We start from the raw sequence: 115,343 nt of genomic DNA, 5'->3' as shown, positions 1-115,343 counted from the left end.
AACGAATTTTGAAGCTGCTGAAGCATAAAGAGGGATTGGCCGCCGAGACCGGGGCTGCCGGGGAAAACGAGGGGCCGGTGCCGAAGAATTGTTCTGAGAACGCCATCTGTGAAGCACCGCAAATCCCTGAGAAGCCGCAGACTGTGGAGCAGCAGACGGAGGGGCGGCAGAGGAAGAAACGGAGAAGAAGCAGGATAGGAGCGGTTCTGTGCGCAGCCTGTGTGGCTGTGGGAATTTACGGGGTACTGATAACTGCCGGTACCCCCCGTTGGTTTATATGGGAGAAAAAAGAAGCTGCGGCACGGTCAGCCCAGGAGGAGCTGGCGTATCAGCAGATGGAGGAGATCTATGGGGGATGTCCGGTTAAGATGACTTATGTGCCGGAGGGCACAAAGTTTCTGGAGGCTGATGTGGACAGCTGCATTCAGACTGCGTGTCTCTCCTATTTGTACCAGGGCAGAAGTCTTACTTATAAAGCATTTTCCCAAAAGAGGGAAATGTTGTCTTACACCTTTGTATCAGGAGAAGAAATACAGGAGGAGCATACGGTCGACCTGCAGGCGGCTGAGGCAACGATCTGGAAACTTCAGTCTAAAGACAAAGAAGAAAGAGCCTATGCGGCCCGGATCCTGTATGACAATATCTGTTATTTGGTAGTGGGAACCATGGAACGGGACGAGTTCCAAAAGATTCTTAATGGTCTGGAATTTGCGTAGGATATTTGGAGGGAGACAGAGAATGAAAGGAAAAACAGCAGTCCTGCTGTGCATGGGGGTATTGTTAAGTGCTTCCCTCTGTATGGGGATGCCCCGGTCAGAAATAGAGGCTGCCCAGGAAGAGGAGGGGATGCCCTGGGAAGGCATGGTCCAGTATGGAGACGCAACAATTGCCAAGGATGAGAATGGACAGTTGCTGGCAGGGGGGATGACAACAGCTTCCCAGATCGCGGATGAGATCTCCGTAGAAGTGACAGTAGAAAAAGCAGATGAGAACAGTACGTGGACAGAGGTTTATTCCTGGAAGGCAGGCAGGGCGAATTCGGTGTATCTTTCTTCCAGCAAATCTATTGTTGCAGGGGCTGGATATTACAGAGTCCGGTGTGTCCACAGAGTGAACCAGGATGTACGGGAATCCTGCACAGATGCTGTATGGATAGACAAAGAGGGGGAGGGCAGATAAATGACCTCTCCTTTTATTTCAGAGGTATGAACACAGAGGCTTTAAAAACCTGATCTCCCGGTTCAAATAAAACCAAGCCGCCGTGAGCTTCCACAATGGATCTGACGGAATGTATCCCCAGACCGAACCCTTTTCTTTTAGAGGAAAAGTATCGGCCCTCCCGCTCTGTTATTATCCCGTCAAAGCTATTGTCTATCACAAGGCGAAGCTGCCGTCCTGTGGCTTCTCCCCGGAGATAGACAAAACGTTTCCCTGCGGTCTGCCGTTCACAGGCCTCCACTGCATTTTCCAGAAGATTCCCAAGGAGAATGCACAGATCTGTGTCCGGGATATTCAGGGACTCAGGAAGCTGAAGGACGGCGCTGAACTCTGCATGGATACGCAGAGCAACTCCTGCATAATAGGAAAGAATGGCATCAGCCGCAGGATGATTGGAATAGGTTATGACATCCCGGGGTTCTGTATGAGGCTCGTATTCCTCCAGATATCTGCGGATATCCGGCAGCGAAGCTCTGTCTGCCAGTGTCCGCAGTGTGCGCATATGATGGCGCAGATCATGGGAAGCTGTTCTGGCAGCCTCTATCTGCTGCGTCAGCTGCCGGTAATGTTCCTTTTGCATGGAGAGCTGGCGTTCCATCAGACGGTATTCTTCCGCCAGGGTCAGGCTGCGCTTATAGGCCTCTCCCAAATCTCTGCAGAGAGCGCATGCCAGCCCCAGCATAAGCCCGGTACCTCCGATTTCTATAAACCAGCCGCCCCGTATAGGCTCAAAAAGGGGCATCACCCTGTCTGCGAGAAGAGAAACCGCAAAGAACTCTGAAGTGTACAGAAGCAGAAGGGAGAATCTTCTCCGGTTTCGGACTGCTACCCCTGAAACGATCAAAAGGTAGACAGCAGATCCATATTTGAGTACGGCGGACAGCAGAGAGAAAGAGTAAAAGGCAGTAAGCCCCAGGCGAGAGGCGCAGATGCCGGTGAGGAAGGCTGCGACTGTCCCCGCTGCGCAGATAAAGGGCCAGATACCGGCGATTTTTCCTCTTATCTGACACAGGCTGTTCTGCAGCAATACGGCCATGAGCAGCATGGCATAGAAACAGAAAAGCTGCAGGGCGTACCAGGGATTTACATCTGTGGCAAAAAAGCGGTGCAGAAGGGGAAAGGCAGTATATCCAAGATAAAAAATGCACTGCAAAGCATATAGCAGTCCTTTTTTCCAGTGGGCCCTGAAGCCAAGGTACAGAGATAATATAAGACCCAGAAAACCTAAAAGCAGGGCTGCCATACGGATGAGCAGATAGTTTTCCCGGGCATTTATGACGGCATCTGCCAAACCAAAGGCGGGGGGATAGGTGAGCCCGCTGTAGATCCAGGAAAAATCAGATACGGCCAGAAGAAGGTTTATAGTGCCTTCCCCCTGGAAGACCACCGTTTTCTCTTTTATACAGGGGGTATAGGATTCTGGATTGGGATCTCCGGATTGTGCCTTCAATTCCTGGTTTATATAGAAGGCATAGGCAGAAAAGATTTCCGGCAGTTCCAGTGCATACGTGCGCATTCCCTTTGGAAGCTGTATTGTCAGGCGGTATGTGCCGATGCCGTGAGGAGAACGATGAATATTTCCTGCTTCCATGCCTCCGTACTGCCCTACAGAAATATACTGCCGGTAAGTACCGGGCTTTTTATCAGCAAAAGTCTGTGGAGTAAAAAGGACATCCGGATAAAACTCCCATTCGCGAATAAGATATCGCAGGGGAGCTTGTCTGAGGTCCTTTTCCGAAAGGGAAAGGATTCCGCATATAGGCTGTGAGGCTTTTTGGGTATATTTATTGTCTGTCTGATAAAGAAAGGCAAACAACAGCCAGGAAGACAGAAGGATAGCCAGAGGGACTGCACCTGTGAGCAGAATTCTCTTAATTCGTTTCATGCATTCTCCTCCTTCGAACAAGGATAAGTACAGTTACAGCAGCAGCAGTCAGAAGAATGGACAGGCTCCCAGCGACGGGATTCATTGCAGCCGTTCCCGTTTTCTCCGTATCCGTAATAGAGTATTCTCTTAGAGTAAAACTGCCGGTTGTGTATATTTTAGATGAGGCAATTTTGTGTTTTTCACTGTATGTCACTGGTTCCGCTGCCCCTGATCCTGCATGGACAAGGGTCAAATGACTGTGATCTGTCCCTTGGGAGGGGGTGTATGAAAGGGAAACGGATGTTTCGGGCAGTGCTGCAATCTCCTGCCCGTCCGCCGTAACAGACAGCTGAAAAGAAAGCTCGTCTATCTTGCGGAGGTCTATTTCAAGCAGCCCCCTATTGCTAAGAGAAAGGGAGGCCAGAAAAGTAGAGGGAATTTCCACAGATAACCCATTCTTTTCAAAGAGAACAGTGTCCGGATTGATTTCCAGAAGCTGTCTTAATCTGGCACCTGAGACTGCTGTTATGGAGTCTGTGCTTTCTTCCCTGACAGGGGAGCTTTCTTTCTCCTTGGGAGCTATATTTTCTGCAGATGGTGCTTTAGTGTCTACAGGCACAGAGGGTTCCACTCTGTCCGGTGTTTGGGAGGAACTGTCTGTTTCCTCGTGAGGGTATATCTCTTGCGGTGAAGTTACCGGAGGGGAAGGGATGGCTGCTTCAGGAACAGCCTGGGAAACAGGAGGCAATTTTTGCTCTGTGCGATCCCCTCCATCGTTGTCTCCGCCTCCGAAAGGATCCGGATCTCCGAAGGTAAAGGGCAGAACATTCGAGATCCCTTCTATAGTGCCCCCTGTTACGGCAAGGCAGAACAGATAGGACTTATCTTCCTTTAAACCGTATACCTGGGCGCCATAACAATCAAGATAGCTTCCGGGCAATTCCAGAATATCATTCCAGGATGCCCCATTGTCATCGGAATAGTACATGTGCATCTCAGCTGCATCTGTTATTTCAGTGAAGAACTGGATTCCTACGGAGTCCATCAGCTGATAAGCTGCCATTAAAAACGGCCAATCCGGATCCACAATATGAACCGGGATATCCAGGGAAGGCAGAGCCGCAGGAAACCATTCGGGTACCTGAGGGACAAGGGAAACCAGATAAGTCCCTGGAAGATTATAATCGACCAGGCTGTCTTCCCAGAGAAAACTGGTCAGATAGGAAATTTCATAAACCCCTTCCTCCTCACAGAGCAGCCGGTATGTTAGTGCAGTCTCATAAACTGTTTCCCTGGAAACGCCCTGAGGAAAGCACAGGCCGCTCTCCTGAATCCTTTCTTCAGAGATTACGGCATGGCGGCTGATCACCTCCGCATCTGGCAGTGAAGGAGTAACGAGGCATTGATCCAGGCGGACAGGTTCCGACGCCTTCAATGCCTGTCCGCCGTCACTGGATATATTGCAGAGGACCAGCTGAAGAGGACGATGAGAATCGATACCCACAGAGCCGTTTCCCTCAGCCTGTACCCTGGCGGCGGTTATTTCTGATTCTAATCCACTTTCAAAGTATACCCCTGTAGAGTTAGGGCCTTCCACAAAAACAGAGGAGAGATCTGAGTACCAAAAACCGTTTTCGCCGATAAAAATAGCTGTGGCAGAATCCCCCCGGGCTGTAATCTCAACATGATTCTCCGTAGAAAGAGAGCCCTCAACTACAAACAGGGGCCGGTCGGCCGCACTGCCTTCAAAGTATAAGGGGCCCTGAATGTAAAGTTCATAATCTTCCGGAACTAAAATACTAAAGTCACCCATATTAATTTTGGTGGGAGCAGATACCTGAGGCAGAGGAGTCCAAGTATCCCATATTATATCGTCTGTAAGGGAGATGGTGCTGCCCGGATGATTCAGCAGAAGTTCATAAAGCTCCCTGGCAGAAGAACAGTCATACTGCGGGGAAGCTGCCTGGACAGCGGCGGGGAAAAAGCAGAAACAGAGAAGCACGGACAGAAGCCAAATCAGAAATAGTGCCCTGTTTTTCACGAAAACTCCCCCTTTCGAAGTTCCTTCAGGGTGTATTCCAGAAATGCCTTTTTGACGGCACCCCGTCCCCGCTGACGGATAGGCACGTGCTCCTGATTCTTCATAATAAATTCCTCCTGGGGAATGCATTCTACCCAGTCCATATTCACCAGAACATTCCGATTGCAGGAAAGGAACCGCTCATCTTCAGACAGAATCTCCAAAACGGAGGCAATGGAATTGTCAATAACCAGTTGTGTATTCTCAAGGTGTATATGGGTTTTCCGGGCCAGACAGTCCACAAATAAAATATCCTTCAACAGCAGCTTCATATGCAGATGGCCTTTTACGGATACTGTGAGATACCGATTGGCTTTTGTCAGGCGGGAGCATACACGGTCCATGGCTTGGAGGAAAGCAGTTTCTTCCAGAGGCTTTGTCAGATAGTAGACAGCCTGTACCTCATAGCTTTCCACAGCATGCATACGGCTGGCTGAGATAAAAAACAGAGGGCAGGAGCTGTCTGTCCTGCGTACTGCTCTTGCAGTGTCCATGCCGCTGATGCCGTCCATATAAATATCCAGGAAAACTAGATCGTAGCTGCCGGGATGAAATGCCTTCAGAAACTCTTCCCCTGCTGCATAGGTATCATAGGTGTACAGGGTATTCATTTTTAGGAAATATGCATTAAGCATCTGAAGCAGTTCATGCTGTTCTTTTTCGTTATCTTCTACAATTGCAATGTGCATGTCCCCATCTCTCCCTTCTTTGAACCTATTTTATCATATCCCATTTTGTTTTACATGTACTTGCCATGATTTTGGGTAGCAAAAATGGATTTTCGGCAGTAATACGGCCTGCTTTACAGTTGGCTAAAATGTCTTTGGGAATAAAACGGCTTTTTTTTTGTTCTCCTCATGCTATGATAAACAATATATTCTCATTTTCAGAGTATTCTGTGGGAAACATGTATGGGGCAGTTCTGCAGATTGCCCCGGGCTGTGTTTTGGAAGCGAAAAAGGAGGAGATACGAAAATGGAAGAAAAAGAAAAGATATATATTACGATATCCGGACGGAATTATTATTCCTGGCAGGGCAGTGTTGCATATAATGGGAAGGTTTCAGCGTTTTGCAGTGAACTGGAATTGATAAAGATACTGGAAAGCTATCTCCCCCCTGTCTCTGTAATAATGGAGTTCAGGGGGGAAGAGGAGAATAAGTAATTATAAGATTACGGTAAAGGTGGCCCCGCCTCCCGGGGTATCTGTTATAAAAAGCTTACCCTTGTGAAGCCGAACAATCTCTTTTGCGATGGACAGACCCAGGCCAAAATGTTCCTTACAGGTACGTGCCTGATCCCGGCGGTAGAACCGCTGAAAAATCCGCTTTTTTTCCTCATTGGGGATTCCCGGGCCGTTATCGGCCACGGAGAGGTGAATTTTGCTGCCGGTACGGCAGAGGGAGAGACGGATTTTTCCTCCCGAAGGAGTGTAGCTTATGGCATTATCCATAAGAATAGAGAGAATCTGGGAGACTCTTTCCTCGTCGCAGAGTATCGGAGGAACTTCCTCATCCGGCAGGCTGACGGTAAGCGCCAGGCCCTTCTCTCTGGCCAGAAGTTCATATTTCTCGTATACCGTGAGTACTAAGGTATCTATGGCAGCGGGGGCAAGATGAAGATTCCAGGAATGGCTGTCTGCATTTGCCAGCTGCAGCATCTCATCGATAAGATGGGACATCCTTTTTCCCTCTGTACGTATAATTTCCGTAAAATGCCGGGATTCTTCAGGTGAAACATTCTGAGATGCCGTCAGACAGGAAAGGATGACTGCCAGAGGAGAACGAAGCTCATGGGAGGCAGATGCTATAAAGCTTGCCTGCTGCTGCCTGTTTTCTTCCAGAGGGCGGAGAAGCTTTCCCATAAAGAACCAGAAAAAAATACCCAGGAGAAGGATTGCGGCAGCATCCGCACCGGCAAATTGCCAGCGCTGTGCGGAGAGCTGTTTTTTTTGCGCATCAAGAGACTGGAGAACGATGATGCTTAAGTGGCCGGACTTTTTTGGCAGAAGGATTCCCGACGCGTAATATTCGGTACCTTCGGGAGTCTTCAGCTTAAACTCTCTGTGCCGGGAGAGAAGAACAGAGTTGCCCGGGGCGTTCAGGTCCAGCCCATAGGAGTCTTTGGCCTTTGCAGCTGCCTGTGCAAAGACCTTGCGCTCTTTTGGGCTTCTGCGGAGTTCCTGGTAAAAGAGAGCCTGACCGTTGTCGTAAATGGAGAGCAGAAACTGATGATTTTTCTCCATCTTGGCGATCCACTGAAGTGAGATGGTAGACTGGCTTTCCAGATGGGTAAGCATAGAGCTTAAATTATTGGAAAAGGCAGCCTCCGAGTTTTTTACCTGGTTTGACTGGGAAAAGTAAAGACAGATGCAGGTCATGGCAATGAGTATGATACCCGTGATGCCTGTACAAACAAGAGTAAGTTTAAACTGCAGTTTTTTAAACATCTGATTCCTCCAGACAGTATCCAACTCCGCGAATGGTTTTCAGTGTTAATGCGGCATTCACTGCCTTCAGCCGTCTGCGCACAAAATGGATATAGTTATCCAGATTGCCTTCCTCAACCTCTGCATTCGGTCCCCACACCCGGGTAAGTATGGTGAGCCGGGGCAGAGTCTGGCGGGGGTTTCTTAGAAAGAATTCCAGAAGAGCGCCTTCCCGCTTGGAGAGGAGCACTTGCTTTCCGCCGCGGCCTGTGAGCTGCTGCAGGCTGGGGTTATAGACAATATTGCCCATGGAAATCTCCGAAGACAGCTCCAGTCCTATAGGCCGCCGGCTGATACAGCGGATACGGGCCAGCAATTCCTGAAATTCATAGGGTTTTACTAAATAATCATCTGCTCCGCTGTTTAATCCGGTTATCTTATCATTCAGATCGCCCAAAGCGGTCACCAGAATCACCGGCGTCATTATCTGCTCCTGCCTCATCCGATCCAAAATTGTAAGGCCATCCAGCGAAGGAAGCATCCGATCCAGCAGCACCAGGTCATGGGCCTGCTGCCGTATCATATCCAGTCCGTCTTCCCCGTCGCTGCATGTGTCAGACAGAATACCCTCCCGTTTCAGCTGAAACTGCAGGGATTCACATAATTTTTCGTCATCTTCTATGATTAAGATTCTCATAATTCTCACCTCTTATTATTTATAACACCCAAAGTATATCACAGGATTCTTTATTTTATCTCTAAAAATAGAGAAAATTTAGAGACAGCTTTAGAGAAAAAATAGAGACAGGAGTGTTACGATAGAGAAAATCAAAGGTAAGAGGAGGAGTATCATGAATACATATTGGAAAAAAGCCGTCTGTCTGGCGGTTTCTCTGACCCTGGCAGTCTCGGGGCTGGCCGGATGCGGCGGGGGAGAAAAAAAGAGTGAGGAAAAAGGCAGGGACAAGGAGACAGCTATGGGGAGATATCTGGAGACGGAGATGCCGCTGCCTGAGGGAACAGAAAGAATACTGGCGCTTGGAAAGCTGGAGGATGGCAGTCTGGAGCTTTTCGGGGAAAGCGGTGAGGGCGGCAAAAGGGTGCTGTGGCAGTCAAAGGACCAGGGGGTGAGCTGGGAGGAAATCAGCTGCCCGGATATTATGAAGCTGGAAAACAGTGAATACCTGGACCGGGCGGTGATTTCACCCAAGGGAGACCTGGCAGCTCTGGGAGTCGCCAATGGGGAAGAAAAATATGCTCTTTTCTACGGCGGGGCAGGAGAAAGCGGACAAAAAGTCCCGGTGGAACTGCCTGAGGCTGAAGGCGGAAACGAAAATGGGATATCGGATATGAAATTTGCGCCGGACGGGAGGATGCTGATACGGGACTATGCGGGAAATGTTCATACCATAGATCCTAGCAGCGGACAAATCCTTCAGACTTATAAGGGATCCGGAGAAAAGATTTGGATGTTTGAGGTATTGGATGACAAGCTTTTGGCCGTAACAGAAACGCAGGTGCAGCTTTTGGATCTGGAATCAGGAGATCCTCTGGACAAGGATGAGGTTCTGGAGGAGCAGATTTTTAACGGCGAAGGCAGTAAGGATAACTCGTCTGCCGGGTTTAATTTTATGGTGTTTTTACAGGGAAAAGAAGAGAATACGTTATTTCTCTGCGGAAGAGATGGGATCTATCGGCATATCGCCGGGGGAACTGTGATAGAACAGGTGGTGAACGGTGAGCTGACTTCCCTGGGGAATCCCAGTCTGGAACTATTGCAGATGATAACCCTTGAGGATGGAAGCTTTATGGTTTCCTGTGCCATTGGAATCGACTATCAGCTTCTGAAATATACGTATTCTCCGGATACGCCGGCAATGCCTGAGAAAGAGCTCAAGGTGTATTCTCTGGAGGATAATTCGGATATCCGTCAGGCGATCTCCGTATACCAGAAGGAGCATACGGATGTATACGTGAATCTGGAGGTAGGCATTACCGGAGAGGACGGTGCCACGGTACCAGATGCCCTTCGGACACTGAATACAGATATAATGGCCGGAGAAGGTCCGGATCTTTTATTTTTGGATGGCATGCCTATAACTAGTTATATAGAAAAAGGACTGTTAGCAGACATCAGTGACATTGCAGCAGAGGCAGGCGGAGCGGATGGTTTGTTTGAGAAGGTGGCAAATGCATTTGCAAAAGACGGGAAAACCTACGGAATCCCCTTAGGCTTCCGGATTCCACTGTTCCAGGGGGATGAAGAGACAGCCAAGGCGGTCGGCAATTTATCCTCACTGGCAGAAAGAGTGAAGAGTCTGAGGGAGGATAATCCGGAGATAGAATCAATTTTGTCTCCTGCTGATGCCTGGGGCCTTCTGGAAACCTTGTACCGGCTGGACTGTGCAGACTGGCAGAAGGAAGACGGAACCCTGAAAGAGGAAACAGTAACCGAATTTCTGCGCCAGGTAAAGGCAATCTATGATACGGGAATCCCCAGGGAGGAGGATACTTCAAATTCCGGAATCTTTGATTTTGGGGCAGGGGGAACGGGCGGATTTCTGTCCATGCGGATAGATTATATGAGTCTGCTGATGAAAAAGGCTCTGGCCAGTGTGGGCTGGATGGGCTCTGTATCTGAGTATTCCTCAGTCATCTCAGCTCAAAAGGATTTGGAAGGTGGCGTATATAAGAACATTGAGAAGGATGGAAAGAATGTATTTCTTCCTTATCTTACAGCGGGAGTCAGCAGTAAAAGTGAAGACAAAGAGCTGGCGGCAGACTTTTTAAAGGCGCTGTTGCAAGAGGAGATCCAGAGCAGTATCACCGGAGCATTTCCAGTGAACAAAAAAGGCTTTGAGGGTACGCTGAAGAATCCCTATGGGGAGGAGGGCGGAGCTGAACTGGCTGTTTCCGGTGAGGGAAGCGATGATATGTTTACCATGTCTTTGCTTTGGCCCGATGAGGAACAACTGGAGGAATTACGGCAGATGCTGGAAGCGGCCGATACGCCGTCGCTTACTGACGAGACCATATGGAATGTGGTAAAGGAACAGGGAGAAAAATATCTGGAGGGCAGCCAGGAACTGGAAGAAGCAGTGAATAATATTATGCAGAAAGTTAATCTGTATCTGGCTGAATAGAAAGTGAAAGTTATGGCAGGAAAAAAGAAAGTGAGTATGCATGCAAAAAGGGGGCGGACCGGACTGTTGTTTCTGATGCCCAGTCTTTTGGGGGTATTTCTGTTTGTTTTAATTCCTTTTTCGGATGTAATACGGAGATCCTTTTTAGACGCCATGGGAAATCAGTTTACTGGTCTGAATAACTACCGGGAACTGCTTGGCAATCCTGCTTTTAGACTGGCAGTGAGAAATACGCTTCGGTTTACTTTGATCTGTATTCCTGCCCTTTTGCTTCTGTCTCTGATGACTTCAGTTTTTTTGCACCGGCAGAAACGTTGGGGTCAGCTGCTCAAAAGTGTGTATCTGGTTCCTATGGCCATTCCGGTAGCCTCTGTTGTACTTTTGTGGAGAGTGCTCTTTCATCAGCAGGGGATTGTAAACGGGATGTTCCAGTGGATGCATCTTCCGGCAAAGGACTGGATGAATTCAGATGCGGCCTTCTGGGTACTGGTCTTTAGCTATCTCTGGAAAAACCTGGGGTATGACATTATACTGTGGACAGCCGGTCTGGGCACAATCCCGGACAGTCTCTATGAGGCGGCTAAGGTAGACGGTGCAGGGGAGTGGATGTGCTTTTTTAAAATCACCCTCCCCAATCTGCTGCCTGCATTTTTCACCATCAGTGTATTGTCTCTTCTGAATTCCTTTAAGGTGTTTCGGGAGGCGTATCTGGTGGCAGGGGATTACCCCAATGAGAGCATGTATCTTCTGCAGCATGTGTTCAACAACTGGTTTCGGGAACTTTCCCTGGACAAAATGGCGGCAGGGGCAGTTATGACTGCCCTGGTAATTATGGCATTGGTTCTGCTGCTGGAGCGGGCTTGGGATAAAAAAGGGTGAGGTGGTAACCGTATGAAACAGAAAATAATACTCTTTTTTCTGGGAATTCTGGCAGCAGCAGCTTGCTATCCAATTATTTTTTTAATCGCAGGATCTCTGATGGGATATCAGGAACTGGGAGCATACCTGGCTCCTGTTCTGGGTGAGGCCAAAGGATTTGCAGGATGGACACTGTTCCCGATGTATCCCACATTGAGAGGGTATGTGGAGCTGCTGCTGGATTCCCCGTCTTTTTTTATTATGTTCTGGAATTCTGCCGCAATCACTGGGGGAATCCTGGTTGGACAGCTTCTCACAGGGGTAACTGCGGCATGGGGGTTTGCCAGATACCAGTTTCCGGGTAAGCGTGTGCTGTTTACGATTTACATAGCTCTGATGATGATGCCGTTTCAGGTTACTATGCTTTCCAGCTATCTGATACTGAACAAACTGGAGCTGCTGAATACCCACTGGGCGCTGATACTGCCAGGGGCATTTTCTACTTTTTCGGTGTTTCTTATGTACCGGTTTTTTACATCCATTCCTGAGGCAGTGATTGAGTCAGCCAGACTTGACGGGGCGGGAGAATGGCAGATCTTTTGGCATATAGGATTGCCTCTGGGTTCCGGGGGGATTGTATCTGCAATGGTTTTGGGATTTCTGGAGTGCTGGAATCTGATTGAGCAGCCGCTGACATTTTTAAAGGACAGATCCCTCTGGCCCCTGTCTTTATATCTTCCGGAAATCAGCCTTCAGGATGCAGCTATGGCTTTTGCGGCATCGGTTATAACACTGGCGCCTGCCCTTTTCGTGTTTCTTGCAGGGCAGGACTATCTGGAACAGGGGATTGTAGCAGCGGCAGTAAAGGAGTAGATATGAGAGAACTATGGAAAAATCACGAGGCTATACGCAGAAAGGCCCTTGCTGCATTTGCCGTTTTTTTGGGAATGATGCTATTTTTCACCGTGGTTTCCCGGGCGGCTGACAGTGTCACAGTTCCTCAGATAGTGACGGAAAAGCCCTCCGGCAGGGCGATTGAGCACAAAATTGAAAAGGAAGGCAAGGTAAGACAAAACCGGGAACAAGCAGTGCTTACAGAGCCGAACCTTACGGTGGACGCCATCTATGTCCAGGAGGGTCAGCAGACAGAAGCGGGGGAGCTTCTAATGCAGCTGAATAGGACAGATATTGAAGAACAGATTCTGACTCTGGAGCAGGAGATTGAAAAGCTGAAGCTGAATAACCAGGATCTGGACAGCAAAAAGAAAGCGGATCAGGAAAAAAAGGCAGCCGGGGAAGAACGGGCCAGAGCGGATTATCAGCGAGCTGTGGAGAAAGGGGAAGATGATGTGGCCAGAGCGGCGGAGGAACTGGCACAGGCCAGAGAAGCCCTTGCTGACTATTACCGGAATGCGGAGGAAGCCCAGGGGGACCCGGGAGTGCTTGAGACATTGGAAAAAAATTGTGGGGACAAAAAAGAACAGGCCCAGACTCTGGAACAGGAAATTACAAAGATAGAGACACAGACAGAGGTGGAGGTTCAAAAAAGAATCGAGGAAGCAAAGGCTGGCAATGGTGGGAGCAATCTTACTTCTCAGGAGGAGAAGAAGATCAGAGATCAGGTAGAAGCAGAATATGCGCCTAAGCTGGAGAAAGCAAGATCAGACGCCAAGGCGGCCCGGGAGGCGGCCCAGGAGGCAGAAGCTGCATGGAATTCCTATGTGCAGGAGATGGACTCTCTTAACCAGCAGGGCTCAAAAGCCCAGGAGCAGCAGCTGCTGGATGCGGTCTCTGCCGCGGAAAAAGCCTACCAGGACGCAGCTTACGCCGCCCAGGAGTCCGCAATTGCTGCCGGCAGGGCAATTGAGGATGCCAATACCGGGGAGGGCAGTGACAGTACATCTAAAATAAATGAACTTGATATAGAGAAAAAGAATATGGATCTGGATAAACTGAAAGCTTTACAAGAACAGGAAGGAAAAATCCTCTCTCCGGTGAAAGGTGTGGTTACTAAAATATCCGTAATGACCGGAGACAAAACCCAGGAAACCGCAGCCCTGACCCTTGCGGATATTAGCTCTGGCTGTAAATTTGTCACGCAGATAGACAGCGAGGAGGCAAAATACCTGAGCAGAGGCGATGCTGTCAGTCTGACACCGGCCAATAACGGAACCGTGATTGAGGACCTGAAGGCGGACAGCATTACCGTAAATCAGGAGAACCCGGCACTCATGGATGTTACGGTTTTGTTACCGCCGGATACTCTCGAAATTGGAGTATCCGCCACTATGACCGCAGTGCAGAAATCATCACCCTACGAAGTCTGTGTCCCGGTGGAGGCGCTTCACCTGTCAGAGGGAAAGTACTATGTGCTGATCCTCCAGGAAAAAGAGTCTGTTCTGGGAAAACAGCTGGTGGCAGAGCGGAAGGATGTGATTGTAAAGGACAAAAATGAGAGATATGCAGCTTTAGAGAACGGAAGCCTTACGCCCAAGCAGGAGGTCATTACACAGTCGGACCGGGAAATCGGAGCAGGCAGCAGAGTACGCCTGCAGGAACCGTGAGAGGGCAGTTGGGAGTGCTGGGAAGGGCCGCAGCGGCCGGCCTTTGTCTTATCTGCTTTTCTCTGGCTCAGACAGAGACCTTTAAGACAGCACTTCCCCATGATACAGAAGAGATTATACTGGAGCAGGGCGCCTGGAGCCGGGAGCAGTGGGAAGAAATGGCCGCAAATGAAGAAGACAGGGAATCTCCGGATACGTTTATCCTGTGGGGAGAAAAGGAAGAGGTACAGATCGTCAGCCGGGACCTAACCCGCACCGCCAGGGTAAGTGCAATTGAGGCCTGCGGTGATTCCCGTCTCCTGCTTCGGGAATCCGTCTCTCTCAATGATGAGGATACAGAGGGCTGTCTGATCTCGGCAGACACTGCCTGGAAATTATTCGGCAGCACAAGGGCAGTGGGGGAAAAAATACAATATGGAGAGCGGACACTGACCATCCGGGGGATTATGAGGCATATGAAAGGCACCTTGTTCGTTCAGGCGGAAAAAGGCGGTGAAGCTATCCTCAATACAGTGACATTAAAGGCCGGGGGGAAGCACGGGGCCCTGGAGGATCCTGCCAGGAGTTTTATGATGAGGTACGGGATCCAGGGAGTCAAGGTGCCGGTAAAGTACTATAACAGCTGGTCTGTCTTTCTGGTCTTTACCCTGCCGCTGTTTATGCTTCTTAGGATGCTGGCAAAGTACTGGAAAACGATAGACAGAGAAGGGAAACGGACAGCAGCAGTATGGAGCATAGCGCTGGTGACCGGGATGGGGATTCTGTTCCTCTATGCCTTTGGATTTTCCGTTACCCTGCCAAAGGATATGATCCCAACGAGATGGTCAGATTTTCAATTTTGGCATAGTTTGGGAGAGCAGAAAGGGGAGGAGCTTATCCTCCTCCTCGGAATGAGGAAAAGAAAACCGGAACTTATGGTTGCCCAGCCTTTTTTCAACTGTGTAAAATATATGGCCGGTGCCTGGATATGCTATGGGGCTGCATTTGGAAGATGGAGAAGAGTGAGCGGCAAAGCAGCTGTGTCCGGCATACTGCTGGCCTGGATTCTGGTGTTCATCTTGATCCTGCTGAGAAGAGAAGAAGGAAGTCTGCTGATGCAGTCCAGAGGAGTGTGGTTCCTGCTGCCGTTTGAACTCACCGGAAGGTACATAGCCGGAATTCCGAAGAAATGCCAATGGTTATAATTTTTTATATCATAATGATTGGCATGGATGCATATTATATAATATAAAAATGCTAATTATGTCTAATATATCCGAGGAAATTGGGAGTTGCCCTATTTCTAAAAGGGGACGCTGTTCTGGTTAAGAACAACGTCCCCTTTGATGTTAGCACAGTGAACAGACTATTCCTGAATTCCGGGAATCTTTGGCAGTCTTTCAAAGCTGGCCGCCAGCTCTTCGTCGGTGGGAATGTAATCCTGCATGGTTTTATCCATGTAAGACTGGTAAGCAACCATGTCGAAATATCCGGTTCCTGTAAGGCCGAAAAGTATGGTTTTTGCCTCTCCTGATTCCTTGCACTTTAAGGCTTCCTGCACAGCTCCGTAGATAGCATGGGCAGACTCCGGTGCAGGGAGAATGGTCTCCTGCTTTGCAAAGGTTACGGCAGCATCGAAGACTTTCGTTTGTTCCACTGACATAGCTTCCATATAACCGTCATGGTACAGCTTGGAAAGAATCGGAGACATCCCATGGTAACGGAGACCGCCGGCATGGTTGGCGGAGGGAATAAAGTCACATCCCAAAGTGTACATTCTGGCCATAGGAGTTACCTTTCCGGTATCACAGAAGTCATAGGCATAACGTCCTCTGGTGAGAGACGGACAGGAAGCCGGCTCTACCGCTATGATTCTGGGATTCGATTTTCCCGTTAATTTATCCTGCATAAATGGAGCAATCAACCCTCCCAGGTTTGAACCGCCCCCGGCGCATCCTACCACTACATCCGGATATTCATCCAGCATCTCCATGGCAGTTTTGCTTTCCAGACCGATGACAGACTGGTGGAGCAGTACTTGATTCAAGACAGAACCCAGTACATATTTGTAGCCCTCCGTAGAAACTGCCTTTTCCACAGCCTCAGAAATCGCACACCCCAGACTTCCTGTGGTATTTGGATTTGCTTCCAGGATTGCCCGGCCTACATTGGTGGTATTGCTGGGACTGGGGATAATGTCTGCATCAAAGGTATGAATCACGGATTTGCGGAAAGGCTTTTGTTCATAGGAGCACTTTACCATGTACACCGTAAGGGGCAGATGATAAAAGGCACAGGCTTCTGCAAGTGCAGTACCCCACTGTCCGGCGCCGGTCTCTGTGGTGATACCCTTTAACCCCTGTTCCTTGGCATAGTAAGCCTGAGCAATGGCAGAGTTCAGTTTGTGGCTTCCGGAGGTATTATTCCCCTCGAATTTGTAGTAAATTTTGGCTGGTGTATCCAGATACTTTTCCAGGTTGTACGCGCGGATCAGAGGGGAAGGACGGTACATTTTGTAGAAATCCTGGATTTCCTCAGGGATATCCACATAGCGGGTTACGTTATCCATTTCCTGATGAGCCAGCTTTTCACAGAAGACAGGATACAGATCCTCTTCTGTGGCAGGCTTTCCTGTGCCGGGATTAATCATAGGATCCGGAAGCTCCTTCATATCAGCACGCAAGTTATACCATTGTTTTGGCATCTGCTCCTCGGTTAAATATAATCTGTGTGGAATTTTTTTCATAATCAATATTCTCCTTTCTGATGGTTGGTTGCTGTGTATCCCCTGCGAACCCGGAACTAGTCAGCTATGTGTGGCATCTCTCAGAAAGAGGCAGAAAAAAACGGCTTCTGCCCCTTGTTCAGGGACAAAAGCCGTATTACGTACGATCTTCTGCGGTACCACCCGGATTGATGTTATACATCCACTCTGTCATACACTAACATGCATGGTTCCTTGATAACGGGTGAACATCCCGTCGGATATTACTCGGCTGCGCCTTTCCTTCCGACCTCATAAGCCCATTCAATATCTGCTTTCTTATCTCACTCGCACCACCTGAGACTCGCTGGAAACAAAGGAAAGATATCTACTCTTCTTACTCTGCGGTTTCGCTTTGGTTGGTATTATAATATAAGGCATTTGAAAATTTGTCAATATGTTTTAGAAAAAAATATTATTTTTTATTCTTTTTACATTCCACAGCATCCACGGCATCTAAGACTGCAGCGCGAAGTCCGCCCCGCTCCAGGGCAGCAACGCCGACGATGGTAGTACCTCCCGGAGAGCATACGGAATCCTTCATTGCTCCAGGGTGTTTTCCTGACATTAGATGAAGCTTTCCCGTTCCCGCTATCATCTGACTGGCCAGGGCGTATGCCATCTGTCTGGAAAGCCCGTGGGTGACACCTGCGTCGCCCAGTGCTTCCAGGAACATACTGGCGAATGCCGGCCCGCAGCCGCTGATGGTGCCGGCAGCACTCACATGGGCAGAATCCAGTACCTGAACCAGACTGATGCGGGATAAAAGCCCTGTGAGCAGAGAAAACTCGTCTTCTGTGAGAGAATGCTGTTCTTCACAGATAAAGATACCCTCTCCCACAGCGACCGGAGTATTGGGGATTGAGCTGATATGATGGGTGCCGGGAAGGAGCTCTTCCAGAGCATCAAAGGGATAGCCATCTGCCACAGACAGGATGATTTTATCCTGGAGCAAGTCGCGTACAGGTTCCATAACTTCTTTTACCATATAGGGCTTAACAGCGATTACGACGATCTGGGACCGGGACACGGTTTCCCTGGCATCTCTGCAGGCGTGCATCCCCTGATCCTGTGTATTTCTGCAGAGCTTATCCCAGTTTTTCGCACAGGCATAAATCTGCTCCGGCTTCAGCACTTCTTTGTAAAGCAGCCCCTGGGCAATCGCCTGAGCCATATTGCCGTATCCCAGGAAACCGATGGTAATATCTTGGTATTCGTTCATAAAAATGACCTCTTTTCTCAAATGTGTATGGTTTATTCTTTGCCGTTAAAACAGTAGGTGCACAAGTTGCAGGGAGGCAGGCCGATGGACGCAATCAGGTCATCCAGACGGTGAAAACGGAGGGTGGTAAAGTTCTGTTCCCTGCGTATAGCCTCAAGCAGAGCCGCATAGCGTTCAGTAGTAGGATCGGCGTAGTCAGCCAGTGCTTCCTCCACATGCTCCCCTTCCCGTTCGCTGATAATCCTGCGGGTGATAAGATCCAGTTCTGATTTGGAACGGGAAAAATTCAGATATTTGCATCCATAGATGAGAGGCGGGCATGCCGGGCGTACATGTACCTCTTTTGCACCGCTGTTGTACAGGAATTCCGTGGTTTCCCGCAGCTGTGTCCCGCGCACAATAGAGTCGTCAATTAACAGAAGTTTTTTTCCTTTAATCAGTGCATGTACAGGGATAAGCTTCATGCGGGCAATCAAATTCCTCTGGGCCTGGTTTTGCGGCATAAAAGAGCGGGGCCATGTAGGGGTATATTTTATAAATGGCCTTGCATACGGAATGCCGGATTCATTGGCATAGCCGATGGCATGCGCCACACCGGAGTCCGGAACTCCGGCCACACTGTCCGGACGAACCAGATTTTCATCTCTCTTGGCAAGCATACTGCCGCAGCGGTAACGCATCTCTTCCACATTAATTCCCTCATACGAGGATGTGGGATACCCATAATATACCCAGAGAAAGGAACAGATCTTTAGTTCATCCCCCGGTGCCTTTAAGGTTGTCACAGCCTCCGGGGTCACAAATGCGATCTCACCCGGTCCCAGCTCTTTATAATGGCTGTAGCCCAGATTAATGTAGGCAAAGTTTTCGAAAGAAACGCAGTAAGCGCCTTCTTTTTCCCCGATTACCAGAGGAGTCCGCCCGTAGCGATCCCTGGCGGCATATATCCCCTCAGGGGTTAAAAGCAGAAGTGTCATGGAGCCGTCAACCATCTCCTGTACGTACTGGATTCCCTCTAAGATAGAATCTTTTTGATTCATAAGGGCAGCTACCAATTCAGTTGCATTGATCTGCCCGCCGCTCATTTCCAGGAAATGGGTGTGTCCGTTTGCATAGATCTGCTGTACCAGCTCGTTTAGATTGTTAATCTTACCCACGGTAGTAATTGCAAAACTTCCCAGATGAGACTGTACCAGAAGGGGCTGGGGTTCATAATCAGAGATACATCCAATCCCCAGATTTCCCTGAAGTTCCTCTACATCACGCTCGAACTTGGTGCGGAATGGAGAATTCTCAATGTTGTGAATGGCCCTGCTGAAGCCCTTTGCTCCGTGGACAGCCATTCCTCCTCTTCTTGTACCAAGATGTGAGTGGTAATCAACGCCGTAAAACAGATCCAGCGTACAGTTTTCTTTTGCGGCAACGCCAAAAAAGCCTCCCATGTGTTTATTTCTCCTTTGATTGTAATAGATTAGGTTTGTAGCACAGATATAGATGTAGTTTACCATATATTTACCAAAAACGAAAGGGATTATGAAAATTGGGATTTAGGAGTGTAGCGCTTGGACTTCAGCTTAAAATGATTCAAGTCGGAAGGTATGGGGTGGCGGAGGGACGGTGAGAGAAATCCCGCGGCAGCGGGCGGGCTGGGTTAGACGGGAGGAAGGCTTAAGTTCCGGGGACACCTCCGTCGTGAAGAGAGTCTAAGACAAAACCGGAATCCCCGCAGGAGCACCGCTCGTATGTGCAAAGAATGCTTGATGTGCATTCTCTGCCCATGCTCACTTTTTTTCGGCTTGGACTGCCGAAAAAATCTCCAGCGGGAATCCCGGTTTTGCCTAAGACTCTCTAGTCACTCCAGCGGAATCGTCCGCGGAACTTAAGCCTCCCTCCCGCCCAACCCAGCCCGCCCGCCGCCGCAGGATTCCTCTCACCTGGGTATAGGAAAGTTCCAGGAGGAAGTTTTATATGAACGGGAATGAAATCTTACACATAGGATATAGTTGTAAAATAGACAGATAGAATAAAATTGGAATTTAATGCAATTACTTGGACTACGGTTCAAGGTGATCTAAGTCGGTAAGTATGAGGTGGCGGGGGGACGGTGAGAGGAATCCCGCGGCAGCGGGCTGACTGGTTCGGACAGGAGGAAGGCTTAAGTTCCGGGGACACCTCCGTCGTGAAGAGAGTCTAAGACAAAACCGGAATCCCCGCCGGAGCACCGCTCGTATGTGCAAAGAATGCTTGATGTGCATTCTCTGCCCATGCTCACTTTTTTTCGGCCTGGACTGCCGAAAAAATCTCCAGCGGGAATCCCGGTTTTGCCCAAGACTCTCTAATCACTCCTGCGGAACCGTCCGCGGACCTTAAGCCTCCCACCCGCCCAACCCAGCCCGCCCGCCGCCGCAGGATTCCTCTCACCTGGGTATAGGGGAGTTCCAGGGGAGGGAGGTTTTTGGCAGTTTATCCAGAACATCAAGCGGACAATAGTGCGGAACAAGAGGAAAAGTGTACAACTCTCGACCTTCCCCACCGTTTTCCGTGAATGTGAAGTGAGTCTCTGCCAGGATATAGGAGGGAGCACCGGGGGGACAGGGCCAGGGGGCGGGGGATAGGGACAAGTCAGGGAGGTTAAGCGGAGTGAGCCGAAGATCCAGTCCACCAGCTGTTTAGCGAGGAAGGCTCTCCTGACGAGCTTAGCAGCTGGTAGGACTTAGCTGAGGGGAGCGGAGCCTCGAGCTGACTTGTCCCTATCCCCCGCCCCCTGGCCCTGTCCCCCCGGTGCTCCCTCCTATATCCGTCCGTCTGCAACACCCCGCTCCCCGACTGCATAACCTCGAACTTCACATACACAAAACTATAATTTTATTTTAAAGATTTTTATGTTATAATACAAAAAACCACAGATAGGACTCAAATCATATGAATTATAAACTAATTATCCAATACGACGGAACCCGCTATGACGGATGGCAGCGGCAGGGCAACACTGAGAATACGATTCAGGGAAGGATTGAGGAGGTTCTCTCACGGATGGTACAGGCTCCTGTGGAAGTGCAGGGGGCCGGCAGGACAGATGCAGGGGTACATGCACTGGGCCAGGTGGCCAGTGTGTTTCTGGATACGGATGCTTCCGAGGATGAAATCTGCCGGTATCTGAACCAGTATCTGCCCGAGGACATCGGGGTTGCAGAGGTAAGGCAGGCGGCTGACCGTTTTCATGCAAGGCTGAATGCTTCGGGAAAGGTGTACCGTTACCGGATCGGCACTGGGGCGTATAAGAATGTTTTTGAAAGAAAGTACTACTATCCTCTGGGGAAGGAACTGGATGTGGCCGGGATGAGAGCGGCTGCGGCTATTCTGGCAGGGGAACACGATTTCAAAAGCTTCTGTTCAAATAAAAGAATGAAAAAGTCAACGGTGAGGAGACTGCAAAGGATTGACATCCGGGAAAAAGCCGGGGAAATTGAAATTACTTATGAGGGGGATGGATTTTTGTACAATATGGTGCGTATCCTCACGGGTACTCTGATAGAAGTGGGACAGGGGAAACGGAGTCCGGATTCTATGAAAGAGATTCTGGTGGGAAGAAACAGGAAACTTGCAGGCTATACGGCTCCTGCCAGGGGATTAGTTCTGGCGGAAGTGAAATATTAGAGAAGGTACAGGAGAAAAGGAGAGAAGATAAAATGACAGAACAAGATAAAAGCGAAGCTTTCTGGAGGGATGAGCAGGAAGCTATGGAGAAGGCGATGAGAGAAAGGATTAGACGCATAGATGCAGAACCGGACACGCATATTTACAATTTGATGAAGCCCGGGTTCTGTGCCTGCAGCGCCAGGGAAGAGTGGCTGACGGTGCGCTATCCCGTGGAAGACTGGGCGCTGAACCATATGTCCTCCATGCACGGAGGACTTATAGCCGCCGCAGTGGACACTACCTGCGGCATACTCTCCGCAAACAGGAGCAAAAATATGGTCACACCCACCATTAATCTCACCATAAATTACCTCTCTCCGGCAGTGAAAGGGGATGATATGCTGGTAACCGCCAGGATGGAGCGGTGCGGCAGGCATCTGGTAAACGTATCTGCCAAATGCACGGGAGAAAAGTCAGGCAAGACGATAGCAACTGCTCTGGTGAGCTTTATGCTGGGAGGAAAATAGGAGGAACGGGAGATATGGAAGGCACTACGCAGAATACATGGCCGGAGAGCTACTACAGCGAGAAGGATCCCGGGCTCAGAAGAATACTTTTGGAGGAAGAGATACAGCAGCACCCGGGAGTTTTGGAGAATGAGCTGAGGCAGAAGCTGTGGGAAATACGTTATGTCTCCAGGGACAAAAAAAGCACTGGCCAGCAGGTGGACAATTATATCGGAGGATGGATGGAAATGCTCTATCTTTCCAGGAATAACGGGGGGATTTTCGGCTTCCGGTATGCAGCAAAAGAGCTGAGGAAAACCATTAAAAAAATGGGATTTTCCGTGGCCGAAGAGTATGGGGAGGCAGGCAGAGAGATCCTTTACCGGGAGATCTATCATCTCTGTTCCTTTTACTACCATCTCTGCGCGACGGATAAGGGGTACGGAACGAAGCTCATGGGAATAATGTCCATGAAGGATGAAGACATTACCATGAAGATCGCAAAGGAAGTACTGCAGAATGCGTACAGGCTTCCGATGAACACAGGCCTTGTCCAGGAGATGGAGGTCTTTACAAAGGCGGCTACCCAGGCATTTTATGATTATTTTCCAAGGGAAAAGGATAAACTGGACAGCCAGGTGGAGAAGTTGAGAAAATAGTTGAAACAATTCAAAAAGCATAAGAAAAAGTTGAGGAATCCCAGAGTTTTTGGGACAATTTTCCTCAGCTTTTTTCTGTCCGGCGAAGTTTCCGGCATGGCATACAAAAATTTTTAGATATACTTAAAAATTTTTGTAAAAACTATTGCTATTGCTTATTTTCCATGGTACACTCTAACTATCAAGAGGGTTTTTATATTTTTTTCTAAATGAAGGAGGTAACACATATGCTGGTAATTGGCAACGGGAGAATGATTACAAGAGATGCAGAGAATCCATTTATCGAAAATGGGGCAGTGGCTATGGATGGAAACACCATCGTGATGACAGGAACCACAGAAGCGGTGAAAGGTGCTTATCCGCAGACAGAATACATAGATGCAAAAGGAAAAATCATTATGCCCGCCTTTATCAATGTGCATGAGCATATATACAGTGCCTTTGCCAGAGGTCTGTCCATCAATGGGTATAATCCTGACGGTTTTCTGGATATCCTGGACGGAATGTGGTGGACCATTGACCGGCATCTGACTCCGGAGCAGATCCGTTACAGTGCCCTGGCAACGTACATGGACTCCATTAAAAACGGAGTGACCACAGTATTTGACCACCATGCAAGCTTCGGTCATATTACAGACAGCCTGTTTACCATAGAAGACGCGGCAAAGGAGCTGGGGATCCGGACCTGCCTGTGCTACGAAGTGTCGGATCGGGACGGCAAAGAAAAGGCCAGAGAATCCGTGATGGAAAATGCCAGATTTATAAAACACGCCCTGGAAGATGAGAGCGGCATGATTGCGGGAATGATGGGAATGCATGCGTCCTTTACCATATCGGATGAGACCATGGCCCTTGCAGCTGAGAACAAGCCCGGGGAAGTGGGATACCACATCCATGTGGCGGAGGGGATAGAAGATCTCCACCATTGTCTGAAAACCTATGGAAAACGAATCGTAGACCGGCTGATGGACTGCAATGTGCTTGGGGATAAGACGCTTCTTGGACACTGCATCTATGTAAATGATCACGAGATGGATCTGATCAAAGAGACAGATACCATGGTGGTACATAATCCGGAATCAAACATGGGGAATGCCTGCGGATGCCCGCCGACTATGGCAATTGTTCACAAGGGAATCCTTACAGGCCTTGGAACCGACGGGTATACCCATGACATGACAGAATCCTATAAAGTAGCCAATGTACTTCACAAACACCATCTATGCGATCCCAACGCTGCCTGGGCGGAGGTTCCCCAGATGCTGTTCGAGGGAAATGCCAGGATAGCGGGACGCTATTTTAAAAAGCCTTTGGGGGTACTGAAAAAAGGTGCGGCTGCGGATGTGATAGTCGTAGATTATGATCCGCTGACTCCTATGAATGGAGACAACTGCAACGGGCACATCCTGTTTGGCATGCAGGGAAGAGATACTACGACCACTGTATGTAACGGAAAAGTATTGATGAGGGACAGAGTGCTTACCGGCATTGATGAGGAAGCAGCTCTGGCAAGGTGCAGAGAAGAAGCCAAAAAACTGGCAGATGATATTAACAGCAGATAGTGCGGGAGGTAGATAAAAATGAGTGATCGGATGACATGTATGCCATTTTCCCAGTTAATGACCTGGATGATGGAGGAAAAAAAGAAGAGAAATACAGTATTTGGCACCCACAGCCCTTATGCTGCGGGGGATGAGACTCTGGAATTGTTTGGAAGAAAGCTGGAGACTCCAATCGGACCGGCCGCAGGTCCTCATACCCAGCTGGCACAGAATATTATCGCTGCTTACTATACAGGAAGCCGTTTTTTTGAGCTGAAGACTGTACAGATTATGGACGGAGACGAACTGTCTGCCTGCGTAAACAAGCCCTGTATCCTGGCAGAGGATGAATGCTATAACTGTGAGTGGTCCACAGAACTGTTTGTACCCCAGGCTATGGGGGAATACATCAAGGCATGGTTTGCCCTCCACGTGATGGCAAAGGAATGGGGGCTGGGAAGCCAGGACGGTTTTCAGTTCAACATCAGCGTGGGGTATGATCTGGCAGGAATCAAATCGGAAAAGATCGATACATTCATTGAGAGCATGAAGGAAGCTAAGGATACGGATATCTTCAGGGAGTGCAGGCAGTGGCTTCTGGACCATATAGATCTGTTTGAACAGTTCACGGCAGAGGATGTGGAGAACATTCCTTCCGATATCTGCAACTCCGCTACCATTTCCACCCTGCACGGATGTCCGCCCCAGGAGATTGAGAGCATAGCCAATTATTTGTTTACAGAAAAACATATGAATACCTTTATCAAGTGCAATCCCACTCTTCTGGGATATGATTTTGCCAGAAAAACTATGGACGATATGGGATATGACTATATGGTATTCGGAGATTTCCACTTTAAAGACGATCTTCAGTATGAGGACGCTATTCCCATGTTCCGCCGGCTGATGAAGCTGTCTGAGGAACAGGGGCTGGCATTCGGCGTGAAGATTACCAATACCTTCCCGGTAGATGTCACCAGAAGTGAGCTTCCCAGCGAGGAGATGTATATGTCAGGAAAATCTCTCTTCCCGCTGTCCATCTCCCTGGCCGCAAAACTTTCCAAAGAGTTTGACGGAAAACTCCGCATTGCCTACTCAGGAGGAGCAGATTATTATAATATCGGCCGAATTATCGGCGCCGGTATCTGGCCGGTTACTGTGGCAACTACCCTGTTAAAGCCCGGAGGATATAACAGGGGCACGCAGATGGCAGAGCTGCTGGCAAAGCAGGGATGCCGGCCGTTTTGCGGGGTAGATGTGGATGCACTGTCAAAGCTGGCAGAGGACGCAAAAAAAGACAGCCACCATGTGAAGGCTGCGAAACCGCTTCCCGGCAGAAAGACAAAGGATACGGTTCCTCTTCTGGACTGTTTTATGGCACCCTGTGAGGAGGGATGTCCCATTCACCAGGATATCACCAACTATATAGCTCTGGCTGGAGAGGGAAGGTATGAGGAGGCGCTTCAGGTTATCCTGCGGAAAAATCCTCTGCCCTTTATCACCGGTACTATCTGTGCCCATAACTGTATGGGAAAATGCACCAGGAATTTCTATGAGGAGTCTGTCAACATCCGCGGCGTGAAGCTGGAAGCAGCAGAGAAGGCTTATGATGCCGTCGCCTCCAGGATTCAGCCGGTTCCCGTAAACGGAGCGGAAAAGGTTGCTGTAGTCGGGGGAGGACCGGCAGGTATTGCTGCCGCCTATTTTCTGGCCCGGGAAGGCGTGGGAGTTACAGTATTCGAGAAAGAGGCTTCTCTCGGGGGTGTGGTCCGCAATGTAATCCCGGGATTCCGGATTTCCGGGGAAGCTATTGACAAAGACATTGCCCTCATTGAAAAGCTGGGTGTGACGGTTAAGACCAATACAGAGATAACTTCTCTGGAGGAACTAAAAGCGGAGGGATTCACCTCTGTCGTTCTTGCACTGGGTGCCTCCAAGCCCGGAAGCCTGAAGCTGGAGAAAGGGGAAACCATGAATGCCCTGAAATTCCTGAGGGAATTCAAGGAAAAAGACGGAGATCTCTCTCTGGGCAGAAATGTGGTTGTTATCGGAGGCGGAAATACTGCCATGGATACGGCAAGAGCGGCGAAACGCACCAAAGGGGTGGAACATGTCTATCTGGTATACCGGAGAACCAAACGCTATATGCCGGCTGACGAGGAAGAATTAGTTATGGCAGAAGAAGACGGGGTTATCTTCAGGGAGCTTCTGGCCCCTATATCTCTGGAAAACGGCCAGCTTCTCTGTGAAAAGATGCAGCTGGGGGCCCTGGATGCATCCGGACGGCAGAGCGTAAGCGGGACTGGGGAAAAGGAATCGGTGCCGGCCGACACAGTAATTGTTGCGGTAGGCGAGAAAGTTCCCACAGAATTTTACCAGGCCAATGGACTGAATACAGACGACAGGGGAAGAGCTTACAGAGACGACAAAACCCTGGAATCCAGTCAGAAGGGGATTTACCTGGCTGGTGACGGCCTGGGCGGTCCGGCGACTGTCGTGGAGGGAATCCGGGATGCGCAGAAGGTGGCTGCGGCGATCCTTGGAAGTCCTGCAGTCAGTGAATGTGAAAAAGAAGGCTCCAGGGAAGAGTGTTTTGCCAAGAAAGGGGTTCTGGTCAGTGAAAACGAGGCTCCTCATGAGAGCAGACGCTGTCTGAACTGTGCTGCTGTCTGTGAAAACTGTGTGGATGTATGTCCAAACCGGGCAAATATATCCATCGAGGTGCCGGGAATGCCTATGGCCCAGATTATCCACGTGGACTATATGTGCAATGAATGCGGCAACTGCAAGAGCTTCTGCCCATATGCCAGTGCACCTTATCTGGATAAGTTCACACTGTTTGCCAATGAGAAGGATATGGCAGACAGCAAGAACCAGGGCTTCGCTGTACTGGACAGAGAGGCCGGAGTGTGCAGGGTAAGACTGTTTGGGAATGAAGTAACTCTGAAAGTTACTGAGGATAACGAGAGAATCCCCAAAGGCCTGAGAGATCTCATGGCAGCCGTAATAAAAGACTATTCCTATTTGCTGTAAAAGGGGATACAATAAAAGGGACACTGCTTGCCGGCAGTGTCCCTGATTCCATTTAAGAAAGAAGGGAGGAGACAAATGATGATAAGTGCAAGCCGGCGGGAAAGGACCATGACAGATAATGGAAAGATGGCACAGGTGCTGAAAAGATGGCGTTCCGTTTTTCCAACTATTTTTGTCTCTCTCTTTTTATTTTTTACTATATTTTTTCTTTTTGGTTCTAAACAGGTGATTTTGGTTTCGTTTTTAACTCTCTTTTTCAAGACAAAAAGTACGCAGGATTTTACTTTCAGGGAATTGATCCAGGCTTACGGAAGGATTCTGCTGGCAGGTCTGGCTGCCTATGGGGCGACACTGAATCTCCCCCTCTGTATTCTTCTGAACCTGCTGGTTCCCTTTCTGCTTGTGTATCTTCTCACGGACAAATTTACACCAAAAGCCTATTTTGTGTATGGAATGGCGTTTGTCTTTCTGCAGCTGCTGCCCATACCGGCAAAGCTGCTTCCGGTACGTATAGGGGCGCTGCTGTACGCGTTTTGTTTTCTGACGGCAGTTTTATACCTTCACCGAAAGATATTCCGAAAAAAGCGGCATTATGGAACCGTGCGCAGGGGGATGGCAAATATGGCGCTGCAGCTGGAGAAACTTTCGGAGGGAAGGAGAGATCAGAGGGATATGGCGGATCTGGTCCAGATGATGTACCATATGAACCAGGTGATCTATGCCAGCAGGAACTACAGGTATCTGGCGGATCGATATGGAAAGATAAATTATTACTTTATGATTGTCTTTCAGCGGTTCCGCTACTATATGACAGAGCTCTCCGAACCCAAAAAGTGTACGGCGTTCAAAGTGCAGCGGTATCACAGGCAGCTGGCAAGGGTCTTCCGGGATGTGGAGCAGCAGATGAATGAGGCGGATAATCAGGAATTGATCACAGAGATTCATCACTTCCAGAGCCACGAGAGACTGGAGGATGAGAAGCTGAATCAGGCAATGGAGTTTATTCTCGGGCTTATCGGGTTTGCTTTAAAGGAGGCAGTATCCACGGATAAAGCAAACAGGGAGAGGGAGTGGAGGCGGTCCAGAGGCAGGACAGGAAGCCCGAAAGCGTTTTTTCGGAACTTTCATCCGGACAGATTTCAGGTACGGTTTGCCCTGAGGCTGTCGGTGGTGCTCTGTATTTCATTTGCCTTTTGCAGGATTACTTCCCTGGAACACGGCTATTGGTTTCCCATGAGCGCTTTTTTAATGCTGATGCCATATTCAGAAGAAAGCATGCTCAAGCTGAACAACCGTATCATCGGCACTGTGACGGGACTTTTTATCACCTTTTTCCTGACCGAGATTTTTAAGACCTTCTGGGGGCATATCGGGATCATAGTGGTGATGACATGCCTCATGTACTATGTACCGGTCACCTCCTGGACGATGCCCATGTACAGTACCTGCTACGGTATGGCCCTGACTACCTTAAGCCTGGATACGGGGCATGCCATTGCGCTCCGCATTGTATGTGTGGGACTGGCCGCTGTGACCGTATGGCTGGCCAACCGTTTTATTCTTCCGATTACTGCAAAATCGGAATTCCTGAAAAGCGTGAACGATCTGCTTGATATTGATGAGAAGCTGGTGGGTGAACTGCAAAAAAGCCTGTATGATGAAGAGGATCGCAGTCTGCTTCGGGAGTATATGATGGTTTCAAATCTGCTTTCTGAGGAGATCCGGAATTATATGAAGGAAAATATGGGGGAAAATGAGAAGCAGTTCTACAGCCGGCTGCTGCCCATCAACCGCAGACTCCTCTCAGAGATCGAGCAGATTCATGCGTATTTAAAGAAATATAAGGTAAGCTCCAGGGAAAATCCTGCCATTGAGGAACTTCTCGGGAATATGGAGCAGGCGTTAAAGCGGATTCGCAGGGGATTTACAAAGAATGAACTGAACAGTTTCCTCACAGCAGGCAGTGAGTTTCGGGCCTATGGGAAGCTGGAGGAGGAGATTTATTTCAATACACTGGCTTTGAACTGTATGAACAGTGTCGCCAGAATCTCTGAAATTTTACCGGAAAAATCGCCGAATAACATATGATTGACACTCGACAGCAACTTTTGTACAATAATGATAAAAATGGCAGGATGGGATAACATGTATAAAGTATTTCAAGAGGCAAGTGAAAGGCTGGAGTCTGGGCAGGATGTTGTAATTGTTACAATAATAGACGGATCCGGTTCCGCCCCCAGAGGGGCCGGGGCGAAGATGCTGGTAAGTGAGAATGGGGAGTGCCTGGGAACCATAGGGGGAGGCGCCGTGGAATATGAGGCTGTGAAAATGGCATCTGAGGTGCTGAGAAGTAAAAAATCACTCATTCAGGACTACAGTCTGGCACCCGGTCAGGCGGCTGATCTGGGTATGATCTGCGGAGGACGGATCACTGTTTATTTCCAGTTCCTGTCCAGGGAGGACGATAAAGTACGCGTGCTCTGCAGGAAAATAAAGGAGATGTGCCGGGGGGAAGAAAGCGCCTGGCTGATCCTGGAAATTACGGAAGAGGAATCCTGGATTATGGGGATATATACGAAGAAACAGGGGCTTTGGGGAATGGAAGGTCCCCTTGGAAATCTGCCGCTTAAAAACCGGGCGGTATTCCTCCGGGAAAAAAGCAGATGTCTGTACAGCGAACCCCTGCTGCCGTCCGGGAAGGTGTACGTGTTTGGCGGCGGACACGTAGCACAGGAGACAGTTCCGGTGCTCAGCCACCTGGATTTTTCCTGCGTGGTTCTGGACGACAGGGCAGAGTTTGCCAGTCCTGAGCGATTTCCCGGAGCCAGGGAGGTACTGGTTTGTGATTTTTCCAGAATCGGGGACTATGTCACCATTACAGAAGAAGATTACGTGATTATTATGACCAGAGGCCACCTGTCGGATCTGCAGGTCCAGGCGCAGGTATTAAAGCGGAGGCCTTATTATATCGGAATCATGGGCAGCCGCCGGAAGATTGCCGCAGTTACTGAAAAACTGCTGGAACAGGGATTTACGGAGGAAGAGGTTGCCGGATGCCATATGCCTGTGGGAACCGATATTCAGGCAGAGACACCGGCAGAGATAGCCATTAGCATTGCCGGGGAACTCATACGGGAGAGAGCCAGAAGAAAGCAGGAAGTGCTGACGGAGAGATAAGGAGAGCAACCTATGGAAAACAAGATACGTACCGGTGCAGTGATTACAGCTGCAAGGGCTGACTTTTACAGGGGAGAGTTCAAGCCCTTGCTGGAAATAGGGGCCCTGAGTGCTGTTCAGAGGCTGATTTTGACTCTCCGGCAGGCTGGGTGTTCTCCCATTGTCCTGGTTACCGGATACCGGGCAAAAGAGCTTGAAAAGGCGGTGTCCAAAATGGGAGTCATCTGTATGCACTATGGCGAATATGAGAGTGCCCAGATGTTTGATACCATCAAAGCAGGACTGGAATATATAAAAGATCTCTGCGGACAAGTAATCTGCACGCCTGTGGATCTTCCCATGGTGTCAGTTCATACCCTCCATCAGCTGATGGATTCCCAGGCTCCTCTGGGAGTGCCTGTATACCGGGAGAGAAAAGGCCATCCTGTCCTTATCCATACCTCTGTGATCCCGGAACTTTTGTCCTATGAGGGCAGCCGGGGATTGGCAGGGGCCATGCAGTCAGCATCCTGCGGACGTACTCTGGTGCAGGTGGAGGATGAAGGAATTCTTCTCAGGGCAGGGGAAGTCAACGGGAACGAAGAGCTTCTGGAAGAGAGGAGCCGTCAGCTCTATACGGCATCCGTTACTGTGAGGATTATGAAAGAACAGCAGATCTTCGGACCGGGCACGGCCCAGCTTCTGACACTGTTGCAGTATACCGGATCCATGAAAGAAGCCTGCAGGCAGATGAATATGTCCTACACCAAAGGCTGGACCATCATCAACAGGGCGGAGGAACAGCTGGGGTACCGGGTGATTAAAAGACAGCATGGGGGAAAAAGCGGGGGCGCCAGCTTCCTGACAGAAGAAGGAAACTCACTTTTGCGCAGATATGAAGAGATGGAGGACGAGATACGCAGAATGGCACAGAACGTATTCCAGGAAAAGTTCCCGGAATTTGCTGTGAAATGAATGGCAATCCATAGGAGAGGGCAGGGAGAATCTACAGAACTCCCTGCCCTCTTTTACGTTATCCTATTCCTTTTCCAGTACCTTTACAATCTCTGAAATATACATAGTGTGATAGTCTTTATTGGGATACCATTTTTCGTCCATTTCTTTTGCAATAAAGTTTTCCGGCGGCATGGCGTCCTGATACATTTTTTTGCACACGAGAATGAGATTTGCCTCCTCAAACGCAACCGTTTCATCCACAAAAAGAGGGGTCAGTCCCGCGTCCTTTACTTTGTCTGTATCTCTTCCGGATACGGTGCCGCAGAGATTCAGGGCCTTTTTGTAGGACGGGTCAAAGAATGCAAGAGTAAACGTGTCATTGGCATCCACAAATTCCTTTGTATATCTCTGGGGACGGATATAAGTGGTCACTGTGTTCTTGCCCCAGAATACGCCCACACCGCCCCAGCTTGCGGTCATGGTATTGAATTTATCTTTGGTGCCTGCAGTGATGAGCAGCCATTCTTTTCCGATTTTAGTAAAGGGATTGAACTGTAATTGCTCTGGTGTTATCTCTTTGAAACTCATATAATACCTGCCTTTCTGTAATACGAAATTAAGAGAAGTCTCTGGTTTATAGTATAGCACTAAGACCGCCGGTTGTCACTTGGATTATAGAAGGTACTCCTCACAGGCCCTCTGCATCCACGCGGGGTCTTTATAGATAGCCCTGCCTACGCCCGCCAAATCTGCTTTTTCTGAAACCAAAAGGTGATCGGCAGCCCTGGCGTCCGTGATTCCCCCTGTAAGAATCACAGGAAGGGATACGGCTTGTTTGATGGGCTGGGTCAGGGAAGAGAAATAGCCCTGTGGCTGGGCGGAAGCTTCCGGGATGGTATATCCGCAGTGGCCGCCGGAGATGTCCAGGATGGTAACGCCTGCTTTCTCAAACATTTTTGCGGCTGCGATGCTGTCTTCCAGTACGGTGCCTCCTTCCATGTAATCACAGGCGCCCAGACGAAGCAGAACCGGATAGTCCGGGCCTACCTCACAGCGGACCGCAGTGACAACCTCCAGGGGCAGACGAAGGCGGTTTTCCAGGGAACCTCCGTATTCGTCCGTGCGGCGGTTGCTGAGAGGAGAGTAGAATTGATTCAGAAGGTATCCGTGGGCACAGTGAATCTCCACCCCGTCAAAGCCGGCAGCCTTGGCCCGCCGGGCGGCCAGCTGAAATTCTTCAATGACCTGAAGCATGTCATCTTTGTCCATAACCTTGTCCGGGAGAAACCCTTTGCGTATATTTTTAATGGGAGAGGGGGCCAGGGTGGGATGGTGATTCAGAGCAGGCTCACAGGCGCTTCCTGCATGATTGATCTGAATGACGGCTTTGCTGCCGTCCTTCTTTATGACATCCGCCAGCTGCCTCAGACCGGGGAGACAGTCGTCGCTGTGAATCCCCATCTGATGGGCCGCGGCTTTCCCCTGGGGGGAAATATAGCTGTGCTCTGCAATGATCATTCCGATATAGCCCCCCTGGGACCTCTGCCGGTAGTAATCCAGAACGTCCTGGGTGATGATACCGTCAGCCTGGCATTTGGCTGTGGCCATGGGCGGAAAGACCAGTCTGTTTCTTAACGTCAGATGTTTGGTAATGAAAGGCTCAAAAAGATGTGGCATATGTTATTCCTCCTACATTATGATAGACTTGAGTATTGACACTATTATAGCACTAATAAAAGAAGGTTTGCCAGTCTAAAGGTTAAAAAGAAGGAAAAGTGCAGATGAGTACCCTGCTGAAAAAGGGGAAGATTACTTCAGGGATAATCCTCTGTACCGGTTAAAGCAGGCAAAGATCTCCTGCCTCCTTGGCATGGCCAGGTTGGAGGGGAGATAACTGCTCTCAGTGACTGCGGCCAGTCCTTTCTGGCGGATGAGCTGCTCCAGAAGGTCCACGATGGTTCGTAAATCTTTTTTTCCATCCAGAAGATTACACTCCGCATATTTTATCATGTAACCCAGGGCTGCGGTCTGTTCACTGTCTGCCAGCTGTTCCACATACCTTAAATCAATGGTCTCTTTGTTCATGGATATTCCGTCTTTTCCCATTACCTTAATCTTTACGCGGCTGTTTCCCTTTACGGAAGAGCTGTAACCAGGCGTCCGCAGGAAAGAGGGGGCGGCAGGAAGCTTGCCGGGGAGGGTGAGGGCAGGAAACGCTTTGGCTTCTTCTTTTGCCAGTTCGGTGATATCCCTGGGGAGATACCGGTCCATCTGAATCACCCGATCGGCAATGTGGAAAAAGGAACCGGAACTGCCGGCCACAATCACGGAGGATATTCCGTATGCTTCGTACAGGTGGCGGACTCTCTCAAGGAACGGGGTGATAGGCTCCTGATCCCTGTGAACCACACGCTGCATCAGCTCATCCCGGATCATAAAGTTGGTGGCGCTGGTATCCTCATCGATGAGAAAGAGGGAGGTCCCCGCCTCCATGGCTTCTATTACATTGGCGGCCTGAGAGGTGCTGCCGCTGGCATCTTCTGTGGTGAAGGAAACAGTGTCTTTTCCGTTCGGCAGGTCATTGACAAACAGAGAAATATCCGTTTTTTTAATGCTCCGCCCGTCTTCCGCCCGGATTTTAACGGCAGTGGGATCCGTGATGACATACTCTCTTCCATCTCCCTTAATATGATTGTATACACCCAGTTCCAGTGCCTTCAGGAGCGTTGATTTTCCGTGATATCCGCCCCCCACAATGATGGTGATGCCTTTTCGCAGCCCCATACCGGAAAGTGTTCCCCGGTGGGGAAGTTCCAGAGTTACCTCCAGAGACTTGGGGGACTGGAAGGGGATTGCCTGCCGCATGGGACGGCTGGAGACGCCGCTTTCCCTTGGAAGAATGGAGCCATTTGCCACAAAAGCGGTGAGCCCCAGGGAGGAAAGCTGGCTGCGGATATATTCCTGGTCTTCTGCCAGATAGATGACTTCGGCCACCTGACGGGCATTCAGCTTCTGATAATAAAAGGAGGAGGTGACGCAGTCAGGGAGAAAATCATAGAGGATTTTGATGAGCTCTGAGGAATTAATGGTTCTGCCGTTGGCCGGAAAGCCCACTTCCAGATGAACTGTAAGAGTACCTGTCCTGGGGTGGATGGTGCAGGCAGTACGCTCCAAAACCTCTTGTCCGCACCGGCTGACAGATATGAGGCCGCTTTTGCCGGAGCCTTTGGCCTTGAAATTATAGCGGTCAATTTTCTGGGCGAAAATACGGGTGAGGTAGTCGCAGAGTGCGGTCCGCTTGTAGGACGTGTCAAAAAGTCCGGCGGGGAAGCCGGCCTGTCTGCCCTCGATGACCAGACTTACCTTGGAGGGGGAGGCAAAAGGATCTCCCTGTACATGGTCAATGGACAGAAGATACCCGGGGAACTGGTAGCTCCCCCGGGTATCTTTATAAGCCGGATAACTTTTATGGTTAATTGCAAGCAGCAGTGTCTTTAAATCAGTTGAATTTTTCATTTTCATTTCCTTTCTTCCTAAGTCTCGTTCCATTCTGAGGGAACACGCTTTTATTGTAATAGATTTGAAGAAAAGAAACAAGAGATTCTCCTATATAAATACCAGGCACCTCCCCCTGCAAGAAGTGTAAAACAGACTGTCACGGGCAGGGCCCATGAGGAAATCAGGAAGGTAACGGCAAGGGGCGGCAGAACCATGAGCATTCCGGCGCCTATGGTTGCCAGGACCGGGAGTCCCTGCTTCACCGCGTGATATTCTGTGGCCCAGTCATACCGGGGATATTTCAAATCCAGGGCAAGACCAAGCACCGCGGTAAAGAAGGCGTAGGCAAAAGGCGTAAGGAAAAAGAAAAGTCCGGTGAGGGGATCCGGCCGGAAGTGTATGGCTAAGAAGATGCCGGCGATCCCTGCTGAGGGCAGCATAAGTGTCAGATTTACTCCTATTTTTGCCAGAAAGATGGTGCCGGGCGCCACTGGGGCTGTAAAAAGGCACCAGCGTGCCTTTCCCTCCAGAGAGATGGAGGCACAGGTTGTGCAGCTCATAACCATAAAGAGAGAGATGACAAAGGGGATAGACCGGGAGAATTCCAGGATAATTCCGTATCCTCCCAGCAGCTCTTGCAGCTGTCCCTTGTCGGTAAAGAGAAATAAGACGCTTAAGACAATGAGCAGAATCTCACCCACCGACGTATTCAGCAGGTAGATGGAGGAGGACATAAGGCGGCGGAATTCTTTTTTATAAATGGCAGCCAGAGGTGACGCTGTGCCCAGATGCTGCATCTTGTAGGTCCCTCCGGTGTGATGAGAAAAGAGGGCTGTGTTTATTTTGGCAAAGCTCAGGGACAAAAGCAGCAAAAACAGTCCGGTACTTCCCAGGGATAAGAGAACAAAATACAGGAAATACAACATGCTGCCGTGATTCAGGGCCTCTGAGAGAAGGGCGGCCGGGGGATAGACGGCATTCACCTGCTGTGCAGCTGCCTGTCCGATGGCTGCAAGATCCTCTGCGTTCATATTCTGCATACGGAAAGAAGCACCCACCACCAGCAGGATTGCCCCTACACTTAACAGGATCGTTGCCAGATTCCTGTATTTAAACCGGAGTGCGGCAGACAGAATCAGAGTACTTGCCACGGCAGACAGAACCATGGGAAGGAGGGGAGCCAGAAAGACAGAGACTAGCATGGTAAACCAGCCCCCGGGACCGCCCGGATGCTCCAGGCCGTATACAATCATGGAAGGCACCATAGCAATGGCGGCAGCCGCAAGATTCATAAGGTACACGGCAGTAAGCCTGGAGAGGAGCAGGGCAGGGACGGAGACGGGAAGTGACATTACCATGTCATAGTCCTTCATTCCAAACAGAATCCCGTTTGTCTTCATAAAAGTAACGATTATGGTGAGGACGGCACTGGCCATCAGCGTCAGGGAGGGAAGAAGATCTGTCATCCCCATCTGCCGGCAGCCATAGGCTATGGCAATACTGTAGAGCGTGCCCATCAAAAACAGGATTCCGTAGACAGCCCCCATCAGAATGCAGTTTCTTCTGTCTTTTTTATCTCTGGAATGGAGGAAACGGTTGAATCCAAAGGAGGAGAGAAGCTGAACCTTGAACAAAACTTTATAGCTATTCATCCTTGGCCACCTCCAGAAATACTTCTTCCAGGCTGCTGCTGCCCCGAACCTCTTCGGTGGGACCGCTGGCAATGAGCCTGCCGTTTTTTATTATGGCTATCTTATTGCAGAGCTTCTCCGCTACCTCCAGAACGTGGGTGGAGAAAAAGATTGCACTTCCCTTGTCACACAGCTCTTTCATAATGCTTTTCAGGTGATAGGAAGCCTGTGGATCCAGACCTACAAAGGGTTCGTCCAGTATGAGGAGACGTGGGTCATGGATAAGAGCTGATATAATAGCCAGTTTTTGCTTCATCCCGTGAGAGTAGGAGGAAATTAAGTCCCCCAGATGCTCCGTCAGCTCCAGAAGGTCAGAGTATTTCCGGATACGCGCTTCCTTCTGTGCGGCAGACACCTGAAAAATGTCACCAATATAAGTAAGATACTGAATCCCTGTGAGATATTCGTAGAGATCCGGGTTGTCGGGAATATACGCGATCTCCGATTTGCAGAGTATGGGTTCTTTCTGAATGGAATGGCCGCAGATCAGGATCTCTCCCTCCCGGAATTCCAGAATGCCTGCCACCGCCCGGATGGTGGTCGTCTTTCCCGCCCCGTTGTGTCCGATGAATCCATAGATATCTCCTGCCTGAACCGAAAGGCTCAGATCGTTTACCGCTTTCTTCCCTTTCTGATAGGATTTGGAAAAATTCCGGATTACCAGGATATCTTTTTTGGTTGTTTGTCTTTGCATTGAGGTCACCTTCTTTACTAGTTTGTGTTTCTATTGTAAAGCCGGGAACTTCCGGGAACAAGGGAGCAGAAGTTGACTTCAGGCTGTCTAAATCAACCAGTGCGATACTTGGCAAATACTGGACAGAGGGAAGGATATGGGGTATGCTGAAACCATATGACAGAGAGGAGAAATAAGTGTGAAGATAATAGCAGAGGAAACAGCCGCCATTGTGATAGATTATCAGGAGAGGTTAATGCCTGTGATGGCGGAGAGAGAGAAGCTGACAGCGGCGTCAGACATTTTGCTGAGGGGACTGAGAGTGCTGGACATCCCTCTTTTTATCACCCAGCAGTATACCAAAGGACTGGGAAGGACGGTAGGGGAGATTACAGAGGCAGCGGGTACAGAACAGTATACGGAGAAGATAAGCTTCAGTGCGTATGAAGCGGTTCTTCCCTATATTCAGGGAAAAAAATATGTTATACTCTGCGGTATTGAGGCACATATCTGTGTTCTTCAGACGCTTTTGGACCTTACGGACAATGGGTATGTTCCCGTTCTTGTGACAGACTGTATATCCTCCAGAAAGCTGGAGGACAAGGCTGCAGCTCTCAGGCGGGCTGAGGCGGAAGGGGCAGTTTTAACCACTTGTGAATCTGTTTTGTTTGAGCTGCTGGTCAGGGCAGGAACAGAAAAAAGCAAAAAGATACAGAAACTGGTGAAATAGAACAAGGGGTTCCGGAAATATAAATTTTTCGTTAATCTTTAATAAATGTCTCCACGTCCCCTGAAATTTATGGTATACTCCTTCTAAAAATTATTTTTAGGAGGAGTATTTTTTATGGACGCAGACCCTGACGGGAACTCTATTATGTTTCAGCTGCTGTTTCTTGTATTTCTGACACTGGTGAATGCTTTTTTTGCAGGAGCGGAGATGGCAGTGGTCTCTGTAAACAAGAATAAGATTAAGGTATTAGCTGAGGAGGGCAGCAAAAAGGCAATGCTGGTGCAGACCCTTTTCGAGGATTCCACCAAATTCCTGTCCACCATACAGGTGGCGATTACCTTTGCAGGCTTTCTTTCCAGTGCTTCTGCAGCTACAGGTATCTCCCAGCTGCTTGGGGAGTGGCTGAAACAGTTTGGGATTCCCTACAGCGGAACTATTGCAGTTGTGGCATTTACTATACTGCTGTCTTATTTTAATCTTGTCTTCGGAGAACTGGTTCCCAAACGGATTGCTTTACAGAAAGCGGAAGAGTTCAGTATGATGACGGTAAAGCCGATTTATCTTATTTCCAGGATCCTGTCCCCCTTTATTAAATTATTGTCGCTGTCCACCAACGGCGTGCTCCGTCTGGCGGGGATGAAGACCGATCATCTGGAGGAGGCAGTAACGGAGGAGGAAATCAAAGCCATGCTGGAAATGGGAAGCGAGGCAGGGGTTTTCAACAAAGAAGAGAGGGATATGATTAATTCTGTCTTTTCTTTTGACGATAAGCTGGCCAGGGATGTTATGATTCCCAGAAGGGACGTATTTGCTATCGATCTGAGCGAGCCATTTGAGGCGTATATTGACGAGGTACTGGAGAGCCGCCATTCCAGAATCCCTGTCTATGAAGAAAGTATCGACAATATTGTAGGAATCCTACATATGAAAGATTTCATGATAGAGATGCACAAAACAGCTTGGTCGGATCTGGATATCAGAGCGCTGATTCACCCCGCGTTCTTTGTTCCGGACAGCAAAAACACAGATGAACTGTTCCGGGAAATGCAGAGGAACAGGGATCATATGGCAGTCCTGATCGATGAATACGGGGGTTTTTCCGGTATTGTTACCATTGAGGATCTTGTGGAAGAAATCGTGGGAGATATCAATGATGAGTATGATATGGTAACTCCGGATATCGAAAAAATAGAGGAAGATACCTATCGTCTGGACGGAAGTGTTCTGGTTGAGGAGATCAATGAGCAGCTGCACCTGGACCTGAAAACAGAGAATTATGACACTCTGTCTGGGTTTCTCATTGAGACTCTTGGGTATATTCCGGACGGAAAGAATGAGAGTGTAGCTTTAGAGTCTGTAAAGTTTATCATAGAAAAGATGGAAGGGAAACGGATTCGCTCTGTGGTGCTGAAGGTAGAGCATCCGGATTTTTGACAGTGACAGAAGTGTAAAAATGTGATGCAACAGCAAATACCCGGCAGCCGCGCTGTAACTCGAAGGAGATACAGCGCGGCTGCGCTATTGCAGGGCAGGAGCATCCAATAACCGAAATCCGCAATATAGGAATGGGATTCAAAATATGATATACTATGTGTGCCTGCCGCACTGTGCAGGCTGTATAAGTAAGCAGAAGGCGAGAGGTGCTGTATGGATAAAATACTAATTATAGAAGATGATGAAATGTTAAATGCAGGTGTGTGCTTTCACCTGGAGAAAGGGGGAAGGCAGCCCGTGCCGGCATACGATCTAAAGACAGCAGAAGCAGTAATTAAGAAAGATACCATTGCACTGATTCTGCTGGATGTAAATCTTCCTGACGGGGATGGGATTTCTTTTGCCCGTAAAATAAGAGAAAAAATGAATACCCCTATTATCTTCCTGACGGCTCAGGATATGGATGAGGATATGATCCGGGGATTTGAGGCAGGTGCAGATGACTATATTACGAAACCTTTTAATATTAAGATATTGATGCAGAGGATGGAGGCAATCCTGCGCAGATGCAGGAAGGAAGAGAAAAACACGGTTTACTGCTGCAAAAATCTTCAGGTAGATTTTGCCTCTATGACCGTAAGAAAGGGGGGGAAGCCCCTCACACTCACCCCCACAGAGTTCAGGCTTCTGCAGGCTTTCTGCAGGAATCCGGGACAGGTGCTTACCCGGGAAATGCTGCTGGATAAGCTGTGGGACAGTGAGGGGAATTTTGTGGATGAGCACACTCTGACCATCAATATCAGCCGTCTCAGATCCAAGATATCAGATGAGGAGAATTCATACATAAAAACTATTTACGGTATGGGATACCAGTGGATGGAGGGGGAAGATGAGTAAGAAACATACAAGAGCGCCGGTCTGTTACTGGGGTGCACTAATTTTGATTATTGCGGCTTTTCTGTGTTCTGTTTTTTGGAGGTCCAAAACCTGGAGCGTAGGGAGGATTCAGGTAAGCTGTGTGGGCTTTGCCCTGGCCATGGCGGTGATGGCGGGCCTGGGATATTGGATGCACAGGAGAATCTATCTGGAACTGACGGATCGTATTAGCAGCTGTGTGGATGATTTGATTGCAGGAAAAGAACCCCAGATCAACAGGGAGGAAGAAAGGATTTCTTCCAAATTAGCCGCAAAGCTGGAGGCCCTGGCTGAGATTACCCGCCATACCGTGGAGGAGAGCAATGGGAAAAAGGCAGAAGTGCAGCAGATCATCTCCGATATTTCCCACCAGCTGAAAACCCCTATTGCCAATATCCTCATGTACAGCGATACCATTCGGGACTGTGAGCTGCCCAGAGAGGAGCAAGTGAAGTTCCTGGAGATTCTGCACCAGCAGGTAAGAAAGCTGGAATTCCTGGTGCAGGCCCTGATTAAGATGTCCCGACTGGAGAGCAGTCTGATTGTTTTGAAAAAGTCAGAGGGTGATTTATACCATACACTGGCCAGGGCTGTGGCGGCGGTAACCCTGTCGGCACAGGAAAAAAATCTTACGATCAAAGCAGAGTGCAGGGAAGGAATCCGCCTGTGGTACGATCCCAAGTGGACCGAGGAGGCAGTTTTTAATGTGCTGGATAATGCTGTGAAATATACGCCGGAGGGAGGGACCATAACTCTCTTAGTGCGTCAGTGGCAGATCTACACCAAAATCAGCATCCGGGATACGGGCATCGGCATAGATCCGGAGCACCGAAACGATATCTTTAAACGGTTTTACCGGGAGAATAAGGTACATGAGGTAAAGGGAATAGGGGTGGGCCTTTATCTTACCCGAAAGATTATATCTCTCCAGGGAGGATATGTGAGCGTGCGCTCAAAACCGGGGGAGGGGGCAGAATTCTCCCTGTTTCTTCCCAATGATCAGCGATGAATGTTTCAGAATTGATACCATTTTCTTTTTCCGTGAGAGGGTTTTGCAACAATTACGTGATAGGATAAGAGTATAGAAAAACGAAGGAAATGAGGAAGGTATCATGAGCATATTAAAGGTTGAAAACTTAAAAAAATATTATGGTTCCGGAGAATCCCAGGTGAGAGCCCTGGACGGCGTGAATCTGGAAGTAGAAAAAGGAAGCTTTACTGCAATAGTGGGAACCTCCGGGAGCGGCAAGTCCACCCTCCTCCATATGATGGGGGGACTGGATATCCCTACCAGCGGCAGCGTAGAGGTGGCAGGGAGAGAAATCTCTAAAATGAGTGACGATGAGCTTACAATTTTCCGCCGCCGTCAGATAGGGTTTGTATTTCAGGCCTATAATCTCGTTCCCATCCTGAATGCCTATGAAAACATTGTGCTCCCCATCCAGCTGGACGGAAGCAAGGTTGACAGGGAGTTTGTGATGGAGGTAGTAGAGATTATGGGCATTGGGAAAAAACTGAAAAACATGCCCAATCAGTTGTCGGGAGGAGAGCAGCAGCGAGTGGCCATCGCCAGGGCGCTGGCAGCCAAACCGGCCATCCTTCTGGCCGATGAGCCTACAGGAAATCTGGATACCCGCACCAGCCAGGATGTTCTGGGGCTTCTGAAAACCACCGGGGAGCGGTTTGGGCAGACTATTGTAATGATTACCCATAACGAGGAGATTGCGCAGCTTGCAGATACCATTATCCGCATCGAGGATGGAAAAATCGCGGAAAGCAGGTGGCAGTAATGAAGATGGATCAGAACAACAATGGTGCTGTGATTAAGCAGATTGCAAAGAAAAGCCTTGCAGGCAGCAGAACCAGAAATATATTCACCTGTCTGACCATAGCTATGGGAGTGGCTCTGGTGCTCACCTTTGTATTATATCTCTTTGGAAACTCTAAGCAGCAGCTGCGGACCCAGGAAGATACCCCCCAGGTATCCTATCTGGATATCACTCCGGAACAGGCGGAACAGTTAAAAGGATTTTCTGAGATAAAATGGCTGGGCTTATCCAAGAGCGTGGGAAGCAGTAAAGTGGGCAGCAACCGTTTAGGTGTTATCTATCAGGATGAGATCATGATGGAAAAAAATGAGATTTCTTATACTGGTGAGCTGCCCCAAAAGGACGGGGAGATTATGGTACCCCGGGATTATCTGAAGCAGTTAGGCCTTAAGATCCAGCCCGGGGATACGGTGTCCCTGGATCTGGGAGATAAGACAGTAAGAGAATATAAGGTTACGGGCATTGTGGATACGCCATCCAAGACCAGCAACAATCACAGAATCTATGTCTCGCTGCCCTGTGCATTGGCTCTTACCGGGGATGAAGAATGTCTTTTGGATGCCACAGTGAATCTGAACCATGCAGTAAATATGACATTTCCTCAGGCAGAGGAGACTGCGGCAGCGCTGGGAGAAAAGATCGGGCTGACCCAGGAACAGAGTAAAGTAAGCGAGGCATTCTTTAATCAGGCAAGCATATCCAGACTTACAGCAACCAGTGTGGCGGCTTTGGCCCTTGTGGCAATCCTTATTTTAGCGGCAGCCGGGCTGGTAATCCACAATATTTTCTATATCGCTGTGGCAGGAAAGGTGAGAGAGTACGGACAAATGAGAACCCTTGGCATGACCAGAAAACAGGTCAGGAGCCTGGTGTCCCGGGAAGGGACTTCACTTGCGGCAAAGGGGATACCTCTGGGTCTTGTCATTGGAGCTTTGATGGGATATCTGCTGATTCCCGGCGGCTGGGACTGGAAGACGACTCTTGGAGGGATGGCTGTGTGTGCTGTGTTAGGGTTTGCAGCTGTGCGTATATCTGTGAGCAAGCCGGGAAAGATTGCGGCTAAAACAGCACCGGTTGAGGCCATCAGTTATACCGGCTATTCCCAGATGCAGGGGGTCTCTAAAAAAAGGTATTCTTATCTGACCCCGGGAAATCTGGCGGTCCTCAATCTGAAGAGAAGCAAAAAGAAATCCTTTCTTACCATGTGTTCTCTGGTGCTTGCCGGAGTTTTGCTGGGCGCTATCAGCAGCTTTGTAATTTCCTACAATCCGGGCGCTTCTGTGGAATCCTCTTTTCCCAACGGGGATTACCAGCTTCAGCTGTCCGCCGAATCCGGGTTTGGCAGTCAGGATCTCAGTGAAGAAGGAAGAATGAAGCAGTATGCGGCACTGCAGAGCAGCGGCATCATCGGCAATGAGACGAGAAAAGAAGTGGAGGGAATCGACGGCGTAACTGCAACCCGTCCCTGGAGATATCTGAACGTGAGTACCGATCTCTTTCAGAAAGAGACGAATCTGGGGATCAATGGATTCAGCAAGGACGAATTTGAATGGGTGAAGCAGATGGGATATGACGGCCCCCAGACCTATGAGGAGCTTATCAGCCAGCCGGGCCTGATTGTTGAGACAGAAAGCAACAGCAACTTTAAAGAATTTCCGGTAAAAAGAGGGGATGTGATTCATGTTGCCACATACAACGGCAGAGGAGAAAGAATAGAAAAGGACTTTCCCGTAGTGGGCACCTTTCATTATATATCCTGGATGATGGATCACAGAAAGGAGAATAAAAAGCTGCCTATTACCATTATGGGAAGCACGCTGCTTATGCCGTCGGAGACCCTTGATGACTGGGCCGGCATGGATACCACCTACGGGTTTGAGATTGAGACAGACCCGAAGAAGAGCGGGGAAGTGGGGGAGACACTGGAAAAGCTGTACGGCAGCGAAGAGAACCTGTTTCTCAACTCCAAGACAGAAAATATGGCATATCTGGATCAGATGTTTTTGCCGGCAAAGATTATTCTCTTTGTCCTGGCAGGATTCCTGGTAGTGTTCGGAGTGATTAATCTGATGAATACAATACTGACGAATCTGTTTACCAGAAAGCGGGAGCTGGGAATCCTGCAGGCTGTGGGGATGACCAGGGAGCAGATGAAAAAGATGCTGGGACGGGAAAGCCTCATCTATGTGGCAGTTACTATTGTCTGCACGCTGACGTTTGGAGGACTGCTGGGATATGGGCTGGTGGATGCTCTGGATCAGATGGGAATGAGTGTCAAATACCAGTACCCGTGGATTCCGGTTCTCCTGTTTGTGGCTGTACTGGGCGCTATGCAGACGGGCATGACACGGTACGGGGTACAGCTGCTGCAGAAGCAGACCCTGTCTGAGAGAATGAGAAAGGCAGATTAACATCCGGTTCCCAAAGGAAGTAAAACGAAAGAGACACCTCAGGCTGAGGGGGGTATCCCCCTCAGCCTGAGGTGTTTTAGTAATCACAGTACTCTGTCCAGCTCCCTGAGCAGTGTAGTAATGTCCAGCGGCTTTACCAGATAGCCTGACATACAGGCTGCATACGCTTCTTTTTTATCTTCTTCAAAGGCATTGGCTGTCATGGCCAGGATAGGCACTGCAGAGGAATCACTGCGGTTCAGTGCCCGGATCGCTTTTGTGGCCTCAAGTCCGTCCATTACGGGCATTCGGATATCCATCAGGATTGCCTGGTAGGTACCGGGGGGCTGGCTTTGGTATACCTCCACAGCCTCTTTTCCGTTGGAGGCCACATCCACGGCGGCTCCATGAAGCTCCAGCAGTGTTTTGGCTATTTCCTGGTTCAGCTCATTATCCTCCACCAGAAGAATCCGCCGGCCCTCTAATGGGGATGCAGGAGCCTCCTTGGGGGCCGCCTCCTTTTTGCCCAATTCTGACAGTGTATTAAAGATGGAAGAGCGCAGCAGCGGCTTGGCGAGAAAGTAATCAATCCCGGCCTCTCTGGCTTCTTTTTCGATTTCGACCCAGTTGTATGCTGTGATCATAATAATCATTGTATCGGGGCCTGCCAGGCGGCGGATACGCCGGGCAGTCTCAATACCATCCATGCCCGGCATTTTCCAGTCGATCATAGCAATGTCAAACGCCCGGTGCTCTTCCAGACTTTTGCTCACTTCCCCGATTGCCTCAAAGCCGGATGCGGTCCAAACCGTTTTGGCCCCGATCTCTTCCAGAATAAAAGCAGTCTGTTTTCCCACGGAAGGGTCGTCGTCTGCCACTAACACCCGAAACCCTTTCAGGAGATTCTGACGCTTCCGGTTCCACTCTTTTTCAGCGTCATCGGATACCAGCCGGAGGGGGATGGTAACCGTAAATTTACTTCCCTCCGCCTTACTGCTCTCTGCCATAACCTCTCCTCCCATAAGCTGGGCCAGATTATAGACGATGGAGAGGCCCAGCCCGCTGCCCACATTGTTCCGCGCGCTCCCGGGGGATTCCTGTTCAAATGGCTGGAACATCCGTTCCATGAATTCTGCTGACATGCCGATTCCCGTATCGCTGACTGTAAACTGCAGATAGGCAAATCCGTTGGTCCGTCTTTCCTCTTTGATATCTATGGTGATTCTGCCTCCGGATGGGGTGAACTTTAATGCGTTTGAGAGAAGATTCATCATAATTTGTTTCATACGCAGGGAATCCCCGATATAATGGGCTTCCAAAGGCTCCCGGTGCCGCATTTCATAAGAAATTCCTTTTTCAACTGTCTGGGAGTATATGAGTCCGTTTACTTCATCCAGAAACTCCTTAAAGCTAAAAAGTTCGCTGGCGATCTCCATCTTATGGGTCTCGATTTTAGACATATCCAGAATATCATTGATCAGGGAAAGCAGGTATTGGGAGGAGGCGTCAATTCTCTTGAAACAGTCCTGAACGACTTTTTTATCCTCCAGCTTCAGCTGCCCGATGGTACTCATACCGATGATGGCATTCATAGGTGTGCGGATATCATGGCTCATGCGGGACAGAAAGTCAGATTTGGCATGGCTGGCGGCTTTGGCGGAGGCGAGGGCATCCCGGAGCAGCTGTTCCTGACGGGCCTTTTCCATCCTCTGGGAATCCAGAACCTTAACCAAATCAATGGCAAGAATGTCGTCATTGAAAGGGTTCTCTACCTTAATCATATGGACAGATATCCAATGGTAGATGCCGTCTGCATCTTTTTCCTGAAGCTCCATGTATACTTCCTGCTCTCCGGCGGCGAAGCGTCTCATCAGTGCTTCCCTGCTGAAGGTGGCGGCAAAATCGTTCTGATAAGAAGCGTATATATTCGGAAGGCTGCTGTTTATCATGTCCGTGTACAGACCTTCTTTGGGGGTGGAATAGCCATCCTGGCAGTAGGAAAAGCGGCTGTATGTATTCCTGGTCAGGTTCAGGCTCATAATCTGCGGGTAGGCTGTGTGGATAGCCGCTCTAAGAAACCGGTTTTCTAGGACACGTTCCTGCTCCTGGGCTTTTTCCAGCGACACCTGCTCTGTGATGTCTGTAATCACCGCCTGTATGACCTCCAGGCCGTCGCTGTTAATAATCCTTCTCATTACCGCATTGATCCATGCTTCCTCCCCGTTTTTCTTATAGCATCTCCTTCGGTAGGTTCCCGCTTCCCCGTTCAGCGTCAGCTCCTCTATGATAGAGGCGATACGAGTATAGTCCTGGGTTTCCGCCTCCAGGAGAGGGCTTTTTGCCGTATGGCGGAATTCCTCTTCCGAGGAGTACCCGTAAATCTTCCAGGCCATAGGGTTGGCAGAAATCACTTCGTGATCCGGTTTGGTGGCAAACTGAATAATTCCGCAGGGAATAGTATTGTACAGATGTTCCAGAAACTGAGCCTGCTGTTCGTATTCCAGACTTTTTTCGTTCAGGGCCAGCTTCAGGCGCTGGTATTCCTCCCGGCCGGCCTCAACAGGAAATAATTCGTCGTCCTTAATGGCAGCATAGGGGACTGAGTTGTGGATATGTACGGTTTCTAACGCCTCTCCCTTCTCCCGAAAGATGAAGGTTACCCGCTGCCGGACATCCAGATATGCATCACACCCCGGTTTGCTTTGCAGACGGCTGACGCCTTCGCAGAGATAGGAGCCGCCCCCCAAATCCAGAGAGTGAAATTCCTCTTCCGACATATCACAGGCAATCATATCGTCTTTTCCCATGCGAAAGCAGGCTTCTACCGCTTCCCTGCCTTCTGCCTTCTGTTTTTCGCCCCCTCCCAGCCATATGATGTCATCCGCAAAGGTGGAGATCATAAATTCCAGATCAGAGTCGCAGAAATAGGTTTTTAATATTTTTCCGGCAAGCGCTTCCACTTCCGGCAGTGTCTTTTTTCCCAATATAGCTTCCTCTCTATCCTTCTAACAATTTCTTAAATCATAACATAGTTAGATCTCTAAAGAAAGCTTTTCTTAGCAGAGTAGAGGAGGATATAAGTAGCAGGATTAAGTATTTTTTAAGAGGTTTATAAGAGAATAGGATCAAAAGCACTCCTTGTCTGTGCAATAATTGTTGTAGATAGGAGGGAGTAGTTATGACGAGAAAAGGAAGAAAAAGACGAAGAGGGATGAGAAGGCTGGGGAATCTGGCCGCGGTTTTTCTGCTGTTGGTTCTTTTGCTTCTGCTGCTGCCCGCCGGCCGGCAGATCCAAGGGCTTGTCTCAGAGAAAACCGGATTAGGCAGTGCCGCACCAGGGGAAGTATTGCAGATAGATGTGAAAAGTCCTAATGCTGTCTTACTCAGAAGAGAGGACGGCCGGATATTGTTTCAAAAAAGCGGCGGGGAGAAGATTTATCCGGCCTCTCTGACCAAAATAATGACAGTGCTTACCGCAATAGAACAGCTCCCGGATTTGGACGAGGAGATTCTTCTTTCGGCAGAACTTTTTGACCCGCTGTACGCCCAGGGGGCATCTATGGCGGGCTTCCAGCCGGGGGAACAGGTGAAAGCCAGAGATCTGTTCTACGGGGCTATGCTTCCAAGCGGTGCGGAGTGCTGTGTGGGGCTGGCTGAAAAAATTGCCGGATCCGAGGATGGGTTTGCCTCGCTGATGAATAAAAAAGCAGAAAAATTGGGGATGAAACAAACGCACTTTTCCAATACCACCGGACTTCCGGATGAGAACCATTATTCTACAGTTGAGGATATTGCCTGCCTTCTGGACAATGCCCTGAAAAATGATACGTTCCGGGAGATCTTTACCTCCTCCAGATATTCCACGGGAGGGACTAATCTGCATCCGGAGGGCATCACATTTTACAGTACGCTTTCCCAGAGTCTTGAGGACCCGTCGTTTCCGGGGGGAGAAATCGAGGGCGGCAAGACCGGGTATACCCAGGAGGCAGGGCTTTGCCTGGCCAGTCTGGCAATGAAGGACGGGAGGGAGTATATCTTTGTATCTGCGAAAGGGGAGGGGAACCATCAGACAGAACCGGTGCATGCGCAGGATGCGCTGTGCGCATATAAAGCGATCCCGGCATCCCGTGAGAGGGCAGACTAATCCCTTCATTTCTGCAGAAAATCCTGGAAATGATACAATTTTGATACATCTTTGAGGTATAATGGATACAAATGATACAGGGGAGAAAAAGATGATCAAAATACTAATTGTGGAAGACGAAGAGCCGATATCGAATCTTATACGGATAAATCTAACGAAGGCGGGGTACCTGTGTGACTGCGCCTTTGATGGTCTGGAGGCCGCGGACCAGATGGCGGAAGGAGGCTATGATCTGATCCTTTTGGATATCATGCTGCCAAAGATTGACGGGTATGAACTGCTGGAATATGCCAAGACACTGGACCTTCCCGTGATTTTTATCACAGCTATGGGAACCCTTAACCACAAAGTGAAGGGGCTTCGCCAGGGAGCGGACGATTATATTACAAAGCCTTTTGAGATAGTAGAGCTTCTGGCCCGTGTGGAGAGCACCCTCAGAAGGTATCACAAGACCCAGAAGATAATACGGATCCTGGATGTGGAGATTGATGTGCCTTCCCGGATCGTCAGACAGAACAAGGAACAGGTGCTTCTCACTCTGAAAGAGTTTGAACTTCTGCTGCTCTTTGTGCGGAACAAAAATGTAGCGCTTTACCGGGAGACCATCTATGAAAATGTATGGGAGAGCAGTTATCTGGGGGACAGCAGAACAGTAGATCTCCACGTGCAGCGGCTGCGGAAAAAACTGGGTTGGGAAAAGCATATAGTGTCTGTGTATAAAGTGGGATACCGATTGGAGGCATAGATGAAGTTCCGGTGGAAGATCTTTTTCATTTTTATATCCTTCATTACTCTGATTTTCAGTATCTTCGGGGCGTGGATGGTAAATGCTACCTTTCAGACTTCTCTGGAGAGAGAAATTGACAGGGGAAAGTCTGAGAACCAGATGTTTCAGTTCGCCTTTGAGATGGCTTTGGACTCTCTTGGGGAAGAGTATGTTGTGATGCAGGACAGCGTATTCCAGGATATCTCCAACTCTATGAGAGACGGGAGCGCGGGGGGAGAGAGTTTTATCCGGGTGTATGACAGGGAGGCAAAGCTGCTGTTTGACAATACAGGCATGGAAACGGATATGGACTTTATCTCCAGTCTGGACGGGGCGGCGGGGGGCTACCAGATCTACCACGATCCCAAGGAGAGAAACGACGGGTATTATCTGGCAGTGATATGCAGGGCAGGAGAAAAGGAAAGCCCTTTTTATCTGGAAAACATAATGGATATTTCTTATATCTACAGGGAGCGGGAAGCGCTGTTTGCCAGATACCGAATCGCCATTCTGATTCTTCTGGTCCTCACCGGGTGTGTGACCCTGATCCTCTCTCAGCTTCTCACCAGATCCGTGGTATCCCTGTCCAGAATCACCAGGCGGTTTGCCAGGGGGGACTATCAGATCCGTGCCAGGCATTATGGGGAGGATGAGATCGGAGAGCTGACAAAGGACTTTAACAGTATGGCGGACAAGCTGTCCAGAAAAATCGAGGAGCTCCAGGAAGCAGCCAGAAAGCAGGAGGACTTTACAGCCTCTTTTGCCCATGAGCTGAAGACTCCTCTCACTTCCATTATCGGCTATGCCGATATGCTCCGCATGATGGAGCTGAACCGGGAGGAGATTATGGAGGCATCCAACTACATTTATTCCCAGGGAAAGCGCCTGGAGAGTCTGTCCTTAAAGCTGCTGGAGCTTATCGTAACCGATAACCAGGATCAGGAGCTTCGGACACTCTCTGTGAAGCCGCTTTTGGAGGAGGCGGGACGGGTAGTAACGGCTTCTCTGGCGGAGAAGAAGATTCACCTGGAGGAAGATATAGAGGAGGGAGAGGTCAAGGGAGACAGAGATCTTCTCATGTCCCTGTTTATAAATCTAATGGATAATTCCAGAAAAGCGCTGAAGGCGGGGGGTATAATATCCCTTTGGGGCAGAAAGCGGACCGATGGTTACGAGGTCTGTGTCCGGGACAATGGCTGCGGGATTCCCAAGGAGGAGCTCAGCCGGATTACAGAAGCTTTCTATATGGTAGACAAATCCCGTTCCAGAAAGCAGGGGGGAGCAGGGCTGGGGCTGACTCTGTGCAGCAGAATTGTCTATCTGCACGGTGCCAGATGGGAGATTCAGAGTGAGCAGGGCAAGGGGACGTCTATCGCTATCTTCTTCCCCGGAAAGGAGGAATACAATGCATAGAGGAAGATGGAAATATTTCTTCAGCTTTCTGCTGGTCTGTATGCTGGTGATCACAGCCATCTTTCTTCCCCAGGCCTACTCCAGGCTGTGGGACGGCAAGTATCAGGAACATGTCACTTTGTTTTCCAGGGAACAAAGTCTTATCTCTCATGAATATGATACCTCCATAGAGCAGAAAATAAAGATACTGACCCAGGGGGAGAGGAACGGAGAACCCCTCCGGCCGGTCCGCCAGACAAGAGAAAATGCGGTCAGCGAGGAAAAGCTTGTGGAAAAGCTGACCGTAGAGCTGAACCAGATGTCCGCAAACAGCATGACAGACAGGATCCTTTTCTATAATCTGCAGGAATGCTTTCAGTCGTCCCAGCTTTATAGTGTGAGGGATATCTCTGACACAGAAAATTCAGGAGACAGTGTGTTATTCTGGCGGCTGAAGTTCGAGAACAGCGATGGCTTTTTTATGGAAGCGTGTGTGGATGCTTATACCTATACCATATACTGCATAAACTTCCTCCAGAGGATTTCTTACTCTCAGGAGATGCTGGAGAATTACAGTATGTCCGTGACGGATGCGTCCAGGACGGAGCCTGTGCTGGATTATGAGGAAAGCTATGACAGTATTCAGGCATATGCCGCCGACTACCTGAAGGTAGAGGAAGACTCCTGGAAGGCTGTCGGGATGGAAACAGATGTTTGGATGCATGCAGTTTTGGGAAAGACAAAATTTAACATCATAAGCGGACAGAGGTATGATGACAGGGGATTTAATGCGCAGCTTGGGATCAGCAGTATGCTGGACTGGATAAACAGTATTACAGAAGAGGAAAAATGATACAACTATGATACAAAAAATAAACGTTTTCGATGCAAGAGAGGCTTATCCTTTATATCAGAGAAGAGACATAAGAGGAGGAATGCTGCATGAGAAGAAAATTATACTACCATTTTTCGATAGTTATCATAGCAGGCCTCTGCATTCTTGGATGTTCTCCGAAAAAAAGCCGGGATGTGGCAACCTCTCAGGCTGAAGGAGAGACCATACAGGAGGCAGAGGTGGAAGCTGAAGGGGCTTCCAAATCAGAAAAAAAGAACGACCCGCTGCTGCTTCTTGTGAACAAGGATACGCCGCTGCCCAAGGATTACGATCCGGATCTGAAAGTGCTGAACAGCGGCAATAAGAGCGTTGCCGAAGTGATCTATAACGATCTGCGGGACATGCTGACGGCGGGGAATGCCCAGGGGCTGAGCTTTTGCATTGCATCGGGTTACAGGAGCGCAGAGAGGCAGCAGGAGATTCTGGATCAGGATATCCGGAAATTAACAGCAAAGGGTATGGATTATGATACTGCGTATCAAAATGTGACAAGAACGGTAATGCCTGCAGGGTACAGCGAACACGAAACGGGCCTGGCGGTGGATATTACGGCTCTCTCCAATCAAATGCTGGACGAGACCCAGGTGGATACGCCGGAGAACCGGTGGCTGAGGGAAAACTGCAGCAAATACGGCTTTATTCTCCGGTATCCGGAGGGCAAGGAGGAGATTACAAAGATTGACTATGAGCCCTGGCATTTCCGCTATGTGGGAAAGGAGGCAGCCCGAGAGATTACGGAGAAGCAGATAACCTTGGAGGAATATCTGAAATAGAAGAAAGGGGAGGTTTCATTCAATGAAGATAAGACAAAGACTTAGAATTATGGAAAGCAGCAATCAAAAAGATTTGAAGATTAAACTGTTTTTTCTGGCGGATCAGATGGGACTGTCCGGCTGGATTCAGCATGAGGCGGAGGGAATCGTAGCTGCGGAGATTCAGGGGGAAGAAGAGTGCCTGAATCTGTATCTGGAGCAGAGTATGGCGCTTTACCATATATCAAAGGAACGACTTATCTGCGGGCCGGCCAAAAAAGGGGAGGCAGCCCGGGAGGGGCTGAAAATAGGTTAGAGATTATAAAAAGGGTTTATTATTTATGGATCAAGGTTCCGGTCTTCCCTGCAATTCCGTCTTTTGCTTTCTCCAGCAGAGTAATCAGGGCGGTCCGCCCTTCCTTGGAGGATGCGAAATCTATGGCGGCCTGTACCTTGGGCAGCATAGAACCGGGAGCAAACTGTCCTTCTTCTGCGTACTGGCGGGCTTGTTCCACCTTCAGATCCGATAACCATTCTTGGTTCTCTTTGCCAAAATTAATGGCAACTTTTTCTACTGCAGTCAGAATGATCAGATAGTCAGCATCCAATTCCTTTGCAAGCAGACAGCTGGCAAAGTCTTTGTCTATAACTGCACTGGCACCTTTGAGATGGTTGCCCTGAAGGGTCACAGGAATCCCGCCGCCCCCGCAGGCGATGACAACTTCACCGGACTCCACCAGGGAGCGGATAGCCCCGATCTCCACAATTTCTTTTGGCTTGGGAGACGCCACAAAACGGCGGTAGCCTCTGCCGGCATCTTCCCGCATAACATGGCCGTATTTGGAGGCAACGGTATCGGCTTCCTCCTTTGTGAGAAACTTTCCGATGGGCTTGGACGGGTTCAAAAAGGCGGGATCATCCGCGTCAACCCGGACCTGTGTGACCATGGTGGACACAGGAATGTCCTTGATGCCGCGGTTCCAAAGCTCTTCTCTCAGCGCATTCTGCAGATCATAGCCAATGTAGGCCTGACTCATGGCCACACACACGGAAAGTGGGGTGTTAGGCTGTGCCGAATCTTCCCTGGAAAGAGCTGCCATGGCATTGTTAATCATTCCTACCTGCGGTCCGTTGCCGTGGGCCACAATGACCTGATGGCCTTCTTCTATGAGATCGACAATGGCCTTCGCTGTGATCTTAACGGCAGCCATCTGTTCCGGCAGGGTATTTCCCAGGGCATTGCCGCCCAGTGCAATTACGATTCTTTTTTTATTCATTGTAAATTCCCCCTAAAAATAGATTGCGCCCGGGCAACTATGCGCGCCGCACAACCGCCCGGGCAGTTTTTACTTATTTAAAGACTCTCGGTGTGCCTTTTTCTTCCAGTTTTTTCAATACATCTGCCGGATCTGCGAATTTGCTCAGCATAATCATAGCAGCGATGACATATGGCTTAAAGCTTGCTTCTTTGTAAAGCGGTGTTCTGTAGCGGTCAAATACGGTTGCGTCAACCTCGCCGGTCTCGCAGCTCACGCCGGTGATATCGGCCGGCAGGCAGTGGAGATAAAGCGCTTTGCCGTCTTTTGTGGTCTTCATCAGCTCTTCGGTGCAAGCCCAGTCTTTGTGCTGTGCATTTTGTGCCAGGAGTTCTTTTTCCAGCTTGTCAATGCCGTCAAAATCCCCTTCTCCGTAGAGGTTGGTACGTTTTTCCATAGCTGCAAAAGGCGCCCAGCTCTTAGGATATACAATATCAGCGTCTTTGAAGGCTTCTTCCATGCTGTTGGTTCTCTTGAAGGAACCGCCGGATTTCTCAGCATTTTTTCTGGCAACTTCTTCTACTTCAGGCATTACCTCATAGCCTTCCGGATGGGCCAGGACAACTTCCATACCCATACGGGTCATCAGACCGATGACGCCCTGGGGAACAGAGAGAGGTTTTCCGTAAGAAGGAGAGTATGCCCATGTCATCGCAAGCTTTTTTCCTTTTAAATTCTCAATGCCGCCGAATTCGTGGATAATGTGGAGCATATCTGCCATACACTGGGTGGGATGGTCAATGTCGCACTGCAAGTTTACTAAGGTAGGACGCTGTTCCAGAATGCCGTCTCTGTGACCTTCCTCCACGGAGTCAGCTACCTCATGCATGTAGGCATTTCCTTTGCCGATATACATATCGTCACGGATACCGATAACGTCTGCCATAAAGGAGATCATGTTAGCGGTCTCACGTACGGTTTCCCCGTGTGCCACCTGAGATTTGCCCTCGTCCAGATCCTGTACTTCCAGCCCCAATAAGTTACAGGCAGAGGCAAAGGAAAAACGGGTGCGTGTGGAGTTGTCACGGAATAATGAGATTCCAAGGCCGCTCTCAAAGACCTTTGTGGAGATGTTGTTTTCTCTCATAAAGCGGAGGGCGTCAGCTACTGTCCAGACAGCCTCCAGCTCTTCATCTGTCTTTTCCCAGGTGAGGAAGAAGTCATTGTTGTACATTTCCTTGAAATTTAATTTATTTAATTTATCGATATAATCCTGTAAAGTTTTCATAATTGGCGTAATCCTTTCTTTTTATAATAAATAGTTGGTAGTTAGAGACTCATTCCCTGTTATGCCAAATAGGGCAGAAAAAGGAGGGCAGGACAGGAAATGAGCATAGTTGCCGAACTTAACGAATAGGTCTGTTATTTGCAGTAGCAGGCGGGAAGAGCGGCATATACAGCTGCGCAGCATACCAGGTCTGCTTTCCAGGTCTTTTCATTGGGCGCATGTGCCTGGGCTTCAGCTCCGGGTCCGAAGCCGATGCAGGGGATCCCGTTTCTTCCCATAATGGAAACACCGTTGGTGGAGAAGGTCCATTTGTCTGTAAGAGGACGGACTTTTCTCATTTCAACTGTCTCGGCGGTGCCGATGCGGCTGTCGCCGTAAAGGCCTTTGTAAGCTTCCTCCAGGGCTTTGGTTACCTCATGATCCTCCGGGATTACCCAGGTTGGGAAATAGCATTCAATGGGGTATACCAGTCCGGTATAGGAAGGACGCTCGTAGTTGTACATGGACACTTTTACATCATCCCCGTATTTCTGAACACTTGGGAGTGCGCGGATTTCATCCAGACAGCTTTCCCAGGTCTCTCCGGCTGTCATACGGCGGTCCAGGGAAACGGAACAGCTGTCTGCTACCGCACAGCGGCTTGGGGAGGTAAAGAATATCTCTGAGGTAGTAATGGTGCCCCGGCCAAGGAAACGGGCCTCTTTCCACTCCTTGTTGTAGGCTTCGTCCAGCATCTTAACCAGACCTTTTACCTCTGTGCCTTCCTCTGCGTCATTTTCATTGAGAGCACGGACATCCTGCAGGATGTCAGCCATTTTGTAGATGGCATTGTCACCCCGCTCCGGAGCAGAGCCGTGGCAGGAGACACCCTGTACATCCACACGGATTTCCATACGTCCCCGCTGGCCCCGGTAGATACCGCCGTCTGTAGGCTCTGTGGAGACAACAAATTCGGGACGTACCTTGCCTTCGTTGATGATATACTGCCAGCAGAGGCCGTCACAGTCTTCTTCCTGAACCGTGCCTGTCACTACCACTTGGTATGTATCATTCAGCATGCCCAGATCTTTCATGATTTTAGCGCCGTATACCGCGGATACGATACCGCCTAGCTGATCTGAGGTGCCGCGGCCTCCAATCTCGGTATCCGATTCAAAGCCTTCGTAGGGGTCAAACTCCCAGTTGTCTCTGTTGCCTACACCCACAGTATCAATATGGGCGTCATAGCCGATTAAGGTTTTTCCGGTTCCCATATAGCCTAATACATTGCCCATAGGGTCAATGTCAACCTTGTCGAATCCAACCGCTCTCATTTCTTCCGCAATCCGGTCGATGTGCCCCTTTTCATCGGCACTTTCCCCGGGGATCCGCACCAAATCCCGCAGAAACTTTGTCATCTGCCCTTCGTAACCCTGTGCGGCTTCTTTGATTTTGTTATAGTCCATGGTAATATCCTCCTAATCCTTCTATATATTTGCTTGTTTTCTGGTTTGCGTGGTCACTGTCTATTCGTACTGCTTTCCGCCCCATACAATTTCTTTGTAGCGGTCCGGGTCGGTGTCGCCCTCTGTGGAGAACATGAGAACCCTGGAGTTCTCATCCAGTGCAAGGAATTCTCTCAGCGCTCTGTATTCCTCCATCTGCATGACAGAAGCGATGACTCCCATTCCCACAGCGCCGGATTCCCCGGAGACTACCTGGGGATCTCCTTTGAAGGGGGCAGCCAGCATACGCATGCCTTTGGCTGATACCCAGTCAGGGCAGGAGAGGAATGCTGTCACGTGATTTTTCAGAATATCCCAGGAGATGGTATTGGGTTCCCCGCAGGCAAGACCGGCCATAATGGTCTGCATATCCCCGTCTACAAACCGGACGCTGCCGTCTTTGGCAATAGCTCCCTTGTAGAGACAGTCAGCCACAGAAGCCTCCATAACAATAACCTTCGGGGGATTCTTTGGATACCTGTTGGCAAAATAGCCCTGCACAGCCCCTGCCAGGGAGCCCACGCCGGCCTGTATGAATACGTGAGTGGGACGTTCACACCCATATTCATGAAGCTGTTCGTCCGCCTCCATAGCCATAGTCCCGTAACCCTGCATAATCCATGAGGGGATTTCTTCGTAGCCGTCCCAGGCGGTATCCTGAACCATAACGCCGTTGGGGGTTTTTTCGGCCAGGGCATTGGCCATACGGACACATTCGTCGTAGTTAACTTCTTCTATGGTAGCCTGGGCATTCTCTTTCCGAATGTTTTCCAGACGGGTTTTGGTGGAACCTTTCGGCATCAGTACAACGGATTTCTGGCCTAGTTTATTGGCTGCCCATGCAACCCCCCGGCCGTGATTGCCGTCTGTGGCTGTGAAAAAGGTTGCCTGGCCGAACTCTTTTCTCAGTTCCTCAGAAGTGAGAACATTGTAGGGCAGGGCAGAGACATCTCTTCCTGTCTGTTTTGCTATGTAACGGGCCATGGCGAAGGAACCGCCCAGCACTTTGAAGGCGTTCAGCCCGAAACGGTAGGACTCATCCTTTACGTACAGCTCTTTGATTCCGAGATAGTCTGCCATGTGCTGCAGGCGGGCAAGGGGTGTCTGGGAATACTGGGGAAAGCTCTCGTGAAAGGTCCTTGCCTTCACTACGTTTTCCAGAGACATGACAGACAGCTGCGCGTCATCTGTCTTCGGCATCTCGTTGGGTGTCCATTTCATTTGTTCCATTGTAAAAATCCCTCCTAAAATATTTTTGCTGCATCGGTTATGCTACTTGTTTACATCGGTATAACTATATAAAGTATATTTGGAAATTCCAAAATAATTAGCAACCTTATCCCCGGATTTGGTAATCAAAAATGCACCGGAGTCGTTCAGAAACTGAATGGCCTTTACTTTATCTTCCTTTGTCATAAGAGCCACCGGTTTGCCCACAAGGGCCACGGATTCTTCGATGAGCTGATCCAGCAGATCGTTGACATTTCTGGTGATCTCTGTGGTCTTGGCCTCCGTATCCTTTCCCTGGGTGTCTGTAAAGGAGTGGATGGCGGTTTCTACCATCATCAGCTTTGTAATATCATAGTTAATAGAGAAAATATAGTGGATGACCTCATGTTCATCCCGGATATAGAAGGTGGAGGATTTTAAGATCCTGCCGTCGGATGTCTTGGTGAGATAGCCGGCACGGTCTTCCAGTGAGTCGGGATCCTGTTTGAGCGCTTTTAATACTACATTGGAAGGGCCGTCGCCCAGCTTGCGGTTGGTGATATGTCCGTTTTCCAGGTATACAATCGAGTGCTCCAGATCCTGGGTTTTTAAGTCATGAATTACAATTTCACAGTCTGAGCCGAACTGCTGGGCCAGCCCATGTGCAATTTGTTTTAGTAAGGTCAGTCGTCCCATAATAAACTCCTTTCTCTGTGCTGCCAGACGTTGTTTATAAGTCCATCATAACACACTTTTTTCAAATTACAAGAGTTTTTTACAAAAAAATTTAGGTAATCTAAAACTTTTTTGATTTTCTTTCCCGGAAGTATTGCTATTTAAATAATCAGGTGGTATATTTAAGGCATCATAAGCAAGAAATAAAACCAAAGAAGAGGGTAATTACATGCGGGAGAGAGTCTTAAAACTAGTGATAACGTTTCATACAACAGCACATGCTATGGCTATGGAGCAGGGATGCAGGGAGCGGAACCTTCCGGGAAGGCTGATTCCGGTGCCCAGGGCAATCTCGGCGGGCTGCGGTATCTCCTGGTGTGCAGACATCAGTGACAGACAGGCGTTGGAAGGATTTCTGAAGGACAGCCAGATTGAGGCAGAAGGGGTTTACGAAACATTAGTATAGGCAGTAAGGTATTGGGAGGTTGAGGAATGTTTACATTTAAAGTGAATGGAAAAGAATGTCAGAGCAGCCGGGACGGAAGACTGATTGACTATCTGAGGGATGAACTGAGACTGACGGCGGTGAAAGAGGGGTGCAGTGAGGGAACCTGCGGAACCTGTACCGTAATTGTAGACGGAAAAAAAGGAAAGGCATGTATTCTGAAGCTTTCAAAGCTGGAGGGAAAGAGCATTACTACCGTGGAGGGAATCCCGGAGGAGGAGATGAAGGTATATGTCCACTGCTTTGCGGAAGCGGGCGCCGTTCAGTGCGGCTTTTGTATTCCGGGGATGATCATTTCTGCCAAAGTACTTCTGGATGCCAATCTGTATCCTACCAGGGAGGAAGTAAAAAAGGCCATACACGGGAACATCTGCAGGTGCACCGGCTACCAGAAGATTGAGGATGCCATCCTTATGGCGGCAGAATATTTCAGGGAAAAACGCATGATACCGGAAGGGCCAAAGCATCTGGGACTCACCCAGCGGTTTCAGCGGGTGGATGTGGAGGAAAAGGTCAGAGGGACCGGGGAATTTGTTGACGATATTATCCTGCCGGATATGGCTTATGCAAAGGCGCTTCGTAGTCCCTATCCCAGAGCCAGGATTCACCGGATAGATATCACCCGCGCCCTGGCCCACGAGGACTGTGTGGCTGTGTATACCGCCAAGGATGTACCCAACAATATCTGCGGCCATATTGTCCAGGACTGGGACGTTTTGATTCCTGAGGGAGGAATTACCAGGTATATCGGAGATGCCATTGCGCTGGCAGTTGTGAATCATAAGGAGAATCTGGAGGAAGTACTTTCTCTGATCCAGGTGGATGCAGAAGAGCTGCCTCCGGTAACGAATCCCATAGATGCCTTAAAGGAGGACGCCCCGAAGGTACATGAGGGCGGCAACCTTCTGACAAAGAAGGTGTGCAAAAGAGGAGACGCAGAGGGTGCCATTGCCAGCTCAAAATATGTGGTAACCCGGCATTACAGCGTACCTTTTACGGATCATGCATTTATGGAACCGGAGTGTGCCATTGCATTTCCTGAGGGTGAGGACGGTGTGCACCTCTACACGGCAGGACAGTCTGTGTATGATGAACAGCATGAGATTTCAAGCATTCTGCAGCTTCCTGCGGAAAAGGTGGTTGTGGAGAGCAAGCTGGTCGGGGGCGGCTTCGGGGGTAAAGAAGATATGAGTGTCCAGCACCATGCGGCTCTTGCGGCGTGGCTTTCCAAGCGTCCGGTAAAGGTGAAGTTTTCCAGAAAGGAAAGTCTTCTGGTGCATGTAAAACGCCATGCGATGGAGATGGACTTTACCACAGCCTGCGATGAGAACGGATATCTCACAGGGATGAAGGCAGTGCTTTATTCCGACACCGGCGCATATGCTTCCTTAGGCGGACCTGTACTGGAACGGGCGTGTACACACGCGGCCGGGCCTTATAATTATCAGAATGTGGACATTGTGGGATACGGGGTTTATACCAACAATATTCCGGCTGGGGCATACCGGGGCTTCGGGGTGACCCAGAGCTGCTTTGCCACAGAATGCAATCTGAATCTGCTGGCGGAGATGGCTGGCATTACTCCCTGGGAGATCCGCTACAGAAATGCCATCCGGCCCGGGCAGACGCTCCCCAACGGGCAGATTGCCACAAAGGACTGTGCCCTGGCCCAGACCCTGGAGGCAGTAAAAGAGGTATATGATTCCCATCCGTATGCGGGGATAGCCTCCTGTATGAAGAACAGCGGGGTAGGCGTGGGAATCCCTGATATCGGAAGATGCCGGCTTACTGTGGAGAACGGCAAAGTTCATATACTTACCTCCGCCGCCTGTATGGGACAGGGCGTGGGGACTGTGACCATCCACATTGTGTGTGAGATGACCGGACTTGCCCCGGCGCTTCTGGTTCACGAGAGACCTAACACAGAGAGAACCCCTGATTCCGGAACAAGCACCGCGTCCCGCCAGACCTTGTTTACAGGGGAAGCCACAAGAAGGGCATCAATACTCCTTGGGGAGGCTCTGGAGGAGAAAGGCTCTCTGCAAGCGCTGGAAGGAACCAGCTATTACGGGGAATACCTGGGGGAGACAGACCCTATGGGCTCTCCCAAGCCCAATCCGGTCAGCCATATTGCCTATGGATATGCCACCCAGGTGGTAATCCTGGATGAGGCAGGAAAGGTAACGGAGGTAGTTGCCGCCCACGATGTGGGAACAGTGGTAAATGTACAGTCCTGCGAGGGACAGGTGGAGGGAGGCGTTGTGATGGGACTGGGATATGCCCTCACAGAAGATTTCCCGATGGCGGAGGGAAGGCCTACACTGAATTATGGAAAACTGGGACTTTTCAGAGCCAGTCAGACACCGCCGGTTCAGGCTATCCTGATTACTTCCGAGGAAGTGCTGGAGGAAGCCTGCGGAGCTAAGGGTGTAGGAGAAATCTCTTCCGTTCCCACAGCTCCCGCCTGTGCCCATGCCTATTACCGTTATGACGGAATCGAGCGAACAAGGCTCCCGTTGGAGAATACATTCTACAGGAAAGCTAAATAATTACAGAAAACCATTCACCGGGTTTCGGATGTATGGATGAAGATGGAAATGGAGGAATGAGGATGAAGCAATTACTAAAGCACGGCACAGTAGTGTCAGGGGTAGGCTGCTGTAAAAAGGACATTTTAATCGAAGACGGAATCATCAGGGAAGTATCTCCAAAGATAAGCGACGGAGAAGCCCAGGTAGTGGATGCCAAAGGAAAGCTCATCTTCCCGGGATTTATTGATGCTCATACCCACATGGATCTGCCGGTGGCCGGAACGGTTACCGCAGATGACTTTTACTCAGGAACCCGTGCGGCTATTGCAGGGGGGACTACCTGTATTGTAGACTTCGCCACACAGTATAAGGGGGAGACGCTGGAAGAGGCATTGGAAAACTGGAACAAAAAGGCGGAGGGAAGGTGTTCCTGCGACTATGGGTTCCATATGGCCATCTCCGATCTGGAAGGGGCCGGGGAGACCCAGGTTCAGGCTATGCTGGACGCTGGGGTGAGCACATTCAAGCTCTATATGACGTACCCGGATATGCTTCTGAGAGACGGGGAACTCTACCGTATCTTAAAGCAGCTGAAAAAACAGGGGGGAATCGCCGGGGTTCACTGTGAAAATGCTGAGGTGATCGATGCTCTGACTGCCGAGGCAAAAGCAGCCGGGCATCTGGGACCGGATACCCACCCCAGAGTGCGTCCTGCAGGCCTGGAGGCAGAGGCGGTAAACCGCTTGCTTGCCATCGCCAAGGAGGCAGATGCCCCGGTCATTGTAGTTCATCTGACCTGCTGGGAGGCATTTGCCAAGATTCAGAGGGCCCGGGCGAGGGGGCAGATTGTATTTGCAGAGACCTGTCCTCAGTACCTGCTTCTGGATGAGAGCTGCTATAAAAAGAATGGATTTGAGGCTGCCAAATATGTGTGTTCGCCGCCGCTGAGGAAAAAGGTAGATCAGGAATGCCTGTGGGAAGCTTTAAAAACAGGGGATATCCAGACTGTTTCCACAGACCACTGCAGCTTCACCCTGGCGCAGAAAGAGATGGGAAAAGAAGATTTTACCAAGATACCCAACGGTATGCCTGGTGTGGAGACCAGGGGGGTGCTGCTCTATACCTACGGGGTAGAGGAGGGGAGAATGACTTTAGAGGAAATGTGCCGGGTACTCTCCGAAAACCCGGCTAAGCTCTATGGCATGTATCCCAGAAAGGGCTGTCTGGAGCCTGGAAGCGATGCCGACCTTGTGATTCTGGATCCGCATAAGCCAGGGGTCATCGAGGCAAAGACGCAGGAATATAATATGGATTATGCACCCTTTGAGGGCTGGAACCTGAAAGGCACTATTGACAAAGTTTATCTGCGTGGTAATCTGGTAGTAGATCAGGGAAAGGTGGTCTCAGAAAAGCAGGGACAGTATATTTCCCGGGGAAAATATCAGACAGATTTCAACTAAAGGAGAACCGCAGACATGGAAAAAACAATCGATGCCAGAGGACAGCAGTGTCCGAAACCAGTGATCATGACAAAAAAAGCAATGGACGAAGCCGCACCCGGAACGGTGCTGCTTGTACAGGTAGATAATGAGATTGCAGTGAGCAATCTGCAGAAGCTGGCCGTATCCCAGAATGCAGAGTATGCATCCGTTCAGAAGGGTGAGAAACTGTATGAGGTCCGTATCACAGTCACCGGGGAGGGAAGAGAGCATCCTGCCTCTCAGCCTGCATATGAAAATTGCTGCCGGCCGGAGGAAAACACGGTAGTGGTCATAAGTTCAGATAAGATGGGGGAGGGAGATGAGGCACTGGGCAGAACACTGATGAAGGGATTTATCTATGCCCTTACCCAGCTGCCCGTTCCGCCCAAAACGGTGCTTCTGTACAACGGCGGGGCTAAGCTTTCCTGTGAGGGATCGGATTCGGCGGAAGACCTCCGGGCACTGGAGCAGGCCGGCACTGCTGTTTTGACCTGCGGTACCTGCCTGAACCATTACGGGCTGGGAGAGAAGCTGGCTGCCGGTACGGTTACGAATATGTATGTGATTGCAGAGACACAGGCCGAGGCAGCCAAAATCATTAGACCATAAGGAGAACGGAAGATGAAACCAGTAATTGTCAGAGGGGGAGGGGATCTTGCGACCGGGACGATCCACCGTCTGTGCAGAAGCGGATATCCGGTCATTATCCTGGAGACCGAACAGCCGTCTGCCATCCGCAGGAAGGTTTCCTTCTGCGAAGCTGTCTATGAGGGAAGGATGACCGTCGAAGGCATTACCTGCCGTCTGGCAAAGGATTGGAGAGAGGCACAGAGAACGGTGTCCCCCCGTTCCCCCGTACTTCTGGTGGATCCCCTGGGTGATATCCTGAGGGAATATCACCCGGACGTTTTAATCGATGCCATTTTGGCAAAACGGAATATGGGCACCAGGCGGGATATGGGGAATCTTACCATTGCCCTGGGACCGGGATTCACAGCAGGTGAGGATGCCCATTACGTCATCGAGACTATGCGGGGGCATGATCTTGGCCGGATTATTTCCAGGGGAAGTGCTGTACCCAATACCGGGATTCCTGGAATCATCGAGGGTTACGGTAAAGAACGGGTGATTCATGCCGGGGGGACGGGAAGGTTTTCCCCTCTGGCCGGGATTGGTGAATGGGTGGAAAAGGATCGTCTCATAGGTAAAATCCAGAATAATGCAGGGGATTCCAAGACCTGGATTCCGGTGAGAGCCAGCATTTCAGGGGTGGTAAGAGGCATGATACGGGAAGGATTCCCGGTGACGGAGGGCTTTAAGATTGCCGATATAGACCCGAGAGAGGATGCCGTACAGTACTGTGATACGATTTCCGACAAGGCAAGGTGTATTGCCGGAAGTGTGCTGGAGCTTGTGTGTGCCTGGGAAAAGGGGGACGCAGGCAGGTATGGCCGGTTTTGCGAAGGAGAGAAAAAGTGAATGACTGGGAAGAGCTGACGAGAGAAAAAGAGATTATAACAGTGATAGGTGCAGGTGGGAAATCTACCTGCATCCGTTATTTAGCGGAGAAATATAAAAGTGCGGGAAAACGTGTGCTGGTGACTACAACCACCCATATGAGAATGCCCCAGACAGGCGCCTGCCTGGGAGGAACGGCAGAGGAGATTCTGCAGACACTGGAAGACACAGGATATGCGGCTGCGGGAATCCCGGTGAAAGAGGGCGGTGCAGATAAAATAAAAGGGCTTCCCGGGGATGTCCTCGCCCGGGGAATAGACGCGGCAGATGTTACCCTCATAGAGGGGGACGGCTCCCGGGGACTGCCTGTAAAGGTACCGGCCTCGCACGAGCCGGTGATTGTACCTCAGACTACGAGAATACTTTTGGTCGCCGGACTTTCCTGCCTGGGAGAGGAGCTGGGGAAGGTATGCCACCGCAGAGAACTGGCGGGCCGGATATTGAATTGCAGACCGGATCACAGGCTCTCCCCGGAAGACCTGGCTGTGCTGCTCAGGGAGGGATATCTATTCCCTCTGAGAGAGCGCGGGAAGGGGATCCCTGTCACGGTAGTTCTGAACCAGGGAGATACCAGGGAGCGGCGGGAAAAGGCTGAAAGGTGCAGGCAGTCTATAAAAGATGCGCCGGTGGTGATTACTTCTCTGTCAAAGGGCAAAACTTATGATAGTGCATTTTAATATACAGCCGGAGCTGTATATCCGCCCGCAGAGTATGCACCAAGGAGCGCTGCCCGGGTATAATAGAAAGAATACCATGAGAGGAGTACTGTCATGAGAAAAAAACTGCTGTGCATCATTTTTCTGTTCCTTCTGGCTCTGGGCGGCTGCGGGGCACAGGACGGCAATTCCCATGTTCCTGTTGCAGGAGAGGAGATCATTCCCTCCAATTATGCAAAAGAGAAAAACTGGATGCTGCTGGAGGAGAAGGGGCAGAAGCCTGCGGATGTCTTTTATCTCTATCCCACCAGCTGGGCAAGAAAGGATAAAAAGGATTATCCTGTCAGTACCATACAGGCAAAGAATATGAGAAAGCGGGCCAGGAGTGTGGCGGCTTCCCAGGCCAGGGCTTTCGATATGGCCGGAAACCTGTATGCACCCTATTACCGCCAGGTTGAGGCGGCGTTTATCCTGGACAGGGATCAGGAGGAGCAGATGGCGTACTACGGAGGCGTGCCAAAAACGGACGTGATAGCTGCGTTTGATTACTACATTAAACACTACAATCAGGGCAGGCCCTTTCTTTTAGTGGGCCATTCCCAGGGCGCAGTGATGGTCAAGGAGATACTGTTTGACTATATGGATAAGAATCCTGAGGTATATAAGCGGATGGTGGCTGCCTATGTGATCGGATTCTCTGTCACGGAGCAGGAGCTTGAGGAGCATCCCTACCTGAAATTTGCCGAGGGGCCGGAGGATACCGGGGTGATTATTTCCTACAATACAGAGGCTCCGGGGATGACAGAAAAAAATCCTACCGTTCTGCCGGGTGCCGTCTGTATCAACCCTATCTCCTGGACCAGAGACGAGACCCCGGCTTCTGCTTCTGAGAATGCCGGCTCCCTCATCAAAGCAGAGGGGCGGGAACAGAAGCTGGAGGGATTTGCAGATGCAAGGATCGACAAAGAGCGGGGGACGGTGATCTGCTCAACCGTGGATCCGGCAGTGTATCACAGCTCTGACGTGGAACACTTTCCCCTGGGGATATTTCACAGGTTCGACTTCCGGTTTTATTATTACAATCTGAAAGAAAATGCACAGGTGAGGGTGGAAAAGTTTTTGGAAGAGTGGGACGACGAGTGAACTCCCGCGGCGGTAGGCTGTCTGGTTCGGGCGGGAGGGGCCTGGGTTCCGGGGACACCTCCGTCGCGAAGAGAGTCTAAGACAAAATCGGAATCCCCGCCGGAGCACCGTTCGTATAGGCAGAGAATGCTTGATGTGCATTCTCTGCCTATTCTCACTTTTTTTCGGCCCGGACTGCCGAAAAAATCACCTGCGGGAATCCCGGTTTTGCCTAAGACTCCCTATTCACTCCTGCGGAATTGTCCGCGGAACCCAGGCCCCTACCGCCCGAACCAGACAGCCTACCGCCGCGGGAGTTCACTCACCTGGGTATGGGGAAGTTCGTAGGAATCTCTAAAAAAGGGTTAAATAATGGAGGTCACGTTCTCTTTATGCTCCCTACTGATCGTATATAGCGGCTATATCATGTATTCTACGCTTCATTTCTGTGCGGATATCCCGTGGCTCCAGACACTCGCACTTATTCCCGAAACTGAGAAGCATATCGTAGTAGTATTCATTTTCAATGAACGGAAAGTTTACAATGTAATGCTCATCACCATCTGGTATACACAAAATTATAATTTGTGGAGAGATTTCCTGAACTTTCCTTATTTTACAGGTTTTTCAGCCTATTACATAGTGAAATGATATGTATTTTCCCTTATTTTTGCCCTTATGCGGAATCCGCAAGGGAAATAAGGGAAGTTTTTATTTAGTCGTTACCTGCTACTTTATCAAGAAGTCTGGCGGAGTTCCGCTTTGCCTTTCTTGTAGAGTGGGCATAGACATTCATTATGGTACTGACATCAGAGTGTCCAAACAGTTCCTGCACATCTTTTGGAGCAGCTCCGTTTGAGAGGAGGTTGCTTGTGTAGGTGTGTCGCAACTGGTGGAAATGGAAATTCTCAAATCCGTCCAGTCTTTTCGCAACTGACCGGCAGGCAATGCTAAGTGTGCTTGGCAGTTCCAGACTGCCATCCGGTCTGAGGCAGACAAAAGAGATTTCTTTATAATCTGCTGGGACTTCCTGTGTTCCATCAAGGTGATAGTATTCATAATACACTCTGTTTTTGTCCTGTACTTCCTTGTAGAAATTGCGGTGGTAAAGTTCATCATACTGCATCCGGCTTTTAAACTGTTCTTTTCTGGCGGTTTTCAGTATTTCAGTCAGAGTATCACCAAAATCAACAATCCTTACTTTCTTTCACTTGGTCGGTCCGATGATATTTTTATGTTTTGTGCCATCATAGCGGATACTTCTTTTAATGGTCAGGCATTGTTCTTCAAGGTTGATGTCCTGCCATGTCAATCCACAAACTTCACCAATACGAAGTCCCGCATAGTATGCTATCTGGATTGGCAGGATTGCAGGTGGATTCTTTACTTTGAGGTATTCTATCAGTCTTTCATAATCTTCATGGGAAATCGGCTGTATGCCTTCTTCTACCTCATCATCTGAGAATAAATCCACATCCTCTGCCTGTTTTTTCAAACATCGCTTTAGGGAAACCGGGCGCTACGAAAGAACAGGTGGAACAGGCTGCCAAGGTTGCACAGTGTCATGATTTTATCATGGCGCTTCCCAATGGCTATCAGACAAAAATCGGTGACGGCGGCGTATATCTGTCCGGCGGTGAGCAGCAGCGTGTTTCCATCGCGAGGGCAATCCTGAAAAATGCCCCGATCCTGATTTTGGACGAGGCAAGCGCCTATGCGGATGCCGAGAATGAACATGAAATGCAGATTGCTTTGCAATCCCTGATAAAGAATAAAACGGTCATTATGATTGCCCACAGGCTGACAACCATCTGCAATGCCAACCAGATTTTAGTTGTGGACGGCGGGCAGATGAAAGAACACGGCACCCATGATGAATTGCTGAAAAAGCATGGGCTATATGCAGCCATGTGGGATGCTGGTGTTAATTCGGCTACATGGACGATCCGCGCCGGAAATCCTCAAGAGGATACCTTTATGCCATCCGGCAAAAAGCAAGGAAAGGAGGCCGTGACAGAATGAAACAGTTATTGAACGCGATTACCTGCAATGAACCAAAAAGGTTAATAAAGCCAGTGTTTTGGAACGCGCTTGCAAATTTGTCTAACTTGCTGCCATTCTTGTGTCTGGCATATATCGTCAGCCAGATTTATGAGTATTTCGTCAGCGGGACATTGAACCGCACATCCTTATGGGCAGCATGGGCTGTCATGCTTGCGGAACATATCCGCAGGCTGCCGCTGGGCTTCCTTATGAGTAAAAATTCCGGTGAAATCGGGAATACCATGATGAATGACTTTTCCAGAACCGAGTCAGCTATGACCCACATTTTACCCCAGATCATCAGTGGCGCGATTATGGCGGTCATTGCTTCTGTCGTTCTTCTGATTGCGGACTGGCGTATGGGCCTTGCCATGTTTGCAGGCTTTCCGATTGCGTTGCTGATTATGTTTGGGATGCGGGGATTGGAGCGCCGGTTGGACACGCAGCTTTCAAAGGCAAGGGTCAATCAGGCCGGAAAGCTGCAAGAATACCTGTATGGGATGCGTATTATCAAATCCTACAATATGCAGGGTGATAACTTTGAAAAACTGAAAAAGGCTTGCACAGACTACCGGGACGCCTGCATGAAAGTGGAGGGAGGCATTGGCCCCCTGAATTTGGTTGCGGCGGCTTTCCTCCGCAGTGGCCTGTCCCTTATGACGGTGGTAGGTGTGTTCCTTGTAAGCGGTGTCACCTTGACTGTGCCGGATTTTGCTCTATTCCTGCTTATCGGAACCCGTGTATTTGACCCGCTGGCCGTCACCATTATGAACTATTCCGAACTGATGATGTGCGGGATGTCGGGAGAACGGATTTGTACCCTGCTGGACGAGCCGGAAATGGTAGAAAGCGGTGACGCTCCGAAGGAGCATGAGATATGCTTTGACCATGTGAGCTTTGGATATGGTGAGAAAGAAGTTTTACACGATGTCAGCGCCCGATTGGAACCGGGAACCATGACCGCTGTTGTAGGGCCGTCTGGCTCCGGCAAAAGTACCATGCTGCGGCTGATTGCCCGCTTTCATGCTGGCAAAATGGCTGGTTGCCACAACGGAGGTCAGCGCATTTGTGGCTGCTATGTGGAAGTGCAAAATTCCTCAAAATGCTATTGTCACAACATCTGTGATTTTTCGTTGTTTCCCGACAATCAGTGAGGAATGGAGCGCCATCAAAACTGCCATGAAAATGCGGGGAATAGAATTTAGTTTCAAGAACATAGTGACAAGACCATCGGAAACGATTGTCCATATCCTTGTCCCGCTGTTTATCTCTGCTTTGAATATCAGCGATGAACTGGCTGCTGCTGCGCTCTGCCGCGGTCTGGACAATCCGGGAACCCATACCTGCATGACGCAGATACGTTTTCGCTGGTACGATATTGCTTTTCTGCTGGTAGTCACTTTTGCGCTGGTTGTAATCTGCGTATTGAACATAAGGGGGTACAGTCTATGATCGAAATAAAAGATGTTTCATTTACTTATAATCAGGCCGAGGCCCCCAGTCTTTCCCAGGTCAGCCTTTCAATCCGTGAGGGGGAATGTGTTCTGCTCTGCGGGAAAAGCGGCTGTGGAAAAACGACTATGACCCGCCTGTTGAACGGCATGATCCCTGATTTTTACGATGGGGCGCTGGATGGGCAAATACGGGTAAAAGGTTTTGACCCGGTAAACTGCTCCATGTATGAAATATCAAAAGTCGTGGGAACCGTTTTCCAAAATCCAAGGACACAGTTTTATACCGTCAATACAACCAGCGAAATTGCTTTTGGCTGCAAAAATTATGGATGGCCCCCGGAACAGATACGGGAACGTGTCATGCAGGCTGCGGCTGATCTGCATATCGAAGAATTGCTTGACCGAAATATTTTTGAATTGTCCGGGGGTGAAAAACAGAAAATCGCTTTGCCATCGGCTGGGCGCAGCCGTCCCCGGAGGACTATGTGGTGGAGAAGGAGGAACAGGCCGAACGCGCCGAACTGATCCGACAGGTTTATGAAGCCCTTGCCACCCTCACCCCTTTGCAGGCCCGCCGCATCCATGCCCGGTATATTTTAGGCTTGAAGGTCAGGGAGATCGCCGCGATGGAGGGCGTCAATCCGGCCCGTGTCAGCCAGTGCATCCAGGGAGGCTTGCGGCGCTTGCGGAAATATTTCGAGCGCCGGAAACGGACAGGCGGCCTATGAAAACCATCAACCTGAAAAAATACTACTACCCGATTTGTAAGAAAGACACCTTTGTGGAAGTGTCGGACGAGGTTGCAGACGCCATTGTGGAGGAAAGCCGCGCAGAGGACGCCAATGACGCCAAGCAGCACTATCACTGTTATTCTCTGGACGCATCCCCCGGCATGGAAAACCATTTCCCGGAGCAGGCCGTTTCCCCGGAAGATATTCTGATGGAGAAGAAAACGGAACGGGAACAGGAGGCCGCCCGCGCCCTGATGATGGAACGGCTCCGGGAGGCCCTTGCCACCCTGACGCCCCGGCAGGCGAGCTGCCTGCACGCCCGGTTTTGGGAGGGAAAACCCTTCAAGGAGATTGCCGAGGCCGAAGGCTTTACCACATCGGCGGCCATTGTCACGGTACGCAACGCCATCATCAAGTTGCAGAAATATTATATCAAGTGCGGCTGGATGGAGCCGCCCAAGGGAAAAGCGATATGCACAAAGACCACACCACCCAAGCGAAACCGAAAAAAGACGAGCGCGAAGAAGTCCTGAAGGAGATCCGGCAGCTTGAGAACCGTCAGAAGATTTTGGAGAATAAGCGGCACAATGAGGAACGCAAGGCCCGCACTCGCCGCCTGATTGAGCGCGGGGCCATTTTGGAGGGCGTGTTCCCTCTGGCCCCCGACCTTCCCGGCGTAGAGGTCAAGGCGTTCCTGATTGCCCTGTCCCATCTTCCGGGGGCGGCGGAACTGGCCGAAAAACTGCCGAAATCCGGGGAGAAGCCATAAGTCCATTCTCAGGAATGGGCACTTATACACCGTTGCCGGTGTCGTGCGCCCTGCCGGGGGCTGTTGCGCTCTCCGAGCGCGATGGGGCGCTACACTCCCCAAACCCCTTGTGTGCCACAGGTCACGGAACATCCGCAAGCGGCTGTCCCGTCCCCTGCGGCCTGAATACCCCTCACCGAAAGGAGGCGATCCCCATAGATTTTTGCCATATCCCCGTCAGTATCATCAAGCGCAGCGAGGGCCGTTCCGCTGTTGCCGCAGCCGCCTACCGCAGCGGTAAAGGGTACGGCGTTTTGCCGACCTCTTGCAGCCGGAACCGGCAGACGCGCCCACCGGCCCGGAGCCGGAGGCCCATGCCTGCCAGGGCTGCGGCAACTGCGGCGGGTGCGGGAAGTGCCAGCATGAAGAAAAGCAAGCCTGACCCCATCCCCGTCATGGACTATCGCCAGTACCTATGTGGAAAACTGGAAGGAGGCATACAGGAACAACACCGGCCTGCTGCTGTTCGGGGATGTGGGAACCGGCAAATCCTTTTTCACCGGTTGTATCGCCAACGCCCTGCTTGACCGGGATGTGCCGGTGCTGATGACGAACTTTCCCACCATCCTGAACCGCCTGACGGGGATGTTTTCTGAGGACAGGGCCGACTTTATCGCCAGCTTTGACGAGTACGACCTGCTTATCATTGACGATCTGGGTGTGGAGCGCAGTACCGAGTATGCGATGGAGCAGATGTTTTTCGTCATTGACAGCCGCTACCGCAGCCGCAGGCCCATGATAATCACCACCAACCTGAAGCTGGCCGAACTCAAGAACCCGCCCGACCTGGCCCACGCCCGTATCTATGACCGCATCCTGGAACGGTGCGCCCCGATCCTCTTTGCAGGGAAGAACTTCCGGGAGGAAAACGCCGGAGTCACTAAGCAGGCGGCGAAAGACATTGTAAACCGTAAGCACGAGTAATTTTTTGCCGGACGGCGCAGCCCCGCCCGGAGAAAGGAGCGCCATGAGCGAAGAAACCCGTACCATGCAGACCGTAGACACCCCCCCGGCCAGAGCGCCGGAGGACGCCCCCGCGCTGGTAAAGAAAATCGGCAAGACCACCTACAAGGTGCGCGTCCATTTCAGCCAGACCAGCACTGAAACCATGAGCGACAAAATCAAGCGTATGCTCAAAAACGAGATACAGCAGATGTAAACACAGCGGGCCGGAAACCTTCAAACAGGCTTCCGGCCCTTTCCATGCCAGGAGAAAAGGCGCAGAGGTCAATCCTCCACGCCTTCGCTTTCGAGAAACTGCGCGACGGTCATGCACTTTGGATGTTCCATATCCAGACTTAAAAAATCTTTATCGCCGGTGAGGATAATATCCACATCCGACACGATAGCCGCGTTTAAGATCGGCTGGTCTTTTGCGTCGCGTATCAGCTTTTCCGCATGGTCTACCGCAGGAATTAACTCATAGGACATCTCTGCCAGCAGCACTTCGGCATCCGGGAGATACTTTGGCACTTTCCGTCCGAGAATATCCCGCAGCTCCGCGATGTTGCGGTCACACAGGACTATTTCGTGATTGTCTGCGATGTAGAGCAACGCCCACGCCGGCTTGGAACGGGGAAAGACCAATGCGGAAAACAAAATGTTTGTGTCTACCAATATCCGCATTTTACCTTCCCTTTCCATAACGCACTTCGTCTACAAGCGCCTGAATATCATCCTCGCTGGATACGCCCAGTGCATCAGCAGACCCGGCAAAGGTGGCCTGTGCTTTTCGGATGGCCGCAGCGGAGGCGTTGCTGACAACAATCTCTCCATTCTGCTTTTGGAGGAACAGGATTTTATCGCCGGATTTCAGACCAAGCTGCCGCCTGATTTCTACCGGCACAGTGATTTGACCGTTTGCAGAGATTTTCGCCAAATTCATACAAGTCACCCTTTCTATTCTTTAGAACTCAAGTTTTCTTTATCTCTGCTTATATTATATCCCATACGCCGGGGAAAGTAAACTCGTCCGGGCAAAAAAGAGGCGCTTGTTTGTGACTTTTTCGTGAATTTGATTAAAAAGTCCTTGACAACTCGTTTCGGAAAGCGCCTTTAAAAATGATATGGTGTCCTTCATCAATGTACTTGCAGGTTGCGTATCGTAAAATTTCTGCTTTATCAAGCTTACGGTCCTCATGATATTCGATACCTTCAATTGTCGCATTTGGAATAGAGAAATCTGCGATTTTAATATAGCGGGCAAGTTTATTTGATTGCCGGCGATTCCATTCGGCATCCACCATTAATCCCAGACGTTCTTCAAAACCAAGGGTTCCATAAGATGTCTGATCTTCCAGTTGATGAGTCAATTCATCGGCCATTGCATTAAGTTTCATTTTTCGAAGAGTTTCACAAGTCTGTTCATTGATCATTGTGAGCACCTCCTCGTCTGTAATAGCCCGGACCCCGGGTAATACCGCCACTGTTGAAAGGATTCTCTACAGTGGCTACTGAAACTTTGTCTTGTCCGTTTCTAAGTAAGGTGCTGATGTTTCTAATAGCAGGATCTGATGTGTAGCATAGTACACGCTCACATGCTTTCTCTAAACGGTCGTGACCGTAACGATCAGCCAGTTTTGTCAGACTTGCACATGACTTATATCCCTGTTCCGGCGCTGCACCTGATGTAAGGAAATGCTCTACAACTTCACTGGTACGAGGACCGATAGTATGTGCCCAGGAACGAAATTCATCTTCGTTCCGACTCAGATATTTCTGATGATTCTGTGGCATATGTTCTGCCTGAATGACTGGTTCTCTTTGGGCAGCCAGCGGTATGTGAGTGGTAAAGATCTCTCGACTCCCTTCCTATTACGGATGAGGTTCTGTTTGCGTTGCTTGACTATATCAAAAATGCGCGCCCGGAAGTAAACAGCCCTAATGTATTCACCCGACTTAGAAAACCGCATATTCCATATTCGATGGATGACCATTTTGGAAATAAGATCTTACCATACTTTGAGAGTGCAGGCGTAGACACAAAAGGAAAGCATCATGGTCTGCACTCGCTCAGACATAGTCTGGCTACAAACCTTTTTGAATCGGGTACCCCGGTAAATGAGATTGCCGTGATCCTCGGGCACACATCCGCAGCCTCTACGAAGACATACGTCTGGTCTGATATCGATCGCCTCATAATAACAGCATTGGAGGTGCCCGAAAAATGATCAACGACAAGGAGTTTCTTAAATTCGAGGAAGGTTTCTTCAAGCCGTACTTTGAAAAGTTCATAGAGTTTAAGCGCGGAAAAGGCGAAAAGGTTGCCAGCTCAACATTGATTCATTTAAGGAAGCTGAATAATTCACTTAACAGATATCAAACACATCAGATATCTGAACAGATGATACAGGAATTATTGGCTCCACATGATGGATTAAGCGAAATCGAGCGTCAATACATGACATCAAATCTCCGGCAGTTTTGTTCTTTCCTAGTGCTTCTCGGAGTTGACGCATTCGTGGTTCCATCAAAATATATGCGTACAGTCAGATGTGAATTCCGCCCTTATATTTTCAGCGATGAAGAATTACAACGTTTAGTTGGCGCGGCCGATACGCTCCCTCCGGCAAGGAGATTCAAGGCTCATCAGCAGACTTATCCGGTGCTGGTAAGAATGCTTATAGGTACTGGGATGCGTATAGGAGAAGTTCTTGCACTGACACGGGGTGATGTTGATCCCTCAAATGGCGTGATTAAGGTAATCAATGGAAAAAATGGTGTTTCAAGATATATTCCTGTATCTGCCAGCCTTAAAAAGGTTCTCTGCAGCTATGCTGAAATCATTGACATGTCTGATGAGAACAAGCCTTTTTTATTTCTTCTTATACCGGTGGCCATCTTACATATGACGCTATGAAATATATGTTCCCAAAGATGTTTAAGGCGGCTGATATATACATGGCAGATGGCAAGACGCCAAAAATCCACTCTATCCGGCATACGTTCTGTACCAGGAGTCTGGAGAAAATGCTGGATAGCGGAATGAATATCTATGCTGCCATTCCGATACTGGCTGCATATGTTGGCCATGTAAATTACATGGATACGGAAAAGTACATTCATTTCACGGAACAGGGGTATAAGGACTTTATCCAGAAAGAATCCTCCTTGGGGAGTATATTCCCGGAGGTGACCAATGAGTGAAAACTTCTCCTTTTATGTCCAGCGTTATTTTATGTCGTACTTAATGAAACAGCATAATTACGGGTCAAACACTATTTCATCATACTCCGTCCAGAGCAGACTCAAGGTTACAGCTGGTTTTGCTAATTCCTTGTGAATAAAACTGTAATCAGGTTCCACCCTTGGATTAGTTGCTGTGAGACGTTCCGGATGGAAGGTCATCAACAGTACTTCGTTGGTAACAGATTCATCAAGTGGAAAGGATAAATCTGCTTTTCTTGCCAATTCCTGTACTTCACTAATGGTACTTCTGGAACTGTGAACACTCGCAGCAATTTGACGCTGTGTGTAGCCAAGGCTTGTCAGCCTTAGTATTTCGCGATAATTAACCATAATTATCGTCCTCCTATGAATGATAGTCACACTGATGTGTGCCAATTTCGTTATAGGAAATATTTATGTGAGTGGTACACCTTCCGTGAAGGCGGTCCTGTATCACCGTGATAGTGGTTCAATTATCCCGTGCAGATGGATTACATCTGACGGAATATACAAAAAGTGTGGGAATTGTAACCAGACAGCTTATCTGAAAGCTAAGGAAAAGTATGATACGCAGAGAGAAAAACTGGCAGACAGATATAAAGCAAAAACAGCTCTATACGAAGCATTGATGTTTCTGCTGATATGGTATTCCGTATTAACTACTCTTTTCCAGATGATATGGTCAAAAATATTTATCTCTGATTGTGTAATATTCTTTGATACAATCGCAGCTTTTATACAGCACATTACAGGGTGGATTATACTGGCAGGGAAGAATGTAGCACAGATTAGTGATGGAATATCTAATCCTGTCGTTGCCGGAATTATATACTGGCTAATAAGAATATTGATTTGCGGTGGATGTCTGGTGGGTGTGGGAATACTTTTGGCATTCATCGGAATAAAGATTGCAGGGCTATATAAGAAATAATACTGGGATATGATTACCGTAATGGTGATACTTAATCTGCTATTTTTCTTGTTATTCGTACAACTGGTGTATGTTGTAATCAGATGGTATGTGAAAGGCTGGCGGGAAACAAGGGGATATTATTAGTTATTGTTTTAGCATGAAATAAAAATTCTCTCGATATTCACTTGGCGAAAAACCAGTTTTTTCACGAAAACATTTTCCAAAGTGGCTGACATGATGAAATCCTACCTCAGAGGCGATATTTTCAATCAATCTATCTGTATTTTTCAGTAAATCAGCCGCTTTGAACAAACGATACTCTATCAAATATTTATAAGGTGTTGTTTGAAGCGTAGTTTTAAAGCAGCGAAGACATTCTGATTTACTTACATTTGCACTTTCGGCGAGCGATTCCAGCGTAACATCTTCCGGGTAATGAAGTTCGATATATTGAAGAAAAATAGCCATTCGATTTGTAATCTGGCTATTTTTTTTATGAGCTTCGTTCTCAAAAATTTGGACAGCACGACAAAACTCTAACCAAAGAACAGAGAGTGTTGACAACACCTCATAAGGATATAGAGTAGTTTTATTATGTTCAAGAGAGGATAATTTTCTCAAGGTATTTAATACAGCTATATGTTCTTTTACATTTACAATTGGAAAAACAGGAAAATCTTTCAGTCCAATGACCTGACTTACAATCTGTTCAGCAGGACTTCCCAGATAAAATCTTAAAAAATAGTCGGGAAATATAAAACTGTTATAGTGACAGGCATCAGTCTTATCAACTAAATGTACAACATTTTTGTTGATAAAAAAGCCATCTCCCTTGTGTAATACCGTTCGACTTTCTAATGTAACCACATCAATTTTTCCATCCAGAACGTAAATAAACTGAATATCCTCATGCCAGTGCATAACACGAAAACCGGGATTCCTTGGATAACTGTTTCCATTGATCACATTTAATACCAGATATGGAAAGTTTGTATTCTGGTTCAGGTTGACAGAATTTATATATTTATCATGATTCATGGATACACCTCTGCTTATCTTGACGATTTTATTATATTATCTGGATATAATTTGATAATCACATCAGATAAATTGCGATATAATTATAGCATAGGGAACAAAGAGATACAATAAGCAGTTTAGAGGTGGAATATGTATTTTGAATATGGAGAAAATGAAATTTTATATCTCAAAAATAAGGATAGAAAACTTGCTGAAGTAATTGAGAAAATTGGTTTGATTAAAAGAGAAACGGATACAGATTTATTTTCTTCGGTTATCCATCATATTATTGGTCAACAGATTTCTACAAAAGCACAGGCAACAATCTGGCAGCGAATGCAAAAAGATTTAGAGGAAATAAACGCTGAAACAATTCTATCAGTGTATATTTCAAAATTACAGTCTTATGGCATGACCTTTTGCAAGGCAGAGTATATAACAGATTTTGCTACAAAAGTACATACCGGTGTATTTGATCTGGATGCTGTGGAACACATGAGCGATGAAGATGCGATTCGGGAATTGAGTGCATTAAAAGGTATTGGTGTATGGACAGCCGAAATGATTTTGCTGTTTTGCTTACAACGTCCGAATATATTCAGCTATGATGACCTTGCAATCCAACGTGGGCTGCGTATGACATACCATCATAGGAGAATTGACCGTAAGTTGTTTGAAAAATACCGTCGCCGATTCAGCCCTTATTGCAGTGTGGCAAGTCTGTATCTTTGGGCAGTGGCAGGCGGCGCAATACCGGAAATGAAGGATTATGCACCTAAAAATAATAGGAGGAAGGAAAATTGAATAATAAGGTGAAATTTTTACAGCAGAATGCTCCCTGTTATCTCTATGAGGAAGATTCGATTAAAGAACATTGCCATGATTTGTTGAATGCAATGCCGGGAATGGATTTCTTGTATTCCGCCAAGACAAATCCGTTCATGCCAGTACTGAAAACAGTTGCCGAACAAGGCTTTGGTGCAGATACAGCTTCTGCCAATGAGGTGCTAATAGCGCAAAAGGCTGGTATTCCGTATGATAAAATTTATTATTCTGCACCAGGCAAAACCTTACAGGACTTAGAAAAAGTATGGGGAAAATGCACGATTATTGCGGACAGCCTTTCCGAACTTGCCCGTCTGGAGCAGTGTGCAGCAGTGAAAAACGAACGTATCGCTGTCGGTGTTCGAGTCAATCCGAATTTTTCCATGAATGGCGAATCTGCTGTATCAAGCAAGTTCGGTATTGACGAAGATCAGCTGAAAACAGCTAATTTATGCTTTCCACATTTGAAAATCATCGGAATTCATGTACACCTGCGTTCACAGATTTTAGATGCAGATATATTATGCGGATATTATCGAAACTGTTATATGTTGGCAGAACGCATAAATGAACTGAATGGTGTGGAAATTCAATTTATCAATTTTGGCAGTGGCATCGGTACAGTTTATGATAGAGAAACCGAAAAACCGCTTGCTCTGGAAAGAGTCGGTCAGACATTACAGACTCTCAGAGCGAAAAATCACAATGGCTTGCAGGCGAAGTTCATTCTGGAAACCGGGCGATTTGTAGTCTGCAATGCCGGAACTTATTATACACGAATCGTAGACCGTAAGATTTCCTGCGGAAAAACATATCTCGTGGTACAAAATGCAATGAATGGTTTCCTGCGTCCTGCCATTGCAGAGCTGCTCAGGCAAAATGTCGGAGAATTTCCGAAAAATGGACAGGAACCGCTGTATACTACTGGTTCACAGAGTGCATTCCGTATAGTAGGACGAAACGAAAATTGTGAAACTGTGGATATTGTCGGCAATCTTTGCACCGCATTGGATGTGATGGCAAAAAACATTACGCTCCCACACGCAGAGATCGGAGATATTCTGGCGGTTTCTAATGCAGGCAGTTATGGCTGTACACTGACACCGTTACTTTTTTCAAATCAGGAGACACCAAAAGAATTTTTATGGACAAAGGAGAATGAATAATGGCAAATATTATTGTATTGTTTGAAGTAAAACCTACTAAGGCAGGAATGCAGAAATATCTTGATCTTGCCGCCATGCTGAAACCTATGCTTTCCGGTTTCGAGGGATTCATCCGTGCTGAGCGTTTTACCAGTCTGAACGAGGAAGGTAAACTGCTTTCTATGAATATCTGGACGGATGAAAGTGCTGTTGAGCGCTGGCGCAATGTGATGCAGCATCGCATGAGTCAAAAAGAAGGAAGAGAAAAGCTGTTTGAAAGCTACAAGATTACGGTTTGTTCGGAGATCCGTTCCTATACCTATACCGACCGGACGCAGGCACCGAAGGATTCAAATTCATTTTTTGAGGTGTAAGTATGGCAATGTATGATTTTACTATCATGCCTGATCGTCATGGCCACGATTCCATTGCGGTAGAACTGGTTTTACCACACAGTTGGAACGCAATGGATATCCGGTTGCACTCAGCCAGCTTTGCCCGGATGAAAACGGCATACTTCGCATGGATTATGACGATATGGAACGACAAATTAAAGAGAAACGTATTCATACGGCTCTGCTCTGTTCTCCGCACAACCCCAGTGGGCGTGTCTGGCAGCGATGGGAGTTGGAACAATATTGTATACAATCAAAAGCTGGCAGATCAACTGCGTATATATGAGTCAAAATGACACTATAACGACATGAATGTATTGTCTATGCACGCACTGATTGGTGCTTACAGTTCGGACGGACGAGTGTGGATGGAAGAACTGAAAAAGGTTCTTGAAAGCAATATCAATCTGGTATATAGCTTTTTTCAAAATGAGGTGCAGGGCGTATCACTTCGTAAGCCGGAAGGAACTTATGTGGTTGTACCGAATTTTGAAAACTGGTGTAAAGTCCACGGCAGGACTTTCGATGAATTGTTGCGTTCAGGAGTTGAAGTTGGTGTATTGTGGCGTGATGGACGGCAATTTCATATCCCTTATGGTATTCGTCTGGCACTGGGACTTCCGACACAAAAGTTAGAAGAAGTGTTGCATCGCCTGAAGCAATACGTTCTTTGAAAGGAAGAGAAGAATATGGTATACACGTGTAACTATAATTCACCGATAGGAAATATGTTGATGGCTGCGGATGAAATTGGACTTACAGGTCTGTGGTTTGAAGGACAGAAATATTTTGCCAATACACTTCCGGATGAGCATATTCCACAGGAGACAGAGATTCTCGCAGAGACAAAAAAATGGCTGGATGTATATTTCTCAGGAGAAGAACCGAAATTTACTCCACCGCTTCATCCGGAAGGTTCAACATTCAGACAGGCAGTGTGGCAGATTTTATTACAGATTCCATATGGACAGACGATCACATACGGAGAAATTGCCTGCAAATTGACTGAGATGAAAAACAGTTCACGTATGTCTGCACAGGCAGTCGGTGGTGCAGTTGGACACAACGAAATTTCCATTATCATTCCCTGTCATCGTGTAGTAGGCACAAATGGAAGCCTGACAGGATATGCAGGGGGGATCGATAAAAAAATTTCACTGCTGGAACTGGAACATGTGGATATGAGCAGTTTGTTTATTCCAAAGAAAGGAACTGCACTATAGGCGGCGTTTAAAATGAATCATAATGACACAGTCAGACAGTCATTCAAAAAACAGGCTGAAAAATTTGCAGCATATCATATGTCAAAAGCGGAATATACAGACTATCTGATTCGGAAAATCGCAGCAACAGGAGAAGAACATGCATTAGAAGTAGCTGCCGGAACCTGCATTTGTGGCAGGGCTCTGGCTCCTTATGTAAAGGATATCACCTGTCTGGACATGGCGGAAGAAATGCTGGCACAGGGAATAAGACTTGCCGCAGAAAGTCATATAAAAAATATTTACTTTCAAAGTGGTAATGCCGAAAAACTTCCATACGAATCCGAAGCCTTTGATCTGGTGATCACAAGACTTTCTTTCCATCATTTTGATAATCCGGAGAAACCTTTTCAGGAGATGAAACGTGTCTTGAAAAAAAGCGGAAAGCTGGTCGTCTGGGATATGGAAGCCGTCGAAGAAGATTTGCGGATAATGGATGATAAAATCGAGAAAATGCGTGATTCTTCACATACCAAAATCCTCAGCAGGGAAGAATTTGAAGAAATGTTTGAGAAAGATTTCACACTGCAATGCGAAGAAACTACACTGGTGCCGGTGAATCTAAAAAGATGGATGGAACTGACTGGTACTCCGGAAGACGTACAAAAAGAGATTATTGATTTGATGAAAAGTGATTTGGCAGGAGGAAGTAAAACTGGTTTTTCACCATACAATAAAGATTCACAAATTATGTTTGATCATAGATGGCTATTATTAATTGGTGTGAAAAAATAATGGTAATAGGAATAAGCAGGAAACTCCATTGAAGAGTTCCTGCTTTTCTCAAGATGACCTAATATTCAGATGCTATTTAAGGGCATATTTATAAATATAATGATATCTCTAAAGAATCTTCCGCATCTACCCACATCTGCATATTGCCATTCAGATATAATCGTGCATATTCAAGCGGTTCATCAATGGCAAGTGCATTTAATGCACAATCTGATCCGGGTGTAGTCTTTAAATTCTTTTCTGCTTCCCAGCAATCAATGCGGAGCATATAGCCTACATTGGTGTATACATCAATGTTGTTTCTGTGTGGATTGTATTCTGCAAATATCGTTCTCATCGTATCGAATCTCCTTATCATTCAATCAATCATCAGTTACAAAAATCAGAAGCATTTCAAACAGTTCACCATATCACTTTTATTTTGTGTTATACTGTTTTATATGATTTACTTGCCCTTGTATTTGCCCTTATCAGAGTTCGTAAACACTGATGGGACAATATAACACAAGGGAAACAATAAGGGAAAGCTCACCTGCGATAAATCCAGTGTTTTCAAGGCTTTGCGGAGAATTTAATAACAAAATATAACAGTTATTAAATCTCTTAAAACAGGTGAAATCTCAATTATAATTTTTACGTGACTTTTCCCAAAATGTTATATATGATAGAGATACTAAGTTCATTTCCGGACAGTTAGTAAAGAGGTGACGGCCGGTGGGAGGAACAGAAATGAAAATCCATATGATTCTGCTGATGGCTGGTTTCAGCAAGAGATTTGGTGAAAATAAACTGCTTTACAAGATAGACGGAAAACCTATGTACCGCTATATGGCAGAGGTTCTCTCAGCAGTGGCGGGGGAACAGGCGGGGACGGTTACTCTGACTGCGGTGACACAGCACGAGGCTGTGCGAAGCGGGCTGAAAGAAATGGGGATACCTGTGCTCTGGAATCCCCACAGTGAGCGGGGGATTTCCTCTTCCCTTCAGATTGGCCTGGATGCTTTGCAAAGAAAGGGGACGGATGGGGAGACAGTCTATTATGCATTTTTCGTGGGGGATCAGCCCTATCTTCAAAAGAAGAGTGTGGAGGATTTCTTTCAGGCATTTTCCTGCCAGGACAAGAGGATTGGGTGCATGTCCGCAGACGGGAGGCCGGGGAATCCCGTGATATTCCATGAAATGTATGCAGATGAGCTGATGAACCTCTCCGGCGATGTGGGAGGCAAACAGGTTATGAGAAGGCATCCCCGGGATATTTTCTATTACCCCATTGCCGATCCCCGGGAGCTGGAGGATGTGGATCAAAAAGAGGAGTCTGGCGATGAGAAGATGGATTAAGCTGTCAGGAGACACAGAGATGAAGGAACACAGAAGAGAACAGAAGAAAAAAGGGTTTACTTTAGTAGAAGTTATTGTTGTGCTTGTGATTATAGGAATCCTCATGGCTATTTTAATCCCGGCGCTCACCGGATACATAAGCAAAGCGAAGACGAGAAGCTGTGAGGTGCGCCGGAGCAGCATGCAGCGGTATTTTAAGGCTGCCTATGCGGGGGAGGATGCCCTGAGAGACTGCACAGATATTGTAGAGCTGAAGCAGGCGGCGGGGCAGGATATTCTGGGGTATATGGTGGAGCACGGGTACTGTGAGGAGGAAGACACAGAATGTCCGGTATATCATCAAAAATACGATATAGACTTTTTTGTAGAAGCAGATGGAAAGATGAATATAGACTTTATCTGTCCCTGTAATGAGACCTCCTTAGGCGGATATCTGGCGCTTGCCAAGAATTTTTATGATGGAAAACTGGCGGATGGAAGCAAATATAACGATAGGAAGGACCTGATCGAGGATCTTTACAATAAACGGGGATCTCTGCTGAAAGTGTCCTCTCAGTTTACCAAAGGCACTGCCTACGAGGGCGGAAAAGAGATGTACTGGAGGCCCTATTATCTGAACGACGGTACTATGGTCATGTATGCCACCAACGAGAATTCCGCTACCCACGCCCAGTGGAGGGGAGCTCTTATGTATGTAGACGGAAAGGTATATGAGCTGCCCGAGGGGGTAAAGGAGAAACCGTACGGCAAGTCTATCTCCTGGCTTAGCACTGTGGGGTCTTATGAGGAGGCAGACAAGATGCTGCAGGAGAAGGGGTATCAGTTAGTAAAGTAAATATGTGGTATAGCAGTTACTGCGAAAGCGGGGCCCGGCATTGGGAACAAGATTCAGACAATGCCGGGCCCCGCTTTCTGATTTACGTTTCGTGAAGCGCGGAAATATCGAATCCCTCTGCTCTGAGAAACGACAGAATATCCTCCTGGACGCTTACGTCTTCCAGCTTTGACGTGATGCTGAAATAGAAGGTATCCCGGTAGGAGCAGGCACACATTTGGAGCTTATCTGTGCTTGAGATTACTCCGAAACGGCGGATGTACGGCTCATAGGGTTTGGGCATTCTGACGGCGCTCATATTAGAAAATACAGCGGATACATTACCGCTTCCCAGGCCGGTTCCAAGCCGGATAAAGAAGTTTTTTATTCCCAGGGGGATGTATTGCAGCAGCAGGTTTTTTTCAATTCGCACATAATGGTTCATGCGGAAGGCCACCTGCTCCAGGAGCAGCTCCTCGGAAAAGCGTTTTTTTACATGCAGCAGTATATCCTCAAAGGAATCCTTTTTATGGAATCTATACTCAATTTCCATCCAGCCGAAAAAATTTGTCATGGATTTCGAGGGATAATAATTTCTCAGGTTAACCGGAATCATGACCACAACCGGCTTTTTCTTTTGGACTTCCGTCATTTTCCGGGAGAGTGCCTGAAGCAGTACCGCGGTCAGATACACCGTGATAGAAACCTGGCAGGCACGGCTTTGCTGCAGAAGCTGTTTGACAGAGACCGTATATTCCATAATTTTCATATCAGCCTGCGCTACCTTCCGCCCCTTCATCTGATAGGCACGGCTGCTTTTTCTGATTTGAACGGCGGTGCGGACAGGAGAATAGTAGCGTGAGAAGCTGTCCTCCTCCTGTTCTTCCTGTGTCCCTGCGCCCGCAGTCTCCTCCCCTTCGATCCCGTGCAGGAGCCGCAGATAAGCTTTCACAAGATCTGCCAAAAAGCAAAACGCCCCGGTGCCGTCTGTCAAAGCGTGAAACACCTCCAGATGAATACTGTCCAGGTTGTAGGTAACCTGATAGAGAAGATTATCCCGGCCGGGCGAATACATGGCGCTGCAGGGCACTCCCTTCTCCTTCTTAATCACAGGACGGATACTGCTTGGCTCAAAATAATACCAGAAGTATCCTCTTTTTAATCTGCATTGGAACAGAGGATACTTCAAAATTACTTGCTCTAACGCTTTTTGCAGGACCCGGGGCTGAACGGGCTCGTTCAGGCTGCAGTACACCCGGAACACCCTGCTGTCCTTCTTCCCGGCTGCTGCGGGAAATGCAAGTGCCGCATTGTCAAGTTTTCTTCGTATTCTCTTGGGGGGATACATTCGCTACGCCTCCTTTAAAAACTGATTGATAATCTCTAAGCTTTCCTGCACATACAGATATTTTATGCCAAGAGCAAAATATCCATGCAGGGCATGTTCGATTCTTTTGACCGTAACCTCATTTCCGGCTTCCTTCAGTTTTCGCCCGAACTCTTCCCCCTCATCTCTGAGGGGATCGTATTGAGCGGTAAGAATCAGGGTGCGGGGAAGATCTTCCAGATGCTCTGAGAGAAGGGGGGCAAAATAGGGGCTGTTCCGATCCTCCGCGCTGCTCTGGTACAGATTCATATATTCCTCCATCTTAACCGCAGTGAGGAGATAATCCCGGCCGTTCTCCCGTACGGAGGGGAAGGGGGAGGTCTCAGTATAGTCGTTCCACAATGCGGGATAGATTAAAATCTGCTGTCGGGGCCAAAAAGCGTTCCGGTCCCTGGCCAGAAGCGTAAGGGCGGCAGTCAGACTGCCGCCGGCGCTGTCTCCCATAAGCGTGATATTCTCCGGTCTTACCCCTTTTAGATATTGGCCGGAAAATAAGACCTCGGCAACTGCGTACCCGTCCATCAGGGCAGTGGGGAAACGGTGCTCCGGGGCCTTCCGGTATTCCACGGAGAGTACCAGCTGATTCGTGGACTGGGCCATGCGGGAACATATGCGGTCATAAGTTTCTACGCTTTCTGTGACCCACCCACCCCCGTGGAAAAATAAAAGCACCTTTCCGCTGTACTGAAATACCAGCTCTTCCTCCAGCATTTTCTGGGTGGGGAAGTAAATCCGTACCGGAACCTCATGGGTTCCGTTCATAATATGTACGTCCAGCTTCCTGGCGAAGATACGCATAGGATCCAGCTTCTTGAGCTCGGCAAGCCGTCTCTCAGCCTGTACATCCAGAGGGCCGTAGGAAAGTGCCTTCAGTATTTTTTTCACTGCATAATTCATAAGTATTTTTCTCCATATCTTATCTGTGCGGAAAATAGTCTCAGTCGATGAATGGAATATCTCCCGGTATCTGGTCTTCCTGAAGCAGTACCTGGAAGGCTGTGAGCGGTCTGGTATATCCGATAAAATCCAGAAAAGCCTCCTTTTCCAGAATCAGAAGAGGTTTTATATGTCTCTTGCGGATAAACTGCAGCAGTGCCTCAGCCGCATCCTCGTAGGCTGAGTTGTTCTCAAAATCAGAATTCTGATGGTTCAGACAGAGGTAGGTACCGGCCGGAAGAACCCTGGAGGGCATGGGAGGGTCCTGAGCCACGGAATTAATATCCAGGAAAATCTCTGTCCGAACCAGTTCCTGGTAGGGGAACCCGCAGGAAAAAAGGGATCCGGACTGATAAGTGGTGACCTGATTTTCCCGGGCAATTTCCTGGTACAGCCCCTGAAAACGGCTGACAGCCTCGCTGGAGGATGGCGGACAGGTACAGGGGACGCTCAGGATCTTCCTCTCTTCCATGGGCCGGAGGTAAAAACCATCCAGATTCCGTATTTTTTCAATGGAAGAAATATGGGCCTGAAACATTCTAAGCTTCAGCACATCCCTCTGGAGAGAGACCAGTTTTTCCTCCATAGCGGTCTGCAGGGTTTCAAATGCCTCATTCCAGGCAGGTAGTTCTGAGTGTTCAAACAGAAACTTAATCTCTGCCACCGAGACATTGAGTCTGCGCAGATACAGTATCATCTCTACCTGAAACAGCTGTTCCGAGCTGTAGTACCGGTATCCGGTTTCAGGATCTACATAGGCGGGCTTCAGCAGTCCTACCCGGTCATAGAAGCGAAGGGCTTTGATGGTCACATGTTTGATTTTTGCTATTTCTCCGATTTTATAATATTTTTTCATAAATTTTAACTTCCTATTGACTCTCCCCTTAGGGGATATTGTAACATAAAATTACTAAATATTAAAGGTAAAAATGCATTTTTTTAGACAAGTAGCACAATTGCGCGCAAAAAGTAGAAAGGGAGAATAAAATGGAAAAAATTGTATTGCAACTGCAAAGATGTAAAGGCTGTTACAACTGCATACGTGCGTGTCCCAAAGGCGCAATCTCAAAATCGGGCACAAGCAACAAAAAAGGGTATGAAGTGATCCAGGTGGATCAGGAGAAATGCATTGCCTGTGCAACCTGCTATACCGTCTGTCCCGACTATGTATTTGAAGTATGTAAACCGGAAAAAGGAGCGTAAGGAGGAATATGCAAACTATGGAAAAAGGGTTAATGAAGGGAAATGAAGCCCTGGCAGAGGCTATGGTCCGTGCGGGCTGCCGTTTTTTCAGCGGCTATCCCATTACACCTCAGAATGAGATTCTGGAATATTTAAGCTGGCGGATGAAGGAAGCGGGAGGCGCTTTTGTACAGTCAGAATCAGAACTGGCAGCGATCAATATGGTTCTGGGCGCTGCCTCCGCGGGCGCCAGGGCGATGACCTCATCCTCCGGTCCCGGATTTTCACTGCTTCAGGAGGGCATCTCCTATCTTATCGCAGGGGATATCCCGGCAGTCATCGTAGACGTGGCCCGGTTCGGAAGCGGGATCGGAGAAATCAGCCAGGGACAGTGTGACTATAAGCTGGTCACCAGAGGCAACGGCCACGGAGACTCTCATCTTCTGGTGCTGGCACCGGCATCGGTACAGGAGAGCGTGGACCTGATGATGGAAGCCTTTCCTTTGGCAGAGAAATACAGGCATCCGGTGATTATCTTATCCGATGCCGCCATCGGGCAGATGGTAGAGCCAGTCAGCTTTCCGCCTATGGAGGAGGTTGACATCGACCGGGATGACTGGACGGTGAAAGGCTGCAAGGGCGATGACGAGTCTAAAAAAATAACGAATGTGTTCTATTATATGGATGACTATAATTCGTTTCTGCGGGACAAATACCAGAGAATGACGGAGAATGAACAGCGTTACGAGGCGATCCATGTGGAGGATGCCCAGCTGGTGCTGGTGGCATATGGAATCAGTGCCAGAGTATGCAAGGAGGCGGTGCGAAAGGCCAGAAGCCAGGGAGTTCCCCTGGGACTGATACGGCCCATCTCCATCTATCCCTATCCGAAAAAAGCATTCGCAGAGCTCTCCGGGGAATGCAAAGCACTGATGACCGTGGAGATGAGCATTACCGGACAGATGGCGGAGGACGTGAAGCTTGCTGTGGACTGCAGATATCCGGTATACACATACGGAACCGGAATCAAGGTTCCTAAGAGCGCGGATGTAGTGAAGTATGCCGTTGAAATATTAGAAGGCAAGATGGATAAGGAGGTATTTTAGATGGTTATTAAGGCACCGGAACGGATTACATATACAGACGGCCATTCCTTCTGTCCTGGCTGCGGCCACGGGATTGCTATCCGTCTGATCGGCGAAGCTCTTCAGGAGCTTGCTTTAGAGGAACAGGTCATTATTTCCCTGGATGTGGCCTGCGGCGGAATGCCCATTGATGTGTGGCGCTACGATACCATAGAGGCAGCCCACGGAAGACCGGTGGCAACTGCAGTGGGAGTAAAGATGGCAAGACCCTCCCAGCCGGTGATTGCCTATCTGGGGGACGGGGCGGCATATTCCATCGGTATCGCGGAAACCCTTCATTCAGCCAGAAGAAATGACAACATTACAGTCATTGTGCTGAACAACTGTGTCTTCGGCATGACCGGGGGCCAGATGTCCCCCACTTCTCTGCAGGGGCAGGTTACCAGCTCCTCCATCCATGGGAAAAGCATGAAAGAAGGAGGAGCCACCATGGATGTGGTCAGGATGCTGAAGGATATGGATATCTCGTATCTGGCAAGAGCAGCTCTCTGCGATGCGGGGAATATTAAGAAGGCCAGGAAATATATTAGTAAAGCATTGGAAAAGCAGATGAACGGGGAAGGATACAGCTTTATCGAGCTTCTCTCCCCCTGTCCCACCAACTGGAATATGGATCCCGGTGTGGCTGCTGCATATATCAAAGAAACGATTCTGCCGGTATTCCCGACAGGGGAATTTATAGGATAAGAAAGGAGGAGCATATGACTACAGAAATTATTTGTGCTGGTTTCGGCGGCCAGGGAGTGCTGACCACAGGGCTGATACTGGCTCAGGCGGCATACCAAAAGGGCTGCAGGCTGACCTGGTATCCCTCCTACGGCGCGGAGATGCGTGGGGGAACCGCTAACTGCAATGTGAAAATCAGCGATGAAGAAATCGGGAACCCATACTGCAGCGAGCTGGATCTTTTGATTGCAATGAATGAACCTTCCCTGGATCGGTTTGAAGATATGCTGAAGCCCGGAGGAGTCCTCTATTATAACTCCGATATGGTAGACCCCGGCCGCAGCTTCAGGGAGGATATCCAGGCCATTCCCGTGGCGGCCAATCAACTGGCTGCAGAGGCAGAGAATCCCAAGGGAGCAAACATCGCCGTCCTGGGGGCGCTGGCCAGAAGAGAGAAGCTCTTTACCAGGGAGGAACTGGAGGAGGCCATGTGCGGCTTCTTCGAGAAAAAGGGAAAAGGAAAGTACAATGAGAAAAATAAAGCGGCATATCGTGCCGGGTATGAGGCAGTATAGAGAGGGGGAAACTATGTGGACTTAAACCGGCTCCTGCGCCCGAAAAAAATAGCAATTGTCGGAGCGACAGAAAAAGAAACTATGGCAGGATTCGCCAGCAGAATGTTTATTGAACAGTGCGGCAAACGCCGTGAGGACCTGTATCTGGTCAGTCTGAAAAATGAAACAGTATTCGGGATCCCCTGTTACCATACCTTGAGTGAACTGCCGGGAACCATCGATCTGGCGGTGCTCTGCACCCCCAAACAGACAGTCGCCGGTCTTTTAGAGGAAGCGGCCCAAAAGGGGGCAAAAGGTGCTGTTGTATTTGCCAGCGGATATGGGGAAACCGGGAAAGAAGAAGATAAAAAGCTGGAAGAGGAGCTGATCGCCCAGTGCCGGAGACTGGATCTGGCCCTAATGGGCCCAAACTGCGCCGGATTTCTGAATTTTGTGGACCGGGTATTCGCTTTTGGATTCCTCTTTCATGCCAGGGAATCCGCCGGCAGGGTAGGTCTGGTATCCCAGAGCGGGCAGGTCTGTATGGCTTTGATGGAGAGCGAGAAGACCAGCTTCTCCTACGTTATCTCTGCGGGGAACTGTAAAATTGTAAATATTGAGGATTATCTGGAATTTTTGGTGGATGACGAAGATACCCGGGTGGTGGCGGCCTATGTTGAGGGGATTCAGAATCCGGAGAAATTCGCCGCAGTGCTGAAAAAAGCCGCAGAAAAGAAAAAACCTGTGGTGGTGCTGAAAGCCGGGCGGTCGGAAAAGGGCAGCAGAGCGGCAGCTTCCCACACTGGAAACCTCAGCGGTTCCGATAAAAATGTAGATGCATTTTTCCGCAAATTCGGCGTCATCCGGGTGGATGACCTGGAGGAACTGCTCTCTGTCTGTACCGCTATTGCAACTCTGCCGGTGCTTCCCAGAAGCAATAAGCTGGCCTTTGTCAATATATCCGGAGGCGAAACTACCATCTCCGCGGACGCGGGATATCTTCACGGGCTGAAGCTGCCGGACTTTTCCCCGGAGACAGCAGAGAAACTGCGGGAAGTCCTCCCAGCCTTTGCCACAGCCCAGAATCCAATGGATCTCACCGGAGGCTCCAACGGGGATACCTTTGAACGGGTGGCTGATATTGTGCTGGAGGATCCGGGCATTGAGATGCTTATCACCTCCCTGCAGATCACTAAAAAGATTTCAGATATCACCATCTATGATTTCCTGAACGGTCTGATCCGGCACTGTGAGAAGGAACAGAAAAAGCCTGTGGCCGTGGTGCCGTTAATTGAGTCCAGCAGAGAGGAAGAGGTGCTGGAACGTCTGCGGGCCGTAGGGGTACCCATTCTCCCTCCGCCCCACTATGGATACCGGGTCATAAAAAAACTGCTGGATTACACAGACTATCTGGAGACCATGGAAAACCGGACGCTCTCTATTGTAACTAAAACAGAGGTCTGCGGGAAGGAACCGGTAAAAACTGCCCTGTCAGAGCATGAGTCAAAGCTGCTGTTTCAGAAATTCGGGATTCCCTGTCCACCTGAGGAAATAGCAGAGACAGAGGAAGAGGCGGTGCAGGCTGCGGCTGTCATCGGCTATCCGGTGGTGCTGAAGATAGAATCCGGGGATATTCTCCATAAATCAGAAGCGGGAGGCGTGATAGTAGGGATTGCCTGCGAAGAAGAGGTGAGAACTGCGTACCGCAAAATCCTGGAAAACGGGAGGAAGTATAATCCTCAGGCCTTGATCCACGGGGTTCTGGTTCAGAAAATGCTGGAACCGGGCCTGGAGGCCATTGTAGGGGTAACCTGTGACCCTCAGCTTGGACCCATGATTCTCACGGGCCTGGGAGGTATCTTTACCGAGGTATTCCAGGACGCCGCCCTCTATCCCGCCCCTCTGAATCAATGGGAGGCCAGGGAGATGATACTCTCGCTAAAGGGCAGCAAGCTGTTTCGCGGCTACAGAGGGAAACCGCCCCTTGACACAGAGGCTCTGGCCCGGGTGCTGGTACAGGTAAGCAATCTGGCTGCAGAATATAAGGATACCCTGGTGGAAATGGATATTAACCCTGTATTTGTATACCCCGAAAAAGAGGGGGTCAGTGCCGCCGACGGACTGGTGGTATTGAGAGGAAAACCATAACAAAAGCAACGGGAAGGCGCAGTGCGCGAAAGGAGGAATGGGATGGAACAGAAAAAAGGTCTTGGCGGATGGGTGATGGCAGCATTAATGATCGCAGGACTATGTTATGCCGCATCATACTCCCTGCCTTATATAAAAGGTGTATTTTATGGCCCCATGATGGAGGCTACAGGCGCTTCCAACACGCAGCTGGGGCTGATCATGTCCGTGTACGGATTCGGAAATATTGTGTTCAACCTCATCGGCGGATTTGTGACAGATAAACTGGATTACAAAAAATGTATCGTTGTGTCTCTGCTGGGGACCACAATCTTGAGTGTCTGGCTGGCGCTGGCTCCGTCGGTAATTAATATGTATATTATCTGGGGGCTGTTCGGACTGACCACATTCTTTGTGTTTAACCCCGCAATATTTAAAATGCCTCGTATGATTGTTCCGGATGAGCTGGTAGGAGAATCCATCGGATTTTTTTCCTTTGCCCAGTCCATCAGCTATATGATCATTAATTTTGCCTCTCTGTATGTGTATAACCTGTCTGAGAACAAGGTCAGCCAGGCGACGGCATTTTCCAGGGTGGTGTGGACCTATGCGGCGTTTACCCTGGTTGCAGCTTTGGGCTGTATGCTGGTGTTCAAAAAAGTCAAGGATGTGAAAAAAGAGGGAGAAGAGGAAGATAAGTTCACCTTCAGCCAGCTGCTGCTGGTGATGAAGGAGCCGGGGCTCTGGATGATGATTATCTGCGGATTCTGCCTGTACTCCACCACTCTTACCGCATCGTATTTTGTTCCTTATTTTCATGATGTATTCGGAGTTGCCATTACCTTCGCAGGCGTGCTGGGTGTTCTGAATATGTATGGGGGCAGACTCTTCAGCCCTATTTTGGGCAAAATTGCAACGAAGACAAAGTATGTATCCCGGATGGTAGTGTTCGGGGCAGTCTTCCTGATTACCCTGTTTGTGCTGGTACTGCTTTTTGCGGCGTATGTGCCGGTGGGAGTTCTTGTGGCCGTATCCCTGGGAACAGGCGTGCTCTCTACGCTCTTTACCAACATCTGTCTGGCCATGACGCCGGAGGCTAATGTGGCCAGAAATGCAAGCGGGACGGCTATGGGGCTGTATGCAGCCATCGCCTACGCACCGGACCTGTTCCAGCACACTTTGTTCGGACACTGGCTGGATAAGTACGGAAATACGGGATACGTGTATATGTTTATATTTACCCTGGTACTCCTGGCGGCAGGGGGAATCAGTGCCTTCCTGCTGTATAAGAAGAGCAGGAGAGAAAATGTGTTTGGTGATGCCCCTAAGAAAGCAGAGGCATAAGGAATCGATTAAAGGAGGATATAGATATGCTGAATAAACCATATATTGTAATTGAATGGAACGATACGGAAACGGATGCTGTGGGATGGCTGTGCTGTTTTAACTTTGTGAGCAACTACTGCAGCGGCGGTCTGCGGGTACATGAGACGGTTACCAGAGAAGAAGTAATTAAGCTGGCCACGGGAATGGGATACAAATACGCCGCCTGTCACTCCAAAGTAGGGGGAGGCGCCAAGGCCGGCATTCGGTATGACAATACAAAACCGGATAAATTAGAGGTGGTAAAGCGCTTCCTTCTCGCCATTGCCCCTTATCTGGAAAACGGGGTATCCCTGGGCGGCGATCTGGGAATTGGATACGGACAGGTGATGGATCTGTACAAAGAGCTGGCCATCCCGGGCGTTCCTCATCTGGTTGCGAAGAAATATGAGAGCGATCCCAAGATCATTCAGGGACTGAAAGATAATGATACATTATTCGATATGCCGTACAGGGGATTTGTGATGTACGATGCCATCACCGGCTACGGGGCGGCCGCAGGGCTGGATGAGAGCTGGAAGCAGATGGGCGGAGAGCCCGGAGCCACTGTTATGATTCAGGGCTTCGGTGCGGTTGGTACCGGAGCAGCCCGCTGCCTCAGCGAGATGGGATACAAGGTTGTGGCCATCAGTGATGCTAAGTGCATGGTGTACTGTGAGAACGGCCTGGACGTGGATCTCCTGATAAATTCGGTAAAAGACAGAGGCTATCTGAACCAGGAAGCCTTCCTTCCGGAATATCAGGTGATGAAAAATACCCAGTGGGAAGAAATCGCCTGCGACATCTTTATGCCGGCGGCTCTGGACGGAGTCATCAACGAGAAGAACGCAGATAAGCTGCAGTTTAAGCTGATTGTGGAAGCTGCAAATATACCCACCACCCCGGAAGCAGACGTGATTCTGGAGAAGAGAAATATTCCTGTGGCACCTGATTTTATCGTAAATCTGGGAGCGACCAGACTCTGCGACGCAGTGCCCTTCGGGCTGATTCCCCTGGAGCCTCAGGCTCTTGTGGATGACTCTCAGAATATTATCCGGGAGCACATCAGCAATCTCTTCCGCATGAAGAAGGAGCAGGGCATTACCCTCCGGGAGGCAGCCAGGATCCGCTGCCAGCCGCTGCCCTCCGAGGCGCCGGATGTTGACTGGCAGGGAAAAAAATAAATAACAGTCAGGATCGCAGGGAGCCCCCTGCGGTCCTCCTTTGCTATCTCCACAATAAACCATGTAAAAGGCGGGCAGGTTATGAAGAAAAAAGAAAAAGTAAAAAGAAAGGGGATTCCGGTCCCAAATGTATATGTTTTAATGCTTTTTGTAGTGTTACTCTGCGGGATTCTTACGTATGTGATTCCTGCCGGCGAATACAGCCGGGTAACAGGAAGCGGAGGACAGGAGGTAGTCGATCCTGACAGCTTCCGTTATGGAGAACAGACGCCTGTAGGCGTTATGGGACTTTTGGAAACCGTTCCCCAGGGTCTTGTGGAATCTGCGGGAATGATTTTTCTTATCTTTATCTTGGGGGGAGCTTTTCAGGTGGTGCAGGAGACAGGGGCGATTCATACAGGAATTGCGATTCTGACACATAAGCTGGGAAAAAAGGAATTTGTGGTAATTCCTGTGATGATGTTTTTGTTTTCTATGGGAGGGGCGCTGTACGGAATGGCAGAGGAGACCCTGCCCTTTATACCCATCATGATCCTACTTGCAACCTCTGTGGGATATGACTCCCTGGTGGGTGCCGGGATTGTGCTGGCCGGATCCACAGCAGGGTTTGCTGCGGCATTTTTGAATCCCTTTACCGTGGGGATCGCCCAGGGGATCGCGGGGGTTCCCCTGCTTTCCGGCATGGGGCTGCGGGTGGCCCTCTATATCTGTATGGTTTCCCTGGCTATCGGCTATGTGCTGCGGTATGCCCTGAAGGTAAAAAAGTCTCCGGAGATCAGCGCCGTGCGGGAGATTGACCTGGGCAGAACGGATCGCCTGAACCTGGAGGAGACCCCGAAGCTTACCGCCGGACAGATTCTGGTGCTTTTAACCTTTGTGGGGACCATTGGAGTGCTCATATACGGAGTGTTTCGTTACGGATGGTATCTGCAGGAAATCACTGCCCTCTTTTTCGGCATGTCCGTGCTTGCCGCTGTATTTACAGGAATGTCTCCCAACAGATACGGCGAAAATCTGGTGAGAGGAATGACGGGGATCGCCGGGGGAGCCCTTGCCGTTGGATTTGCCAGATCCATTCTGGTTGTTTTGCAGCAGGGAGGCATACTGGATACCATATTGTTCGGGATAGCAAAAGGGGTTGCCTGGCTTCCGGCGCAGATTTCTGCCATGGGTATGTATCTCTTCCAGTGTCTGCTGAACTATGTGATTCCCTCCGGGAGCGCCCAGGCGGCTGTATCCATGCCTATTATGGCCCCTCTGTCCGATTTGGTGGGGGTGACCCGGCAGACGGCAGTCCTGGCGTTTCAGCTGGGTGACGGGATTTCCAATATCTTCACTCCCACATCGGGCCTGTTAATGGCCGGACTGGCTCTGGGAAAGATTCCCTGGAATAAATGGGCCAGATGGATCGGTCCCCTGATTCTTCTGGAGTATCTTCTGGGCGCTGTCTTCATCATCATTGCCCAGGCCATTCATTACGGTCCGTTTTAGGAGGCCGGCGCAAAAGGAAAGAATAAGGAGCAGAATATGAAAGAAAGAATTATTCAGGAAATAAAAAAACACCGGGAAGAGATTTTCCAGATTGCCAGGGAGCTGTATGAGCACCCGGAAATAAGCGAGCAGGAATATTTTGCAGAAAAACTCCTGACGGAGCATCTGGAAAAGCACGGTTTCCGGACAGAGCACGGGACCTGCGGAATCCCCACCGCGTTTACTGCTGTCTGTAAGGGGGGAAGGCCCGGCCCCAGAATTGCCTTCCTGTGCGAATACGACGCATTGGAGGGGATTGGCCACGGCTGCGGGCACAATCTAATCTCTGCCATGTCCTTTGGGGCTGCCCTGGGGCTGAAGGCTGTGCTTGAGGAGACAGGGGGAGAGATTGTTGTCTTGGGGACGCCTGCAGAGGAAACCAACGGCGCCAAGGTGGCAATGGCCAGGGACGGTATTTTTAAGGATATCCTGGCAGCGCTCATGCTCCATCCGGACGGCGTGTCCAAGGAAAGCGGGAGCTCTCTGGCACTGGATGCCCTGCGTTTTCGCTTCCGCGGAAAGACGGCACACGCCTCCGCGGCCCCGGAAAAGGGGGTCAATGCCCTGGATGCCGTGCTCCTCATGTTTAACGGAATCAACGCCCTCCGCCAGCATGTGACAGACGATGTGCGGATGCATGGGATTATCGCTGAGGGGGGACTGCGCCCCAATATTGTGCCTGATTATGCAGAGGCCAGATTTAATTTCCGGGCCGCCAAGAGAGAGAATCTGAATGAGGTGGTGGAAAAGGCAAAGGAATGTGCCAGGGGAGCGGCCAGGATGACAGGGGCGTCCGTGGAGATCGACTACTATGAACTGTCCAATGACGATATGGTGACCAATCCGGTGCTGGGAAGACTCATGGCTAAGAATTTCAGGTATATGGGGGAAACAGAGGTACAGCCCGCCCGCCGGGAGATGGGATCCATGGATATGGGAAATGTAAGCCATGTGGCTCCGGCCGCCCATGGCTTCATCGGTCTGGGAGACCCCGATCTGGTGCTTCATACAAAAGAAGCGGCGGAGTGTACGATCTCTGAGAATGGAAAGAAGGCTGCAGAGAGGGGGGCATGCATCCTGGCTCTCACCGGGTATGATGTATTGGTATCTGCAGAGGTGCAGGAAGAGATTCGCAAAACATTTACCGGAGGGGGAAGGTAAAAGATCCAGAACTTTACATGCCGATTCTCATATTTTACATTTACGAAACTGGATAAATATGATAAAATTTAAAGACTAAGAAATAAGTAATTTATCTGACATGCAGCTGCGCTTCCAGGCAGGAATGCCGGGATGCAGCTGCAGTTAAAATAAAATGATAGAATAGAGATGACCCTCTATGGCCGGAAATAAAAAGAATAAGAACAAAGGCTTCACTCTGGTGGAAGCGATTGTAACACTTACCATATTAGGAATTTTACTGACGATTGCGGGCTTAGGCTTATCGGCGTATCTGCGCCATTCTGCCTTTGTGCGCAATAATAACTATGCCCAGACAATTTTTTACGCGGCATCTTCTTCCCTGAATCACTATAAGTCTACCGGGCAGCTGAAGGAACTTCAGGAGTATATGACACAGGGAGCCGGAAAGAATCAGACAGTAGACAGCTCTATGGTGGAGGATCTGCCCGAGGAGTATGACGGTCGTCTGTATTACCTGTCCTTAGTTCCCGGGAGCGCTGAGACCAATCTGCTGTATGAACTGCTGGAGCCTTATATCTATGATGAATCTGTACTTGACGCGGCTATTACTGTGGAATTCGATCCCGCAGAGGGCCTTGTCTATTCGGTCTGCTACAGTGACTATGCAGACGAGTTTTACTATCAGAAGGGCGAGAACACGAAAGAAGACCGTGGAAGTGTGAATATCAGCAGCCGTACCCGCAGCATCCGCAAAGAGCGGATGATTGGTTACTATTCTTCAGATGAAATGTCCGAACAGTCCCCGGGTGCTCTGGGCAAACCCGAGCTTCAGGAAGCGGAGCTGATAAACGACGAAGAACTGAGCCTGAACTGGCATCTGAAAAAGGAGTATTTTGCACTGACCGAGTATCTGAACTATTCCATTAAGCTGTACGACAAAGAGTCGAAAAAGCTTCAGGCCACCATGGAAGTGAATACAGAGGATAAGAATAAGATTCTGAAAAAAGGTTCGGATCTGGGGAATAAGATTTACTGTGATGTTACTCTTTACAGCTATGGAGCGGACGGGAAAGAAGAAGGCCATACCGTGATGGAAGACTGTCCTTTCTATGCTTACGGGGAGGGGAGCAGGCTCACTCTGGTTCTGGATGCCGTAGACCTGGCGGCTGTGGAAAAAACATCTGCGGATGAGTTGAAGGATACCCTGAGCGTCATCCGATTGGGTCTTCAGGAGAAAACCATATATGCGAGAATCAAAGCTTTTGCCAAGAATTACAAAGCCAGCGCCTGGAAACAGAGCAACAGCACCTGCACCACCTTTGCATCTGCCGCCCAAAACGGGGACCAGACAGTCTATGGCGTGAAAAATGCAAGACATCTCTATAATATAAGATTCTCAGAGAAGGAACGGGAGGCTCTTGCAGGCAGGAAAAAGGATACAGACAAGATTATTTATACACAGACCGGAACTGTCCGGTGGAGCGGGGAAAACAGTGTTCTCAGCCGGGGGCATGTCTACCGAAAGGGCGTTGTATTGTCTTCGGAACAAGAGATAAATGAGACAGCTTTTCCGCCCATCCGGAAATTAACGGAGGGATCCGCTTACACAGGAAAGAGCGGCAATACAAAATATACTATTGAGAATCTGATTCTGAAGGCAGATCTTCAGAACAGGGAGAAAGACAAAGCTCCTCAGGTAATAGAACCTCTGGGGCTGTTTGCCGTGAATGAAGGAACCATACAGGCGGCCACTCTGTTGGAAGTGAAGGCAGAGGGAGACAGCTGTGTGGGCGCGCTCTGCGGCAGCGATAAGGGCAGTATTTCCGACTGCACGGTCAGCGGTTCCGTGACAGGGACCACAGATGTGGGTGGTCTCATCGGAATCCGAACAGGAGAAAAGGATGCGGTCTACAAAAACCTGACCAACCAGGCCCACGTGTCCGGAGAGCTTCGGGTAGGCGGGGTGATCGGAAGCATTGGAAGGACTGCGGGGGAGGATGATAAGAAACCTGCAGGGGATACTCTGGATACCTGCAGGAATTACGGGGGTGTCACAGCCAGCGCAGTCTCCGGCAAATACATAGGAGGCATCACGGGATACAGCGACGGCGGAATCTTAAAGAACTGTGTCAGCACCCCTTCGGCAGCCGTGAAGTATGAAGAGGAGAAGCCTGCGGATCTGTTTGGAGATTTTGTGGGCGGAATCGTGGGATACTCCAAAGACAGCACCATCACCGGCTGCAAGACGAGCAACCGTGATATACATAATAAGATAACCGACGCTTTTGTAGTCGGGAAACGTTTTGTGGGCGGGATCGCCGGATTTACGGAGGACAGCAGACTGGACGGCAGCCGGCAGGCGAACCAGGCAAACGTTCTGGGGGAATCCTATGTGGGCGGAATTGTGGGCGCCAACGGGATTCTGGACGCGGAAGCGGGCACGGTATCAAAGGACGGCAAGAAAGAAAAAACGGTGGAAAACTGGACCAATGAAGGGATTGTTGTGGCCACAGCAGCCTTCGGAGGCGGCATTGCCGGATATAACGGCGGAAGGATTCTCGACTGCACCAGCAGTGTGAACACCCTGTCCCAGGATGGGGAAGAGCTCCTTGCCAGGACGGAAAAGCTTGGGAAAAATGGAGATTATATCGGTGGAATCGCCGGTTATAATGAAGGAACCATACGAAGCAAGGACGGCACAAGGGTGACTAGTGTAGCGGCCGGCCATAACTATGTGGGCGGAATCGCAGGGTATAACCGGGCAGGGGATACCGGCGAAAATGCCAGCATACGGGGTTATACCCTTGCGGGGGGATACATCAGCGGCAGCTGCTTTGTGGGCGGATATGTGGGCCTGAACACAGGGACAGATATTTTCACAGAGGGCAGCCATAGAATTGACTCCAATCCTAATGCGGTGGAGGGCGCCTATTTTGTGGGAGGCGTGTTCGGAGGGAATATTATCGCCGCCTATGAGGAAAAAAGGATTGCCATTGACTGCGGGACAGACAATTTCCTGGGAAGCATACGGGCAGAAGCAGGGGCTTTTGCAGGGGGATATGCGGGTTATACCCAGCTTGTGGCAACCGGGGAGGAGGCAGAGAAAACAGCTGCTCTCTACTGTGCCATAGCTGACCGGCATGCCGGGGATGTTCCGGGAATGACCGGTGAAGTGCTGGCCAACGAACTGTCAGCTGCTTCTTATACAGATGCTGTGTTAGAGATGTACAACGAAGAGGACGGCAGAGGAGGAAATCAGAATACATTAAAATCTGTTGAGGCTGAGCTCTATGCGGGCGGTGTAGTGGGCTATAATGCCGGCAGCACCAGTCTTCTTCTCAAAGGCATCCAGAACAATACCCCGGTATACGCCTATGGGGTTACTGAAAATCAGGAACTCTCCCAAACGGAGACCTTCTCCTATGCCGGCGGGATAATAGGGATAGCCTCCCGGCGGGTTACCATTGATGACTGCAGAAATACAGACAAAGGAATCGTGCGGGGACAGGGTACCTACACCGGCGGGATCGTGGAGGTAAATCAGGGAACGATTCAGAACTGTACCGTTGGCTCTATGACCGGGGAATCCTTCCTTGGGGGAATCGCAGGGCTTAATAAAGGCGGCCGGATCGAAAACTGCACCCTGACCGGGCAGATGCGGGGAGACTCCTATGTGGGCGGCATTGTATGCCAAAACGAGGGGGAGGTTGTCTCCTGCCGTGTGCTCCCCGACGATGCGCAGGCGTCTTCGGTGATGGGAGACGGCAGCTATATCGGCGGGATCGCCGCGGTGAACAGCGGTGACAAGGCCGGCATTACAGGCTGGGAGATCAAAGGAGATATCGAAGGCGCGGGAAGCTATGTGGGCGGAATCGCGGGAAGCAACGAAAAAGGAGCCATTATCAGCCTTGAGAAAAAGCAGGAGGCTGCCCAGACCGGAACCATTACCGGAGGGGCGGATGTGGGCGGAATTGCCGGAGCTAACGGAGGGGACATCTATGCCTCCGGCGGACTTCTGGAGAATACATTTACGGTAAGGGCCCTGGAGGGAAATGCCGGCGGAATCGCCGGCCTGCAAAGCAGCACAGGAAATATCTCCGGCACCGGAAACGCGGGCAGTATCATCGCGGAAAAGGGAAATGCAGGGGGGATTGTCTGTGACAACCAGGGCAGTGTAGAGGCTTCGGAAAACAGCGGGGAGATCACTGCCACAAACGGAGAGGCCGGGGGCATCTGCGGAGAGAACCGCGGGACGCTTACCGGATGCAGAACTCTCGGCGGAACTCTGTCGGGTCAGGGGGTTCTGGGAGGAATCGCCGCCTCCAACCGCGGAAGTATTGAAAACTGCAGTCTCTTAAGCCAGGCAGAGCTTGCCATTATAGGGGGACAGCCGGAGAATTACATCGGAGGCATCGCAGGCAGAAATACAGGGGCAATTGTCATCAGCAAGGTGGGCACCAAAACTGCACCGGTACGGCTTTCCTCCGATGAGGACAATTCCAGTGTGGGCGGAGTGGCCGGCTATAACGGGCCGGGAGGCAGCATCGACGGGGGGAAGGCACCGGAAACAGAATGCTATGCGGATATCACCCTGGAGGGCAGGGCGCAGGGAAATCTGGGAGGGATTGCCGGCGTCAATGAAGGCACGGTCTCCTATTACGCGGCAGCGGGCCGCATCCAGGGAGCACAGGCCCAGGGACAGCCGTACGGCATCGGGGGAATAGCCGGTGTCAATGGAAACGGAACGAATACAGCGGTAATCCGCAATTGTATGTATCAGGGCGAGAGCCTGAAAGGGGGAAAGGGTAGCATACACGGGAATGGCATCTCTACCACCAGTGAGGATCTGGTGCGCGTTGGCGGCATAACCGGACAAAACCTTTCCGGGGGAGAGATCCGTCAATGCACCGTTGCCGGCGGAAGCAGCATTACAGGGAGCCTCTCCTACCTGGGCGGACTCGCAGGCTATAACCAGGGTCTTATCCAGGACTGCACAGAGGGGACAGAGTCCGTTGTGGTTCAGGGGATAAAGAGCAGCTGTGTGGGCGGCGCTGTGGGATATAACGGGGACGGGGGCAGGACTGCCAATGTCTCTGTGGGCATTGCGGACAGCACCCAGGAAAACAGGAACTGGAGCATTGTCAACAGCCAGAATACCGCCCATGAATTCGGCACAGGAGGCATCATTGGAAATAATGCATCCCGCTACGATCAGAGCGGGCTTACAAACCATGCTTCCGTAAAGACGGATCAGTATTATGTGGGGGGAATCATAGGCATTCAGGCCAATCGGATTTCTCAGGGAACCTTGATTGCAGACTGCAAAAATACAGGTTCTGTCTACACCTCCAGGTACGGAGCAGGTGGGATCATAGGCTTTTTGAGAGACAATGGAGTCACCATCAGCGGCTGTGTGAACCAGGGAAAGGTGACAGCGGACTGCAGTCGGGACACTGCCTACAAAGCAAGAGCCGCGGGGATTCTGGGAGACGCCTGGACCAATACGGCGAATATGCAGATTACGTTTATGAACTGCGGCAATGAAGGGATCATCGACACCAGCATGTCCGGCAGCCCTTATGTGGCGGGAATCTTCAGCTATGTCAATGCGGTTTCTGCTTCCCAGGTTACGCTCAGTGACTGCTATAACGCAGGGGTACTGAAAAACTCGGCGGACGGCGGAGGCATTGTGTCTAATCTGGGCGGCAATATGTCGGTTACGCTGATCCGGTGTGTCAACTATGGAAGCGGACTGAATCTATCGGGCAATTTTTCGGGTATTACCGGCCGCACAAAGGCCTCTATGGAACATTGCTTCGGGGTGGGGAAGGCTGATTACCCCCTGGCCAGAACGAACCAGAGCATGGGAAGCCTGAATTATTATTTCGGATATGGGAATGTGTCATCCGCAAGCGGAGGAAAACGGCTGGCTTACCCCAGCGGCTGGGACTCTTCAGGCTGGGGTTCCATATCTGCTGTTAATAAGAAGCTGAATGGCTTTGATTTAACATTTCCATCCAATCCGGCCGCCGGAAAGATCTACGACAATGCTTCCTCGGCTCAGCAGCTGCAGACAGCGGCAAATAAGATAAAAGATATCTGCAAGGCGCCCATCGATCGTTATTTTGCCCAGTATTACGGAGCTGTTAATCTGGGAGAACCCCGGAATTTCGGGGCAAAAGCCAATGGAGATACCTACACGGCGGCCTGGAGCCAGGGGACTAACGGGGATAGGGTATATTATTATGAACTGAAGTTATACCGGGCGGGAGAGTCAGAGCCTGTGAAAGTGGTGCAGGTACCCAAAAACCAGTATTCTGCTGAATTTACCATAGACAGTGCATGGCCGGACGGCACAGCCTTTTGGATTACGCTCCAGGCTGTGAGCGGCAATGCTTCCAGAAGTTCGGCGATTTTAAAAACAGAAACCTTTTATACGGCGGAATCTCTTCCGGAGCCGGAGCTGGTATATCATATTACGGGGGGAAGCTCCTCCCAGATACAGGGATATTTTTCGGTGGCTAATCTGGAGGAGTATAAGAGTCTAACGAAAGACAGCTGGGAGATCCACATTACGACAGATGCCACAGGGGAGATAATTCTCCGGCAGTCCAATGGAGGAAGGGTATCGTACACCTTTAATTCCGGAACGAGGAATCTTTCTACTGTCTGCTGGGCGGAGGACAGCGCCGGAACCTACAGGACATCGGCTGTGGCATCCCAGCTCTCCTATCTCCGCTCACCGAAGCAGCTTCCCCGGGTGGCCAGAACTGTCTACAATTCAAGCCTTTCCGGAACCTCTGTGAGTGATATGAAATACCAGTTTGAGGTTAGAAACAATAACACGGGGGATTCCTTCGGCATAGATTACAGGGCAGAGATGCTCCATGGGGATGAAATTTTGGCGGAAACTTCGGCAAAGATTCAAAAGGAGGGTGCACAGACTACAGTGTCCCTGGACTTTGCAGCGCTGACGGAGGAAGAATTCGAGAAGCTGACCAGGGTCGAGGCAGCCGGTGAGACCATTACCATAAGATATTTTGCCTGGAGCAGCGGCATCGGCAGATATTATCAGGATGCGGAGACGGGTGACGCAAAAGCCAACGGTTCTTACCTGAACGGGGACAGATACTATAGTGTTTCTCTGGCCCAGGGACCGTACGCCGGTGAGGACAGATTTACATTCGTGATGCCTCCAAGGCTGGATCTGGTTACCATCAGCGGCACCATGGGGTATGAGGAAGCCGGAGGAAAAGACAGGTACACATTTACATGGAACTCAAAAGCGCCCCGGCTGTATGACGTTCAGCTCATTGGATATAAGAGTGAAACAGATACCGAGGGGGTTGAGATTATCTCAAGAAAAGGGATGACAGATACTACGCTGACGGTCGACGGAACCAGCTGGAGCTACAGCCGGGTACGATTGTCTGTTACCCACAGAGGGGTGAGCGGGGAATCCATAGACAGCAGGCAGTCCAGGGACTTTAGGATAACCCGAAGACTGTCGCCGGTATCTCAGCCCAAGGCGGTGCTGCCCTCCAGGGATAACCTGATTTACCAGGTTACCTGGAACCCTCTCACAGATGAGGAACAGCTGAAGTGCCTGGACAGCTATCTGATCACCGCCTCCGCGGGAACTAAGACTGTGACAGCTTCGGCGGGCAAAGAGGACACCAGCCTTCTCCTGAATCTGGAGGATTTCAATGCCCATGACAGAATTTCCATTACCGTTACAGCTGTCTCCGCCGATACATCCAGGTATCTGAATTCCAGAGCCAGTGTTCCGGTTACCGTAGAACTGCCCCAGCGGCTGACAAAGCCGGATCCGGATACCACAGGCTTCCAGATAACTCTGGAGCCGGAATATCAGGCAGAATACGGCGGAGGACTGACGGAGGAAGAATTCCGTCTGAACGGGCTTACCCTTAGCGCAGCGGCGGAAACCACAGAGGAGGGGGCCTATGCCGGTGAGGCATATATTACTGAGACGGCGGAAGCGGAGGAAACCCCGCTGTATCAGCTGAATTCTTATACGATGAACGGAAGTCTGACAACCGCTGACTATAATTTCCTGGGAATCCCCACGGAATATGCGGGGAAATACCTGCATATAAGAGTCAGAGCGGTATCGAATAACATTGTATCTTCCCAGTGGGGCCAGTGGTATACGTTCCGGCTGCCCAAGGTGAAGATCGCTACACCGGATCTGTCTCAGACAGACAGCCGGGAAATTATATGGAAAGAAAAAACCAACAATGGAGTTACCACAGGGGAAAGTTCCATCAAGGCAGTACACACGGCCCTTGCATGGAATGGGGTTACCTATGGCACCGGCTACCAGCTTACCACAGTTCCGCTGGATACAGGTGCAGACACGGCCTATACTGTCTATCTGCACTCCACCGGGGATCCCGGAGAGCCGTTTGCACTCTGGATGCGACCGGAGGATATGGATCCGGAATTCCAGGAAGTAATCCAGAACGCCGGAGCGGCAGGAAACGGGGAGAACCGGTATGTGAAACTGCCTGCAGCTGTCAGCCAGGAAACCGGGCGGACACAGTATACCTTCCAGATTCCCCGCAGCTGTCAGGTCAGCGGAAAGGACAGCGCAGCCGGATATCAGTATCAGCTGTATGTGAATCCGCAGATACAGTGTACAGTCACAGATGCCGGAGATGTGAGCTTTGTCTACATCGCACCGGATATGACAGTGCATAATCAGGATTACCATATGACGGCGGCGGCGGTACTTCGGGCGTATTCCTGGGAAAAGAGTGAGTACAGAGAGGCTTCCTATCCTGTATCCTGGCAGCTTACCAGGATCACTGCTTACGGTGAGTATCTCTATGAGATTCAGGAAACTCTGGATACGGCAGAGAGCGCGGGCCAGATAGGACTCCTGCCGGAAAGGACGGAGGTGAGAGACCTCCTGACCAGGGAGCTGTTCGACGATATCATGGATAAAAAGCTTAAGGAGCTGCTGTCCGCGGATCTTCTGAGCCGGGCAGCAGAAAAAAGCGGGGATGGTGTAGAGAATGACAAGGAGTAAAGGGAAAGATAAGCTGTATGCCGCCTCCCGGAAACGGGAGGGGTATACTATGATCGTAGTGCTCTGTCTGATGGCTCTTTTTATGGCTCTGGCTCTGTCGCTGATCCTGGCCTCCTCTGTGGCAGTCAGCCGGGCGAACCAGTCATATGCCCAGGAACAGTGCCGGATGTCGGCCATCTCCTTTAGCAAGCTCCTGGAAGACTATCTGGGGCGTGATACCAATCAGTTAACCATGGGTATCCGCCAGGAGATAGAAGACCAGAAGTGGCCGTACTATGATGAGGACGATACCTCCGGTGTCCATAATGAGATGAATGCCATGAAGAATTTTTCCATTGATACCGCGTTCCAGCCGGAGGTTGAGGAAAAGGCGGGAACGTTAAAGGTAAAGATGTATTGGCAGACCAATGACGAGGAGGCAGTCAACGATCCGGAACATCCGGAGTATACAGACAGTGAGCTTGTGGTAATCGTAACCTGCAGTTTCAGAAAGCAGGAATACAACGTCACCACAAGATACCGGGCCACAGTGGAAAAGGAAGGCGGCGGCGAAACCGGTGAAAAAAATGTGTGGGACGGAACCTGGAACAGAATCGGGAGGGATGAATAATGATACAAAATAAAAAGGGAACTACTCTTGTAAGTGTGATCGTTTCCTTTGCTATTCTGATGATTATTATTTTACTATTTTCCCGCTCAGTGACTTTATCACTGAACCTGTCCAAAAAAGCTGATAAAATCTTACAAGAGACCACGGAGGCAGTGAATACTTACTACACAGGGGACAATCCGCAGACTACACCCAGCATCCTGAATATGACTGAGGACGGGGCAAGCGGTTCGTCCATTGCAGTAAAGCTGAATCCCCATTTCTGCGGGAAGAGCAGCGATGATACGGATAAGGTAATCTATTATTTTACCCCTTAGGGCGGAGAGTAGGGAATGACAAATGAATGAGCTGAAGAAGACAAACGGAACCACACTGGTGGAGCTTATGGTGGCATTTGCCATAGCCGGGATCTTCATGGTATCTGCTGCCATGCTGGTCTCTTCGTTTACCAATGTCTATCTGCGTATTATCAACAGAAACCGTATTCAGGATATCAGCAATGTTGTGATGGAAAAGGTAGTGGAGGAGCTGACCTATGCATCGGAGACTGCCACAGAGGTGGATGCAGACCGGGTAAAGGGAAGCGTGATGCTCTCAGGGGAGGACAGCGACGGGAACTATCTTGTGGCAGAATACAGCAACAAGGACGGCAATCCGGTGCGGATGAGCACGCAGGCAGACGGGGAGGGAAACCAGAAAGGACTCCTTCTGGAATACCAGCCCATATATGAGAATAACTCCCCGGATGGAGCCATCCTCTATGAGGGATCCCAGTGGTATATGGGGAAGGGGTTCTACAAGAAAAACCAGGTGGACGTAAGATTCCGAAAGATAGAAAACACTGCATGTATTCAGGTGACTCTAACGGTATCGGATGAAAAAGGCCGGTACAAAAAAACAACAGAAAAATGCGTGGAATGCATCGATCTGGACCCGAATGATGTGCAGGTAGAAGGCAGCTGACGCAAATACGATTCTGCAAATAATATGTAGAATTGTGCTGATTTTGCGACTCCTTTTTGTTGACTTACACAGGAGAGTACTGTATAATTTTTGTTAAGAATGTACAATTTATAGAAGTTATAAAATATATCTAAAGTACATAGAATTGGCTGAGTTCTGAGAAGATAAGGCCAGATTTGAGGAGAGGACCAGGGATAATTATTGGTGTTCATCAGGTACAGAAAGGCTTCTAAGGGTAATTTAGGCGCAAAGCCTCTGTATCTGTTTTATAACGTCACGAGCCGTGGGGCAAGTGCGGGAACATATAGAAAAGGAGAGAAAGGAAGTAGATTTACATGAATGTAATGAAAAAATTGAGAGATTCCAGGAAGAATAAAAAGGGTTTTACGCTGGTTGAGTTGATCGTTGTTTTAGTAATTTTGGCGATCTTAATGGCTATTTTGATTCCGGCGCTGACTGGGTATATTAGGAAGGCACAGGATAAGCAGGTAGTTGCAGAGGGAAGAACAGCTTTGATGGCGGCTCAGACGGCGTTGTCTGAGGAGTACGAGAAAAAAGATGCTACAACTAATTTTGTTGAGGCAGATGTTATAAAAGAAATTGCTGATTTAACGGATGGAGACTTAGATGGTTCTTACAGTGTCGTAGTAGATCCAGCGACGTATAAAGTAAAGACTCTTTCTTATAGTAATGGAAAGAAGACAGCTGTATATAATTCAGAAGCATCTGGAACTGGAGATAGTGCAGTGGAAAAAGGCTGGACCGTTCAGAATGCATCTACCATTACGACTAACAGTGTAAAACTTGAAACAACAACACCGTAAGTAATATGTCGTTTTTAACTAAAATTAGTTGATTGTCTTGAAAAATGCTTGATTTACGGGCATATTCGCAGGTTTGCAGATTGATTTTACTACTCATTTACTACTTTTAACGAATTGAGCCTTGATATGCAAAAGCACCTGCGAAGCTGCCGGATAAACCACTACACCACCTTACGCGGCACGTCGAAAAGAAAAAATAAAATAAGCACCACCTATAAGGCGGCGTTTCTCACTCCCACACAGGAGAACAGGAACGCTGCTTTTTTTATGCCCTCATGTTACGCAGTAAGGGCAAATAAAGCCTTGATTTATGCGGCTCTTAGAGCGCGGAAATGAGAAAGGCAAGGGTTGATACCTTTTCCCTCAAAACCGCGTTTCTACTGCGTAACAAATCCAACCAAAGGAGTGATGAAGCTATGGCAGTTTTCCGCGTGGAAAAGAACAAAGGTTATACGGTTATGAGCAACCACCATTTACGCAACAAGGAACTTTCCCTAAAGGCAAAGGGCTTGTTGTCGCAAATGCTCTCACTTCCCGAAGATTGGGACTACACCCTTGCAGGGCTGTCCCTTATCAACCGGGAAAGTATCGACGCTATCCGCACCGCTGTATGGGAGCTTGAAAAAGCCGGATATATCACAAGGCGGCAGGGACGCGACGAGAAAGGCAAAATGACCGCTATTGAGTACACCATTTACGAACAGCCACAGCCCCCGGCATTGGATTGTCCGGTATTGGAAAATCCAACAGCGGATAAGCCGATATTGGAAAATCCGACACCGGATAACCCGACGTCGGAAAATCCAACGCAATTAAATAAAGAGATACAAAAAACTAACTTACCAAAAAAAGAAAAATTAAATACAGATATATCAAGTACCCATTCCATTCCTTTCCATTCCCTAAATCCCTCTCCCTTAGAGGACGCGGCACAGCTGCCGGAACGGAAGCGAAAGGAAGCGACAGACGCATACAGCGTGTATGAGGAAATCATCAAGGACAATATCGAGTACGACTATCTGATACAGGACAGATACCTTGACCGGGACAGGATAGAGGAAATCCTTGCCCTTATTCTTGAAACCGTCTGCACCAAACGAAGAACAATCCGTATCGCCGGGGACGACCACCCGGCAGAGCTTGTAAAAGCAAAATTTATGAAACTGAACAGCGAACATATCCGCTTTGTACTGGACTGTATGCAGGAAAACACCACCAAAATCCGCAACATCAAGCAGTACATGAAAGCTGCCCTTTTCAATGCTCCGTCTACGATTGGCAGCTATTACACGTCCCTTGTATCTCACGATATGTACGGCGGGCGCACTATCCAGTCGGCAAGAAGCAAGGGCATACCCGATTACACCTGCAACGAGGGCGAAAGCCTGTAAACCAACCCAAAGGAGGATTTTATGATGACACAGAAAACAGGAGCTTTGATTTTTGATGAAACCGCTGACCGCTACGACATTCGCTTTGACGTAAACGACTATTACGGGGGATTGCATTGCGGCGACTGCATGGAGGTCTTTGTGCGGGGCAAATGGAAGCCGACCCGTATGGAGTACGGGGACAACTGGTATCTTGTGGGTATTCGGGCGGCAGACCTTTCCGGGCTGCGGGTACGGATTTAACAGGGCGGCGTGAAAGCGGATGCTCTTTTTTCATGCCCGTCCCGTTTCCCGGCGGCGGGCATACCACCATAGAACACGAAAGGAGGACACCCATTGCAGGAGGAAACCAACGAAAAGACCATAGCCCTTTACATCAAGACCGGAAAGCTGACCGCGCAGCAGCTCCAAAAGGCTATGAAAGCCCTGCTTGCACAGATGAAAAAGCAGCATGACAAACAGAAAATCCCGCATGGCAAGCAGACCCTAAAGCAGCTTATGAAGCAGAACGCGGGCGTTTCCAACATTGAAATCACAAAGGACAATATCAAAGCCTTTGAGAGTACGGCGAAAAAATACGGGATTGACTTTGCCTTAAAGAAAGACAGCACCGAAACCCCGCCCCGCTATCTTGTGTTTTTTAAGGGACGGGACGCGGACGCACTGACCGCAGCTTTCAAGGAGTTTTCCGCAAAGAAGCTGACGCAGGAACAAAAGCCCTCTATCCGCAAGCTGATTGTTTCCCTCAAAGAAAAGGCGGCGGCTCTGAACGCACAGAGGGAAAAAGTGAAGAAAAAGGACAGGGAGGTATCGCTATGAAGCCGGAACTTAAAAAGCTGCTTATCCTAAATGCCCCCTATCTGCTCTTTGTCTATCTCTTTGACAAAATCGGACAGGCGGTGCGGCTCTCTCCGGGGGCTGACCTGTCCGGCAAGGTGCTTTCCCTTGCAGACGGCTTTTCCGCTGCCTTTGCAAACCCGCTTCCGAGCCTTGCACCTATGGATTTGCTTATCGGTATTGTAGGGGCTGTCCTTATCCGGCTGATTGTCTATGTAAAAGGCAAGAATGCGAAGAAATACCGGAAAGGTATCGAATACGGCTCTGCCCGTTGGGGCAACGCCGAAGATATAAAGCCCTACACCGACCCGGTATTTCAAAATAACGTGCTGCTCACACAGACGGAACGGCTTACCATGAACAGCCGCCCAAAGCAGCCAAAGTATGCAAGGAATAAAAATATCCTTGTTATCGGGGGAAGCGGCAGCGGCAAGACGAGATTTTTCGTAAAGCCCAACCTTATGCAAATGCACTCAAGCTACGTTGTAACCGACCCGAAAGGAACGGTTTTAGTCGAGTGCGGGAAGCTCTTACAGCGGGGCGGGTATCGGATAAAGGTGCTGAACACCATTAACTTCAAAAAAAGCATGAAATACAATCCCTTTGCCTATCTCCGCAGCGAAAAAGACATTTTGAAACTGGTAAATACTTTGATTGCCAACACCAAAGGGGACGGGGAAAAAGCAGGGGAAGATTTTTGGATAAAATCGGAACGGCTCTTTTACTGCGCCCTTATCGGCTACATTTGGTACGAAGCCCCGGAGGAAGAAAAGAATTTTACGACGCTGCTTGAAATGATAAATGCCAGTGAAGCCCGCGAGGACGACCCGGAATTTCAGTCCCCCGTTGACCTTATGTTTGAACGGTTGGAGGAAAAAGACCCGGAACACTTTGCTGTCCGGCAGTATAAGAAATTCCTGTTATCTGCGGGAAAGACAAGAAGCTCTATCCTCATTTCCTGCGGGGCGCGGCTTGCCCCTTTTGACATTAAAGAGCTGCGCGACCTTATGGAAACCGACGAAATGGAACTTGATACCATAGGCGACCGTAAGACCGCCCTGTTTGTCATTATCAGCGACACCGACGACACTTTTAACTTTGTTGTGAGTATTCTTTACACGCAGCTTTTCAATCTTCTTTGCGACAAGGCAGATGATGAATACGGCGGCAGGCTGCCCGTCCATGTACGCTGTCTGTTAGACGAGTTTGCAAATATCGGGCAGATACCGAAGTTTGAAAAGCTCATAGCCACTATCCGAAGCCGGGAAATCTCTGCTTCAATCATTCTGCAAAGCCAGTCGCAGCTAAAGGCGATATACAAAGATAACGCCGATACCATAGCCGGCAACTGCGACACCACCCTTTTCTTGGGCGGCAAGGAGAAAACCACCCTCAAAGAAATGTCGGAAATCTTGGGGAAAGAAACCATTGACAGCTTCAACACTTCCGAGAACCGGGGGCGTGAGGTATCACATGGGCTGAACTATCAGAAGTTAGGCAAGCAGCTTATGACCGAAGATGAAATTGCAGTCATGGACGGCGGGAAATGTATCTTACAACTACGAGGGGTACGCCCGTTCTTCTCTGATAAGTATGACATTACAAAGCACCCCAACTATAAATATCTTTCCGACTATGACAAGAAAAATACCTTTGATATGGAAAAGCATTTAAGGCGCAGACCCGCCCTTGTAAAGCCGGACGAACCCTTTGACTATTACGAAATCAGCGAAGCAGATTTGCAGGAGGACACCGACCATGAATAGACGTATGCAGAAGAAAAAAGATAAGAAAATCACAGAAGCCATAAACGGGCTTGTTTTCATTGCCGAGCGACGGGAACAGCAACGGCAGGCAGCTATCCAGCAGTTTGTGAAACGGTGTGAAGCCCTGTATGAGCAGAAACGGGTGCGGCGGGAACTTTGATTTTACGGGAGGTTATACTATGAGCAGACAGAAAACAAAAACTGATGATATACGTCGTGAACATTATTTTACAAAGATGATAGAAAATGCAGAAAACGCTCTGCGGGAGTATTTGCAGGAACGCGGAGGGGAACAGACCCTTTACGTTACCGAGTATATGCAGCGTAGGAGCTATCTTTTGGAATGACGAAAAATGTGTGTTCCCGGCTGAAAAGAAAGGAGGAATTGACGCAGTAACAAAGAAAAAGACAACTTGCATGATACGCGCCCCTACAAAAATTCCTATCGCCCACACTGACAACTGAATACCGCCGCGCGGCAGAACTTTAGGCAGCGCGGGGACTTATGACCGCGGCAGTTTGAAAACTGACCGCCGTTTTTTATGCCCTTTTATAGGGCAAGCCGCATTTGCGGCAGAAAGGAGCTTTATGGAATTTTTTAACTCTGCTATCGACGTATTACAGACCCTTGTTATCGCACTGGGCGCAGGCTTAGGCATTTGGGGCGTTATCAATCTCTTGGAGGGATATGGAAACGACAATCCGGGTGCAAAATCACAAGGCATTAAGCAGCTTATGGCGGGCGGCGGCGTTGCCCTTATCGGCACTATCCTTGTACCGCTTCTTTCCGGTCTGTTCGGATAAGATTACGGAGGGTAGCCTATGGAGAGCATACTGGAAGCGATTAACGAATGGATAAAAGAAATCCTTATCGGAGCCATTAACGGCAACCTTTCCACTATGTTCGGGGACGTAAACGAAAAAGTAGGCACCATTGCAGCGGAGGTAGGCAAGACCCCGCAGGGGTGGAACGCAAACATTTTCAGCATGATACAAAACCTGTCGGAAAATGTGATTGTACCCATTGCGGGGCTTGTCATTACCTATGTCCTCTGTTATGAGCTTATCAGCATGGTAACGGAAAAAAACAATATGCACGACATAGAAACATTTATGTTTTTCAAGTGGTTTTTCAAAGCCTTTGTTGCCGTTTTCTTGGTAACACATACCTTTGATATTACTATGGCGGTGTTTGATATGGCGCAGCATATTGTATCCGGCGCGGCGGGGGTAATCGGCGGCGATACGAATATCGACGTAACCGAAGCCCTTGCCGCCATGCAGGAGGGACTAAAAGATATGGAAATCCCCGAACTACTGTTACTTGTCATGGAAACGAGCCTTGTAAGCCTTTGTATGAAAATCATGTCCGTACTGATAACCGTTATCCTCTACGGCAGAATGATTGAGATATACGCCTACTGTTCTGTTTCCCCTATCCCTTTTGCTACCATGACAAACCGGGAATGGGGACAGATTGGGAACAACTACCTAAAGGGGCTGTTTGCACTGGGCTTTCAAGGCTTCCTCATTATGATATGCGTCGGCATTTATGCGGTTTTAGTAGGCGAAATGGTCTTAGCGGACAATCTGCACAGCGCGATTTTTTCCCTTGCAGCCTATACCGTTATCCTCTGTTTCTCCCTGTTCAAATCCGGCGCACTGGCAAAATCCATATTCAACGCCCACTAAGGGCAGAAAGGAGGTTTTTTCTTGGCGTATGTACCTGTACCCAAAGACCTATCCAAAGTCAAAACAAAAGTCGCTTTCAATCTAACAAAGCGGCAAATCCTTTGTTTTTCAGTGGCACTTCTTATAGGACTGCCGCTTTTCTTTTTGCTCAAAGACAGCGCAGGGACGAGCCTTGCGGCAATGGTAATGATTGTCGTCATGCTTCCCTGCTTCTTGGTTGCCATGTATGAAAAGCATGGGCAGCCCCTTGAAGTGGTAATAAAGAACATCATTCAGACAAAATTTACCCGCCCCAAAGTGCGACCATATCAGACAGAAAACCTATATGCACTCTTGGAGAAACAGCGGGCATTAGAAAAGGAGGTATCAGCGATTGTCAAAAGGACAGACAAAAAAGACGCGGGAAGCCGCAGGAAACAGGCGTAAGCTGACCCGCGCGGAAAAGAAACAGATAGCGGCGGTTATCCGGCAGGCAAAGGGGGACGGCAAAGCCCACACCGCACAGCAGACCATTCCCTACCTTGCCATGTACCCGGACGGTATCTGCAAAGTGGCACAGCGGAAATATTCAAAGAGCATTGCCTTTGAGGACATTAACTATCAGCTTGCACAGGCAGACGACAAGACCGCCATTTTTGAAAACTGGTGCGATTTTCTCAATTACTTTGACGCAAGCGTAAATGTGCAGCTTTCGTTTATCAATCAAGGTTCACAGCAGGAACAGGCAGCGCGGGCAATCCATATCCCGCCGCAAAATGATGATTTTAACTCTATCCGCACCGAATATTCCGATATGCTGAAAATGCAGCTTGCCAAAGGGAACAACGGGCTTGTAAAGCACAAGTACATCACGTTTTCCATTGAAGCGGACAATCCGGCGGCGGCAAGGGCGCGG

Annotated in this window: 108 protein-coding genes and 3 pseudogenes (2 of these 111 cut by a window edge); 80 read left to right on the top strand and 31 right to left on the bottom strand. The window is 49.3% G+C overall.

Going from position 1 to position 115,343, the window contains the following annotated elements; translation table 11 throughout:
- Window positions 1-716: the 3' portion of a hypothetical protein gene (locus BUA56_RS02395; protein WP_072848670.1), read on the top strand. It extends 433 nt beyond the left edge of the window; the window shows 716 of its 1,149 coding nt (coding positions 434-1,149); its start codon lies off the left edge, out of view; the stop codon is at window positions 714-716.
- Window positions 717-738: 22 nt separating this feature from the next.
- Window positions 739-1,179 (top strand): DUF6147 family protein, encoded by a 441-nt coding sequence (locus BUA56_RS02390; protein WP_072848668.1) that lies wholly within the window; start codon window positions 739-741, stop codon window positions 1,177-1,179.
- A 13-nt stretch (window positions 1,180-1,192) separates the two neighbouring features.
- On the opposite strand, the gene BUA56_RS02385 is transcribed toward BUA56_RS02390, so the two are convergent.
- Genes BUA56_RS02385 through BUA56_RS02375 form a run of 3 tightly spaced genes read right to left on the bottom strand, consistent with a single transcriptional unit; the run spans window position 1,193 to window position 5,854 of the window.
- Complete coding sequence (locus BUA56_RS02385) at window positions 1,193-3,103, bottom strand: sensor histidine kinase (protein ID WP_072848666.1); 1,911 nt, start codon at window positions 3,101-3,103, stop codon at window positions 1,193-1,195.
- On the bottom strand, window positions 3,090-5,126 hold the full coding sequence (locus BUA56_RS02380) for a hypothetical protein (RefSeq protein ID WP_072848664.1): 2,037 nt from the start codon (window positions 5,124-5,126) through the stop codon (window positions 3,090-3,092). Before BUA56_RS02380 ends, BUA56_RS02385 begins: the two co-directional genes overlap by 14 nt.
- Window positions 5,123-5,854, bottom strand: coding sequence for a LytR/AlgR family response regulator transcription factor (locus BUA56_RS02375; RefSeq protein ID WP_072848662.1), 732 nt, complete (start codon window positions 5,852-5,854; stop codon window positions 5,123-5,125). The genes BUA56_RS02380 and BUA56_RS02375 overlap by 4 nt, the downstream gene beginning before the upstream one ends.
- A 286-nt stretch (window positions 5,855-6,140) precedes the next feature.
- Between BUA56_RS02375 and BUA56_RS02370 the strand changes: the two genes are divergently transcribed.
- Window positions 6,141-6,329 (top strand): hypothetical protein, encoded by a 189-nt coding sequence (locus BUA56_RS02370; RefSeq protein WP_072848652.1) that lies wholly within the window; start codon window positions 6,141-6,143, stop codon window positions 6,327-6,329.
- Here the strand turns inward: BUA56_RS02370 and BUA56_RS02365 are convergent, their stop codons facing one another.
- On the bottom strand, window positions 6,330-7,613 hold the full coding sequence (locus BUA56_RS02365; protein WP_072848651.1) for a sensor histidine kinase: 1,284 nt from the start codon (window positions 7,611-7,613) through the stop codon (window positions 6,330-6,332).
- On the bottom strand, window positions 7,606-8,289 hold the full coding sequence (locus tag BUA56_RS02360; protein ID WP_072848649.1) for a response regulator transcription factor: 684 nt from the start codon (window positions 8,287-8,289) through the stop codon (window positions 7,606-7,608). Before BUA56_RS02360 ends, BUA56_RS02365 begins: the two co-directional genes overlap by 8 nt.
- Window positions 8,290-8,443: 154 nt before the next feature.
- Between BUA56_RS02360 and BUA56_RS02355 the strand changes: the two genes are divergently transcribed.
- Genes BUA56_RS02355 through BUA56_RS02335 form a run of 5 tightly spaced genes read left to right on the top strand, consistent with a single transcriptional unit; the run spans window position 8,444 to window position 15,341 of the window.
- Window positions 8,444-10,735 (top strand): ABC transporter substrate-binding protein, encoded by a 2,292-nt coding sequence (locus BUA56_RS02355; RefSeq protein ID WP_072848648.1) that lies wholly within the window; start codon window positions 8,444-8,446, stop codon window positions 10,733-10,735.
- 12 nt (window positions 10,736-10,747) lie between these two features.
- Window positions 10,748-11,614: a carbohydrate ABC transporter permease gene (locus BUA56_RS02350; RefSeq protein WP_072848647.1), complete on the top strand. Its 867-nt coding sequence runs from the start codon at window positions 10,748-10,750 to the stop codon at window positions 11,612-11,614.
- A 12-nt stretch (window positions 11,615-11,626) separates the two neighbouring features.
- Window positions 11,627-12,466, top strand: a complete 840-nt coding sequence (locus BUA56_RS02345) for a carbohydrate ABC transporter permease (protein WP_072848646.1) — start codon at window positions 11,627-11,629, stop codon at window positions 12,464-12,466.
- Between the two features lie 2 nt (window positions 12,467-12,468).
- Entirely contained in the window at window positions 12,469-14,157 is a 1,689-nt protein-coding gene (locus tag BUA56_RS02340) for a hypothetical protein (RefSeq protein WP_072848645.1), read from the top strand.
- Window positions 14,154-15,341, top strand: a complete 1,188-nt coding sequence (locus BUA56_RS02335) for an ABC transporter permease (RefSeq protein ID WP_103711265.1) — start codon at window positions 14,154-14,156, stop codon at window positions 15,339-15,341. The genes BUA56_RS02340 and BUA56_RS02335 overlap by 4 nt, the downstream gene beginning before the upstream one ends.
- A 161-nt stretch (window positions 15,342-15,502) precedes the next feature.
- Here BUA56_RS02335 and BUA56_RS02330 read toward each other — a convergent pair whose 3' ends face one another.
- The 3 genes from BUA56_RS02330 to BUA56_RS02320 all read right to left on the bottom strand — a co-directional run bounded on the left by BUA56_RS02330 (window position 15,503) and on the right by BUA56_RS02320 (window position 19,564).
- Window positions 15,503-16,882 (bottom strand): TrpB-like pyridoxal phosphate-dependent enzyme, encoded by a 1,380-nt coding sequence (locus BUA56_RS02330; protein ID WP_072848643.1) that lies wholly within the window; start codon window positions 16,880-16,882, stop codon window positions 15,503-15,505.
- A gap of 433 nt (window positions 16,883-17,315) precedes the next feature.
- Entirely contained in the window at window positions 17,316-18,122 is an 807-nt protein-coding gene (gene proC, locus BUA56_RS02325) for a pyrroline-5-carboxylate reductase (protein ID WP_072848642.1), read from the bottom strand.
- Between the two features lie 32 nt (window positions 18,123-18,154).
- The gene (locus tag BUA56_RS02320) at window positions 18,155-19,564 is read right to left on the bottom strand and encodes an amidophosphoribosyltransferase (protein ID WP_072848641.1); all 1,410 of its coding nucleotides are present in this window, start codon (window positions 19,562-19,564) and stop codon (window positions 18,155-18,157) included.
- A gap of 1,480 nt (window positions 19,565-21,044) precedes the next feature.
- Here BUA56_RS02320 and truA point away from each other — a divergent pair.
- The 8 genes from truA to BUA56_RS02280 all read left to right on the top strand — a co-directional run bounded on the left by truA (window position 21,045) and on the right by BUA56_RS02280 (window position 31,631).
- Window positions 21,045-21,779, top strand: coding sequence for a tRNA pseudouridine(38-40) synthase TruA (truA, locus tag BUA56_RS02315; protein ID WP_072848640.1), 735 nt, complete (start codon window positions 21,045-21,047; stop codon window positions 21,777-21,779).
- Between the two features lie 32 nt (window positions 21,780-21,811).
- Entirely contained in the window at window positions 21,812-22,288 is a 477-nt protein-coding gene (locus BUA56_RS02310) for a PaaI family thioesterase (RefSeq protein WP_072848639.1), read from the top strand.
- A 14-nt stretch (window positions 22,289-22,302) separates the two neighbouring features.
- The gene (locus BUA56_RS02305) at window positions 22,303-22,926 is read left to right on the top strand and encodes a DUF6553 family protein (RefSeq protein WP_072848638.1); all 624 of its coding nucleotides are present in this window, start codon (window positions 22,303-22,305) and stop codon (window positions 22,924-22,926) included.
- Between the two features lie 227 nt (window positions 22,927-23,153).
- Window positions 23,154-24,488 carry a putative aminohydrolase SsnA gene (ssnA, locus tag BUA56_RS02300; protein WP_072848637.1) on the top strand — a complete coding sequence of 445 codons (1,335 nt, stop codon included), beginning with the start codon at window positions 23,154-23,156 and terminating at the stop codon, window positions 24,486-24,488.
- An 18-nt stretch (window positions 24,489-24,506) separates the two neighbouring features.
- The gene (gene ygfK, locus BUA56_RS02295; protein WP_072848636.1) at window positions 24,507-27,500 is read left to right on the top strand and encodes a putative selenate reductase subunit YgfK; all 2,994 of its coding nucleotides are present in this window, start codon (window positions 24,507-24,509) and stop codon (window positions 27,498-27,500) included.
- 75 nt (window positions 27,501-27,575) lie between these two features.
- Complete coding sequence (locus BUA56_RS02290) at window positions 27,576-29,588, top strand: FUSC family protein (protein ID WP_242946706.1); 2,013 nt, start codon at window positions 27,576-27,578, stop codon at window positions 29,586-29,588.
- 57 nt (window positions 29,589-29,645) lie between these two features.
- The gene (locus BUA56_RS02285; protein WP_072848635.1) at window positions 29,646-30,677 is read left to right on the top strand and encodes an XdhC family protein; all 1,032 of its coding nucleotides are present in this window, start codon (window positions 29,646-29,648) and stop codon (window positions 30,675-30,677) included.
- A gap of 12 nt (window positions 30,678-30,689) precedes the next feature.
- Window positions 30,690-31,631: an NTP transferase domain-containing protein gene (locus BUA56_RS02280; RefSeq protein ID WP_072848634.1), complete on the top strand. Its 942-nt coding sequence runs from the start codon at window positions 30,690-30,692 to the stop codon at window positions 31,629-31,631.
- Between the two features lie 63 nt (window positions 31,632-31,694).
- Here BUA56_RS02280 and BUA56_RS02275 read toward each other — a convergent pair whose 3' ends face one another.
- The 5 genes from BUA56_RS02275 to BUA56_RS02255 all read right to left on the bottom strand — a co-directional run bounded on the left by BUA56_RS02275 (window position 31,695) and on the right by BUA56_RS02255 (window position 37,469).
- A complete protein-coding gene (locus BUA56_RS02275; protein ID WP_072848633.1) occupies window positions 31,695-32,201 on the bottom strand; it encodes a flavin reductase in 507 nt (168 codons plus the stop codon).
- An 84-nt stretch (window positions 32,202-32,285) separates the two neighbouring features.
- Window positions 32,286-33,290, bottom strand: coding sequence for an oxidoreductase (locus BUA56_RS02270; RefSeq protein ID WP_072848631.1), 1,005 nt, complete (start codon window positions 33,288-33,290; stop codon window positions 32,286-32,288).
- 132 nt (window positions 33,291-33,422) lie between these two features.
- A complete protein-coding gene (locus tag BUA56_RS02265; RefSeq protein WP_072848773.1) occupies window positions 33,423-35,129 on the bottom strand; it encodes an ABC-ATPase domain-containing protein in 1,707 nt (568 codons plus the stop codon).
- 50 nt (window positions 35,130-35,179) lie between these two features.
- Window positions 35,180-36,763 carry a hypothetical protein gene (locus tag BUA56_RS02260; RefSeq protein WP_072848629.1) on the bottom strand — a complete coding sequence of 528 codons (1,584 nt, stop codon included), beginning with the start codon at window positions 36,761-36,763 and terminating at the stop codon, window positions 35,180-35,182.
- The gene (locus BUA56_RS02255; protein WP_072848771.1) at window positions 36,756-37,469 is read right to left on the bottom strand and encodes an ABC transporter ATP-binding protein; all 714 of its coding nucleotides are present in this window, start codon (window positions 37,467-37,469) and stop codon (window positions 36,756-36,758) included. The genes BUA56_RS02260 and BUA56_RS02255 overlap by 8 nt, the downstream gene beginning before the upstream one ends.
- Window positions 37,470-37,674: 205 nt before the next feature.
- Here BUA56_RS02255 and BUA56_RS02250 point away from each other — a divergent pair, with 205 nt between their 5' ends.
- The 6 genes from BUA56_RS02250 (at window position 37,675) to BUA56_RS02225 (ending at window position 44,794) form a co-directional block, all read left to right on the top strand.
- Window positions 37,675-38,205 (top strand): isochorismatase family protein, encoded by a 531-nt coding sequence (locus BUA56_RS02250; RefSeq protein WP_072848627.1) that lies wholly within the window; start codon window positions 37,675-37,677, stop codon window positions 38,203-38,205.
- A gap of 114 nt (window positions 38,206-38,319) precedes the next feature.
- Window positions 38,320-39,639, top strand: coding sequence for a hemolysin family protein (locus BUA56_RS02245; protein WP_072848625.1), 1,320 nt, complete (start codon window positions 38,320-38,322; stop codon window positions 39,637-39,639).
- Window positions 39,640-39,852: 213 nt separating this feature from the next.
- Window positions 39,853-40,536: a response regulator transcription factor gene (locus tag BUA56_RS02240; RefSeq protein ID WP_072848623.1), complete on the top strand. Its 684-nt coding sequence runs from the start codon at window positions 39,853-39,855 to the stop codon at window positions 40,534-40,536.
- Entirely contained in the window at window positions 40,529-41,563 is a 1,035-nt protein-coding gene (locus BUA56_RS02235; protein WP_084067569.1) for a sensor histidine kinase, read from the top strand. Before BUA56_RS02240 ends, BUA56_RS02235 begins: the two co-directional genes overlap by 8 nt.
- 103 nt (window positions 41,564-41,666) lie before the next feature.
- On the top strand, window positions 41,667-42,344 hold the full coding sequence (locus BUA56_RS02230; RefSeq protein WP_072848621.1) for an ABC transporter ATP-binding protein: 678 nt from the start codon (window positions 41,667-41,669) through the stop codon (window positions 42,342-42,344).
- Complete coding sequence (locus BUA56_RS02225) at window positions 42,344-44,794, top strand: ABC transporter permease (protein WP_072848620.1); 2,451 nt, start codon at window positions 42,344-42,346, stop codon at window positions 44,792-44,794. Before BUA56_RS02230 ends, BUA56_RS02225 begins: the two co-directional genes overlap by 1 nt.
- Before the next feature lie 83 nt (window positions 44,795-44,877).
- On the opposite strand, the gene BUA56_RS02220 is transcribed toward BUA56_RS02225, so the two are convergent.
- Window positions 44,878-47,757: a response regulator gene (locus BUA56_RS02220; RefSeq protein WP_072848618.1), complete on the bottom strand. Its 2,880-nt coding sequence runs from the start codon at window positions 47,755-47,757 to the stop codon at window positions 44,878-44,880.
- A 194-nt stretch (window positions 47,758-47,951) separates the two neighbouring features.
- Here BUA56_RS02220 and BUA56_RS02215 point away from each other — a divergent pair, with 194 nt between their 5' ends.
- From BUA56_RS02215 to BUA56_RS02190, 6 genes are all read left to right on the top strand, one after another.
- Window positions 47,952-48,917, top strand: a complete 966-nt coding sequence (locus BUA56_RS02215) for a D-alanyl-D-alanine carboxypeptidase family protein (RefSeq protein ID WP_072848617.1) — start codon at window positions 47,952-47,954, stop codon at window positions 48,915-48,917.
- 91 nt (window positions 48,918-49,008) lie between these two features.
- Window positions 49,009-49,662: a response regulator transcription factor gene (locus tag BUA56_RS02210; protein WP_072848768.1), complete on the top strand. Its 654-nt coding sequence runs from the start codon at window positions 49,009-49,011 to the stop codon at window positions 49,660-49,662.
- Window positions 49,663-51,096 carry a sensor histidine kinase gene (locus BUA56_RS02205; protein ID WP_072848616.1) on the top strand — a complete coding sequence of 478 codons (1,434 nt, stop codon included), beginning with the start codon at window positions 49,663-49,665 and terminating at the stop codon, window positions 51,094-51,096.
- Window positions 51,089-51,928: a hypothetical protein gene (locus BUA56_RS02200; protein ID WP_072848614.1), complete on the top strand. Its 840-nt coding sequence runs from the start codon at window positions 51,089-51,091 to the stop codon at window positions 51,926-51,928. Before BUA56_RS02205 ends, BUA56_RS02200 begins: the two co-directional genes overlap by 8 nt.
- An 89-nt stretch (window positions 51,929-52,017) precedes the next feature.
- Window positions 52,018-52,743: a M15 family metallopeptidase gene (locus BUA56_RS02195; RefSeq protein WP_084067568.1), complete on the top strand. Its 726-nt coding sequence runs from the start codon at window positions 52,018-52,020 to the stop codon at window positions 52,741-52,743.
- A 22-nt stretch (window positions 52,744-52,765) separates the two neighbouring features.
- Window positions 52,766-53,038, top strand: a complete 273-nt coding sequence (locus BUA56_RS02190) for an acylphosphatase (RefSeq protein WP_072848613.1) — start codon at window positions 52,766-52,768, stop codon at window positions 53,036-53,038.
- A 19-nt stretch (window positions 53,039-53,057) separates the two neighbouring features.
- Here BUA56_RS02190 and arcC read toward each other — a convergent pair whose 3' ends face one another.
- From arcC to BUA56_RS02165, 5 genes are all read right to left on the bottom strand, one after another.
- Window positions 53,058-53,999, bottom strand: coding sequence for a carbamate kinase (gene arcC / locus BUA56_RS02185; RefSeq protein WP_072848611.1), 942 nt, complete (start codon window positions 53,997-53,999; stop codon window positions 53,058-53,060).
- Between the two features lie 73 nt (window positions 54,000-54,072).
- The gene (gene ygeW / locus BUA56_RS02180; RefSeq protein ID WP_072848610.1) at window positions 54,073-55,266 is read right to left on the bottom strand and encodes a knotted carbamoyltransferase YgeW; all 1,194 of its coding nucleotides are present in this window, start codon (window positions 55,264-55,266) and stop codon (window positions 54,073-54,075) included.
- A 134-nt stretch (window positions 55,267-55,400) separates the two neighbouring features.
- Entirely contained in the window at window positions 55,401-56,711 is a 1,311-nt protein-coding gene (locus BUA56_RS02175; RefSeq protein WP_072848609.1) for a YgeY family selenium metabolism-linked hydrolase, read from the bottom strand.
- Window positions 56,712-56,771: 60 nt separating this feature from the next.
- Window positions 56,772-57,980: a diaminopropionate ammonia-lyase gene (gene dpaL / locus BUA56_RS02170; protein ID WP_072848607.1), complete on the bottom strand. Its 1,209-nt coding sequence runs from the start codon at window positions 57,978-57,980 to the stop codon at window positions 56,772-56,774.
- 42 nt (window positions 57,981-58,022) lie between these two features.
- Window positions 58,023-58,655, bottom strand: coding sequence for a helix-turn-helix transcriptional regulator (locus BUA56_RS02165; protein ID WP_072848606.1), 633 nt, complete (start codon window positions 58,653-58,655; stop codon window positions 58,023-58,025).
- A gap of 208 nt (window positions 58,656-58,863) precedes the next feature.
- On the opposite strand from BUA56_RS02165, the gene BUA56_RS02160 reads away from it, so the two are divergent.
- The 7 genes from BUA56_RS02160 (at window position 58,864) to BUA56_RS02130 (ending at window position 66,468) form a co-directional block, all read left to right on the top strand.
- A complete protein-coding gene (locus BUA56_RS02160; RefSeq protein WP_072848604.1) occupies window positions 58,864-59,100 on the top strand; it encodes a putative Se/S carrier protein in 237 nt (78 codons plus the stop codon).
- Window positions 59,101-59,126: 26 nt separating this feature from the next.
- Window positions 59,127-61,688, top strand: a complete 2,562-nt coding sequence (xdh, locus tag BUA56_RS02155) for a selenium-dependent xanthine dehydrogenase (RefSeq protein WP_072848603.1) — start codon at window positions 59,127-59,129, stop codon at window positions 61,686-61,688.
- Between the two features lie 62 nt (window positions 61,689-61,750).
- On the top strand, window positions 61,751-63,130 hold the full coding sequence (gene hydA, locus BUA56_RS02150; RefSeq protein ID WP_072848601.1) for a dihydropyrimidinase: 1,380 nt from the start codon (window positions 61,751-61,753) through the stop codon (window positions 63,128-63,130).
- Between the two features lie 15 nt (window positions 63,131-63,145).
- Complete coding sequence (gene yedF / locus BUA56_RS02145) at window positions 63,146-63,760, top strand: sulfurtransferase-like selenium metabolism protein YedF (RefSeq protein WP_072848599.1); 615 nt, start codon at window positions 63,146-63,148, stop codon at window positions 63,758-63,760.
- A 12-nt stretch (window positions 63,761-63,772) separates the two neighbouring features.
- Window positions 63,773-64,630 (top strand): selenium-dependent molybdenum cofactor biosynthesis protein YqeB, encoded by an 858-nt coding sequence (gene yqeB, locus BUA56_RS02140; protein WP_072848598.1) that lies wholly within the window; start codon window positions 63,773-63,775, stop codon window positions 64,628-64,630.
- On the top strand, window positions 64,627-65,346 hold the full coding sequence (gene yqeC / locus BUA56_RS02135) for a selenium cofactor biosynthesis protein YqeC (protein WP_158640968.1): 720 nt from the start codon (window positions 64,627-64,629) through the stop codon (window positions 65,344-65,346). Before yqeB ends, yqeC begins: the two co-directional genes overlap by 4 nt.
- A 93-nt stretch (window positions 65,347-65,439) precedes the next feature.
- Window positions 65,440-66,468, top strand: coding sequence for a DUF3089 domain-containing protein (locus BUA56_RS02130; protein WP_072848597.1), 1,029 nt, complete (start codon window positions 65,440-65,442; stop codon window positions 66,466-66,468).
- 378 nt (window positions 66,469-66,846) lie between these two features.
- On the opposite strand, the pseudogene BUA56_RS02125 reads toward BUA56_RS02130, so the two are convergent.
- From BUA56_RS02125 to BUA56_RS24105, 3 genes and pseudogenes are all read right to left on the bottom strand, one after another.
- A pseudogene (locus BUA56_RS02125) lies at window positions 66,847-67,065 on the bottom strand (WCX domain-containing protein); the annotation flags it as partial.
- Window positions 67,066-67,162: 97 nt separating this feature from the next.
- A complete protein-coding gene (locus BUA56_RS24110; RefSeq protein ID WP_103711011.1) occupies window positions 67,163-67,573 on the bottom strand; it encodes a tyrosine-type recombinase/integrase in 411 nt (136 codons plus the stop codon).
- Between the two features lie 81 nt (window positions 67,574-67,654).
- On the bottom strand, window positions 67,655-67,942 hold the full coding sequence (locus BUA56_RS24105) for a tyrosine-type recombinase/integrase (protein WP_479724292.1): 288 nt from the start codon (window positions 67,940-67,942) through the stop codon (window positions 67,655-67,657).
- Between the two features lie 38 nt (window positions 67,943-67,980).
- Here BUA56_RS24105 and BUA56_RS02115 point away from each other — a divergent pair, with 38 nt between their 5' ends.
- The 9 genes and pseudogenes from BUA56_RS02115 to BUA56_RS02075 all read left to right on the top strand — a co-directional run bounded on the left by BUA56_RS02115 (window position 67,981) and on the right by BUA56_RS02075 (window position 72,642).
- Entirely contained in the window at window positions 67,981-68,469 is a 489-nt protein-coding gene (locus BUA56_RS02115; protein WP_423241189.1) for an ATP-binding cassette domain-containing protein, read from the top strand.
- Window positions 68,466-69,644, top strand: a complete 1,179-nt coding sequence (locus BUA56_RS02110) for an ABC transporter transmembrane domain-containing protein (protein WP_207650892.1) — start codon at window positions 68,466-68,468, stop codon at window positions 69,642-69,644. The genes BUA56_RS02115 and BUA56_RS02110 overlap by 4 nt, the downstream gene beginning before the upstream one ends.
- Window positions 69,568-69,942 carry an energy-coupling factor transporter transmembrane component T gene (locus BUA56_RS02105; RefSeq protein ID WP_242946705.1) on the top strand — a complete coding sequence of 125 codons (375 nt, stop codon included), beginning with the start codon at window positions 69,568-69,570 and terminating at the stop codon, window positions 69,940-69,942. Before BUA56_RS02110 ends, BUA56_RS02105 begins: the two co-directional genes overlap by 77 nt.
- Window positions 69,939-70,469: an ABC transporter ATP-binding protein gene (locus tag BUA56_RS02100; RefSeq protein ID WP_084067563.1), complete on the top strand. Its 531-nt coding sequence runs from the start codon at window positions 69,939-69,941 to the stop codon at window positions 70,467-70,469. Before BUA56_RS02105 ends, BUA56_RS02100 begins: the two co-directional genes overlap by 4 nt.
- On the top strand, window positions 70,433-70,672 hold the full coding sequence (locus BUA56_RS02095) for an RNA polymerase sigma factor (RefSeq protein WP_242946704.1): 240 nt from the start codon (window positions 70,433-70,435) through the stop codon (window positions 70,670-70,672). The genes BUA56_RS02100 and BUA56_RS02095 overlap by 37 nt, the downstream gene beginning before the upstream one ends.
- The gene (locus tag BUA56_RS02090) at window positions 70,669-71,208 is read left to right on the top strand and encodes an RNA polymerase sigma factor (RefSeq protein ID WP_072848593.1); all 540 of its coding nucleotides are present in this window, start codon (window positions 70,669-70,671) and stop codon (window positions 71,206-71,208) included. The genes BUA56_RS02095 and BUA56_RS02090 overlap by 4 nt, the downstream gene beginning before the upstream one ends.
- Complete coding sequence (locus BUA56_RS02085) at window positions 71,148-71,444, top strand: DUF3847 domain-containing protein (RefSeq protein WP_072848592.1); 297 nt, start codon at window positions 71,148-71,150, stop codon at window positions 71,442-71,444. The genes BUA56_RS02090 and BUA56_RS02085 overlap by 61 nt, the downstream gene beginning before the upstream one ends.
- A 444-nt stretch (window positions 71,445-71,888) precedes the next feature.
- Window positions 71,889-72,407 (top strand): annotated as a pseudogene (locus BUA56_RS02080) (ATP-binding protein); the annotation flags it as partial.
- A gap of 64 nt (window positions 72,408-72,471) precedes the next feature.
- Complete coding sequence (locus BUA56_RS02075; RefSeq protein WP_479724293.1) at window positions 72,472-72,642, top strand: transposon-encoded TnpW family protein; 171 nt, start codon at window positions 72,472-72,474, stop codon at window positions 72,640-72,642.
- A gap of 68 nt (window positions 72,643-72,710) precedes the next feature.
- Here BUA56_RS02075 and BUA56_RS02070 read toward each other — a convergent pair whose 3' ends face one another.
- From BUA56_RS02070 to BUA56_RS02060, 3 genes are all read right to left on the bottom strand, one after another.
- On the bottom strand, window positions 72,711-73,109 hold the full coding sequence (locus BUA56_RS02070; protein ID WP_072848588.1) for a putative toxin-antitoxin system toxin component, PIN family: 399 nt from the start codon (window positions 73,107-73,109) through the stop codon (window positions 72,711-72,713).
- 1 nt (window position 73,110) lies between these two features.
- A complete protein-coding gene (locus BUA56_RS02065; RefSeq protein ID WP_072848586.1) occupies window positions 73,111-73,368 on the bottom strand; it encodes an AbrB/MazE/SpoVT family DNA-binding domain-containing protein in 258 nt (85 codons plus the stop codon).
- Between the two features lie 133 nt (window positions 73,369-73,501).
- The gene (locus BUA56_RS02060; RefSeq protein WP_072848584.1) at window positions 73,502-73,858 is read right to left on the bottom strand and encodes an ATP-binding protein; all 357 of its coding nucleotides are present in this window, start codon (window positions 73,856-73,858) and stop codon (window positions 73,502-73,504) included.
- Window positions 73,859-74,296: 438 nt separating this feature from the next.
- Between BUA56_RS02060 and BUA56_RS02055 the strand changes: the two genes are divergently transcribed.
- From BUA56_RS02055 to BUA56_RS23820, 3 genes are read left to right on the top strand one after another with little or no spacing between them, the layout of a single operon-like run.
- Entirely contained in the window at window positions 74,297-74,653 is a 357-nt protein-coding gene (locus BUA56_RS02055; protein ID WP_423241190.1) for a tyrosine-type recombinase/integrase, read from the top strand.
- Window positions 74,650-75,342, top strand: a complete 693-nt coding sequence (locus tag BUA56_RS23825) for a tyrosine-type recombinase/integrase (protein WP_278320838.1) — start codon at window positions 74,650-74,652, stop codon at window positions 75,340-75,342. The genes BUA56_RS02055 and BUA56_RS23825 overlap by 4 nt, the downstream gene beginning before the upstream one ends.
- A gap of 41 nt (window positions 75,343-75,383) precedes the next feature.
- A complete protein-coding gene (locus BUA56_RS23820; RefSeq protein ID WP_341443323.1) occupies window positions 75,384-75,629 on the top strand; it encodes a site-specific integrase in 246 nt (81 codons plus the stop codon).
- Window positions 75,630-75,686: 57 nt separating this feature from the next.
- Here BUA56_RS23820 and BUA56_RS22890 read toward each other — a convergent pair whose 3' ends face one another.
- Window positions 75,687-76,001, bottom strand: a complete 315-nt coding sequence (locus BUA56_RS22890) for a helix-turn-helix domain-containing protein (protein WP_158640967.1) — start codon at window positions 75,999-76,001, stop codon at window positions 75,687-75,689.
- Window positions 76,002-76,020: 19 nt separating this feature from the next.
- On the opposite strand from BUA56_RS22890, the pseudogene BUA56_RS23255 reads away from it, so the two are divergent.
- Window positions 76,021-76,707, top strand: a pseudogene (locus BUA56_RS23255) (DUF6040 family protein).
- Here BUA56_RS23255 and BUA56_RS02040 read toward each other — a convergent pair.
- A complete protein-coding gene (locus BUA56_RS02040; protein WP_072848580.1) occupies window positions 76,708-77,601 on the bottom strand; it encodes a helix-turn-helix transcriptional regulator in 894 nt (297 codons plus the stop codon).
- Between the two features lie 132 nt (window positions 77,602-77,733).
- Here BUA56_RS02040 and BUA56_RS02035 point away from each other — a divergent pair, with 132 nt between their 5' ends.
- The 6 genes from BUA56_RS02035 (at window position 77,734) to BUA56_RS02005 (ending at window position 81,945) form a co-directional block, all read left to right on the top strand.
- Window positions 77,734-78,387 (top strand): DNA-3-methyladenine glycosylase family protein, encoded by a 654-nt coding sequence (locus BUA56_RS02035; protein ID WP_072848578.1) that lies wholly within the window; start codon window positions 77,734-77,736, stop codon window positions 78,385-78,387.
- A complete protein-coding gene (locus BUA56_RS02030; RefSeq protein ID WP_072848576.1) occupies window positions 78,384-79,574 on the top strand; it encodes a diaminopimelate decarboxylase family protein in 1,191 nt (396 codons plus the stop codon). Before BUA56_RS02035 ends, BUA56_RS02030 begins: the two co-directional genes overlap by 4 nt.
- Window positions 79,574-79,927, top strand: a complete 354-nt coding sequence (locus BUA56_RS02025; protein ID WP_072848574.1) for an antibiotic biosynthesis monooxygenase family protein — start codon at window positions 79,574-79,576, stop codon at window positions 79,925-79,927. The genes BUA56_RS02030 and BUA56_RS02025 overlap by 1 nt, the downstream gene beginning before the upstream one ends.
- 389 nt (window positions 79,928-80,316) lie before the next feature.
- Window positions 80,317-80,622, top strand: a complete 306-nt coding sequence (locus tag BUA56_RS02015) for a PLP-dependent aminotransferase family protein (RefSeq protein WP_072848572.1) — start codon at window positions 80,317-80,319, stop codon at window positions 80,620-80,622.
- Between the two features lie 15 nt (window positions 80,623-80,637).
- Window positions 80,638-81,171 carry a methylated-DNA--[protein]-cysteine S-methyltransferase gene (locus BUA56_RS02010; RefSeq protein ID WP_072848571.1) on the top strand — a complete coding sequence of 178 codons (534 nt, stop codon included), beginning with the start codon at window positions 80,638-80,640 and terminating at the stop codon, window positions 81,169-81,171.
- 12 nt (window positions 81,172-81,183) lie between these two features.
- Window positions 81,184-81,945, top strand: coding sequence for a class I SAM-dependent methyltransferase (locus BUA56_RS02005; RefSeq protein WP_072848570.1), 762 nt, complete (start codon window positions 81,184-81,186; stop codon window positions 81,943-81,945).
- 88 nt (window positions 81,946-82,033) lie between these two features.
- Here the strand turns inward: BUA56_RS02005 and BUA56_RS02000 are convergent, their stop codons facing one another.
- On the bottom strand, window positions 82,034-82,303 hold the full coding sequence (locus tag BUA56_RS02000; protein ID WP_479724291.1) for a DUF6061 family protein: 270 nt from the start codon (window positions 82,301-82,303) through the stop codon (window positions 82,034-82,036).
- A 371-nt stretch (window positions 82,304-82,674) separates the two neighbouring features.
- Here BUA56_RS02000 and BUA56_RS01995 point away from each other — a divergent pair, with 371 nt between their 5' ends.
- Both BUA56_RS01995 and BUA56_RS22530 read left to right on the top strand, forming a co-directional pair.
- Complete coding sequence (locus tag BUA56_RS01995; RefSeq protein ID WP_072848568.1) at window positions 82,675-83,283, top strand: nucleotidyltransferase family protein; 609 nt, start codon at window positions 82,675-82,677, stop codon at window positions 83,281-83,283.
- Window positions 83,267-84,118, top strand: a complete 852-nt coding sequence (locus BUA56_RS22530) for a prepilin-type N-terminal cleavage/methylation domain-containing protein (RefSeq protein WP_158640966.1) — start codon at window positions 83,267-83,269, stop codon at window positions 84,116-84,118. Before BUA56_RS01995 ends, BUA56_RS22530 begins: the two co-directional genes overlap by 17 nt.
- 82 nt (window positions 84,119-84,200) lie before the next feature.
- On the opposite strand, the gene BUA56_RS01985 is transcribed toward BUA56_RS22530, so the two are convergent.
- The 3 genes from BUA56_RS01985 to BUA56_RS01975 are packed head-to-tail and all read right to left on the bottom strand — an operon-like array spanning window position 84,201 to window position 87,276.
- Window positions 84,201-85,445 carry a hypothetical protein gene (locus BUA56_RS01985; RefSeq protein WP_072848567.1) on the bottom strand — a complete coding sequence of 415 codons (1,245 nt, stop codon included), beginning with the start codon at window positions 85,443-85,445 and terminating at the stop codon, window positions 84,201-84,203.
- Window positions 85,446-85,448: 3 nt separating this feature from the next.
- Window positions 85,449-86,381: an alpha/beta hydrolase gene (locus tag BUA56_RS01980; RefSeq protein ID WP_072848566.1), complete on the bottom strand. Its 933-nt coding sequence runs from the start codon at window positions 86,379-86,381 to the stop codon at window positions 85,449-85,451.
- A 40-nt stretch (window positions 86,382-86,421) separates the two neighbouring features.
- Window positions 86,422-87,276: a MerR family transcriptional regulator gene (locus BUA56_RS01975; protein ID WP_072848565.1), complete on the bottom strand. Its 855-nt coding sequence runs from the start codon at window positions 87,274-87,276 to the stop codon at window positions 86,422-86,424.
- A 131-nt stretch (window positions 87,277-87,407) separates the two neighbouring features.
- On the opposite strand from BUA56_RS01975, the gene BUA56_RS01970 reads away from it, so the two are divergent.
- From BUA56_RS01970 to BUA56_RS01865, 24 genes are all read left to right on the top strand, one after another.
- Window positions 87,408-87,623: a 4Fe-4S dicluster domain-containing protein gene (locus BUA56_RS01970; RefSeq protein ID WP_072848564.1), complete on the top strand. Its 216-nt coding sequence runs from the start codon at window positions 87,408-87,410 to the stop codon at window positions 87,621-87,623.
- Between the two features lie 17 nt (window positions 87,624-87,640).
- Entirely contained in the window at window positions 87,641-88,708 is a 1,068-nt protein-coding gene (gene vorB, locus BUA56_RS01965) for a 3-methyl-2-oxobutanoate dehydrogenase subunit VorB (protein WP_072848563.1), read from the top strand.
- The gene (locus BUA56_RS01960; protein WP_072848562.1) at window positions 88,709-89,434 is read left to right on the top strand and encodes a thiamine pyrophosphate-dependent enzyme; all 726 of its coding nucleotides are present in this window, start codon (window positions 88,709-88,711) and stop codon (window positions 89,432-89,434) included.
- 14 nt (window positions 89,435-89,448) lie between these two features.
- Complete coding sequence (locus BUA56_RS01955) at window positions 89,449-89,988, top strand: 2-oxoacid:acceptor oxidoreductase family protein (protein WP_072848561.1); 540 nt, start codon at window positions 89,449-89,451, stop codon at window positions 89,986-89,988.
- A gap of 15 nt (window positions 89,989-90,003) precedes the next feature.
- Window positions 90,004-92,115, top strand: a complete 2,112-nt coding sequence (locus BUA56_RS01950) for an acetate--CoA ligase family protein (RefSeq protein ID WP_072848560.1) — start codon at window positions 90,004-90,006, stop codon at window positions 92,113-92,115.
- A gap of 42 nt (window positions 92,116-92,157) precedes the next feature.
- Window positions 92,158-93,438 (top strand): MFS transporter, encoded by a 1,281-nt coding sequence (locus BUA56_RS01945; RefSeq protein WP_072848559.1) that lies wholly within the window; start codon window positions 92,158-92,160, stop codon window positions 93,436-93,438.
- A gap of 26 nt (window positions 93,439-93,464) precedes the next feature.
- Window positions 93,465-94,640, top strand: coding sequence for a Glu/Leu/Phe/Val family dehydrogenase (locus BUA56_RS01940; protein ID WP_072848558.1), 1,176 nt, complete (start codon window positions 93,465-93,467; stop codon window positions 94,638-94,640).
- Window positions 94,641-94,721: 81 nt separating this feature from the next.
- Window positions 94,722-96,131 carry a YfcC family protein gene (locus BUA56_RS01935; RefSeq protein WP_072848556.1) on the top strand — a complete coding sequence of 470 codons (1,410 nt, stop codon included), beginning with the start codon at window positions 94,722-94,724 and terminating at the stop codon, window positions 96,129-96,131.
- A 36-nt stretch (window positions 96,132-96,167) separates the two neighbouring features.
- Window positions 96,168-97,331 (top strand): M20 family metallopeptidase, encoded by a 1,164-nt coding sequence (locus tag BUA56_RS01930; protein WP_072848554.1) that lies wholly within the window; start codon window positions 96,168-96,170, stop codon window positions 97,329-97,331.
- A gap of 178 nt (window positions 97,332-97,509) precedes the next feature.
- Window positions 97,510-106,365, top strand: a complete 8,856-nt coding sequence (locus BUA56_RS01925; protein WP_072848552.1) for a prepilin-type N-terminal cleavage/methylation domain-containing protein — start codon at window positions 97,510-97,512, stop codon at window positions 106,363-106,365.
- A complete protein-coding gene (locus tag BUA56_RS01920) occupies window positions 106,352-106,975 on the top strand; it encodes a hypothetical protein (protein ID WP_072848550.1) in 624 nt (207 codons plus the stop codon). Before BUA56_RS01925 ends, BUA56_RS01920 begins: the two co-directional genes overlap by 14 nt.
- Complete coding sequence (locus tag BUA56_RS01915; RefSeq protein WP_072848548.1) at window positions 106,975-107,292, top strand: type II secretion system protein; 318 nt, start codon at window positions 106,975-106,977, stop codon at window positions 107,290-107,292. Before BUA56_RS01920 ends, BUA56_RS01915 begins: the two co-directional genes overlap by 1 nt.
- A 22-nt stretch (window positions 107,293-107,314) precedes the next feature.
- Window positions 107,315-107,938 carry a PilW family protein gene (locus tag BUA56_RS01910; protein ID WP_072848546.1) on the top strand — a complete coding sequence of 208 codons (624 nt, stop codon included), beginning with the start codon at window positions 107,315-107,317 and terminating at the stop codon, window positions 107,936-107,938.
- A gap of 335 nt (window positions 107,939-108,273) precedes the next feature.
- Window positions 108,274-108,762, top strand: coding sequence for a type IV pilin protein (locus tag BUA56_RS01905; protein WP_072848544.1), 489 nt, complete (start codon window positions 108,274-108,276; stop codon window positions 108,760-108,762).
- Window positions 108,763-109,178: 416 nt separating this feature from the next.
- On the top strand, window positions 109,179-110,153 hold the full coding sequence (locus tag BUA56_RS01900) for a DUF6017 domain-containing protein (RefSeq protein ID WP_018112837.1): 975 nt from the start codon (window positions 109,179-109,181) through the stop codon (window positions 110,151-110,153).
- A 24-nt stretch (window positions 110,154-110,177) separates the two neighbouring features.
- Window positions 110,178-110,396: a DUF5348 domain-containing protein gene (locus BUA56_RS01895; RefSeq protein ID WP_004611927.1), complete on the top strand. Its 219-nt coding sequence runs from the start codon at window positions 110,178-110,180 to the stop codon at window positions 110,394-110,396.
- A gap of 93 nt (window positions 110,397-110,489) precedes the next feature.
- Entirely contained in the window at window positions 110,490-110,972 is a 483-nt protein-coding gene (locus BUA56_RS01890) for a PcfB family protein (protein ID WP_069432335.1), read from the top strand.
- On the top strand, window positions 110,969-112,756 hold the full coding sequence (locus BUA56_RS01885) for a VirD4-like conjugal transfer protein, CD1115 family (protein ID WP_072848542.1): 1,788 nt from the start codon (window positions 110,969-110,971) through the stop codon (window positions 112,754-112,756). The genes BUA56_RS01890 and BUA56_RS01885 overlap by 4 nt, the downstream gene beginning before the upstream one ends.
- On the top strand, window positions 112,749-112,916 hold the full coding sequence (locus tag BUA56_RS23165) for a hypothetical protein (protein WP_018112834.1): 168 nt from the start codon (window positions 112,749-112,751) through the stop codon (window positions 112,914-112,916). Before BUA56_RS01885 ends, BUA56_RS23165 begins: the two co-directional genes overlap by 8 nt.
- Before the next feature lie 19 nt (window positions 112,917-112,935).
- Window positions 112,936-113,103: a hypothetical protein gene (locus tag BUA56_RS23160; RefSeq protein ID WP_162858247.1), complete on the top strand. Its 168-nt coding sequence runs from the start codon at window positions 112,936-112,938 to the stop codon at window positions 113,101-113,103.
- A 241-nt stretch (window positions 113,104-113,344) separates the two neighbouring features.
- Window positions 113,345-113,560, top strand: coding sequence for a Maff2 family protein (locus tag BUA56_RS01880; protein ID WP_009906233.1), 216 nt, complete (start codon window positions 113,345-113,347; stop codon window positions 113,558-113,560).
- Window positions 113,561-113,578: 18 nt separating this feature from the next.
- Window positions 113,579-114,448, top strand: coding sequence for a VirB6/TrbL-like conjugal transfer protein, CD1112 family (locus tag BUA56_RS01875; RefSeq protein WP_032513415.1), 870 nt, complete (start codon window positions 113,579-113,581; stop codon window positions 114,446-114,448).
- Window positions 114,449-114,469: 21 nt separating this feature from the next.
- Window positions 114,470-114,874, top strand: coding sequence for a PrgI family protein (locus BUA56_RS01870; protein ID WP_044477104.1), 405 nt, complete (start codon window positions 114,470-114,472; stop codon window positions 114,872-114,874).
- A protein-coding gene (locus BUA56_RS01865; RefSeq protein ID WP_069432101.1) for a VirB4-like conjugal transfer ATPase, CD1110 family crosses the window boundary here: on the top strand, window positions 114,822-115,343 show its beginning. 1,908 nt of this gene lie beyond the right edge of the window; 522 of the gene's 2,430 nt are visible here — the first part of the coding sequence; the start codon lies at window positions 114,822-114,824; the stop codon falls past the right edge of the window. Before BUA56_RS01870 ends, BUA56_RS01865 begins: the two co-directional genes overlap by 53 nt.

The organism is Lactonifactor longoviformis DSM 17459, from assembly GCF_900129135.1.
In the GTDB taxonomy this organism is placed as follows: Bacteria; Bacillota; Clostridia; order Lachnospirales; family Lachnospiraceae; genus Lactonifactor; species Lactonifactor longoviformis.
The sequence above is the reverse complement of the archived record's forward strand: the minus strand, read 5'-3'. Positions and strand labels throughout refer to the sequence as shown.

Bases quoted from the DNA above. Each gene is read 5' to 3' on its own strand.
- BUA56_RS02390 (WP_072848668.1), top strand. From the start codon at position 739: ATGAAAGGAAAAACAGCAGTCCTGCTGTGCATGGGGGTATTGTTAAGT.
- BUA56_RS02385 (WP_072848666.1), bottom strand. From the start codon at position 3,103: ATGAAACGAATTAAGAGAATTCTGCTCACAGGTGCAGTCCCTCTGGCT.
- BUA56_RS02375 (WP_072848662.1), bottom strand. From the start codon at position 5,854: ATGCACATTGCAATTGTAGAAGATAACGAAAAAGAACAGCATGAACTG.
- BUA56_RS02370 (WP_072848652.1), top strand. From the start codon at position 6,141: ATGGAAGAAAAAGAAAAGATATATATTACGATATCCGGACGGAATTAT.
- BUA56_RS02365 (WP_072848651.1), bottom strand. From the start codon at position 7,613: ATGTTTAAAAAACTGCAGTTTAAACTTACTCTTGTTTGTACAGGCATC.
- BUA56_RS02360 (WP_072848649.1), bottom strand. From the start codon at position 8,289: ATGAGAATCTTAATCATAGAAGATGACGAAAAATTATGTGAATCCCTG.
- BUA56_RS02355 (WP_072848648.1), top strand. From the start codon at position 8,444: ATGAATACATATTGGAAAAAAGCCGTCTGTCTGGCGGTTTCTCTGACC.
- BUA56_RS02350 (WP_072848647.1), top strand. From the start codon at position 10,748: ATGGCAGGAAAAAAGAAAGTGAGTATGCATGCAAAAAGGGGGCGGACC.
- BUA56_RS02345 (WP_072848646.1), top strand. From the start codon at position 11,627: ATGAAACAGAAAATAATACTCTTTTTTCTGGGAATTCTGGCAGCAGCA.
- BUA56_RS02340 (WP_072848645.1), top strand. From the start codon at position 12,469: ATGAGAGAACTATGGAAAAATCACGAGGCTATACGCAGAAAGGCCCTT.
- BUA56_RS02330 (WP_072848643.1), bottom strand. From the start codon at position 16,882: ATGAAAAAAATTCCACACAGATTATATTTAACCGAGGAGCAGATGCCA.
- proC (WP_072848642.1), bottom strand. From the start codon at position 18,122: ATGAACGAATACCAAGATATTACCATCGGTTTCCTGGGATACGGCAAT.
- BUA56_RS02320 (WP_072848641.1), bottom strand. From the start codon at position 19,564: ATGGGAGGCTTTTTTGGCGTTGCCGCAAAAGAAAACTGTACGCTGGAT.
- truA (WP_072848640.1), top strand. From the start codon at position 21,045: ATGAATTATAAACTAATTATCCAATACGACGGAACCCGCTATGACGGA.
- BUA56_RS02310 (WP_072848639.1), top strand. From the start codon at position 21,812: ATGACAGAACAAGATAAAAGCGAAGCTTTCTGGAGGGATGAGCAGGAA.
- BUA56_RS02305 (WP_072848638.1), top strand. From the start codon at position 22,303: ATGGAAGGCACTACGCAGAATACATGGCCGGAGAGCTACTACAGCGAG.
- ssnA (WP_072848637.1), top strand. From the start codon at position 23,154: ATGCTGGTAATTGGCAACGGGAGAATGATTACAAGAGATGCAGAGAAT.
- ygfK (WP_072848636.1), top strand. From the start codon at position 24,507: ATGAGTGATCGGATGACATGTATGCCATTTTCCCAGTTAATGACCTGG.
- BUA56_RS02290 (WP_242946706.1), top strand. From the start codon at position 27,576: ATGATGATAAGTGCAAGCCGGCGGGAAAGGACCATGACAGATAATGGA.
- BUA56_RS02285 (WP_072848635.1), top strand. From the start codon at position 29,646: ATGTATAAAGTATTTCAAGAGGCAAGTGAAAGGCTGGAGTCTGGGCAG.
- BUA56_RS02280 (WP_072848634.1), top strand. From the start codon at position 30,690: ATGGAAAACAAGATACGTACCGGTGCAGTGATTACAGCTGCAAGGGCT.
- BUA56_RS02275 (WP_072848633.1), bottom strand. From the start codon at position 32,201: ATGAGTTTCAAAGAGATAACACCAGAGCAATTACAGTTCAATCCCTTT.
- BUA56_RS02270 (WP_072848631.1), bottom strand. From the start codon at position 33,290: ATGCCACATCTTTTTGAGCCTTTCATTACCAAACATCTGACGTTAAGA.
- BUA56_RS02265 (WP_072848773.1), bottom strand. From the start codon at position 35,129: ATGAAAAATTCAACTGATTTAAAGACACTGCTGCTTGCAATTAACCAT.
- BUA56_RS02260 (WP_072848629.1), bottom strand. From the start codon at position 36,763: ATGAATAGCTATAAAGTTTTGTTCAAGGTTCAGCTTCTCTCCTCCTTT.
- BUA56_RS02245 (WP_072848625.1), top strand. From the start codon at position 38,320: ATGGACGCAGACCCTGACGGGAACTCTATTATGTTTCAGCTGCTGTTT.
- BUA56_RS02240 (WP_072848623.1), top strand. From the start codon at position 39,853: ATGGATAAAATACTAATTATAGAAGATGATGAAATGTTAAATGCAGGT.
- BUA56_RS02235 (WP_084067569.1), top strand. From the start codon at position 40,529: ATGAGTAAGAAACATACAAGAGCGCCGGTCTGTTACTGGGGTGCACTA.
- BUA56_RS02230 (WP_072848621.1), top strand. From the start codon at position 41,667: ATGAGCATATTAAAGGTTGAAAACTTAAAAAAATATTATGGTTCCGGA.
- BUA56_RS02225 (WP_072848620.1), top strand. From the start codon at position 42,344: ATGAAGATGGATCAGAACAACAATGGTGCTGTGATTAAGCAGATTGCA.
- BUA56_RS02215 (WP_072848617.1), top strand. From the start codon at position 47,952: ATGACGAGAAAAGGAAGAAAAAGACGAAGAGGGATGAGAAGGCTGGGG.
- BUA56_RS02210 (WP_072848768.1), top strand. From the start codon at position 49,009: ATGATCAAAATACTAATTGTGGAAGACGAAGAGCCGATATCGAATCTT.
- BUA56_RS02205 (WP_072848616.1), top strand. From the start codon at position 49,663: ATGAAGTTCCGGTGGAAGATCTTTTTCATTTTTATATCCTTCATTACT.
- BUA56_RS02200 (WP_072848614.1), top strand. From the start codon at position 51,089: ATGCATAGAGGAAGATGGAAATATTTCTTCAGCTTTCTGCTGGTCTGT.
- BUA56_RS02195 (WP_084067568.1), top strand. From the start codon at position 52,018: ATGAGAAGAAAATTATACTACCATTTTTCGATAGTTATCATAGCAGGC.
- BUA56_RS02190 (WP_072848613.1), top strand. From the start codon at position 52,766: ATGAAGATAAGACAAAGACTTAGAATTATGGAAAGCAGCAATCAAAAA.
- arcC (WP_072848611.1), bottom strand. From the start codon at position 53,999: ATGAATAAAAAAAGAATCGTAATTGCACTGGGCGGCAATGCCCTGGGA.
- ygeW (WP_072848610.1), bottom strand. From the start codon at position 55,266: ATGAAAACTTTACAGGATTATATCGATAAATTAAATAAATTAAATTTC.
- BUA56_RS02175 (WP_072848609.1), bottom strand. From the start codon at position 56,711: ATGGACTATAACAAAATCAAAGAAGCCGCACAGGGTTACGAAGGGCAG.
- dpaL (WP_072848607.1), bottom strand. From the start codon at position 57,980: ATGGAACAAATGAAATGGACACCCAACGAGATGCCGAAGACAGATGAC.
- BUA56_RS02165 (WP_072848606.1), bottom strand. From the start codon at position 58,655: ATGGGACGACTGACCTTACTAAAACAAATTGCACATGGGCTGGCCCAG.
- BUA56_RS02160 (WP_072848604.1), top strand. From the start codon at position 58,864: ATGCGGGAGAGAGTCTTAAAACTAGTGATAACGTTTCATACAACAGCA.
- xdh (WP_072848603.1), top strand. From the start codon at position 59,127: ATGTTTACATTTAAAGTGAATGGAAAAGAATGTCAGAGCAGCCGGGAC.
- hydA (WP_072848601.1), top strand. From the start codon at position 61,751: ATGAAGCAATTACTAAAGCACGGCACAGTAGTGTCAGGGGTAGGCTGC.
- yedF (WP_072848599.1), top strand. From the start codon at position 63,146: ATGGAAAAAACAATCGATGCCAGAGGACAGCAGTGTCCGAAACCAGTG.
- yqeB (WP_072848598.1), top strand. From the start codon at position 63,773: ATGAAACCAGTAATTGTCAGAGGGGGAGGGGATCTTGCGACCGGGACG.
- BUA56_RS02130 (WP_072848597.1), top strand. From the start codon at position 65,440: ATGAGAAAAAAACTGCTGTGCATCATTTTTCTGTTCCTTCTGGCTCTG.
- BUA56_RS24110 (WP_103711011.1), bottom strand. From the start codon at position 67,573: ATGCAGTATGATGAACTTTACCACCGCAATTTCTACAAGGAAGTACAG.
- BUA56_RS02110 (WP_207650892.1), top strand. From the start codon at position 68,466: ATGAAACAGTTATTGAACGCGATTACCTGCAATGAACCAAAAAGGTTA.
- BUA56_RS02105 (WP_242946705.1), top strand. From the start codon at position 69,568: ATGTGGAAGTGCAAAATTCCTCAAAATGCTATTGTCACAACATCTGTG.
- BUA56_RS02100 (WP_084067563.1), top strand. From the start codon at position 69,939: ATGATCGAAATAAAAGATGTTTCATTTACTTATAATCAGGCCGAGGCC.
- BUA56_RS02090 (WP_072848593.1), top strand. From the start codon at position 70,669: ATGAAAACCATCAACCTGAAAAAATACTACTACCCGATTTGTAAGAAA.
- BUA56_RS02085 (WP_072848592.1), top strand. From the start codon at position 71,148: ATGCACAAAGACCACACCACCCAAGCGAAACCGAAAAAAGACGAGCGC.
- BUA56_RS02075 (WP_479724293.1), top strand. From the start codon at position 72,472: ATGCAGACCGTAGACACCCCCCCGGCCAGAGCGCCGGAGGACGCCCCC.
- BUA56_RS02070 (WP_072848588.1), bottom strand. From the start codon at position 73,109: ATGCGGATATTGGTAGACACAAACATTTTGTTTTCCGCATTGGTCTTT.
- BUA56_RS02065 (WP_072848586.1), bottom strand. From the start codon at position 73,368: ATGAATTTGGCGAAAATCTCTGCAAACGGTCAAATCACTGTGCCGGTA.
- BUA56_RS02060 (WP_072848584.1), bottom strand. From the start codon at position 73,858: ATGATCAATGAACAGACTTGTGAAACTCTTCGAAAAATGAAACTTAAT.
- BUA56_RS23825 (WP_278320838.1), top strand. From the start codon at position 74,650: ATGATCAACGACAAGGAGTTTCTTAAATTCGAGGAAGGTTTCTTCAAG.
- BUA56_RS23820 (WP_341443323.1), top strand. From the start codon at position 75,384: ATGGCAGATGGCAAGACGCCAAAAATCCACTCTATCCGGCATACGTTC.
- BUA56_RS22890 (WP_158640967.1), bottom strand. From the start codon at position 76,001: ATGGTTAATTATCGCGAAATACTAAGGCTGACAAGCCTTGGCTACACA.
- BUA56_RS02040 (WP_072848580.1), bottom strand. From the start codon at position 77,601: ATGAATCATGATAAATATATAAATTCTGTCAACCTGAACCAGAATACA.
- BUA56_RS02035 (WP_072848578.1), top strand. From the start codon at position 77,734: ATGTATTTTGAATATGGAGAAAATGAAATTTTATATCTCAAAAATAAG.
- BUA56_RS02025 (WP_072848574.1), top strand. From the start codon at position 79,574: ATGGCAAATATTATTGTATTGTTTGAAGTAAAACCTACTAAGGCAGGA.
- BUA56_RS02015 (WP_072848572.1), top strand. From the start codon at position 80,317: ATGGAAGAACTGAAAAAGGTTCTTGAAAGCAATATCAATCTGGTATAT.
- BUA56_RS02010 (WP_072848571.1), top strand. From the start codon at position 80,638: ATGGTATACACGTGTAACTATAATTCACCGATAGGAAATATGTTGATG.
- BUA56_RS02005 (WP_072848570.1), top strand. From the start codon at position 81,184: ATGAATCATAATGACACAGTCAGACAGTCATTCAAAAAACAGGCTGAA.
- BUA56_RS02000 (WP_479724291.1), bottom strand. From the start codon at position 82,303: ATGATAAGGAGATTCGATACGATGAGAACGATATTTGCAGAATACAAT.
- BUA56_RS01995 (WP_072848568.1), top strand. From the start codon at position 82,675: ATGAAAATCCATATGATTCTGCTGATGGCTGGTTTCAGCAAGAGATTT.
- BUA56_RS22530 (WP_158640966.1), top strand. From the start codon at position 83,267: ATGAGAAGATGGATTAAGCTGTCAGGAGACACAGAGATGAAGGAACAC.
- BUA56_RS01985 (WP_072848567.1), bottom strand. From the start codon at position 85,445: ATGTATCCCCCCAAGAGAATACGAAGAAAACTTGACAATGCGGCACTT.
- BUA56_RS01980 (WP_072848566.1), bottom strand. From the start codon at position 86,381: ATGAATTATGCAGTGAAAAAAATACTGAAGGCACTTTCCTACGGCCCT.
- BUA56_RS01975 (WP_072848565.1), bottom strand. From the start codon at position 87,276: ATGAAAAAATATTATAAAATCGGAGAAATAGCAAAAATCAAACATGTG.
- BUA56_RS01970 (WP_072848564.1), top strand. From the start codon at position 87,408: ATGGAAAAAATTGTATTGCAACTGCAAAGATGTAAAGGCTGTTACAAC.
- vorB (WP_072848563.1), top strand. From the start codon at position 87,641: ATGGAAAAAGGGTTAATGAAGGGAAATGAAGCCCTGGCAGAGGCTATG.
- BUA56_RS01960 (WP_072848562.1), top strand. From the start codon at position 88,709: ATGGTTATTAAGGCACCGGAACGGATTACATATACAGACGGCCATTCC.
- BUA56_RS01955 (WP_072848561.1), top strand. From the start codon at position 89,449: ATGACTACAGAAATTATTTGTGCTGGTTTCGGCGGCCAGGGAGTGCTG.
- BUA56_RS01945 (WP_072848559.1), top strand. From the start codon at position 92,158: ATGGAACAGAAAAAAGGTCTTGGCGGATGGGTGATGGCAGCATTAATG.
- BUA56_RS01940 (WP_072848558.1), top strand. From the start codon at position 93,465: ATGCTGAATAAACCATATATTGTAATTGAATGGAACGATACGGAAACG.
- BUA56_RS01935 (WP_072848556.1), top strand. From the start codon at position 94,722: ATGAAGAAAAAAGAAAAAGTAAAAAGAAAGGGGATTCCGGTCCCAAAT.
- BUA56_RS01930 (WP_072848554.1), top strand. From the start codon at position 96,168: ATGAAAGAAAGAATTATTCAGGAAATAAAAAAACACCGGGAAGAGATT.
- BUA56_RS01925 (WP_072848552.1), top strand. From the start codon at position 97,510: ATGGCCGGAAATAAAAAGAATAAGAACAAAGGCTTCACTCTGGTGGAA.
- BUA56_RS01920 (WP_072848550.1), top strand. From the start codon at position 106,352: ATGACAAGGAGTAAAGGGAAAGATAAGCTGTATGCCGCCTCCCGGAAA.
- BUA56_RS01915 (WP_072848548.1), top strand. From the start codon at position 106,975: ATGATACAAAATAAAAAGGGAACTACTCTTGTAAGTGTGATCGTTTCC.
- BUA56_RS01910 (WP_072848546.1), top strand. From the start codon at position 107,315: ATGAATGAGCTGAAGAAGACAAACGGAACCACACTGGTGGAGCTTATG.
- BUA56_RS01905 (WP_072848544.1), top strand. From the start codon at position 108,274: ATGAATGTAATGAAAAAATTGAGAGATTCCAGGAAGAATAAAAAGGGT.
- BUA56_RS01900 (WP_018112837.1), top strand. From the start codon at position 109,179: ATGGCAGTTTTCCGCGTGGAAAAGAACAAAGGTTATACGGTTATGAGC.
- BUA56_RS01895 (WP_004611927.1), top strand. From the start codon at position 110,178: ATGACACAGAAAACAGGAGCTTTGATTTTTGATGAAACCGCTGACCGC.
- BUA56_RS01885 (WP_072848542.1), top strand. From the start codon at position 110,969: ATGAAGCCGGAACTTAAAAAGCTGCTTATCCTAAATGCCCCCTATCTG.
- BUA56_RS23165 (WP_018112834.1), top strand. From the start codon at position 112,749: ATGAATAGACGTATGCAGAAGAAAAAAGATAAGAAAATCACAGAAGCC.
- BUA56_RS23160 (WP_162858247.1), top strand. From the start codon at position 112,936: ATGAGCAGACAGAAAACAAAAACTGATGATATACGTCGTGAACATTAT.
- BUA56_RS01880 (WP_009906233.1), top strand. From the start codon at position 113,345: ATGGAATTTTTTAACTCTGCTATCGACGTATTACAGACCCTTGTTATC.
- BUA56_RS01875 (WP_032513415.1), top strand. From the start codon at position 113,579: ATGGAGAGCATACTGGAAGCGATTAACGAATGGATAAAAGAAATCCTT.